This window comes from Streptomyces pseudovenezuelae (assembly GCF_029892565.1).
Lineage (GTDB): Bacteria > Actinomycetota > Actinomycetes > Streptomycetales > Streptomycetaceae > Streptomyces > Streptomyces pseudovenezuelae_A.
Genome location: NZ_JARXVH010000005.1, coordinates 515,048 through 629,191, shown reverse-complemented (window position 1 = coordinate 629,191; position 114,144 = coordinate 515,048). Strand labels below are relative to the sequence as shown.

Below are 114,144 nucleotides of genomic sequence, written 5' to 3'. Positions count from 1 at the left end.
CCGACGTCTCCGGTCTGGTCGTCGGCGTCCTCGGCGGGACCGGCCCGCAGGGCAAGGGCCTCGCCTACCGGCTGGCCCGGGCCGGCCAGAAGGTGATCATCGGCTCGCGGGCCGCCGAGCGCGCGCAGGCCGCCGCCGAGGAACTCGGGCACGGCGTCGAGGGCGCCGACAACGCCGAGACCGCGCGGCGCAGCGACATCGTGATCGTCGCCGTGCCCTGGGACGGCCACGGCAAGACCCTTGAGTCCCTGCGCGAGGAGCTGGCCGGCAAGCTCGTCGTCGACTGCGTCAACCCGCTCGGCTTCGACAAGAAGGGCGCCTACGCGCTCAAGCCGGAGGAGGGCAGCGCCGCCGAACAGGCCGCCGCCCTGCTGCCCGACTCCCGGGTCGCCGCCGCCTTCCACCATCTCTCGGCGGTCCTGCTCCAGGACCCGGAGATCGCGGAGATCGACACCGACGTGATGGTGCTGGGCGAGGAGCGCGCCGACGTCGAGATCGTGCAGGCCCTAGCCGGCCGCATCCCCGGCATGCGCGGCGTCTTCGCCGGCCGGCTGCGCAACGCCCACCAGGTCGAGTCGCTGGTCGCGAACCTGATCTCGGTGAACCGCCGCTACAAGGCACACGCCGGGCTGCGCGTCACGGACGTGTGAGCGGGTGGGGGACACTGGTGGCTGCCCGCCCGTGTCCCCCGTCCCTCGACAGGAGCCGAACCCATGCCCCGCCTCGCCCTCTACGCCCTCGTCGTCTGCGTACTCGCGGTGGCCGCGGCGGTCGTTTCCTTCGTACAGGGCAGCTGGATCGGGATCGTGTGGGTGCTGCTGGCGGGGCTGTCCAGCAACATGTGGTGGTACTACGTGAAGCGGGGCAGGGCCGCCGGGTCCGGGTCCGTCACCCGCTGACCGAGCAGAACTCGTTGGTGCCCTGCCAGAAGCGGTACAGCTCCTGACCGCAGTAGGTCGAGAAGTCGCCGATCCCCAGGCCGCGCAGGATCGCGTCGATCACGTCGAAGAACTCGGTGTTGATCGCCGGCACCCACAGCAGCGCGAACACGAACAGCAGGCCGAACGGCGCGAACGGCTCCACCTGGCGCTTGATGTTGTACGACAGCCACGGCTCGATCACGCCGTAGCCGTCCAGGCCCGGCACCGGCAGGAAGTTCAGCAGCGCGGCCGTGACCTGGAGCAGCGCGAGGAAGGCCAGCGCGAACTGGAAGTCCCGCGGCACCCCGTCCAGCGCGTGCAGCCAGAACGGCGCCGTGCAGATCGCCGCGAACAGTACGTTCGTCAACGGGCCGGCCGCCGAGATCAGGCTGTGCTTCCAGCGCCCGTGGATCCGGCCCCGCTCGATGAACACGGCCCCACCGGGCAGACCGATGCCGCCCATGATCACGAAGAGCACCGGGAGCACGATGCTGAGCAGGGCGTGCGTGTACTTCAGCGGGTTCAGCGTGAGATAACCCTTGGAGCCCACGGAGATGTCGCCGCTGTGCAGCGCCGTACGCGCGTGTGCGTACTCGTGCAGACACAGTGAGACGATCCAGGCGGCCGTCACGAACAGGAACACGGCCACGCCGGGCTGCTCGGCGAACCCCGTCCAGGTGGCCCATCCCGTGACCGCGGTGACGGCCAGGATCCCGAGAAAGACGGGGCTGATCCGCCGGTCGCTGTGGCGGGTGGTGGCGGTGGTCATCGGGCTCCCTGGACTGTCTGCGCGCGCGGTGGGACTGCCCGACGGTACCGGGCGTAAGGGGAAAACGTCTCGCGGAGGGTCCTTGGTTCCGGGGAAGGTGGGGGGATGGGGTTTTGGGAAGTGTTCTACGCGAGCTGGCAGATGGAGTGCTGCGGTACGCCGTTCTCGGTGGGCGAGGAGGTGAGCTGGCCCCTGATGTTCTCCTCCTCCGGGGAACTGCTGGACGGCGGCTGGCACGAGGAGCTCGCCAAGCTCGTCGGACCGGTGGAGCGGCTGCCGGGCAGATCCCTGCGGTTCCTGCGGGAGGAGTCGGGGCTGACGGTCGCCCTCGGCGGGGACCTGGGCGCCGAGGCGGTGTCGGAGGACGGCTCGATCCGCCTGGTCGGGATGCTCCTGGTGGAACGGCACGGCAGCGACTGGCCGCAGGCCGGCGGCAAGGTCGGCGCGGTCCGGGTCGTCACCCAGGAGTACGAGGAGAAGGTGCCCGGATCACGTTCCTGGACGCCGGTGCGGGAACCGGGGGCGCGCCGGCTGCGGTCGGTGGACACGTGCCCGAAGTGGTTCGAGCGCGGCACGGTCGACGAGCGGGGGCGCCGGGCGATGGAGGAGGGCGTGCTGGTGACGCTGGAGGTACCGAGCGGTGCGCCGGAGGGGACGGCCGATGCGGCGGACGGAGCGGCCGACGCGGCAGGCGGTTCGCCGCGACCGGCGGTTCCCTGAGCCCGCCGATTTCCGCCGTGTCCTCCTGATCCGGCCTCCCCTCGCCACCCCGTGTATCCGAACCCCGTGACCGGCCCCGATCCGACCGGAGACAATGGACCCCGTGCGCTATCGCATTCTCGGTACCACCCAGGCACTCCGCCCCGACGGCACGGCCGTCCCGGTCGGTGGGACGCGGCTGCGTGCGCTGCTCACCGTGCTCGCCCTGCGGCCCGGACGGACCGTGCCGGCGAGCCTTCTGGTGGACGAGGTGTGGGGCGCCGACCCGCCCGCGGACGCGACGGGGGCGCTGCAGGCGCTGGTGGGGAGGTTGCGCCGGACGCTCGGTGCCGACGCGATCGCCTCGGCGGAGAGCGGGTACCGGCTGGCCGTGGCCGCCGACGACATCGACCTGCACCGTTTCGAGCGGCTGACCGGTGAGGGGCTGCGGGCGCTGGCCGACGGCAACCCCGCCAAGGCGGCGGAGGCCCTGGACGACGCGCTGGCCCTGTGGCACGGCCCGGCCCTGGCCGACCTCCCCGACCGCACGGGCGAGGCCTCCCGCTGGGAGACCCGGCGCCTGGACGCCCGCCGGGCCCGCTTCACCGCCGCCCTGGCCCTCGGCGACGCGGACACCGCCCTGCCCGAACTGACCGCCCTGTGCGACACCCACCCCCTCGACGAACCCCTCCAGTCCCTGCGCCTCAAGGCCCTGCGCGCCACGGGCCGCACGGCGGAGGCACTGGCCGCCTACGAGGACGTACGACAGCTGCTGGCCGACCGGCTGGGCTCCGACCCGGGGCCGGAACTGCGGGCCCTGCACGGGGAGTTGCTCCGGTCGGCGGACGGAGAGACGGGTGCCGCGCCCGCACCTCGGGCCCCCGCCCCGGCCGCTGCCTCGACCACGCCCGGTGATCTCCCCGCCCCGCTTCCCGGCAACCTCCGCGCCCGGCTCACCTCCTTCGTGGGCCGGAAAGCCGACATCGATGCCATCCGGGGCGACATCGCGGCGGCCCGACTGGTAACGCTGCTCGGGCCCGGCGGTGCCGGGAAGACGCGGCTGTCGCAGGAGGTCGCGGAAGGCGTGCGATACGCCGCCCGGGACGGAGTCTGGCTGGCCGAACTCGCCCCCGTGGACGACCCGGACTCAGTGCCGGAAGCCGTGCTCACCGCCCTCGGCGCCCGCGAGACCGTGCTGTACGGCGCCGGCGCCGAGGCCATCCGCGCGGCGGGCGACCGGCACGACGACCCCGTGGACCGGCTCGCCGAACACTGCGGCAAGCGCCGCATGCTGATCGTCCTCGACAACTGCGAGCACGTCATCGACGCCGCCGCCCGCCTGGTCGAGGAACTGCTGGCCCGCTGCCCCGAACTGACGGTGCTCGCCACCAGCCGTGAACCCCTCGGCGTACCGGGGGAGTTGCTGCGGCCCGTGGAACCGCTGCCCGAGCCGAGCGCGCTGGAGCTGCTCGCCGACCGCGGGACCGCCGCCCTCCCCGGGTTCCGGATCGAGGACGACCCCGAGGCGTGCGCCGAGATCTGCCGCCGGCTCGACGGACTGCCGCTGGCCATCGAGCTGGCCGCCGCCCGGCTACGGATGTTGACGCCACGTCAGATCGCCGACCGGCTCGACGACCGCTTCCGGCTGCTCACCTCCGGCAGCCGTACCGTCCTGCCCCGCCAGCAGACCCTGCGCGCGGTCGTCGACTGGTCCTGGGACCTGCTCGACGCGGACGAACGGGACGTCCTGGGCCGGCTGTCGGTGTTCGCCGGCGGCTGCGACCTCGCGGCGGCCGAGGCGGTGTGCGGACCGGTCGCGCTGGAGGCGCTGGGCTCGCTCGTCGACAAGTCCCTTGTGGTGGCCGCCCCTTCGGGCGTCGGCGGCATGCGCTACCGGCTCCTGGAGACCGTCGCCGAGTACGCGGGCGAGCGCCTCGACGAGGCCGGCCGGCGGGCCGCGACCGAGCGCGCGCACCTGACGTACTTCCGTGAACTCGCCCGCGCCACCGACCCGTTGCTGCGCGGCCCCGGCCAACTGGCCGCCATCGAGATGCTGGAGCGCGAGTACGAGAACCTGCGCACCGCCCTGCGGCACGCCGTCGCCGAGCGCGACGAACAGGAGGCCCTCAGCCTCACCCTGTCGCTGGTCTGGTACTGGCAGATGCGGGACGTGCGCATCGAGGCCCGCAACTGGTGCGTCGAGGTCATGGCCCTGGGCCCCGACCCCTTCGCCGTCCCCCTGCGCCGCGCCGCCCCGGTCCGGGAGCGCTGCACCGACATCCCGCCCCCGCTGACCGGCGAGCTCCTCGCCGAAGCCCGACGCGGTGTCCACCTCGCCCATCTCGGCTTCATGGACACCGAGTTGGCGGAGTGGGAGTCACCGGAGGCCAAGGAGAAGCTGCGCCTGATCAGCGAGGTCTACGAACCCGGCATGCCGCAGACCTGCCGCACTCCGGGCATGCTCTGGTTCTACGCCGTACTGCTGACCGGCAACGTCGACCGGCTGCCCGTGGTCCTCGACGCCTGCGTCCACACCTGCCGTACCACCCCCGGCATGGAGTGGGAGCTCGCCACCACCCTCCAGATGCGCGCCAACCTCCTCGCCAACCGCAGCGACTGGGCCGGCGACGCCGCCCGGGACGCCGACGAGGCGCTGGAGATCTTCGACGGGCTCGGCGACGCCTGGGGCACCGCCGAGGCGCTGTCCGCGCGCGGCGAGGCCCAGGAGCGCGTCGGTGAGTACCGGCTCGCCGCAGCCGACTACGCGGCGGCGACCGAGCACGCCGAACGGCTGGGCGCCCGTGCCCAGGTGGCGGTGTTGCAGGCCCGGCACGGCAGCGCGCTCATCGAGGCGGGCGACCCCGAGCGGGGCGAGCAGATGCTGCGCGATGTGATCGAGCGCAAGGACGGCTCGGGCAACGAGGCCATGCCGGCCGCCCGGATGTTCCTCGCGGGCCGGCTCGCCACCACCGGCCGGGTCGACGAGGCGCGCACCCAACTGGTGAAGCTGCGCGAGGAGTTCGGGATCTCCCACTTCGTCATCTTCGACGCCTTCATCCTCGGCGCGGAGTCCTGGCTGGAGGCGGCCGCCGGCGACTACGACCTCTCCCTGGACAAGGCCCGACAGGCGCTCGTGCGGGCCGCCGACCCGCTGTCCGAGGCCATGGCCCCGCACATGCGCTCCCTGTACCTCGCCCTCGCCGCGATCGGCCTCGCCGAGGTCGACGGCGGCAGCCGGGCCCGCGACGGCGCCCGCTGCCTCGGTGCCGCGCGGGCGGAGCTGCCGGCGGCCCACTGCTCGACGTCCATGGAGCGCGAGGTCTACGAGCGGGCCGAGCGGCACACCCGCGCCGCGCTCGGCGACGCCGCGTACGAGGCCGCGTACGCGGAGGGCGGCGGCCTCTCCACGGAGGAGGCCACCGCCCTGGTGCAAGGCACCGCCTGACACGCGCCGACGGTTGGGGTCCCCCAGGCCAGCAAGGCACCGGGGGAGTCAGTTCTTCGTACGGAACTTGTGGATCGCGACCGGCGCCATGACCGCCGTGAGACCCACCGACCAGGCCAGCGTCACCCACAGGCCGTGGGCGACCGGGCCGCCCACCATCATTCCGCGCGCCGCGTCCGCGAGCGAGGACAGCGGGTTGTATTCGGTGAAGTTCTGCAGCCAGCCCGGCATCGAGTCGGTCGGCGCGAAGATCGACGAGCCGAACTGCAGCGGCATCATCACCAGGAAGCCCATCGCCTGCACCGACTGCGCGCTCTTCATCGTCACACCGAGGGTGATGAACACCCACATCAGCGCCGAGCCGAACACCGTGGCAAGACCCACGGCACCGAGCATCCCGATCCAGCTGGTGATGTCGAAGCCCACCAACACGGCCACGATCATGAGGATCACGCACGCGGCGAGCATGCGCATCAGCTCGACCACGATCTTGGCGATCAGTACCGAGCCGCGCCCGATCGGCAGGGACCGGAAGCGGTCCATGACCCCGGAGTTGAAGTCCGTGTTGAAGCCGGTGCCGACGCCCTGGGACATGTTCATCCCCATCATCGCCAGCAGCCCGGGGATGACGTACTGCACGTACGCCTCCTGGCCGCCGCCCAGCGACTTCCCGATGGAGCCGCCGAAGACGTACACGAACAGCAGGGTGAAGATCACCGGGAACAGCACGGCGTCGAACATCGACTCCGGGTCCTGGCGGATCCACAGCAGGTTGCGGCGGATCAGCGCGCCGGTGTGCCGGAAGTGGTTGCGCAACGGGATGTGAGCGTCCGTCGCGGCAGGTGTGGCGGTGATCGTGGCGGCGCTCATACGGCGACCTCCTCGCGGGTGTCGGTGGGCACGGCGTCCTGCGGGGCACTGGCCTTGTGGCCGGTGAGGGACAGGAACACCTCGTCCAGGCTGGGCAGTTCGGTGGTGATCGAGCCGATGGTGATGCCGCGCGCGGTGACCGCGCCGACGACCGCGGTCAGCTGCTCGTCGCTGAGGATCGGCACCAGGAGCGTGCCGGTCTCGGGGTCCACGGTCGTGGTGGCGAGCCCGGTGATGCCGAGCGCGTCCAGCGCGCCGGCCAGCGGGCGCAGCTCCAGCGGGTCGACCGGGCGGATGCGCAGGGCACGGCCGCCGACCTTCGACTTCAGCTCCTCGATGCCGCCGCTGGCGATGACCTTGCCGCGGTCGACGACGGTCAGCTCGGAGGCCAGCTGCTCGGCCTCCTCCATGTACTGGGTGGTGAGCAGCACGGTCACGCCCTCGCCGACCATGGACTTCACCTCGGCCCACACCTCGTTGCGGGTGCGCGGGTCCAGACCGGTGGTCGGCTCGTCGAGGAAGAGCACCTGCGGGCGCCCGATCATCGAGGCGGCCAGGTCGAGCCGGCGCCGCATACCGCCGGAGTAGGTGCTCGCCGGGCGCCGGGCGGCCTCGGTGAGCGAGAACCGCTCCAGCAGCTCGTCGGCGCGCGAGCGGGCGTCCTTGCGGGTCAGGTCGAGCAGCCGCCCGATCAGATAGAGGTTCTCCCAGCCGGCCAGCTTCTCGTCGACGGAGGCGTACTGCCCCGTCAGCCCTATCACCTTGCGCAGTTGCCGGGGCTGGCGCAGGACGTCGTAGCCGACGACGGTGGCCTCGCCGGCGGTGGGGGCCAGGAGGGTGGACAGGATGCGTACGAGGGTGGTCTTGCCGGCGCCGTTCGGCCCGAGCACACCCATCACGGTGCCCTCGCGCACGTCCAGGTCGACGCCGTCCAGCGCCTTGGTCTCGCCGTAGTGCTTGACCAGCCCCCGTACGGTCACGGCGGTGTTCCCGCCGTTGGGGTTCTTGTCGATTCGCGTCATGCCGAGAACGGTGCCAGGGCCCACCGACAAACCACCGACAGGTCACCGACAGAGATATGTCGGTGACCTGTCGGTGCCGACATCCGACCGATACGAACCCAAAGGAACCGACCTGAACCCGACAAAGGCGACAGCCCGCCGACGGGGGAAGATCGGCGGGCTGTCTCTGTGCCGCGATGGCTCTAGTGGACGGAGTGCTCGTCCAGCGGGAACGTTCCGCCGACGACGTCCTCGGCGAACGCCTTCACCGCGTCGCCCATGACCGTACGAAGATCGGCGTACTGCTTCACGAACTTCGGCACCCGCCCCGGCGTCAGCCCGAGCATGTCCGTCCAGACCAGCACCTGCGCGTCGGTCTCCGCGCCCGCGCCGATGCCGACCGTCGGGATGTGCAGCACGCGCGTCACCTCGGCCGCCAGCTCCGCCGGCACCAGCTCCAGGACCACCGCGAACGCGCCCGCGTCCTGCACGGCCTTCGCGTCCCGCAGCAGCTGCTGGGCCGCCTCCTCGCCGCGTCCCTGCACCCGGTAGCCCATGGCGTTCACGGACTGCGGGGTCAGGCCGATGTGCGCCATGACCGGGATGCCGGCCTCCACCAGGAGGCGGATCTGCTCGTGCGAGCGCTCGCCGCCCTCCAGCTTCACGGCGCCCACCCCGGCCTCCTTGACCAGCCGGGTCGCCGAGCGCAGCGCCTGCACCGGACCCTCCTGGTAGGAGCCGAACGGCAGGTCGCCGACGATCAGGGAGCGGGTCGTGCCGCGGACCACGGCCGCCGAGAGCATGGTCATCTCGTCGAGGGTGACGGGTACGGTCGTCTCGTACCCGAGGTGGCAGTTGCCCGCCGAGTCACCGACGAGGATCACCGGGATCCCGGCCTCGTCGAAGACGGACGCGGTCATCGCGTCGTAGGCGGTGAGCATGGGCCACTTCTCGCCACGGTCCTTGGCGAGGGCGATGTCGCGCACGGTGATACGGCGTGTGCCCTTGCCTCCGTACAGCGCCTTGCTGCCGTCGGAGGGGCTGTTGTGCACAGTCGGGGCAGCCGAAAGCTGCGTCATTGCAACGGCTCCTTCGGTCATCTCGAGGCACCCTGACGGTGTCCCCGGATCACCTCCATGGTGGCACCTCGTGCCAGGGAGGGCCAGAGGGGTCTCCGTCACTCCCGGGAGCGGGTGGGGGAGCGGGCGGTGGCGCACGTAAGAGATGGGTAAAAGATTTACGATACGAGACCGTCCCGTATCGAAATTTGCCTAGCCTGATCCGTATGACCACTCCATCCGTCCCCGTCTCCCGCATACCGGAGGCGGTGCACCGGCGCCGTTGGGCGATCCTCGGCGTTCTGATGCTGAGCCTGCTGATCGTGGTGCTCGACAACTCGATCCTGAACGTCGCCATCAAGACGATCTCGACCCCGGCCCCCACCGGCCTGGGCGCCACGCAGAGCGAGCTGGAGTGGGCGATCAACGCCTACACGCTCGTCTTCGCCGGCCTGCTGTTCACCGCCGGCCTCCTCGGCGACCGGATCGGCCGCAAGAAGGTCCTGCTCGGCGGGCTCGTCGTGTTCGGCATCGGCTCCGCGCTGGCCGCCGAGTCCGGCTCGCCGACGCAACTCATCGCCTACCGGGCGCTGATGGCGCTCGGCGCCGCCTTCGTCATGCCCGCCACCCTCGCCGTCCTGATGAACGTCTTCGAGCGCGAGGAGCAGCCCAAGGCGATCGGCATCTGGGCCGGCGGTGTCGGCCTCGCCATCGCCATCGGCCCGATCACCGGCGGCGTGCTCCTCGACCACTTCTGGTGGGGCTCCGTCTTCCTGATCAACGTGCCGATCGTGCTGCTCGCGGTCGTGCTGATGGTCTGGCTGGTGCCCGACTCCCGCGATCCGAAGCCCGGCCGCCTCGACCCGGTCGGCGTCGTGCTGTCCGTCGTCGGCCTCGTCCTGCTGGTCTACGGCATCATCGAGGGCGGCGAGCTGGCCGACTTCACGGCGCCCAAGGTGCTGTCGACGATCATCGCCGGTGTCGTCGTGCTGGCCGGGTTCGTCTGGTTCGAGAAGCGCAGCGACCACCCGTCCATCGACGTCACGTACTTCAAGAACAAGGTGTTCTCGGCCGCGATCGCCGCCATCGCGCTGGTCTTCTTCGCGCTGATGGGCGTGACCTTCTTCTCGGTCTTCTACACCCAGAGCGTGCGCGGCTACTCGCCGTTGCAGACCGGTCTGCTGATGCTGCCGCTGGCCGCCGCGCAGATGATCTTCGCGCCGCGGGCCCGGCTGGTCGTCGACCGGTTCGGCAACAAGGTCACGACCGGTGTCGGCCTGCTGCTGCTCGCCGGGACGCTCGCGGCTTTCGCGGGCTTCGAGGCGGACACGCCGATCTGGCTCCTGGAGGTCGTGTTCTTCCTCATGGGCGCCGGCATGGCGCACGTCATGACCCCGACCAGCGTCGTCATCATGCAGGCCCTGCCGCGCGAGAAGGCGGGCTCCGCGTCCGCCCTGAGCAACACCTTCCGCCAGGTCGGCGGCGCCCTCGGCATCGCCGTCCTCGGCTCGGTGCTGTCCACGGCCTACCGCAACGGCATCGAGGGCAAGCTCGGCTCGGTGCCGGCCGCCCTGAGGGACACGGCCGGCGAGTCCATCGAGGCCACCCTCGGTGTCGCCGCGAAGCTCGGCCCGCCGGGCAGGGCCCTCGTCACCCCCGCCAACGACGCGTTCCTGCACGCCATGCACGTCACCGCGCTGTGCGGCGCGGGCGTCGCGATCATCGGCGCGGTCGTCGCGTTCCTGTTTCTGCCCGGCAAGCCGCCGGTCGCCCAACAGGGCGAGGAGCAGCCGGAATTGGCAGTCGTCGGCGAGTAGCGGCGACAATCGCTCGGGGGGTCAGCGAAAGGACGGAGTGACGTGAGCCTTGCCGGCAACGGGACTCGGCAGGAGGCCCCCACCAGGGGACGCCCCCGCAGCGAGGCCGTCGAACGTGCCATCACCGAAGGCGTGATGAAGCTCGTGGAGGAGGGCGTGCCCCTCGCCGAACTCTCCATCGAGCGCATCGCCCGCACCGCCGGTGTCGGCAAGGCCACCATCTACCGTCGCTGGCCGGGCAAGGAGGAACTGTTCGTCGACGTCGTCCGCGCCGCCGAGCCGGCGGATCCCGAACTGCCCGGCACCTCCATGCGCGACGACCTCGTCGCCATGCTCGAACAACTGCGTCTGCGCGGCGTGATGACCCGGTCCTCGGCGCTCCTGCACAACGTCTTCGCGCAGATGAAGAGCACCCCGAAGGTCTGGGCCGCCTATCAGTCGACCGTCGTGGAGCCCCGCCGCCGCAAGGCGGTGGACATCCTGCGCCGCGGCCAGGAGAACGGCGAACTGCGCCCGGACCTCGACCCCGAGCTGATGAACGACCTGTTCGTCGGCCCGATGCTCCTGCGCTCCGTCATGCGCCACGACGGCGACCTCCCCGCGGGCCTGTCCGAACAGATCGTGGACACCCTCCTCGCGGGACTACGGCCCGTCAGCCCGCCGACCACGCCGTAGGAGTCGCGTGAGCCTGAACGCGTGAATGTGCGCGTTACGTCACAGAGCGCGCTTTCACCAGCGGTCCCCGGAACTCCCCGCGCCCGCTTCGTCGTCCTCGTGCCCGTACGGCCGTCATGGGACGGCGGGTCGGGAACCGATCATCCCCTAGGGTCGTATGACGCGGGAACGAACGGTGCGCACGGCAGGTAGTGAGGCGACGGTATGGCGCAGCAGGCTTATGTGACGGAGACGGACGGCGGCGGGTCGGGGCCCGAACGCCGGGGAGACCGCGTCCGGCGCCTGCTGAACCGACTGGTCGCCGGCTGGCGCGGGGATCCCAGAATCTGGCGGCGCGGCATCATCCTCGCCGCGATCGCGCTGCTCCTCGCTCTGGTCATGCTGCTGCACGCGCAGATCCCGAACGTGATCGGCAACCTGGGCAGCCTCACCGAGACCTTCCTGCCCTGGCTGGGCGTGCTCGTCCCGGTGCTGCTGGTGCTCGCCCTGGTACGAAAGAGCGCGACCGCCCTGATCGCGGTGGTGCTGACCGCCGCCGTCTGGCTGAACGTCTTCGGTGGCCTGCTCACCGACAAGACCGGCACCGGCGGCGACCTCACCGTCGCCACCCACAACGTCAACGCCGACAACCCCGACCCCTCCGGCACCGCCCGCGACGTGGCCGCGTCCGGCGCCGACGTGGTGGCCCTGGAGGAGCTCACCGCCTCCGAGGTCCCGGTCTACGAGAAGGCGCTGGCGTCGACGTACAAGTACCACTCGGTGCAGGGCACGGTCGGGCTGTGGAGCAAGGACCCGCTGACCGGCGTCAAGTCCGTCGACATCAAGCTGGGCTGGACCCGCGCCATGCGCGCCACCGTGACCACGCCCGAGGGCCGGATCGCGGTGTACGTCGCCCATCTGCCCTCGGTACGGGTGAAGCTGGAGGCCGGGTTCACCGCCCGGCAGCGCGACAAGAGCGCCGACGCGCTGGGCGAGGCCATCGCCGACGAGCAACTGCCCCGCAAGATCCTGCTCGGCGACCTCAACGGCACCATGAACGACCGCTCCCTCAACGCCGTCACCGCCCAGATGCGCTCCACGCAGGGCGCGGCGGGCAGCGGCTTCGGGTTCAGCTGGCCGGCCGGGTTCCCGATGGCCCGGATCGACCAGATCATGGTCCAGGGCATCGAGCCGGTGAGCTCGTGGACGCTGCCGCAGACCGGGAGCGATCACCTGCCGGTGGCGGCGCGTGTGAAGCTCGACACCGGCTCCTGATTACATACGTTCTTAACCTGCCGGAATACTGGGCCGGGGAGGCTTTGTTCCGTTCATGAACATACAGTGGACAGAACACCGCACCCTTTGAAAGGCACAGGCACCTCCATGCCCCTGGCCCTGCTCGCGCTGGCCGTCGGCGCATTCGGCATAGGCACCACCGAGTTCGTGATGATGGGCCTGCTGCCCGACGTCGCGGACGACCTCCACGTCTCCATCCCCACGGCAGGACACCTGGTCTCGGCGTACGCGCTCGGCGTGGTGATCGGCGCGCCGCTGCTGGCCGCCGTCACCGCGCGCATGTCCCGCCGCAAGGTCCTGATCGGCCTGATGCTCCTGTTCATCGCGGGCAACACCCTCTCCGCGTTCGCCCCCGACTACGACTGGCTGCTCGCGGCCCGCTTCCTCAGCGGCCTCCCGCACGGCGCCTTCTTCGGTGTCGGCGCGGTCGTCGCCACCGGGCTCGCGGCCCCCGAGCGCAAGGCCCGCGCGGTCTCGCTGATGTTCCTCGGCCTGACCATCGCCAACATCGCGGGCGTGCCCGTCGCCACGCTCATGGGCCAGCACCTCGGCTGGCGCTCCACCTTCCTCGGCGTCAGCGTGATCGGCGTCCTGGCGGTCGTGTCCCTGGCCCTGCTCGTCCCGCGCGACGGCACCCACGAGTCCTCCGCCGGCCTGCGCGGTGAGATGGCCGCCCTGCGCTCGCTCCCGGTCTGGCTCGCCCTCGGCACGACGGTCGCCGGCTTCGGCGCGCTGTTCGCCGCGTACAGCTACATCACGCCGATGCTGACGGACGCCGCCGGGTACGCCGACTCCAGCGTGACGCTGCTGCTGGCCCTGTTCGGTGTCGGCGCGACGGCGGGCAACCTGCTGGGCGGACGCCTGGCGGACCGCTCGATGCGCGGCACGCTGGTCGGCGGCCTGGTGTCCCTGGCCGTGGTCCTGGCCCTGTTCCCGGCGCTGATGGCAACGGCGTGGAGCGCACCGCTCGGGGTGGTCCTTCTGGGCACGGCAGCGTTCGTGACCAGTTCGCCGCTGCTGCTGATGGTGATGGAAAAGGCGTCCTCGGCCCCGTCGCTGGCGTCCTCCGCCAACCAGGCCGCGTTCAACCTGGCCAACGCCGGTGGCGCGTGGATCGGAGGCCTTGCACTGGCCGCAGGCTTCGGCGTGACATCTCCGGCGGTTGTCGGTGCGGGACTGGCCGTACTGGGACTGGGAGTTGCCGGCGTGGCGTACGTGGTCGACCGCCGGCGAGGCGTGTCGAGCAGCGGTCGCGAGCGCGTGGTCGCGGGCCATGTGCCGGAGCGGGAGCGGGCGTTGCGGTCCTGAGCTGCTGCTTGCTGGCCGGGTCGCGGGGGCGGTGCCGCCGCCCCCTGGACCAAGTCCCGGCAATCTCATCTCGTCCGGCGTTTGAGGACGAGGCCCCTCGGGCCGATGCGGGTCTGGGGGCACAGCCCCCAGGGGCGCGTACCCCCACCGGCGCGCACGGGACTAATCGAAGCGAGCCAGATCCCGTAGCCACACCGTCGCCGAACTGTCCGACGGCGCCCGCCAGTCACCCCGCGGCGACAGCGAACCCCCCGCCGACACCTTCGGCCCGTTCGGCATCGCCGAGCGCTTGAACTGGGCGAACGCGAAGAAGCGCCGGCAGAAGACCTCCAGCCAGCGTCGGATCTCCGGCAGGTCGTAGGCCACGCGCTTCGCCTCGGGGAAGCCCGGCGGCCACGCGCCCGCGTCCGCGTCGTGCCACGCGTGCCACGCCAGGAAGGCGATCTTCGACGGGCGGAAGCCGTAGCGCAGGACGTGGAAGAGCGTGAAGTCGTGCAGGGCGTACGGGCCGATCTTCGACTCGGTCGACTGCATCTCCTCGCCCGGCACCAGCTCCGGGCTGATCTCCGTGTCGAGGATCGCGGCGAGGATCTTGCCCGCCTCCTCGCCGAACTGCCCGCTGTCGATGACCCACCGGATCAGATGCTGGATCAGCGTCTTCGGCACGCCGGAGTTGACGTTGTAGTGACTCATCTGGTCGCCCACGCCGTACGTGGACCAGCCGAGCGCCAGCTCGGAGAGGTCACCGGTGCCGAGGACGATGCCGCCGCGCTGGTTGGCGAGCCGGAAGAGGTAGTCCGTGCGCAGGCCCGCCTGCACGTTCTCGAAGGTGATGTCGTACACCGGCTCACCGGCGGCGAAGGGGTGGCCCATCTCCTTCAGCATCAGACGGGCGGTCGGCGTGATGTCCAACTCGGCCGCGGTGACGCCGAGCGCGGCCATCAGCTTGTGCGCGTTGTCCTTCGTGTGGTCGCTCGTCGCGAACCCGGGCAGCGTCCAGGCCAGGATGTCGCTGCGCGGACGCCCCGCACGGTCCATCGCGCGGGCGGCGACGATCAGCGCGTGTGTGGAGTCGAGGCCGCCGGACACCCCGATGACGACCTTCGGGCCACCGATCGACGCGAGCCGCTGCTGCAGGCCCGCGACCTGGATGTTGTACGCCTCGTAGCAGTCCAGGGCCAGCCGGTCGGCGTCCGCCGGCACGAACGGGAAGCGTTCGATGCGCCGCCGCAGACCCAAGTCCCCGGTGGGCGGGGTGAGTTCGAAGGACACCGTGCGGAAGTCGGACGTACGGGCCGCGTGCGTACGGCGGTTGTCGTCGAACGTGCCCATCCGCTGCCGTTCCTGCCGCAGCAGGTCGAGGTCGATGTCGGCCACCGCGAACTGGTCGTCCAGCGGGAAGCGTTCGGACTCGGCGAGGAGCACCCCGTTCTCGTAGATCAGGGTCTGGCCGTCCCAGGACAGGTCGGTGGTCGACTCGCCGAGCCCGGCCGCCGCGTAGACGTACGCGGCCAGGCAGCGCCCGGACGCCGAGCGGGCCAGCAGCTTGCGGTCCTCGGCCCGGCCGACGGTGATCGGGCTGCCGGAGAGGTTGGCGAGGACGGTCGCGCCCGCGAGGGCCGCCTCGGCGCTCGGCGGGACCGGCACCCACATGTCCTCGCAGATCTCCGTGTGCAGCACCAGACCGGGCACGTCGTCCGCCGCGAACAGCAGGTCCACGCCGAACGGCACGGACTCCCCGCCGACCCGGATCGTGCCGCCGCGCTCGCCGTCACCCGACGCGATCTGCCGACGCTCGTAGAACTCCCGGTAGTTGGGCGGATACGACTTCGGTACGACGCCCAGGACCCGGCCGCGGTGCATGATCACCGCGCAGTTGTAGACCCGGTCGCGGTGGCGCAGCGGGGCGCCGACGACCAGGACCGGCAGCAGGTCAGCCGAGCCCGTCACCACGTCCCGCAGCGCCTCCTCGACCTGGTCGAGCAGTGCGTCCTGGAGCAGCAGGTCCTCGATCGAGTAGCCGCACAGCACCATCTCCGGGAAGACGGCGACGGCCACGCCCTCCTCGGCGCACCTGCGCGCGTGGCGCAGCACCGCCTCGGCGTTGGCGTGCGGGTCCGCGATGACGGTGTGGCCCGTGCAGGCGGCGACGCGTGCGAAGCCGTGCTGGTAGAGCGACCGGAAGTTGAGTGGAGGCACGAGGCCAGTGTAATCGTCACAGCGACGCAATGGGGTGGCGTGGGGAGTGGTGCGCCCCACGCCACCCCATTACAGGTGACCCGTACCGCTAAGGGATCAGTGGTGACCCTTGGGCTTGACGAACGACTGGACGTAGCCGCCCGCGGGCGTGCCCACGCCCGTCACGTCGTCGTAGCCCTTCACCGCGGACAGCGAGCTGTCCTTGCCGAGGCTGCGGACCGAGGTCAGCAGGCCGTCGGTGGCGTCGTAGCCGTTGGCGAAGTCCACGCGGGCCACCGCCAGGCCGGAGCCCGTGGGGTTGTCCGTGACGTCGTGGTACGCCTTCGAGCCGTACTTGGCGTAGATCGACGGGTTGGCGAAACCGATCGCCTTGCCGCCGCGCGCCTGCTGGGCCAGGGCCTGGACGGCCGCGATCACCGGCGAGGCCAGCGAGGTGCCGCCGATGCGGTACTCGCTGTACTGCTCCGAACCGTCCGCCTGGGTCTGCGTCTGGCCGACCTTGAAACCGGTGTTCGGGTCGGCGATCGCCGAGATGTCCGGGACGACGCGGTTGCCGGCGGCGTTGTTGGCCGTGGCGAGCGCGTTCGGGACGACACCCTTCTGGTAGTACGGCTCGGCGACGGTCTTGCTGGTGCCGCCGCCCGCACCCGAGGTGAAGGCGCCCGGGAAGGACGTCCAGCTCTTGCCGTCGGCCGACAGGTTGGCCTTCTGGGTGCCCCAGCCGGTCTCCCACAGGTACTTGTCGCCCTTGCCGACGGCGAGGGAGGTACCGCCGACCGCCGTCACCCACGCCGAGTTGGCCGGGGTGTCGACCTGCTTCACACCGGTGTTGGCGACCTCGTCGCCGTTGTCACCGGAGGAGAAGTAGAAGCCGATGCCCTCGACCGCGCCCAGCTGGAACACCTGGTCGTAGGCGGCCGCGAGGTCCGGGGTCTGGTTGGCCTCGATGTCGCCCCACGAGTTGGAGACGATGTCGGCCAGGTGGTTGTCGACGACCTTGCTCAGCGAGTCGAGCAGGTCGTCGTCCATGCAGGACGCGCCGCCCACGTACGTGACGTCCGCCGCGGGCGCGACCGCGTGCACGGCCTCGACGTCGAGGGTCTCCTCGCCGTACCAGCCCGAGGCGTCGCACTCGTCGGCGCCCGTGTTCGTGTAGTTGTCGGGCAGCACCTGGTGCAGCTGACCGGTCTTCCAGCCGGCGTCGCCGTGCTTCTTCGCATAGGTGGCCGCGTCGAAGGCGATGGTCGGCGAGGCGTAGGCGTCGGTGATGGCGACGCGCACGCCCTTGCCCGTGTACTTGCCCGCGCCGTAGGCGGCGCGCAGCTGCTTGCCGGTGTAACCCTGCACGGCGTACGGGATCTTCTTGCCGTACGCGCTGGGCAGCGAGGTCGCGGTCTTGGAGCCGTAGTACGAGGAGAACGGCCCCGCGTTCTTGAACACCGCGGTCGGACCCGGCAGTTGATCGTCGTGGTTCGCCTTGTGCGGAGCGTTGTCCAGGCCGGTGACGGTCAGGACGGCACCGTTCAGGCTGTCCGGCGCGGAGGCCGACTTCGAGGGCGCGCGGTAGGTCTTGGCGCCCTTGGTGTAGTTGTGCAGCTGGGTGCCGAACGCCTTCTCGGCGGCGGCCACGTCACCGGAGACGGAGACGTAGTGCTGCGAGACACCGGTGACCTTCAGTCCGGTGGACGTCAGCCACGACTTGACCGCGGCCACCTGGGCCTTGGTCGCGCCGAAGCGGGCCTGCACCTGCTTGGCGCTCAGGTACTTGCCGTACGCCGCCGAGTTCGGGTCGGACACGGCCTTCGCGTAGGCCGCGAGGCCGTTCGCGTCCTTGCCGGCGAGGTACACCCGCAGCGAGACCTGGGAGCCGTTGGAGGTGGCCCCCTTGTCCGCCTTGGCCGTGGCCCAGGTGGGCTTGGTGCCCGCCAGCGAGTCGCGGCCCGGGTTGTCCGCGGCGTGGGCCGCGGGTATGCCGAGCGCCAGCGCGCCGGCGAGCATGGGCAGTGTTGCCGCCATACTCACCACGGCACGCGACTTGGCGCGGTTGGATCTCATGGAACCCCCTGCGATGCGGTTCTTCGCATGTGTGGTCGGTCGCCGATGATCCTCGGAGAACCGCGCCGCGGCGGGGCACGGAATTGGATCAAACGGTAGGGGTCACTCTTGCGATGAACCGTTCATGCCAGGGGAATGCGAAAGCCAAGAGAACCTCTGCGAATGCCAAGAGAACCTCAAGGAACGGCCAGGATGGGTGAATTGGGGCTTTCGTTCGGTCCCGATCTTTCCGGAAGGTTACGAACGCGCCTTCGCGCCCCGCTCCTTGAGCATGTCCCCCATCAACTGGATCTCCGACCGCTGCGCGTCGACCATGCCCTGCGCGAGCCGCTTCTCCACATCGACCGAGCACTTGGCGACACAGCCCTCGGCCATGTGGATACCGCCCTTGTGGTGGTCGGTCATCAACTGCAGATAGAAGACTTCCGCCTGCTTGCCGTTGAGCTTCCCGAGCTTCTTCATCTCGGTGTTGGTCGCCATCCCCGGCATCAGCGAGCCGTCCTTGCCGGAGGCCATGTCACCCATGCCCATCCACGTCATCGGCGCATCCGCCGACACCTTCGGCAGCCCCCACAGGTCCAGCCAGCCAAGGAGCATGCCCCGCTGGTTGGCCTGCGTCTGCGCGATGTCGTATGCAAGACGACGTACGTCCGTGTCCTTCGTGCGGTCGCGCACGATGTACGACATCTCCACGGCCTGCTGGTGGTGCACCGCCATGTCCCGGGCGAACCCGGCGTCCGCGGAGTCGGCGGCCGGAACGCTCGTACCGGATCCGCCGCCGTCCTCGGCTACCGCGTAGGTGATCCCGCCGGCCGCGACCAGCGCCACCGCCGCGGCCCCCGCGATCAGACCGAACTGCCTCACTGCGACAGGCCGTTCGTGCACGCGGCCCCCGGCTCCGGGGTCTGCTTGCCCTGCACGAACTCCGCGAAGAACTTGTCCACGTTCGGGTCGCTCGCGCTCGTCACCGTGCGCTGCTTGCCCCACGCGGTCAGCATGATCGGGGCGGGCTGCTTGTCGTCCGGACTCATCAGCGTGTACGGCGTCTTCTTCACCTTCGCCGCCAGCGCGTCCACGTCCGCCTTCGAGGCCTTGCTCGTGTACGTCACCCACACCGCGCCGTGCTCCAGCGAGTGCACGGCGTTCATGTTGTTGAGCGCCTTGGCGTAGACGTCGCCGTTGCAGTTCATCCAGACCTGGTTGTGGTTGCCGCCCACCGGGGGCTCGGTCGGGTACTTCACCGTCTTGGCGACGTGGGTACGGCCCAGCGTCCCCTTCCACGTCTTCACCCCGTCCTTGCCGGTGACGAAGTGCCCCGAGGTCTTCGAGTCGGACGCGGTGTCATCCTTGTCACTCTGCGACTTCACCACGAACACGCCACCCACGATCAGACCGGCGACGACGACCACGCTCGCGCCGATCGTCAGGATCCGGGTGCGCCGCTCACGGGCCCGCTCCGCGCGCTGCATCTCCTCTATACGCGCCTTGCGGGCCGCACTGTTGCTGTTCTTCGCCTTGGCGGAACCCATGAGGTGTGTCCTTCTGGGGAAAAGGTGGCCGGTCGGTCCGCTGATCGTAGTGGGGGAGGGGAAACCTTTCGTAGGTGGGTCACAGCCAACCCTGGGTTTGCCCGGATCAGTACGGGCCGGGCATTACGGATACCGGTCCGAGCAGGCAAGATGGCCTGAGAGTCGTACACCTGCCGTATCGGAGCCGTTCAGGTCTCAGTCGCCCGGCCGATCATGGTCGGCAACGCGCATGAAATGCTGTTGTGGTGGGATGCTCAGGTGCCCGACCGCCTCCCGCGTGACCTGGGGCAGGCGGCCTGACCAGCAAGGATGGGGAATCGGAAGATGGACAAGCAGCAGGAGTTCGTGCTCCGGACACTGGAGGAGCGCGACATCCGGTTCGTACGCCTGTGGTTCACGGACGTGCTGGGCTTCCTGAAGTCCGTCGCCGTGGCCCCCGCGGAACTGGAACAGGCCTTCGACGAGGGCATCGGCTTCGACGGCTCCGCGATCGAGGGCTTCGCCCGGGTCTACGAGTCCGACATGATCGCCAAGCCCGACCCGTCGACGTTCCAGATCCTCCCGTGGCGCGCCGAGGCCCCCGGCACCGCCCGGATGTTCTGCGACATCCTCATGCCGGACGGCTCCCCGTCCTTCGCGGACCCGCGCTACGTCCTCAAGCGCGCCCTGACCCGCGGCTCCGACCTGGGCTTCACCTTCTACACCCATCCGGAGATCGAGTTCTTCCTGCTGAAGGACCGCCCGCTGGACGGCTCCCGCCCGACCCCCGCCGACAACTCCGGCTACTTCGACCACACCCCCCAGAACATCGGCATGGACTTCCGCCGCCAGGCGATCACCATGCTGGAGTCGATGGGCATCTCGGTCGAGTTCTCCCACCACGAGGGCGCCCCGGGCCAGCAGGAGATCGACCTCCGCTACGCCGACGCGCTCTCCACGGCGGACAACATCATGACGTTCCGCCTGGTCATGAAGCAGGTGGCGCTGGAGCAGGGCGTGCAGGCGACGTTCATGCCGAAGCCGTTCTCGGAGCACCCCGGGTCCGGTATGCACACCCACCTCTCCCTCTTCGAGGGCGACCGCAACGCCTTCTACGAGTCGGGCTCGGAGTACCAGCTCTCCAAGGTCGGCCGCTCCTTCATCGCGGGTCTGCTGAAGCACGCGGCGGAGATCTCCGCGGTCACCAACCAGTGGGTCAACTCCTACAAGCGCATCTGGGGCGGCTCGGAGCGCACGGCCGGCGCCGGCGGCGAGGCCCCCTCCTACATCTGCTGGGGCCACAACAACCGCAGCGCCCTGGTCCGCGTCCCGATGTACAAGCCCGGCAAGACGGGCTCGGCCCGCGTGGAGGTCCGCTCCCTGGACTCCGGCGCGAACCCGTACCTGGCCTACGCCCTCCTCCTGGCCGCCGGCCTGAAGGGCATCGAAGAGGGCTACGAACTCCCCCCGGGCGCCGAGGACGACGTCTGGGCCCTCTCGGACGCCGAACGCCGCGCGATGGGCATCGAGCCCCTCCCCCAGAACCTGGGCGAGGCCCTCACCCTCATGGAACGCAGCGACCTGGCGGCCGAGACCCTGGGCGAGCACGTCTTCGACTTCTTCCTGCGCAACAAGAAGTCGGAGTGGGAGGAGTACCGCAGCGAGGTCACGGCGTTCGAGCTGCGGAAGAACCTGCCGGTTCTCTAGCCCACCGAAGGTCTCGGTCGACGTTCTCTACTCGACGAACGCAGGGGACACAGCCGCGGTGCTGATGCGCCGCGGCTTTCCCGTGCCGTCTGCCGGGAGCTCGTAGAGGTCGGCTCCGTAGTCGCCGGGCAGGGCGTAGACCAGGGTGTGGTTGTTCTGCCAGGCGGCCTGGTCGTCGACGCTGCGGGGTTCCGACAACGGGGTTTCGCGCATCGTGCGGAGGTTCAGGACGTACAGGTGCCAGGGGGCGTCCTTCGGGAGGCCCTTCACTCGTTTCTTGTAGGCGATGCGCGTGCCGTCGGGGGAGAGGGACGGGCATTCGACGTTCTCGTGGAGCGTTGTCACCGTGCGGGTTCGTAGGTCGCCTTGGACCAGGTATGTCCGGCCCTTTGTCGCCAGCGTCGCGTAGAAGGTGTTGTCGTCCGACGTGAACGTCACGCCCCAGAAGTTGGCGTCCGCCGAATGGTAGCGGTGGCCGTTCTTCACGATGCGGAAGGCCTCCAGCGACGGGATCAGCTTGCCCGTGCGGACGTCCACGATCGCTGCTCGGGTCGAGAAGTTCGTACCCGCGTATGAGTCGCCGCCCACGAACGCCGTCCACGCGGCGAAGTGGCCCGTCGGGGAGACGCGGGCGCGGGAGGGGATGCCCGGGACGTCGTAGTGGGCCGTCTCCTTGAGGTGGGTGTCGAGGATCAGGGCGCGGTAGGTGTCGGCGACGGGGCCGTGGACCGACTGGAGGCAGACGCCGGTGCCGGCGGCCGCGTAGAAGCGGAGGCATTTCACGCCGGAGGCCACGCGCGGGCCGGCGGGGGCGGACGCGGGGACCGTCGTCAACTCGTCGCGGTGCGGGCCCCAGGCCATGTTGCGGAAGACCATGCGGCCGGGGGTGGTGAGGGTGACTGGGCCGGAGGTCACCTTCGGGCCGCCCGGTTGGGTCTCGTTCCTGCGGTCCGCGCGTGCCGACGCGTGCAGGATCGACGCCACCGCTACGACGGCGAGTGCGAGGACGGCCGCCAGGAGGACGAGGACGCGGTTGCGTACGGTCATGTCGCGAGCCTTTCCTTCGCCGGGCGCGCCGGGCGCAGGGATACGGCGGAGAAGGCCGCGCACGCAGCCAGCACCACCGTCGCCGTCAGCAGGGCAGTGCGATCGCCCCACAGGGTCCACGCGGCGCCGAAGCCGAGTGAGCAGACGAAGCGGGCCAGTGCCTGGCCGGTCTGGACCACGGCGAGGCCCGAGGAACGCAGCCGCTCCGGCACGTTCTCCGATGCCGCCGCCATCAGCACGCCGTCCGTCGCCGCGTAGAAGCCGCCGTGCAGGAGCAGGACGGCGTAGGGGAGGGCGGGGCCGTGCCAGGAGGTGAGGAGGAGGGCGTACGCCAGGAGCAGTGCGCCGTGGCCGGCCACGAAGACGCGTCGGCGGCCGACCCGGTCCGCCAGCCGGCCCAGCGGCAGTGCGAGGAGCAGGAACGCCGCCGCTGTGCCCAGCGGGAGCAGCGCGAACCAGCGGTCGGGGACGCCCAGTCGGTGCTGGAGGAGGAGGTAGACGAAGGAGTCGCTGACCGTGGCCAGGCCGAGGAGCAGGGCGCAGATGGTGATGCGGCGCAGGTCGCGACGGCCGAGGAGGCCCAACGCTGCGCGCAGGGTGGGGCGTTGGGGCGACTCCGGGGCTGATGTCGATCCGCCCGGCACAGACACTGGTACCGGCACCGGCACCGGCACCGGCACAGACCCCGCCCCCGGCCCCCGCGCCGACCCGCCCGGCACGAACAGCACCAACACCAGCACCCCGAGCACCGCCACGCAGAAGCTCACCGTGAACACCGCGTCGTAGCCGTCCACCGTCGCCCGCAGGATCAGGAACGCCGCCAGCGGGCCGAGCAGCGCGCCCGCCGTGTCCATCGCGCGGTGCACTCCGAAGGCGCGGCCACGGGTCTCGGGCGTGGAGGAGAGGGAGATCAGGGCGTCGCGCGGGGCCGTGCGCAGGCCCTTGCCGGTGCGGTCGGCCGCCAGGATCAGGCCGATGGGGGTGAGGGTGTGCGCGAGCAGGAGCAGGGGTTTGCAGGCGGCCGAGATGCCGTAGCCCAGGCCCGCCACCCACTTGTGCCGGCCGTCGCCGCGGTCGGCCAGGTGGCCCCCGGCCAGGCGGACGAGCGCCGAGAAGCCGTTGTAGACGCCGTCAAGGAGGCCGAAGCCCAGCGGGGAGAGGCCGAGGCCCGTCACCAGGTACAGCGGGAGGACCGCCGTCACCATCTCCGAGGACACGTCGGTGATCAGACTGACCGTGCCGAGCGCGAGGACGGTGGGGGCGATCGTGGTGCGGTAGCGCCCGGCGCGTGAACGCCGGGCGGTACCTTCCACGGACGCCGTCGGGGTGCTCGCGCGGCTGTCCGCTACGTACACGTCAGGACGTCCAGATGCCGGTGATGTCCTTGGCCGAGGCCGCGTTGCCCGCGTGGGTGGTCAGGCCCTGCGAGTCCTCCAGGGTGCGCAGCAGGTCGTAGTGGTTGTAGGTGGTGGACGAGGTCGAACCGGCCGTGACCGGCTGGCCGTACAGGACCGTCGGGATGCGGTTGCCGGCCAGCCGGTTGTCCTCGTCGAAGGTGACGACGAGCAGGCTGTTGTGGGTCTTGGCCCAAGTCGCGTACGCGCTCAGCTTGTTCTTCAGCCAGGTGTCGCCGGTGGACACCGAGCAGTCGTGCATGTCGCTGCACAGGTTGGGCACGACGAAGGACACGTCGGGCAGGGTCGCGTAGTCGGTCGGGAACTGCGCGAAGGTCTTCGCGGTGGACGTCGGCACGTTGCTGAAGCCGAACCAGGGGTTGTGCTTGCGGGCATAGGTGCCGCTGCTGCACGTCGTCGAACCCTGGCTGGGCAGCGTCTCGTTGTAGCTGGCCCAGGTGCCGCCGGCCGCGAGCACCTCGGAGGCGAGGTTGGCTGCCGAGGAGAAGCCGGGCGTGTAGCAACTGTCGTCCGTGACGCCCTGGGTGGAGCCGGAGAACAGGGCGAAGTAGTTGGGCTGGCTCGGGTGGGTCTCGGCGTACGACTGGCTGAGGTCGGCGCCGCCGGTCCTGAGCGAGTTGATGTACGGCGCGCTGGAGGAGCTGATCACCTGGCTGTAGGCGTGGTTCTCGAAGACCACCACGACCACGTGGTCCGGGTTCGGCACGGTGCCAGCGGCGTGCGCGGACGGGGAACCGCCGAGACCGGTCCACAGACCGACGGCCGTCGCCGTGAAAGCGAGCGCGGCCGCCACGGCGGTACGGCTGCGGCGCAACGTCGAACGGGCGGAACTGGAACGGGCGGAGCTGGAACGGGCGGAGCTGCCGGACACATCGACCTCCGGTGGGGGAAGCGTGGGGGGAAGAGCGGGGGCGGCGGTGCGGATTACTGATTGAGCATGCACACGCCAAGATTCTCCCGCCCCACGTCACCCGACCGGAAGCATGAAGACCGGATGAACTACTCCCACCCGGAAGACGGGAGAGCGATCCCGTCCGGAAGTCGGGCGAACTACTCCCGCCCGGCCGCCAGTTGAGCGAGCACCTGGTGCAGCGGCTCCGTCTCCCGCTTGCGGTACTCCTGGATCGCCCACCCGTTGCCGTCCGGGTCCTTGAAGTACATGAAGGTCGCCCCGTCCTGCGGTGCGAACTGCTGCGGCTCGGTGACCTCCAGACCGCGCGCGGTCAGCTCCTCGTACGCCGCCTTCGCGTCCGTCACGCACAGCTGCATCCCGTGGTACGTCCCCGGTTGCGGCGTCCCCGTCGGCACCGGGAGCCCGTCGACCAGCGCGATCGAACACCCCGAGCCGGACGGCGTGAGCTGCACGATCCGTACGCCCTCCATCACCTCACCGTCGAGGTCCACGTGGAAGCCGACCTTGTCCCGGTAGAACTCCTTGGCCCGGTCCACGTCGGTGACCGGCATGAGGATCACTTCGAGGGTCATGTCCATAACGACTCCTTTGTCGCAGGCTGTCGTACGCGGGTGGAACACCTCTCGTACGTCTCCGCGTACGTCACTCGAAGCGCCACCGCGTCTGGCTGAACGGCTCCCCCTTACCGAAGCCGAAAACGGTGCGGGGCGCCACCGCGAACACGAAAGCGTGCCCGGGGCCGTGGTGGAAGGCCTCGTCCCGCACCTCGAAGTGCCAGAAACTGCCGTACTTGGCCTCCCAAGCGGCGGCCAGCTCCCGCAGTCGCCCCTCGCCGGTGACCCGCACGGCCTCGCCCTCGACGACCAGGTCGTGCCCCTTGTCCCAGGTGTTCGTGCCGGTCGTCAGCACGACGTGCGGGTTCTCGGCCAGGTTCTTCGCCTTACGTTCCTCGGGCCCCGTGCAGAAGTGGAGCGCCCCGTCCGCCCACACCGCCGGCAAGGGCGTCACATGCGGCCGCCCGTCAGGCCGTACCGTCGAGATCCAGAACAACTCGGCCGCCCGGAGCCGCTCCTCGGCCGCGGCCCAGTCGGTCGCGGTGGCCGCCGGGTCGCTGTAGCGGGGGTCGAGACGGGTCTGCGGGTCGTGGTCCGTCATGGGGTGTCCTCCTCGTACCGGCGCATGAGGCGATGACCGTGCTCATGAGGTGGTGACCGCCCCGGCCGCGAGAACTCATCGCCCGCCCGTCAGGCGTACTCCGGGAACACCCGTGCCACCGCCGCGGTACGGCTGGACACGCCGAGCCGGCCGAACGCGTTCTCCAGGTGCTTACGGACGGTACTGGGCGCCACGCAGAGCTGCTCGGCGATCTGCGGGGTGGTCATGCCGAGGGCCACGCAGCGCAGGACGTCCAGTTCCCGGTCGGTCAGCCGCACCGGGGTGCGGCGCCTGCGGGCGGCCGCCAGGTAGATCTCGTACAGGTGCGGGGCCAGCAGCCGCAGCGTGGTCATCTCGTGGTCCTTGAAGGGTTGCCCGTCCGTGCGGAACAGCTGGAAGACCCGGGTGCGGCCCGGCGCGGTGGGCAGGGCGACGTCCGCGATGGTGGGGCAGGGGCGCAGGAACTCGGTGTAGATCGGCAGGTTCCGCAGTCTGTACGCCGATACGAAGTCCGCCATCTGCGTCGTCTCGGGGGTGTCGTGCGGCCTGGAGACCTGCTCGCACTGGAGGTGCTGGTGGCGCCAGCGCCAGTACGCCTCCATCGGGCCCTGGTCCTCGTCGTACGGGGTGCACCGCTCGTTCCAGCCGGTCCTGGTCGGGACGTCCAGCTCGGAGAAGCCCACGCACTCGCAGGGGACGAGCCGTTGCAGCCCGAGGAGCAGGGACATCGGGGCCACGCCCTCCGCGAGATCCTGCCGGGCCTCGTTCAGGACGTCCGCCATGCGGCGCAGATGGGTTTCGGCGGTGGTGAAGGGCGGAGTCATGACGGCCTCCCTGGGCCGGTCCTACGTCCCTACGACGCTACGCGCCCCGGACGCCCGTTTCGCGGAGATTCGCCAAATGCCGTATGGGATACGGCGATCGAAGCGCCCACTGTCGATATGTACGACCTCTTCGGCCGCGACCTCGACGACCTCTCCGGCCGTAGGCACGACCACCGAAGCGGTCGGCTCGAACGGAGGCACCTCATGTGCAACGACCGACATCCACAACGCAACGATCCCCGCCCGCATCGCGTCGCGGCCCTCGCCACCGGCGCCGCCGCCCTGACCGCCGTCCTGCTCGCCACCGGCTGCGACGGGACGACGTCCGTCACCGCCGCGGCCGCCTCGGCGCAGGACGACAAGGGCGGCTCGGCCCCGCGTTTCACCACCCTGCGTTTCACCCTCGACGCCCGCGGTGGCGTCCAGCTCACCGGTGGCTCCCGCGCGGCGGCCACCGCGGCCGGGAGCTTCTCCGTGACCGGCGGTCGCACGCACCGGTTCGACCGGCCCGGGGACCGGCTGCTGGTGGTGCTGCGGCACTGGCCCGACTCCGGTACGGAACGGGCCTCGCGCGGGCGGGCGCCTCAACTGTTGCCGCCGGACGAGTCGGCGGTGGAGACCGGGTTCCTCGTCGACACCGCGAGCTGGGTGCGGGCCGAGCTCGACGGGCAGTCGCTGCGGTGGCTGCGCCGCGACACGCTCCGCGTCGACGTCACCGACTCCGCCGTCGGCGAGCCCACGGTGCTCACGCTGTCCGGACCGCACGGGGGTCGGTCCGGACAGCCCGTACCGCCGCCGCTCGGCACGCGCGCGTGCGCGAGCCTCGACGCGGACACCGCTCGGCACGCGGTCCTCCCGGAGGTCGCGACGGGCACGGATGTCCCCGACGCCCTCGCCCGGCTGAGCGGCCTGTGCCTCGACGTCCAGTACGCCACCCGCCCGGGCGGCACCCCAGGAACGGTCCGCCAGGTACTCGTCCCGCTCGCCGGCCACCCCACCACATCGGCGGCTCTGCCACCCACGGACGGCACCGCGCCGACCCCGGGCGACCGAGTCCTCCTGGACCCGACCCGCCCGGCGACACTGGTGGTCGCCCGCTGAGGGGGGCGGTCCCCTGAAGTGGCCCGGGGCGGGGTCGTCCGCCCGGCGAAACCGCCGTTCCGTCCCGGCGCTTCCCCCAGGCTCTCCGGTTAGGCTCGACCTCGTACGACCTTGATCCGACAGGCGTACGACGGTGGACGGGACGGGAGGCCGGGATGACGGCGCCGGGGCGCAGGAGCAGTACCTTTTCGCGGCTGCTGCGGCACGGTTTCACCGATCCCTCGGCGGCCGAGCGGCTGCTGGAGAGTGGCGAGCTGACGCCCGTGCGCAATGATCCGGTGTTGTTGGAGGCGCTGGGGGCGACCGCCGATCCGGATCTCGCGTTGCTCGGGCTGGTCCGGCTGCTGGAGGCCCAGCCGGACACCACCGCGTGGCGGACGCTGCTCGACACGTTGATAGCGGCCAAGCCGCTGCGCGACCGGCTGCTCGGTGTGCTCGGTGCCTCCTCCGCGCTCGCCGACCACCTGGCCCGGCATCCGCACGACTGGCACGCGCTCGTCACCTACGAGCCGCGCGATCTGCACCCGGGCGTCGAGGAGTTCGAGCGGGGGCTCGCCGAGGCCACCGACCCGGTCACCCTGCGCGTCGCCTACCGCCGCTGCCTGCTGTCCATCGCCGCCCGTGACGTGTGCGGCACCACCGACCTCGCCCAGACCGCCGCCGAACTCGCCGACCTCGCCACCGCCACCCTGCGCGCCGCGCTCGCCATCGCCGGTGCCGCCGCGCCCGACGACGCCGCGCTGTGCCGGCTCGCGGTGGTCGCGATGGGCAAGTGCGGCGGCCACGAGCTGAACTACGTCTCGGACGTCGACGTCATCTTCGTCGGCGAGGCCGCCGAGGGCGCCGACGAGGGCAAGGCGATCAGGGCCGCCACCAAACTCGCCTCGCACATGATGCGGATCTGCTCCGAGACCACTGTCGAGGGCTCCATCTGGCCCGTCGACGCCAACCTCCGCCCCGAGGGCCGCAACGGCCCCCTGGTCCGCACCCTCAGCAGCCACCTCGCCTACTACCAACGCTGGGCCAAGACCTGGGAGTTCCAGGCCCTGCTCAAGGCCCGCCCGGTGGCCGGCGACCTGGAGTTGGGCGAGGAGTACGTCACCGCCCTCGCCCCGATGGTCTGGCAGGCGGCCGAGCGCGAGAACTTCGTCGCCGACGTGCAGAAGATGCGCCGCCGGGTCGTCGAGAACATCCCCCTCACCGAGGTCGACCGCGAACTGAAGCTCGGTCCGGGGGGACTGAGAGACGTCGAATTCGCCGTGCAGCTCTTGCAGTTGGTGCACGGCCGGGCGGACGCCTCCCTGCGCAGCGGCACCACACTGGACGCGCTCCAGGCACTGGCCGCGGGCGGGTACGTGGGGCGGGCCGACGCGGTCCAACTCGACGACGCCTACCGGTTCCTGCGCTCCATGGAACACCGCATCCAGCTCTACCGACTGCGCCGCACCCACCTGGTGCCCGAGGACCAGGCCGACCTGCGCCGCCTCGGCCGCTCCCTGGGCCTGCGCGCCGACCCGGTCGCCGAGTTGACCCGCGAGTGGCGCCGGCACGCGTCCGTCGTACGCCGCCTGCACGAGAAGCTCTTCTACCGCCCGCTCCTCGACGCCGCCGCCCAACTGGCCCCCGGCGAGGCCCGGTTGAGCCCCTTGGCGGCCCGCGAGCGACTGGTCGCCCTCGGCTACGCCGACCCGGCCGCCGCCCTGCGGCACCTGGAGGCGCTGGCGTCCGGAGTGACCCGCAAGGCGGCGATCCAGCGGACGCTGCTGCCGGTGCTGCTCGGCTGGTTCGCCGACTCCGCCGACCCGGACGCGGGACTGCTCAACTTCCGCAAGGTCTCGGACGCGTTGGGCAAGACACCGTGGTACCTGCGGCTGCTGCGCGACGAGGGCGCCACCGCCGAGAACCTCGCCCGCGTGCTGTCCGCCGGCCGCCTCGCCCCCGACCTGCTGATGCGGGCACCGGAAGCGGTGGCCCTGCTCGGCGACGGCGGCGGGGACGGCGGTGGCCTGAAGCCGCGCGCCCGGGCCCACCTGGAGCAGGAGGTCCTCGCCGGGGTGGGCCGCGCCGACAACGCCGAACAGGCGGTCGCCGTCGCGCGCGGGGTACGGCGCCGGGAACTGTTCCGCACGGCCGCCGCCGACATCGTCGGCTCCTACGGCACCGACACCCACCCCGTCGAGGCCGACCAGGGCGCCCTGGTGGACCGGGTCGGCGGCGCGGTCTCCGACCTCACGGCGGCGACCCTCGCGGGCACGCTGCGCGCGGTGGTGCGGGGCGGTTGGGGCGACACCCTGCCGACCCGGTTCGCGATCATCGGCATGGGCCGCTTCGGCGGCCACGAACTCGGCTACGGCTCCGACGCCGACGTCCTGTTCGTGCACGAGCCGCGCGAGGGGGTGCCGGAACGGGAGGCCTCGGAGGCCGCCAACAAGGTCGTCTCCGAGATGCGCCGGCTGCTCCAGGTACCGAGTGCGGACCCGCCGCTGCTCATCGACGCCGACCTGCGCCCCGAGGGCAAGTCCGGGCCCTTGGTGCGGACGCTCAACTCCTACGAGGCGTACTACCGCCGGTGGTCCTTGGGATGGGAGTCGCAGGCGTTGCTCCGGGCCGAACCCGTCGCCGGGGACGCGGACCTGGGGCAGCGGTTCATCGAGCTGATCGATCCGTTGCGGTATCCGGCCGAGGGGCTCGGGGACGACGCGGTGCGGGAGATCCGGCGGTTGAAGGCTCGGATGGAGTCGGAGCGGATGCCTCGCGGCGCCGATCCGAAGCTGCATACCAAGCTCGGGCCCGGTGGGTTGTCCGACGTGGAGTGGACCGTGCAGTTGCTTCAGTTGCAGCACGGGTGGGTGGAGCCGGGGCTGCGGACCACGCGGACTCGGGAGGCGTTGGCCGCGGCTTGCGCCGCCGGTCTTGTGTCCGGTGAGGACGCCGAAATACTGGATGAGGCCTGGGTGTTGGCGACTCGGGTTCGCAATGCCGTGATGTTGGTGCGGGGGCGGGCCGGGGACACGTTTCCCTCTGAAAGTCGTGAACTGGCCGCCGTGGGGCGGTACTTGGGGTACGGGCCTGGGCATGCGGGGGACATGCTCGATGCGTATCGCCGTACGGCGCGTCGGGCACGGGCAGTTGTGGACGAGCTGTTCTACGGGGCTGCGGCGATATAGGAGGGTTGTTCGTCGGCTGCCACCGAGTGAGGGCTGGGCGCGCAGTTCCCCGCGCCCCTGCGGGGCGCTTCCACGCGGCGTCGGCTGGAGAGGGCGACGCCCGCCAGGACCACCGCCATGCCCGCCACCACCCGCCAGCCCACCCGCTCGTCCAGGACCAGCGCGCCCAGTGTCACCGACACCACCGGCAGCAGGTAGCCCACGGTCGCCGCGTTGGTCGCGCCCTCGTCCGCTATGAGGCGGTAGTTGAGGTAGAAGGTGACGCCTGTGCTGAGGATGCCCAGGGCGGTGACGGCGAGGAGGGCCGTGAGGTCGGGGTGCAGGTGGCCGACGACGGGGAGGGCCAGGGCGCTCCAGCCGGTGGCTGTGAGGAGTTGGGCCGCCGAGACGGCCAACGGCGCTTCGCGGGCTGTGAGATGGCGGGCCATGTAGGCGAACGCCACGGCGTAGCTCGCGGCGGCGGCCAGCAGGGCCAGGGCGCCCCAGCCGAAGAGGTCCGAGCGGTGCCAGGGGGCGAAGATCAGCACCGTACCGGCGAAACCGAGGAAGAGGCCGGTCAGGCGGGCCCGGCCCAGGCCGCGGTCGGTGCCGAGGGCGACGCCGATGAGCAGGGACCACAGGGGAGTTGTGGCGTTCAGGACGCCGGCGACACCCGAGTCGACCGTCTGCTCGCCCAGGCCGAACAGGGCGAAGGGCAGCGCGTTGCAGAAGAGCGCGGCCACGACGAGGTGGCCCCATACCTTGCGTGAGCGGGGCAGGGACTGACCTGCTCGGCGAGCCAGGAGCAGGAGTACGGCCGTGCCCAGGGCGCAGCGCGCGATGGTGATCTGGGCCGGGGTGAGGCCGTGGTCGAGGGCGAGTTTGATCCAGAGGAACCCGGAGCCCCAGAGAAGGGCGAGGACGGCCATGCGGAGCGAGGAGGCAAGCGGCATGGCTCTACGGTGGCCCGCAGGGGCCGTAAGGACAAGTGAAAGATTATGCAGGCACTGTTAACCTCTCCTACATGCTGGATGTGCGACGGATGCAGGTGCTGCGGACGGTGGTCGGCAGCGGGTCGGTGACGGCGGCGGCTGCGAGCCTCGGGTACACGCCCTCCGCGGTGAGTCAGCAGGTGGCCGCGCTGGAGAAGGAGGCCGGTGCGGCCCTTCTTGAGCGGTCCGGGCGGGGGGTGCGGCCGACGGCGGCGGGGCTGTTGCTCACCGAGTACGCCGATGCCATCGGCCGACAAGTCGCCGAGGCGGAGACCGCGTTGGCCGATCTGCTCGCGGGGCGCACGGGACGGCTGTCGGTGCGGTACTTCGCGACTGCAGGGTCGGCGCTCGTCGCTCCGGCGGTGGCCCGGATGCGGGCCGAACACCCGGACGTACAGGTCGAGTTGAAGCTGATCGACCCCGAGGATCCGCTGCCGGACGTGCGCGAGGGGCGGGCGGATCTCGCGCTGGTGGTGGGCGGAGAGCGGCAGGCCACCGGCGTACGGCTGCTGCATCTGCTCGACGATCCCTACCTCGCCGTCCTGCCCAAGAGGCACCGGCTCGCGGCCCGGCGGACCGTGGAGCTGGCGGAGCTGGCCGAGGAGCCCTGGGTCGGCAGCGAGTGGCCGGGGCCCTGCCTGGACGCCCAGCTGAGCGCGTGCGAGGCCGCCGGGTTCCGGCCCAGGTTTGTGGTCGAGAGCGAGGACTACGTCACCGCGCAGGGCTTCGTCGCGGCGGGCCTCGGGGTGAGCCTCATCCCACGGCTGGGGCTGGGCGGCGGCCGGCATCCGCAGGTGGTGCTGCGCGAGGTGCGGCGCCCGGAGCCGACCCGCACGATCAGCGCGGCGGTACGGGAGTCGGCACCGCTCCAGCCGGCCTTGCGCACGTTCCTGGAGGCGCTGCGGGCGGCGGCGGGGGAGTCGGAGGCGTCGTAGAACTGAACTGCCGGGCGGGCCGGGTTCCGTGGCCGCTACGCGTTCGCCCGCGGCTACGCCTTCCTCGGCAGCAGGCGCTTGCCCGTGGCCCTCGCCGGTGGCAGCTGGGGCAGGGTGTACGGCAGGGCGCCGTACCAGATGCGGGCCACGGCGAAGCCGAAGGCGAGGCAGAGCATGCCGCCGACCGCGTCGAGCCAGAAGTGGTTGGCGGTGGAGACGATGACGAGCAGCGTCGCCGTCGGGTAGAGCAGGCCCAGCACGCGCACCCACGGCACCTTGGCCAGCGTGAAGATCGTCAGCCCGCACCACAGGGACCAGCCGATGTGCATGGACGGCATCGCGGCGTACTGGTTCGACATGTGCTTGAGATCGCCGGACGCCATCGAACCCCAGGTCTGGTGGACCATCACGGTGTCGACGAACGTGCTGCCGTTCATCAGCCGGGGCGGGGCGAGCGGATACAGGTAGTAACCGACCAGCGCGACCAGGGTGGTGGCGAACAGGACCATGCGCGCCGCCGCGTAGCGGCCCGGATGGCTGCGGTACAGCCACACCAGCACGCCCAGGGTCACCACGAAGTGCAGTGTCGCGTAGTAGTAGTTCATGCCGACGATGAGCCAAGTCACCGAGTTCACACCGTGGTTGATCGACTCCTCGACGGCGATGCCGAGATGGTGCTCGACCTTCCAGATCCAGTCGGCGTTGCGCAGCGCCTCGCCGCGCTGCTCCGGAACCGCGTTGCGGATCAGCGAGTACGTCCAGTAACTGACGCCGATCAGCAGGATCTCGAACCACAGCCGCGGCCGGCGCGGAGTACGCAGCCGACGCAGGAACCCCGGCCGTCGTCCGGCCGTGCCGGGGTCGGGAACGGCCGTCTGCTCACGGTCTTCCAGACTGGTCACGGTCGACTCACCCATAGACACAAAGTCTGCCAGAAACGCCTTCCTCGACCGATCATCCCCTGGGCGGGTTCGGGCCGCACTTCCTACGACGGGAAGACACCCCGCCCTACTACCAGCGAACCGGTCGACACCCCGGGTTCTCCGCCCTAGGGACGACCGCGCTCTCCGGGTGCCGAGGCGGTCGAACCCCGTACCACCAGCTCAGGCATGAACACGAACTCGCTGTGCGGAGCGGGCGTCCCGCCGATCTCCTCAAGGAGTGTGCGGACCGCCGCCTGCCCCATCGCGGGCACCGGCTTGCGGATCGTGGTCAGCGGTGGGTCGGTGAAGGCGATCAGCGGGGAGTCGTCGAAGCCCACCACCGAGACGTCGCGCGGGACGTCCAGACCGCGCTGGCGGACCGCGCGTATCGCGCCCAGGGCCATCATGTCGCTCGCGCACACCACCGCCGTGCAGTTGCGCTCGATCAGTGCGGCGGCGGCGGCCTGGCCGCCCTCCAGGGTGTACAGCGAGTGCTGGACGAGTTCCGTCTCGACCTCCTGCGCACCCAGTCCCAACAGGTCCTGCAGGGCCCGCACGAAGCCCTCGATCTTGCGCTGCACCGGCACGAACCGCTTGGGTCCCAGGGCGAGTCCGATCCGGGTGTGGCCCAGGGACACCAGATGCGTGACCGCCAGCGTCATCGCCGCGCGGTCGTCGGGGGAGATGAAGGGCGCCTGCACCTTCGGCGAGAAGCCGTCCACCAGCACGTACGGCACGCCCTGCGCGCGCAGCCGGTCGTAGCGCTCCATGTCGGCGGTGGTGTCGGCGTGCAGTCCGGAGACGTAGATGATGCCGGCGACCCCGCGGTCCACCAGCATCTCCGTCAGCTCGTCCTCCGTGGATCCGCCCGGGGTCTGGGTGGCGAGCACGGGGGTGTAGCCCTGCCTGGTCAGCGCCTGTCCGATGACCTGGGCCAGGGCCGGGAATATGGGGTTCTCCAGCTCCGGGGTGATCAGCCCCACCAGGCCCTCGCTGCGCTGTCGCAGCCGGACCGGGCGCTCGTAGCCGAGCACGTCCAGCGCGGCGAGCACGGACTGGCGGGTGGTGGCGGCGACGCCCGGCTTGCCGTTGAGGACCCGGCTGACCGTCGCTTCGCTCACCCCCGCCTGGGCGGCGATGTCGGCAAGCCGTGTGGTCACGGGGGTGGACTGTACCGGCCGTCGGCCCGCCGCGGGTTGCTGCCTCATAGCGATCCTCATGTCCTGGTCGGTACACGGCAAGAGCTTGCAGAGTCTTGCACAAGTGTCTCCGACCCGCTCAGCCGCTTCAATAGGTGCCTTCAGGGGGATCGAGGTCAGGTCACACGCGGGTAACTCTCCGGCCGTCTTGCAATTTTTTGCTGCAAGGTCTTTCGTCATCCTTGCAACGCTGTTACGTTCCCAATCGCCCGGCCGCCGCAACGGCGCAGTCGGCAGCACCACACGGGCTTTCACCCTCAAGGAGAACTCATGCGGCGTGGCATAGCGGCCACCGCGCTGATGGCGTCCCTCGCTCTCGCGGCGACGGCGTGCGGCGGGAGCGACAGCGGCGACAAGGCGGACGGCCCGGTCACCATCACCTGGTGGGACACCTCCAACGCCACCAACGAGGCGCCTACCTACCAGGCCTTGGTGAAGCAGTTCGAGGCCGCCAACAAGGACGTCAAGGTCAAGTACGTCAACGTCCCCTTCGACCAGGCGCAGAACAAGTTCGACACCGCCGCCGGCGCCACGGGCGCCCCGGACGTGCTGCGCTCGGAGGTCGGCTGGACCCCCGCCTTCGCCAAGAAGGGCTACTTCCTGCCGCTGGACGGCACCGAGGCCCTCGCGGACCAGGCCAAGTTCCAGCCCAACCTGATCAAGCAGGCGCAGTACGACGGCAAGACCTACGGCGTCCCGCTGGTCACCGACACCCTCGCGCTGGTCTACAACAAGGCCCTCTTCGCGAAGGCCGGCATCGAGGCCCCCAAGACGTGGGACGACCTCAAGACCGCCGCCGCCACCATCAAGAGCAAGACCGGTGTCGACGGCTACTGGGGCTCCACCCAGGCCTACTACGCGCAGAGCTTCCTCTACGGCGAGGGCACCGACACCGTGGATGCCGCCGCCAAGAAGATCACCGTCGACTCGGCCGCCGCGAAGAAGGCGTACGGCACCTGGCAGGGGCTGTTCTCCGGCAAGGGCCTGCACAAGGCCGACACCACCGCCGACGCCTACGCCCACATCCAGGACGCGTTCGTCAACGGCAAGGTCGCCGCGATCGTCCAGGGCCCGTGGGAGATCACCAACTTCTACAAGGGCAGCGCGTTCAAGGACAAGGCCAACCTCGGCATCGCCACCGTCCCGGCCGGCTCCACCGGCAAGGCGGGCGCCCCGACCGGCGGCCACAACCTGTCCGTCTACGCCGGCTCGGACGCCAAGCACCAGAAGGCGGCCCTGAAGTTCGTCAACTTCATGGCCTCCGCCAAGTCGCAGTCGCAGATCGCCCTGAAGAACTCCACGCTGCCCACGCGCGACGACGCCTACACCGCCGAGGTCAAGGCCGACCCGGGCATCGCCGGCTTCCAGACGGTCCTGCCCGCCGCCCAACCGCGGCCCGCGCTGCCGGAGTACAGCTCCCTGTGGACCCCGCTGGACACCGAGCTGCCGAAGATCGCCGGCGGCAAGGAGTCCCTGGACAAGGGCCTCAGCAACGCTGAACTGGCCATCGCCAAGCTGGTGCCGGACTTCAGCAAGTGAGCCCCGCGTGACCGTCGGATCGCCCTGGCAGCACCGGGGGAGCGATCCGGCGGTCACCGGCCTGTCCTTCAGAAGGTGTTGAACCATGACAGTCGCCATCGACCGCGCGACCGGCAAGCGCCGCGGTGACCGAGCGCCGCGGGGCGGGCGCTTCAGACACAGCTACCAGAAGTACTGGTACGCGTACGCGATGATCGCCCCGGTGGTGGTCGTGCTCGGCGTCCTCGTGCTCTACCCCCTGGTGTACGGCCTCTATCTGACCCTCACCGACGCCAACAGCCTCAACACCGCGCGCACGATCGGCGTCAACCACATCGACGCCACCTACAAGTTCATCGGGCTCGACAACTACAAGGACATCCTGTTCGGCCCGACGTCCTACGACCGCTTCTGGTCGCACTTCATCTGGACGATCGCCTGGACCGCGCTCTGCGTCGCCCTGCACTACACGATCGGCCTGGGCCTGGCGCTGCTGCTCAACCAGAAGCTGCGCGGCCGCACCTTCTACCGGCTGATCCTCGTGCTGCCCTGGGCCGTGCCGACCTTCGTGACCGTCTTCGGCTGGCGGTTCATGCTCGCGGACGGCGGCATCATCAACACCGCCCTGGACGCACTGCACCTGCCGAGTCCCGCCTGGCTGGAGGACACCTTCTGGCAGCGGTTCGCCGCCATCATGGTCAACACCTGGTGCGGGGTGCCGTTCATGATGGTCTCCCTGCTCGGCGGCCTGCAGTCGATCGACGGATCCCTGTACGAGGCCGCCGAGATGGACGGCGCCACCGCCTGGCAGCGCTTCCGGTACGTCACCCTGCCGGGGCTGAGGTCGGTCAGCTCCACCGTCGTACTCCTCGGCATCATCTGGACCTTCAACCAGTTCGCCGTCATCTTCCTGCTGTTCGGCAACACCGCCCCCGACGCGCAGATCCTGGTCACCTGGGCCTACTACCTCGGCTTCGGGCAACAGCCGCGCGACTTCGCGCAGTCCGCCGCCTACGGCATCCTGCTGCTGGCCATCCTGATCGTCTTCACGTCCTTCTACCGCCGCTGGCTCAACCGCAACGACCAGCAACTCGCGATCTGAGGCGGGAGCTTCCATGAGTACGACCACTGTCGAGACCCCCGCCACCGTCGAGCCCCCGGCCACGGTCCGCACCCGGCGCCGCGGCGAGAACAGCCGCGCCGGCTCCCTCGTCTCCCACGGCATCCTGCTCGGAGCGAGCGTCGTCGCGCTGTTCCCGGTCGCCTGGCTGGTGTTCCTGTCGCTGGGCCCGGACAAGGACGACTATCTGCACCCCGGCGGCATCTGGTCCAAGATGACGGTCGACAACTACGCGTTCGTCCTTCAGCACACCAACTTCTTCGACTGGCTGAAGAGTTCGCTGATCGTCTCGCTCGGCACCACGGTCCTCGGCGTCTTCGTCGCCGCGACCACCGGATACGCGGTCTCCCGTATGCGCTTTCCGGGCTACCGGAAGTTCATGTGGGTGCTGCTGGTCACCCAGATGTTCCCGGTGGCCGTACTCATGGTGCCGATGTACCAGATCCTGGCCGACCTGCAACTCATCGACAGCTACCTTGGGTTGATCCTCGTCTACTGCTCGACCGCGGTGCCGTACTGCGCCTGGCTCCTCAAGGGGTACTTCGACACCATCCCGTTCGAGATCGACGAGGCCGGACGCGTCGACGGGCTGAGCCCCTTCGGGACGTTCGCGCGGCTGATCCTGCCGCTCGCCAAGCCAGGTCTCGCGGTCGCCGCGTTCTACAGCTTCATCACCGCCTTCGGCGAGGTCGCCTTCGCCACGACGTTCATGCTGGACGACCAGAAGTACACCCTCGCGGTCGGCCTGCAGAGCTTCGTCAGCGAACACGACGCCCAGCGCAACCTCATGGCGGCGACGGCGGTGTTGATCGCGATACCGGTCTCCGCGTTCTTCTACCTCGTACAGAAGAACCTGGTGACCGGCCTGACGGCAGGCGGCACGAAGGGCTGACCGCCGGTTCAGCCATGAGGGCCGTCGGTTGTCTGCGGCGCCATCGTGGCCGGTCGCGCAGTTCCCCGCGCCCCCTACGGGGCGCGGGTGGCGGTCGCGGTGACCATCCGACCCCGCTGTCACCGCGGCCGCCTCGTCTCCAACTCCCCATGCCCAAAACCCCGTTACGTACCAAGGACGCCATGACCAAGCAGCACTCCGTCATCGCCCCGGCACCAAACTCCGCCAAGGCCACGCGCAGCGACTGGTGGCGGGACGCGGTGATCTACCAGGTCTATCCGCGCAGCTTCGCCGACAGTGACGGCGACGGCATGGGCGATCTGGAAGGCGTACGTTCCCGACTCCCGTACCTGCGCGACCTCGGCGTGGACGCCGTGTGGCTCAGCCCCTTCTACGCCTCCCCGCAGGCCGACGCCGGCTACGACGTCGCCGACTACCGGGCCGTCGACCCCATGTTCGGCAACCTCCTCGACGCGGACGCACTGATCCGGGACGCCCACGAACTGGGGCTGAGGATCATCGTCGACCTCGTGCCCAACCACTCCTCGGACCAGTACGAGTGGTTCAAGCGGGCGCTGCGCGAGGGACCCGCCTCGTCGTTGCGCGACCGCTACCACTTCCGCCCCGGCAAGGGTGAGAGCGGCGAACTCCCGCCCAACGACTGGGAGTCCATCTTCGGCGGCCCGGCCTGGACGCGGGTCACCGAACCGGACGGCTCCCCGGGCGAGTGGTACCTCCACCTCTTCGCCCCCGAACAGCCCGACTTCAACTGGGACCACCCCGCCGTCGGCGACGAGTTCCGCTCCATCCTGCGCTTCTGGCTCGACATGGGCGTCGACGGCTTCCGCATCGACGTGGCCCACGGCCTGGTGAAGGCACCGGGGTTGCCCGACCTCGGCTCGCACGACCAAGTCAAGCTACTGGGCAACGATGTCATGCCGTTCTTCGACCAGGACGGCGTGCACGCCGTCTACCGGCAGTGGCGCACCGTCCTCGACGAGTACGCCGGCGAGCGCATCTTCGTCGCCGAGGCATGGACCCCGACCGTCGAGCGCACGGCCAACTACGTCCGCCCCGACGAACTCCACCAGGCCTTCAACTTCCAGTACCTGAGCACCGAATGGGACGCGAAGGAACTGCGTACGGTCATCGACCGGACGCTGGAGGCCATGCGCCCGGTCGGCGCCCCCGCCACCTGGGTCCTGTCCAACCACGACGTCACCCGGCACGCCACCCGCTTCGCCAACCCGCCCGGCCTCGGCACCCAGATCCGCACGGCGGGGGACCGGGAGCTGGGCCTGCGCAGGGCCCGCGCGGCCACCCTGCTGATGCTCGCCCTGCCCGGTTCCGCCTACGTCTACCAGGGCGAGGAGCTCGGCCTGCCGGACGTCGTCGACCTGCCGGACGAGGTGCGCCAGGACCCGGCGTACTTCCGGGGCGCGGGCCAGGACGGCTTCCGCGACGGCTGCCGGGTGCCGATCCCGTGGACCCGCGAGGGCTCGTCGTACGGCTTCGGCGGCGGGGGCAGCTGGCTGCCGCAGCCGGACGGCTGGGGCGAGTTGAGCATCGAGGCGCAGACCGGGGCGGACGGCTCGACGCTTGAGCTGTACCGGTCCGCGCTCGCCGCCCGCCGCACCCAGCCCGACCTGGGCGCGGGTGACTCGGTGGAGTGGCTGCGGGCACCCGAGGGCGTACTCGCCTTCCGGCGTGGGGAGTTCGTGTGTGTCGCGAACACGAGCGGGGAGTCGGTGACGACTCCGGTGCACGGCCGGGTGCTGCTCGCCAGCGGGGAGATCGGCGAGACGGACGGTGAGGCGAAGGTGCCCGCCGACACGACGGTGTGGTGGACCACGACGCCGTAATTTCTTGCAGCAACTTCACACGGCCCGCTGCCCTTTTGGGCGGCGGGCCTTTAACATCTCCGTCACCGCAAGGTAGTTGAAAGTTTTCAGCAAGAACCTTCAATGACGAAGGAGCCCCACATGGCACGCAGAACCCTCTCCGGCGGCCTCGCCCTCACGGCCGCAGCTCTTCCTCTTTCGCTCTCCCTTGTCATGACCCCGACGGCTGCGCAGGCCTCGCCGCCCGGCACCAAGGACGTCACCGCGGTCCTCTTCGAGTGGAACTTCGCCTCGGTCGCCAAGGAGTGCACCAACACCCTCGGCCCCGCCGGCTACGGCTACGTCCAGGTCTCCCCGCCCGCCGAGCACATACAGGGCTCGCAGTGGTGGACGTCGTACCAGCCGGTGTCGTACAAGATCGCGGGCCGTCTCGGTGACCGCACGGCCTTCCAGAACATGGTCAGCACCTGTCACGCGGCCGGTGTGAAGGTGGTCGCCGACACCGTCATCAACCACATGTCGGCGGGCAGCGGCACCGGCACGGGCGGGTCGTCGTACACCAAGTACAACTACCCGGGCCTGTACTCCTCCTCCGACTTCGACGACTGCACCTCCCAGGTCTCGAACTACCAGGACCGCTGGAACGTGCAGCACTGCGAACTCGTGGGCCTGGCCGACCTGGACACCGGTGAGAACTACGTGCGGTCGGCCATCGCCGGGTACCTGAACGACCTGCTCACGCTCGGTGTCGACGGCTTCCGCATCGACGCGGCCAAGCACATCGACACCGCCGACCTGGCGAACATCAAGTCCCGGCTGAGCAACCCCTCCGCGTACTGGAAGCAGGAGGTCATCTACGGCAGCGGGGAGGCCGTCCAGCCGACCGAGTACACCGGCAACGGTGACGTGCAGGAGTTCCGGTACGCCTACGACCTCAAGCGGGTCTTCAACAACGAGAACCTCGCCTATCTGAAGAACTACGGCGAGGGCTGGGGGTACTTGAGCAGCTCGGTCGCCGGTGTCTTCGTCGACAACCACGACACCGAGCGCAACGGCTCCACGCTCAACTACAAGGACGGCGCCAACTACACGCTGGCCAACGTCTTCATGCTCGCCTACCCGTACGGCGCCCCGGACATCGACTCCGGCTACGAGTGGTCGGACGCGGACGCCGGACCGCCCAACGGCGGCTCGGTGACGGCCTGTTGGCAGGACGGCTGGAAGTGCCAGCACGCCTGGCCGGAGATCAAGTCCATGGTCGCCTTCCGCAACACCGCGCGCGGCCAGGCCATGACGGACTGGTGGGACAACGGCAACGACGCCATCGCCTTCGGCCGCGGCAGCAAGGGATACGTCGCCATCAACCACGAGTCCGGCAGCCTGTCCCGCACCTACCAGACGTCCCTCGCGGCGGGCACGTACTGCAACGTGCAGAACAACACGACGGTGACGGTGAACGGTTCGGGCCAGTTCACGGCCACCCTGGGCAGCAACACGGCACTGGCGATCTATGCCGGGAAGTCGGCCTGCTGAGCTGTACGGATCGGATGGGCGGCGGGGGTGCGAGTCCGGGGCACCCCCGCCGGCGGTGCCGCGGAGGTCAGGACGTGACGTTGATGTGCTTGGCGAACGCCGTGACGGAGAGGTCGCCGTGGTCGACCCAGCGGGGGAAGGCCAGCGTCTTGTGCTGGGTGGCGGCCGGCGGGGTGATCTCCAGGTAGGAGGCATGCACCGCGCCCGAGGTGCCGGTGTTGGCGTGGGTCCAGGCGACGACCGCCTCGGCGCTCTGGCCGTCCTTGAGGGTGAGGGTCTTCTTCCCGGGGTTGTGCGCGTACCAGGTGTTGCCCCAGTGGGTGTGGGCCGTGAGCTTCTTGTGCGCGGAGTTTTCCAGGCCCAGGCCGGGGTAGCCGCGCAGCGCGCAGGTCTTGCCGCTGAGGTTGCGCAGGGTGATGACGACGCCCTGGTGGTTCATGCCGCCGGCGAGCTGCTTGCCGAAGGACGCCTTGAGCGCGCCGGCGGAGCAGGTCGGAGTGGCCTTCGCGGCGCTCGTGGCGCTGGGGGTCGCGGCCTGTGCGGTACCGGCCCAGGCCGCGAGTCCCAGTCCTGCGACGGCGGCCACGGCGAGCACCGGGCGGCCGAACCTGCGGTTGGCGCGGTGCTTGGCGGTGCCGGTCCGGTCGGTGGTGTTCGGGTGCTCGTTCATGGTGATGGTGCTCCGCTCCTGCTCGTTCCTCTGTTCCCCTACACAAGGTTCGATGCGCGGTGCGGCGGTTTTGTTCGGAGGAGTTCGCAGGAAAATCTCCCGCCTGCGCTGAAAGTTCTTTCCGCAGCTTTCACGCCTATTGCTGCAACCCTTGCGTCGGCGATACGGTCACGCCGGGGTCGGACCCGACTGAGTCGTCATCGCAAGGAGTTCACGCCTGTGATACCGAGATGGCCGGCGCCCCGGACGCGCCGCATCACGCACCGAAGAAGGATCGCGGGCGTCATCGCCGCCGCGCTCGTCGCAGCTTTCGTGCAGCCCCTCGTCGCCCACGCGGCGGCCCCGCCCGCACCCCCGTCCGACGCGAAACTGGCCGCCGAGCCCGCCCGCCACGACGACACCCGAGAGCAGTTCTACTTCGTCATGCCGGACCGCTTCGCCAACGGCGACACGGCCAACGACCAGGGCGGGCTCACCGGTTCACGCCTCAGCACCGGCTACGACCCCACCGACAAGGGCTTCTACCAGGGCGGCGACCTCAAGGGCCTGACGAAGAAGCTCGACTACATCAAGGGCCTGGGCACCACCGCCATCTGGATGGCCCCGATCTTCAAGAACCAGCCCGTGCAGGGGACCGGCAGCGACGCCTCGGCCGGCTACCACGGTTACTGGATCACCGACTTCACCCGGGTCGACCCGCACTTCGGCACCAACAAGGACCTGGAGACCCTCATCGCCAAGGCGCACGCCAAGGGCATGAAGGTCTTCTTCGACGTCATCACCAACCACACGGCGGACGTCGTCGACTACGAGGAGAAGTCCTACGACTACCTCTCCAAGGGCGCCTTCCCGTACCTGACCAAGGACGGCGAGCCCTTCGACGACGCCGATTACGCCGACGGGAAGGGCAAGTTCCCCGCCGTCGACGCCAGTTCCTTCCCGAGGACGCCGACCGTCCCCGCCGCGAAGAAGAACGCCAAGGTCCCGTCCTGGCTCAACGACCCGACGATGTACCACAACCGCGGCGACTCGACCTACGCCGGCGAGAATGCCACCTACGGCGACTTCTCCGGCCTCGACGACCTGTGGACCGAACGGCCCGAGGTCGTCGCCGGCATGGAGAAGATCTACCAGCGCTGGGTACGGGACTTCGACATCGACGGCTTCCGGATCGACACCGTGAAGCACGTGAACATGGAGTTCTGGACGCAGTGGGCGACCGCGCTCGACAACTACGCGGCCCAGCACGGCCGTAAGGACTTCTTTATGTTCGGCGAGGTCTACTCCGCCGACACCTCGATCACTTCGCCGTACGTCACCCAGGGCCGCCTCGACGCCACCCTCGACTTCCCCTTCCAGGACGCGGCCCGCGCCTACGCCTCCCAGGGCGGCAGCGCACGGAAGCTCGCGAGTGTCTTCGGCGACGACTACAAGTACACGACCGACAAGGCCAACGCCTACGAGCAGGTCACCTTCCTCGGCAACCACGACATGGGCCGCGTCGGGTACTTCCTCAAGCAGGACAACCCGCAGGCCACGGACGCCGAGATCCTGGCCAAGGACAAGCTCGCCAACGAGCTGATGTTCCTCAGCCGCGGCAACCCGGTCGTCTACTACGGCGACGAGCAGGGCTTCACCGGCTCCGGCGGCGACAAGGACGCCCGCCAGACGATGTTCGCCTCGAAGGTCGCCGACTACCTCGACGACGACGAGATCGGTACCGACCGCACCCACGCGAGCGCCGCGTACGACACGAGCGCACCGCTCTACGAGCAGATCAGTGCCCTCGCCAAGCTACGCAAGGCCAACCCCGCCCTCACCGACGGCATCCAGACCGAGCGCTACGCGGCCGACGGCTCCGGCATCTACGCCTTCTCACGCAGCGGTGCGGGCACAGGTACCGGCACCGACCGGACCGAGTACGTCGTCGCCTTCAACAACGCGGGCGAGGCGAAGACGGCCACCTTCGCGACTGGCTCGGCAGCCATGAACTTCCGTGGGATCTACGGCACTTCGGCCACCGTCACCTCCGACGCCGACAAGCAGATCACCGTCACCGTCCCGGCCGGCTCCGCGATCGTCCTCAAGGCGACCGGCCGGCCCGCCAAGCCCGCCACCGCACCGACGATCACCCTCAAGGCCCCCGACGCCGGCGCCACCGGCACGGTCGAACTCTCCGCAGACGTCACCGGCGGTCAGCTCAACCGCGTCGTCTTCGCCGCCCAGATCGGCAACGGCAAGTGGCGGACGCTCGGCTCCGCCGACCACGCCCCGTACAAGGTCACCCAGACCGTCGGCAAGGACGTGCCGGCCGGAACCGCCCTGCGGTACAAGGCGGTTGTCATCGACTCGGCGGGACGCACGGCGAGCACGACGGCGGCGTCCGCCTCCGGCACCCCGCCCGTCGAAGAGGTCCCCTCCGCCTCCTCCCGCGACTACGCGATCGTCCACTACAAGCGCACCGACGGCGACTACGCCGACTGGGGCCTGTACGCCTGGGGCGACCTCGCCGACGGTGAGGCGACGACCTGGCCGGACAGCCACCCCTTCGTCGGCCGGGACGCCTACGGGGCCTTCGCCTACGTCAAGTTGAAGCCCGGCGCCTCGAACGTCGGGTTCCTCGTCATCGACAAGGACGGGAACAAGGACGTCTCCGCCGACCGCTCGATCGACGTCACCCAGACCGGCGAGGTCTGGATCGAGCAGGGCAAGGAGGGCGTACAGACCACGCGTCCCGACTACCCGGCGCAGGACACGACCAAGGCGGTCCTCCACTACCACCGCGCCGACGGGAACTACGACGGCTGGGGCCTGCACGTCTGGACGGGCGCCGCGAACCCCACCGACTGGTCGAGCCCACTCCAGCCGGTGAAGACTGACGCCTATGGAGCTGTCTTCGAGGTGCCGCTCAACGCCGGTGCCACCAGCCTCAGTTACATCCTCCACAAGGGCGACGAGAAGGACCTCTCCACCGACCAGTCCCTCGACCTCACGGCGAACGGCCACGAGGTGTGGCTCTTGAACGGCCAGGAGAAGTACCTGCTGCCCCAGCCGGCGGGCTCGGCGGCCGCCCTGGACCTGACCACCTCCAAGGCGATCTGGATCGACCGGAACACAGTCGCCTGGAACGGCTCCGACGCGGCCGCCTCCACCCAGCTCCTCTCCTCCCGCGACGGCTCGATCGCCGTCCAGGACGGGACGCTGACCAGCGACGACGAGCGGTGGCTGCGGCTGGCGAAGACCACCCTCACCGACGCCCAGAAGGCCAAGTTCCCCCATCTGAAGGACTACACGGCCTGGTCGGTCGACCCGCGCGACCGCGATCGAGTGCGGTCGTCCCTCGACGGCCAGCTCGTCGCGTCCCAACGCGCCGCGAACGGGGCCGTGTTGGCGGCGACCGGCGTGCAGACCGCCGGCGTACTGGACGATCTCTACCCTGCGGCGACGAAGGCCGACCTGGGTCCGACCTTCCGCAACGGCCGCCCCACGCTGGCCGTCTGGGCGCCCACCGCGCAGAGCGTCGCCCTGGAGCTGGACGGCTCCACCGTCGCGATGAAGCGCGACGCCTCCACCGGCGTCTGGTCCGTCACCGGCCCCAAGTCCTGGCAGAACAAGCCCTATCGGTACGTCGTCAAGGTATGGGCGCCGACCGTCCGGAAGGTCGTCACCAACAAGGTCACCGACCCCTACTCGGTCGCCCTCACCGCGAACTCCGAGCGCAGCCTCGTCGTCGACCTGGCCGACAGGTCCCTGGCGCCGGGCGGCTGGTCGACCTACACCAAGCCCAAGGCCGTGCCGCTGAAGGACGCCCAGATCCAGGAGCTGCACGTCCGGGACTTCTCCGTCGCGGACGACACCGTGCCGGCGAAGGACCGGGGCAGCTACCTGGCCTTCGCCGCCAAGGGCAGCGACGGCTCGAAGCACCTGCGTGAGCTGGCGAAGGCGGGCACGTCGTACGTGCATCTGCTGCCCGCCTTCGACATCGCCACCATCCCCGAGAAGAAGGCGGACCAGGCGAGCCCCGACTGCGATCTGGCCTCCTACCCGGCCGACTCCGACCAGCAGCAGGCGTGCGTGGCGAAGTCGGCTGCGAAGGACGCCTACAACTGGGGCTACGACCCGTACCACTACACGGTCCCCGAGGGCTCGTACGCCACCGACCCGGACGGCACGGCCCGTACCGTGCAGTTCCGCAAGATGGTCAAGTCGCTGAACGAGGACGGTCTGCGGGTCGTCATGGACGTCGTCTACAACCACACGGCGGCGGCCGGACAGGCGGACACCAGCGTCCTGGACCGGATCGTGCCGGGCTACTACCAGCGGCTGCTCGCCGACGGCTCGGTCGCCAACAGCACCTGCTGTGCCAACACCGCCACCGAGAACGCCATGATGGGCAAGCTGGTCGTCGACTCGATCGTCACCTGGGCCAAGCAGTACAAGGTCGACGGCTTCCGCTTCGACCTGATGGGGCATCAGCCGAAGGTCAACATCCTTGCCGTACGCAGGGCGTTGGACGCGCTGACCCCCGCCAAGGACGGCGTCGACGGCAAGAAGATCATCCTCTACGGCGAGGGCTGGAACTTCGGCGAGGTCGCCGACGACGCCCGCTTCGTGCAGGCCACGCAGAAGAACATGGCCGGTACCGGCATCGCCACCTTCTCCGACCGGGCCCGTGACGCGGTGCGCGGCGGCGGGCCCTTCGACGAGGACCCCGGCGTCCAGGGCTTCGCGTCGGGGCTGTACACCGACCCCAACTCGTCGACGAACAACGGCACTTCGGCCGAGCAGAAGGCCCGCCTGCTGCACTACCAGGACCTGATCAAGGTCGGCCTGTCCGGCAACCTGAAGGCCTTCACCTTCACGGACACCGACGGCAAGGAGGTCTCCGGCGCCGAGGTCGACTACAACGGCCAGCCCGCCGGTTACGCGGACGCGCCCGGCGACGCCCTCGCGTACGCCGACGCGCACGACAACGAGTCCCTCTTCGACGCCCTGACCTACAAGTTGCCCGCCTCGACGAGCGCCGCCGACCGGGCCCGTATGCAGGTTCTGGCGATGGCGACGGCCACCCTCTCGCAGGGACCGTCCCTGTCCCAGGCGGGTACCGACCTGTTGCGCTCCAAGTCCCTGGACCGCAACTCCTTCGACAGCGGTGACTGGTTCAACGCGATCCACTGGAACTGCGCGGACGGCAACGGCTTCGGGCGGGGGCTGCCGATGGCGGCCGACAACGCCTCCAAGTGGCCGTACGCCAAAGCCCTGTTGACGTCGGTCAAGGTCGGGTGCGGGCAGATCGAGGGCGCCTCGGCCGCGTACCAGGATCTGCTGAAGATCCGTACGACGGAGCGCGTCTTCTCGCTCGACACGGCCGGACAGGTGCGGGCGAAGCTCTCCTTCCCGCTGTCCGGGAAGGACGAGACACCCGGCGTGATCACCATGGAACTCGGTGATCTCGTGGTCGTGTTCAACGCGACGCCCAAGGCGCAGGAGCAGCGGGTCGGCGCGCTGGCCGGTACCGGCTACCGGCTGCACCCGGTGCAGGCGGCGGGCGCGGACGCCGTAGTGAAGTCCGCCACCTACGAGCGGGAATCGGGCACGTTCACCGTTCCTGCGCGAACTGTGACGGTATTCTCCCGCAGCGCGCGATAAGGGCATTACCTTGGTGGGGCAGACCTTGAACCCGGGTCTGCCCCACGGTAAGGGTCCAAGGCGGGGCAGATGGACGTCGACGAGAAGCCGACAGGTACGACGGTCATGGTCGTGGACGACGTGGCCGCCAGCCGGTATGCCATGGGCTCGGTACTGAGCCGGGCCGGCCACCGGGTCGTCGCCGTGGCCAGTGGTGGCGAGGCCCTCGACGAACTGGCGGAGCGGCAGCGCAAGGGCACCCTGCCCGATGTGGCCCTGGTCGATGTGGGCCTGCCGGACATGAGCGGCTTCGAGCTGTGCCGCCGGTTCAAGGAGCGGCCGCACACGGCGGGCATTCCCGTCGTGCACTTCTCGGCCGCGCTCGTGGCCCCGGCCATCCGCTGCCAGGGGCTGGACACCGGCGACGAGGCGTATCTGACGGTGCCCGCCGAGCCCGAGGAGATCGAGGCGGTCGTCCGGGCCGCCGTGCGCTCCGCGCGGCTGCGGGCCGACAACCAGGCGCTGGTGCGGCGGCTGACGCTGCAGTCGGAGACGATCGTCGCCATCCAGTCGGCGCGCTCCCCGCAGGAACTCGCCGACGCGGCGGCCGACGGCGCGGCCCGGCTGACCGGCACCCCGGCCGCCGTCTTCGTCCTCGACCAGGACGACCAGCTCTACCGCGGCCTGTCACGGGACCGCACCGCCGTCGCCCTGCCCGACGAGGGCGCCCACCGGGCCGTGTCCGCGCTGCTGCGCCGGCTCACCCGGGGCCAGTCCGACGTGCAGCTCACCACCGTGCCCGCGCCGCTGTGGCCGACCGGCTTCTTCCGGCCGGGCGTGCAGCACGACGCCCGCCTCGCGCTGGTCCTCACCCAGGACGGCCGCGCCCCGGTCTGCCTGGCCGCGCCCGCACGCGGGATGCGCCGCCTGGGCCCCGAGGGCGAGGCCCTGCTGGCCCAGCTCGCCCAGGCCACCGCGCTGGCCGCCGAACCGCTGCTCATGTACCAGGTCGAGCGGCATGTCGCCCTCACCCTCCAGCACAGCTTCCTGCCCCGCCCGCACAAGCTGCCCGAGCTGCCGGGCATCAACGTCTCCGTGCGATACGTGCCCGCCTCCCGGGAGACCGAGATCGGCGGCGACTTCTACGCCGCGCTGCGCCTGGACGACGGTGTCCTCGCCGCGGTCGGCGACGTCGTCGGGCACTCGCTGGACGCGGCCACCGTGATGGTCGAGATACGGCACGCGCTGCGCGCCTACTGCGTCGAGGAGAGCGACCCGGCCGTGCTCGCCGAGCGCCTGGACCGGATGCTGCGGCGCTATCACCCGGAGCTGACGGCCACCGTCTGCCTGGTCCAGCTCGACCCCGGCACCGGGCGGATCCGGATCGCCAACGCCGGGCACATCCCGCCGCTGATCCTGCGGGACAGCGGCAGCGCCGAGTACGCCAAGGCCTCCGGCCCGCTGCTGGGCCTCGGCCTGCCGCACCCGACGCCCACCGAGCTGTTCCTGGAGCGCGGCGACCGGCTCCTGATGATCACCGACGGTCTGATCGAGACCCGGGGCGTCGACCTGGAGGTCTCGATGGAACAGCTCCGGGCCGCCGCCTCCGGCGCCCTGCCCGGCCTGGACGCCCTCTGCGACACCCTGCTCGCCTCCTTCGGCCACGACCGCGAGGACGACATCGCCATGCTGGCCCTGCGCCTGACGAAATAGGGTGGGCCCGACACCTTAGAACGGGGAGTACCCATGCCGCAGATCACCGTCGACCACTCGGCCGCCCTCTTCTTCGACCAGGAGGGATTCGCCCGGGACCTGCACGCCGCGACGGTCGAGATCGCGGCCGCCAAGCCGGAGGCGTGCAAGACCCAGTTCCGGGAGAGCACCGTCACCGCGTTCGGCTACGAGGACCCGCTGGACGCCGGGCACGCGATCATCCACGTCACCATCGGCCTGCTCGCCGGCCGCACCGACGAGACCAAGGCCAAGCTCACGGAGGCGGTGCTGGAGCTGCTGCGCAAGTACATCGAGGACGACGGATTCGTGCTGCACGCCTCCGCCGAGGTCCGCGAACTCGACGCCTCCTACCGCAAGTTCGAGCGCTGAGCCCGCTCAGGAGGCAAGGGCGATGAGCCGGGTGGCCAGTTCGGTGAACGGGCTGTCGGCCGGCTCTCCCAGCGCCATCTCACGTACCAGCCCGGCCATTTCGTCGTCGTAGGCCGCGCTCACCGCCGCCAGCGCGGCGAAGTCGTGCACGAGCTGCGCCTCCAACTCACCGCGCGGGATGCGCCGTCCGTCCAGCCAGATCAGCGCGGTCGACTCGGCGAGCGAGATCCAGGAACGGACGACCAGTTCCAGCCGCGCGGGCGGATCCTCGACGCCCAGATGCGACAGGATCTGCTCGTAGGCGGCCTGCCGTACGGAATCCACGAGCGCGTTCGTCGCCGACGAGCCGACGGCCGGGCCGCCGCGCATCAACGCCGAGAAGCCGGGCCCGTGGTCGTCGACGAAGTCGAAGAACCGGCGCATCACCCGCAGCAGCCGGTTGCCGAGCGGACCCTCCTGCGGTTCGGCGAACCGGGCCGCCAGATCCTCCGAGGCCCGCTTCAACGCGGCCTCGTACAGGCTGAGTTTGCCGGGGAAGTAGTGGTAGACAAGCGGGCGCGAGATGCCCGCGGCCGAAGCTATCTCGTCGATGGACACATCGTCGGGCGAGCGTTGGCTGAACAGTTCGAGGGCGACGCCGATCAACTGCTGCCGCCGCTCCTCGACTCCCATTCTGCGGCGTACCCCGGTAGTCATGCGAACACCTTACCGATCGGATCCAGCCGGGAACGGGCCGGTCCGGCCGGGCGTGCTCACATATCCAACACGAGACGATCACTTCGCGCACGCGACACGCAGATGAGCATCGAGTCGGCCCGCTCCGCGTCCGTCAGCAACTCGTCCCGATGGTCCACCTCCCCTTCCAGCACCCGCTGTTGACAGGTCCCGCAGAACCCTTGTGCGCAGGAGTACGCCGTGTCGGGCAGCTCGGCACGTACGGCGGCCAGCACGGTCGAATCGGCGGGCACGGTCAACGTCCGTCCGCTGCGCCGGAGTTCGACCTCGAAGGCACTGTTGCCGTCGGCGGACAGGCGGGGCGCGAAGCGCTCCAGACGGACCCGCGGGACCCGCTCGGCCACGGCCGCCATCAGCTCCTCCGGCCCGCAGCAGTAGACGGCGGCGTCCTCGGGGATATCAGCCAACTGCCCGTCCAGGTCCGGCAGTCCGGACTCGTCCTCCGCGACGACGGTGACCCGGCCGCCCCCCTTGCCCAGCTTCTCGATCTCCTCCAGGAACGGCATCGACGCGCGCGTCCGCCCGCAGTACAGCAACCGCCACTCGGCACCGTCCCCGAGCGCCCGCAGCATCGGCAGCACGGGCGTGATCCCGATACCGCCGGCCACGAAGACATGGGCCGGCGCGTCGACGAGCGGGAAGCGGTTCCGCGGCCCCCGCACCTCCAACTCCATGCCCTCCCACACCTGTTCGTGCACCTCGCGCGAACCGCCCCGCCCGTCCTCGACCAGCCGGGTGGCGACGGTGTACGACGAGGTGTCCTCCGGATCGCCGCACAGCGAGTACTGCCGCACCAGCCCCGAGGGCAGCACCAGATCGAGATGCGCGCCCGGCTCCCAGCGCGGCAAGTCCCGTCCTTCCAAGCGCAGTTGTACGACCCCGTCGGCCACCGTCTCGTGCCCGGCGACCAGCAGCCTGAGCGCCCGGGAACGCGGCTGCCCGGAGACCGGCCGCTCCAGCGCCGGCATCGGCCACAGCGGCGAGGCCTGGATCCGGCGGCGCATCGCCCGCCGCACGAGCAGGGCGGCCCCCGCGACGGCCGCGACACCGAGCGGCTTCGGCATCACGCGGCCCTCTTCTCGGCCGCCGTGGCCGCGGGGGAGGAGGCCAGATAGGCGAGCGCCTGCTGCGTGGAGCCCTCCTGGGAGGGGTGGTAGGCGCGGCTGAGATAGCGCGGTATGGACCGGAGCATGTCTCCGGTCGCGGGCAGCGTGCCACGCCTGCCGCGCAGATAGAACTCCTTGAAGGACGCCTTGCCGTCGACGAGCGTCGGGTCGTTCGCCATGAAGAAGCGGGCCCCGCGCTGCCACAGGAACACCAGCGCCCCGAACGCCGTGGCCCAGGTCCGCGCCCGGCGCCGGTAGTCCCCGTCGAGATGCGTGAACAGGTCGAAGGCGACGGACCGGTGCTCGACCTCCTCCGCGCCGTGCCAGCGCAGCAGGTCCAGCATGGTCGGATCGGCGCCGCGCCGGTCCAGCTCCTCGGCGTTCAGCACCCAGTTGCCGAGGAACGCCGTGTAGTGCTCTATCGCCGCGATGATCGCGACCCGCTCAAGCAGCCACCACTTGCGGGCCCGGCCGGGCGGCAGTGTCCGGTCGCCCAGCAGCTTCTCGAAGAGCCAGTCGACCTGCGCGGTGTACGGCGTCGGATCGAGCCCCTGCTCCCGCAGATGGGGCAGCACCTCGTCGTGCGCCTGCGAGTGCATCGCCTCCTGCCCGATGAACCCGATGACGTCCTCGCGCAGCCGCTCGTCCCGGATGTACGGCAGCACCTGCTTGTACACATGCACGAACCACCGCTCACCGGCCGGCAGCAGCAGATGCAGCACGTTGATGGTGTGCGTGGTGAACGGATCGCCCGGCACCCAGTGCAGGGGCGTGTCCTCCCAGGAGAACGACACGTTCCGGGCCTTGAGCGGCGTGTTAGACATGGCGTCAATGTACTGACGAGTAAGTCCCAGAGGAACCCTCCTGCGGGGACTTGTTGACGCGAGTGTCAGCTAGCGCCTGCAGGCCGGCCTCCCAGCCCCTCGGCAGCCTTCTACCGCAGCCCGCTGATCGACCGCCCGTCCGCCAGGGTGCCCTTCAGCTCGGCGCGGGCGCCCTGCTCGGCCCGTGCCGCCAGCAGGCCGCCCTGGGAGGTGGCGCTGATGCCGCCCGTCGCGCTGATCGCCGAGGTCCCCCGGCTCCCGGCCGCGAGCAGGTACCAGCCGCCCGCCTCCGACTTCCACAACACCCCGGCCAGCACGTTCGGGTCCTTCGCCCCGCACGCGGCCACGTTCTCGGCCTTCGCCGCGACCGCCCCGTACGCCCCGCCCGGTGTGTGGAACTGCGCCAGCACGCGCGTGCCGCCACCCCGCCAGGTCTCCGCGCGCGTGCACACCCACTGGGCGGTCCCGCTCGTGTCGGGCAGCGACTGGTCGGCGTAGGCCCAGGCATTGACAGTGCGCACGCCCGCCGAGCGCACCGCGCCCAGCGAGCAGGCGTACGGCGCCCAGGTGCGCAGCGCCTCGGCGCCGGAGGCCTCCCGGGTCGAGCCGGGGCGGCCGGTGGTGAGGTGGGCCGGGATCAGTTCACCGAGGTCGGTCAGCAGCCGGGTGCCGGTGGCGTCGGTCAGCTGCAGCACGTTCCACGAGGTGCAGTTGCCGGTCTGCTGGGCCGGGCCGGCCATCGGCGCCGTGATGCCGGCGGCCAGGTCGAGGTCCATCGTGCCCGCGTTCGGCTTCATCAGGTCCCGCTCGACGGCCTTCGTCACCCAGGGTGCCGTCAGATAGCGCACGTTGCCGTCGGCGCGGCCCAGCACCAGCGCGCTCGCCTCGGTGCGGTCGGCGCCGTCCACGCGCGCGAAGTCGAGGGCGGCACCCTTGGTGCCGTCGCTGGGCTCGGCGTAGCGGGCGATGCGCAGACCGTCGTAGAGGATCACCACGTGCGCGCTGTCGACGGTCCCCGCGTACAGCAGCTGGGGCGGGCCGGCCGGGCCGCCGGAGGGGGTGCCCGGGGTCGCGGAGACCTGGACGCTCTCGCCGGGGCGGGCCCAGACGGCGAGGGCGCGGCGCAGCAGTCCCGTGTCGCCGGTGAGGTCGCCGCGGGCGGGCCAGACGGAGAAGTCGGTGCGCGCGGCGGACTCCCACGCGGTGGGCGCGACCCTGGTCAGCTTGGCCGGGTCGAGGGCGGCCTCGGCGGCCGGGTTCTGCGCGTACACGGGCGCGGCGGCGCCGTCGGGGGCCCAGCCGTCGCCGGGCAGGCCGAGCAGCGCTCCGCACACGGCGAGCGCCGCGGCGGCGGCCAGAGCGGCCTTGCCGTGCTGGCGGCGCCGCATCAGGTCGGTGGGCCGGGCGTGCAGCGCACAGGGGTCGAACTCGGGGGAGCCGAGCAGCGCGTACTGCGCCGCCACCTCGTCGGCCTCGCGCAGGGCGGCCGCGGGGTCGGCGACCCCGGCGGCGGTCAGGACCTTGCCGACGTCACCGTCGGGGAGGCGCTCCAGGCCGCGCAGTACGTAGGCGGCGCGGGCCGGGCCGGACAGGGCGGACAGGCGCTGGTCCAGGGCGAGTTCGTCGGCGCCGCCCGAGCGCGGGAACAGCCGCAGGCCCCACACCTGGGGGAGCAGCGGCGGCAGCTGGGACCGCTTGGGCAGCGCCGTGAACCGCAGCGGCAGGCCCGCCTCCAGCGCCGTACGCAGCACCTGGAGGCGGAGGAAGGCGTACCCGGGATCGCCGTCCCGGCCCTTGGACTGGGCCGGGATCACCGCGGCCGCCGACGCCCGGCCCCTGGGCAGCGCGCGCTGGGCGAGGGAGTGCGCGGTCACCACGCGCCGGTTACGGCCCAGGCTCGGCGGCAGCACCAGATAGGCGAGCCGGACCAGGCGCGGGTAGTGCTCGACGAGCGCGGCCTCGGCCTGCTCGACATCGACGACCGGGTCGGCGGCGGAAGCTGCGGGGCGCGGGGCGACATCCTGTGGCTGCACGTTCAGCAAAACGAGCGAATGGTGGGTTGGTCACCGCCGCCCGGGCGAGTCAGGCCTCCGGTTCGACCAAAGCCCGCGCGTAGTTCGCCATCGACCGCTGGTAGCGCGGCAGATGAGGGGCCAGCGCACCCAGGACGAGCGAGAGGCCCTCGCGGTCGCGGCCGAGGCTGGACAGGCACAGCGCGAGGCAGCCCCGTACGGCGTCGTCCAACTCGTCGGAGGGTGCGTCCAGTTCGGGGGTCAGCAGCTTGACGCCCTCCTCCGCCTCCCCGATGTTCCGCAGCGAACTGGACAGTTGGATCTTGGCCCGACCTCCCTTGTACTGACTGGCCTCGCTCAGTCCGCGCGCCAGCGCCTCCCGGTACAGCGGCACCGCCCGGTCCGAGTGGCCCGTGGAGTCCCAGGCGCAGGCCCGCTCGAAGGAGCCCAGCGGGCTGCCGTCGGGCAGCTCGGCGGCGAGGGCGTCGATCACGGCACGGAAATCGGCGGCCTCCTCCTCGGCGTAGTCGTCGAAGCCGGCCCAGGCGGCGGTCACGCGATCTTCCCAGTCTTGGTTCACGGGGCATACGTTCGCACAGGCGTACCCACGAGGACACTGGATTTGAGCGCACCGCGTCTCACAGCCGTATCGAAGGGGACGGGCCCCTGGGCCAGCAGAGCGACCGGAGGAACAGATGAGGTTGACCCGACCGATGCTCGCCGTTGCGGGCGCCGCGGCCGCCGTGGCGCTGGCGGGCTGTGGATCCGGCGACAGCGACGCGGCCGCCAAGGTGCCGGTCACCGCGACCGGCAGCCTGGAGAGCCTGGCCGCCAAGGCGAAGTGCACCCCGGACATACAGATCGACTCCGACGAGGTCCGGCAGGCGATCTGCAAGACCTCCGCCGGCAAGTTCGTCTTCGCCACCTTCGCCACCGACCGCGGCCAGCGCGAGTGGATCAACGACGCCAAGGACTACGGCGGTTTCTACCTCGTCGGCCGCAAGTGGGTCGCCGTCGGCGAGGACAAGGTGGTCAAGGCGCTGCAGCTCACACTGGGCGGCGAGGAGGAGATCGGCACCGACCACAGCAAGCACACCAGCTGAACGGCTCGGGCGTACGACAACCGGCATACGGCGAAGCGGGCGGTGGGAGATTCTCCCACCGCCCGCTTCTGTCACCTGTCACCGATCACCGGTCTCCCGGTGCTACATCGTCACTGGCACTTCTTGCCGGAGTTGATGCAGTTGGCGATCTTGTTCGCCAGGCCGTTCTTGAAGACCGCGATGAAGTCGTCGTGGTCCGTGGCCGACTTGTGGAGCTGCTCCGGGAAGCCGTCCACCGCGTAGGCGTTCTTCACCTGACCGTTCTGCAGGGTCGGCGGGTTGATCTTGTAGACCAGGCGCATCGTCAGCTGGGGGATCGCCTTGAAGCCGTTCCCGCAGACACCGCTCGCCGGGTCGGCGAAGGCCACGTGGGTACGGTGGTTGGCGCTGTCGATGTTCGTGCCGTCCCAGCAGCTCTGGAAGGCGAAGGTGCGCACCACGTTGCTGCCCTGCGGGCAGATCGGGTACTGCTCCGTCAGCTGCACCTTGTCCTCGAAGCCGGTGCAGCTCCAGTGCGCGTTGGCGTTGGCCAGACCGTTGGTGGTGGTCTTGGCGTCACCGGTGATGATGCGCAGGAACTGCGGCATCGCGGTGACCTTGCTGGCCGGGCTGCCGACGTACTTGATCTCGGCCGACTGCGGGGTCAGGATCTTGCCGACGTTGCCTTCCTTGCCACCGCCGTCCGCGTTCTGGTCGAAGTCCTTCGTACCGTCCTGGATACGCACGACCGGCCAGTAGTACGCCGAACTGTCGCTCTGGTTCTGGCAGCTGGTCTGCTCCGCGGCCAACGAGTCGTTGGTGGCGAAAGCGTCGACCTTCTGGTTGCCGACGTAGTCGTGCAGGTGGTGCGCGCCGTTGGTCACGCCGGGCGCCACGATCACGTTGTCGGTGTTGTGGTTCTTGTTCGCGTTCACGCCGCACTTGGTGGTGAACGTACCGGTGGAGCCCGCCTGCTGCTGCTGCGGCTTCCCCTGGACGTTGTTCGCGGCCTTCGTGATGTCCACGAAGTCGGCGGCCACCGGACCGTTGCCGGCCTGTCCGCCGATGTTCGCGGGGGCGCTCGGATCAGCGCTCGGGGCGGCCGTGGCCTGGCCCCCGTTGCCCTGCTGGCCGCCGTTGTTGTTCTGGCCGCCGTTGTTCTGGCCGTTGTTGTTGCCACCGCCGCCACCGGCGTTGGTCTGGTTGGCGGACTGTGTCGTACAGGTGGCGAGCGCGCTCAGCCCGGCCGCGTCGACCTGGCCGCCCACTCGCTGGATGTCGATCCGGATCCGGTTGAGGGTCGCGGTCCGCTTCTCCTTGAGGGGGCCGACGATCGCGTTCTGCACGAAGTTCGCGTCGCCTGCCTGCGCCTGCCGGGTGGAAGCGAGCCGGGCGTAGGCCTCGGTGATCTGCTTGTCGAGGGTCGCCAGCTCCTTCGCCACGCCGTTACGCGCCGCATTCGGCACGTTCGTCAGTTTCTGGCCGACATCCGGGCACGAGATCGTGGCCACGGACGAAGCGTTGGCGGCCTTGGTCTGATTCTGGCCGGCGTTGTTCGACTCGTGTGCCGAGGCGTAGAAGTTCGCCCAGATCAGCCCGCCCCCACCGAGCGCTAGGGCCGCCGATGCGGCTATGGCCTTGGTGGCCAGCGGCGTACGGCGTTTGCGATTGTTGCGTCCCATGGAACTCCTCTGACTTCCTTGCGGGCTTGGCGGGGCATCAAGGCGCCCGACAGGAGTGAAGCGGCGCCCTTTGATACGCAAGGGGCCTCCGAGGTGTTCAGCCGACTCACAAATTAATGAGAGGTTGATGGGAAACCTGGGTTTCAACTCCCCAAACCCTACGAGGAGTTGCCGTGACCTCACGCGAAGTGGTCAGCGGCCCCGGTCGAGATAGGCCAATACGGCCAGTACGCGACGGTTGTCGTCGTCCGACACCTCAAGATCCAGCTTGGCGAAGATGTTGGAGGTGTGTTTGGCGATCGCCCGCTCCGTCACGACCAGTTGTCCCGCGATCGCCGCGTTGGACCGGCCTTGTGCCATAAGCTCCAGCACCTCGACCTCGCGCGGCGTCAGGCGCCCCAGCGGCCGGTCGTCGGCGGCCCGCCGGGACAGCAGTTGCTGGATCACCTGCGGGTCCATCGCCGTGCCGCCCGCCGCGACCCGCCGTACCGAGTCCACGAACTGCTCCGCGTCGAACACCCGGTCCTTGAGCAGATAGCCGATCCCGCCGGTCCCGTCGGCCAGCAGCTCGCGCGCGTACAGCTGCTCCACGTGCTGGGACAGCACCAGCACCGGCAGCCCGGGTCTGGCCCGGCGGGCCCGCAGCGCGCACTGCAGCCCCTCGTCGGTGTGCGTGGGCGGCAGTCGTACGTCGACCACGGCGACGTCCGGCGCCAGCTCGGCCAGCGCCCGCTCCAGCTCGGGGCCGGTCTCGACGGCCGCCGCGATCTCGAAGTCGTAGGCCTCCAGCATGCGGACCAGACCGTCGCGCAGCAGGAACAGGTCTTCGGCTAGGACAACACGCAAGGGATCTCCATGGTCACCATGGTGGGACCGCCGGCGGGGCTGCTGACGGCCAGGACGCCGTCGAATGTACCCAGCCGCCGCTCGACCCCGGAGAGTCCGGAGCCGGCTCCGATCGCCGCGCCGCCCCTGCCGTTGTCGGTGACCGTGATCCGCAGCCTGCCGTCGGTGTGGTGCAGGTCGACCCAGACGCGCTCGGCGTCCGCGTGCTTGACCGTGTTGGTGAGGATCTCGCTCACCGCGAAGTACGCGGCCGACTCCACCGGCGCGTCCGCCCGCCCCGCCAACTCCACGGTGACGTCCGTCGGTACGGGCAGCCGCAGCGCCAACGCCCTTACGGCGTCGCCCAGTCCACGCTCGGCCAGGACCGGCGGATGGATGCCGTGCACCAGGTCGCGCAGTTCGGCGAGGGTCTCCACGGAGTTCTGCCGGGCCTGCGCGAGCAACTGCCGTGCCTTCGCCGGGTTCTTCTCGATCAGCGCCTCGATGGTGCCGAGATCCATGCCCATGGCGACCAGCCGGGCCTGCGCGCCGTCGTGCAGGTCGCGCTCGATCCGGCGCAGTTCGGCGGCGGAGGTGTCGACCGCGTCCCGCCGGGTCTCGGTCAACACCCTTACCCGCTCGGCGAGTTCGCCCTGGCCGGAGGCGAGCACGGCGCGGGTCAGCAGGAAGTGGACGCGCAGCAGGACCGGCGTGAGGAACCAGGCCGCGACCAGCAGGACGGCGCCCAGCAGACCCGCGAGCAGCGCGGAGGCCTGCCCGCTCACCGGCACGAAGCCGTACCACCAGCCGACGTACGTCCCGTCGGTGAAGACCCGCCACAGCCCGAACGCCAGCGCGAAGCCCTCGAACGGGTACAGGAGCAGCATCGCCGGCAGCAGCGCGGTCACGAACCCCGCGGTCATGTCCACCACCAGCCAGCGAAGGTCCCGCCAGGTCGCCGGATCGCCGAGCATCCCGAAGGTGCGCGTCCACGGATTCGCGTCCCGGGGCAGCGGCCGGTACGCCGGCGGGATCCGCACCCCGCACCACTCGGCCGCCACCAGCCGCCGCCAGTCCGCGAAGGCGCGCACACCGGTCAGCACCCAGGGGGTCGTGACGATCCCGACGCCCAGCACGATGAGCACGATCGACACGAAGGTCAGGACGAACAGCGTGAGCGATCCGGCCAGCGACACGACGGCCAGCGCGAGCGCCCTGGCCCCGTCCACCGCGACCGACCGCGCCCTGCTGTTCCCGCTCTTGGTCTCCATGCCGCCAGTCTCGCCGAGCCGCTCCCCACAGGTCACGGGGTCGAACCACCCGGCGGGGGGTGGTGCCAGCCCCACCCCCTGTTCAGGGACGCGCTCAGGGAGTCCGAAGGCCCAGCGCTTTCGCCTCCTCCTCCGGGTCGAGCCCCGGGGGCGTACGGCCCGGCCGCACGGGAACCGTCCCGCCGATCGACCGCAGCCAGGCCCAGGTGTCGGCGACGGTCTCGCCGACCGGGCGGCAGGTGAGCCCCGTCGCCAGCGCCCGCGACACGTCAGCGCTGTGCAGGGCGTCGTGCATGTCGGAGTTCGGCGGCACCCAGACCGGCAACTGCGTCCACGGCTCGATACCGGCGTCCAGGACGACCTCCGGCGCGGTCCAGCGCAGCTCGGCCGGACCGCCGGTGACCTGGACACACGCGTCGAGCAGCTCGCCCATCGTCGTGTGCCCCGGCGCGCTGATCAGGTTGTACGGCCCGCTCAGCCCCTGCTCCACCGCGCCCAGGCACCACTCGGCGAGGTCCCGGGCATCGACGTACTGCAGCGGCAGCTCCCGTGGCCCCGGGGCCAGCACGGGTCCGCCGCGCGCGATCCGGCCGAGCCACCACGGCAGCCGCCCCACGTTCTCGTACGGGCCGAGGATCAGCCCGGCCCGTACCAGCACGGAGTCCTCCGCGCCGAAGGCCTCGACGGCGGCGATCTCGGCGCCGCGCTTGTCGCGCGCGTAGTCCGTGCGGTCCGCGTCGGGCTCGGCGCCCTCGACCAGCGGCGCGTCCTCGGCGTACCCGGCCGGCGGGGACCAGGCGTACACCGAGCAGCTCGACACGTACACGTACCGGCCCACGCGGCCCCGCAGCAGCCGTGCCGACTCGTGCACCGCCCGGGGCGCCGCCGACCAGGTGTCGACGACCGCGTCCCACTCGCCCTCGGCGAGGGCGGCGAGTCCGTCGGGGGCGGTGCGGTCACCCTGCAGTGACCGCACCTCGGCCATGGGTACCTGCCGTCCCCGGTTGAGGACGGTCACGTCCCAGCCGCGCCCGAGGGCCGCCTCGACGACGGCCCGTCCCACGAACTCCGTACCACCCAGCACCAGAAGTCTCATGCCGGTGACTCTGCCCGATTCGTCCGCGGGGCGGAACGGTCCTCTGCCGTCAGCAGATCAACGGCCGGTCGGCGGCGTGTACTTGTAGCCGACCCGGCGCACGGTCTGGATCGCCTGGCGGTGCTCGGCGCCCAGCTTGCGGCGCAGCCGGGCGATGTGCACGTCGACCGTGCGGCCGTCGCCGACATGGCCGTACCCCCACACCGTGGTGACCAGCTGGTCGCGGGTGTGCACCCGGTTCGGGAACGCCACGAGGTGGGCGAGCAGCTCGAACTCCAGGTACGTGAGGTCGAGTTCGCGTCCGTCCACCGCGGCCGTGCGCTGTACGGGGTCGATGCGGACGAGCGGGTCGTCGGCGTCGAGTGCCTCGGGGGCCGGGGCGAGCTCGGGCCGGGCCAGGTGCGGGCCGTCGGCCGGGATGAGGACCAGGTAGCCGACCATCGGCGGCTGTCCCGGCAGCGTGGGCAGGGTGTGCGCGGGTGCGGGCAGCCAGGTGGCACCCGGCGGCAGGAACTCCGCGACGTCGATCACCTCGTCCCGGTCCACGGCGCGCAGATGACTGCGGGTGCCGTTCGGGGCGGGAGTGTCCAGCGTGGCGGCGGGGGCGGCGGCGGTGGGAAGAGAACGGACGATCGCCATGAGAGATCAGCTCTTTCGCGCGAGAGGTTTCGTCGAGGGACGTACTCGTGTCGCGCCGGCCGAAGGCCAGGAGGTACGGCTTTAGAGGGCCGGCGCGTTCATCGCGCGGCAACACACCCGGTCGAAGTCGTGGTGCTGACGGGACGGCCAGAACGGCTCCAGGTCATGGCGACCCGTCGCGGTGTGATTCTGGAAGCCGGTCATGGGCCCATTGAAGCAGACACGGGCCCGCAACAGGAGTCTCCTCTCACAGCTTGGACGCATCCCGGGGGAGGGGCCCACGCGAAGGGGCGTCCACCGTGGCCGGTGGACGCCCCTTCGCGTGGACTCGGGCGGATCAGACCTGTCCGGCCTTCTCCAGCGCCGAGCAGCAGGTGTCGACGATCAGCCGCGTCACCAGGTACGGGTCGACGTTGGCGTTCGGGCGGCGGTCCTCGATGTAGCCCTTGCCGTCCTTCTCGACCTGCCACGGGATACGGACCGAGGCGCCGCGGTTGGAGACGCCGTAGGAGTACTCGTTCCACGGGGCGGTCTCGTGCAGACCGGTCAGGCGGTCGTCGATGCCGGCGCCGTAGTGCTTGACGTGGTCGAGCGGCTTGGAGCCCTCGCCCAGCGACTCGGCGGCGGTGATGATCGCGTCGTAGCCCTCGCGCATCGCCTTGGTGGAGAAGTTGGTGTGCGCTCCGGCGCCGTTCCAGTCGCCCTTCACCGGCTTCGGGTCCAGCGTCGCGGAGACGTCGAAGTCCTCGGCGGTGCGGTAGAGCAGCCAGCGGGCGATCCACAGGTGGTCGGAGACCTCCAGCGGGGAGACCGGGCCGACCTGGAACTCCCACTGGCCGGGCATGACCTCGGCGTTGATGCCGGAGATCGCGAGGCCGGCCTTGAGGCAGTTGTCCAAGTGGGCCTCGACGATGTCACGGCCGAAAATCTCGTCGGCGCCGACACCGCAGTAGTAGCCGCCCTGGGGGGCCGGGAAGCCGCCCTTGGGGAAGCCGAGCGGGTAGCCGTCCTTGAAGAACGTGTACTCCTGCTCGATGCCGAAGATCGGCTCCTGCGAGGCGAACTTCTCGGCCACCTCGGTCAGCGCGGCCCGGGTGTTCGACTCGTGCGGCGTGAAGTCGATGTTGAGGACCTCGCACAGGACGAGGACGTCGTCGCCGCCGCGGATCGGGTCCGGGCAGGTGAAGACCGGCTTGAGGACACGGTCCGACGCGTGGCCCTCGGCCTGGTTGGTCGACGACCCGTCGAAGCCCCAGATCCCCAGCTCGGCGCCCTTGGCGTCGTCCGCCAGGATCTTCGTCTTGGAGCGGAGCTTCGCCGTCGGCTGGGTGCCGTCGATCCAGATGTACTCAGCCTTGAAGGTCACGGGCCACTTCCTTCGGGGATGTGTCTACGCGCTTGCGGGTGCTGCGGCGCTGCGGCACCGGGACGCCGCGTTCGATGCCCGGCAGCCTGTCAACAGGCGATTTCCCGATCATTGCCCGACTGTGAACCCCGTGTTACCTGGGCGTTCTGTGGCGCGCTTCACGCGGCGCGGGCGGGCACGGGGTCCGGACCGGCCGTTCGCAGTCGCAGAGCGGAGGGCGTACGACGGCTCGTATGCGATGGGGTTGGGCGCGGGCGTCCGCCTCAGCCGTCCTCGCCCGCCGCCTCCCGCACCCCTTCCAGGAACCCCCGGATCGCGGCCCGCTCCCGCTCGTCGTACCCCTGCAGCAGCTCCACCGTCCGCCCGATCAACGGCCCGAAGAAGTCCCACCCGAGCTCGACCGCTTTCGAGTCCACCTCGATCACGACCTTCCGCCGATCCCCCTCCCCCCGCACCCGCCGCACGTGCCCCGCCCGCTCCAGCCGGTCCAACAGGCCAGTCGTCCCGGCCGAGTTGAGCCCAAGGGCCGCACCCAGCCGCCCGGCCGTCATCTCCTCACCCGCCCGCGAGGCATCCATGAGAGCGATCAACGCGCGTACGTCCGTGGGGTGCATGCCGTTGCGATTCGCGAACCGGGCGCTGTGCAGGCCGAGTTCGAGGGTCACGGCACGCAGCAGATGGACGATCTCCAGCTCGGGCCCCTGGGGTCGCGGCTGCGGGTGCGACTGCTTCTGCACGGGCTCGCCTCCGGTTATTATCTCGCTGACCGAGTATCTCGCTCAACGAGATAATAGGGGAGACGTGAACGGGATGAAGGACACCGACGGCACCCACGGCACCCACGCCACCTACGACATCGACGGCTTCCTCGCCGCGTACGACAAGGTCATGGCCAAGTGGCCGACCCCGCGGGAGGCGATCACCGTGCCCACCCCCTTCGGCACGGCGTACGTCAACGCGTGCGGTCCGCAGGACTGCCCGCCGCTCGTCCTGCTGCCGGGCGGCGGGGGAGCGACCTCCGCGTCCTGGTACGCCCAGGCCGCCGACCTGGCCGTCGACCATCGCGTGTACGCCGTCGACCTGGTCGGGGTCCCGGGGCGCGGCACCCTCGCCGCCGACCGTCATCCTCGTACGGTCGCCGACCTCAACGACTGGCTGGACGCGGTGCTCGATGGTCTCGGCATCGAACAGGGGGAGCGGGTGGACCTCGGCGGTCATTCCTACGGCGGCTGGATCGCGCTCCACTACGCACTGAGGGCACCCGCGCGCGTGCGCAGCCTGTGTCTGCTGGACCCGACCCAGTGCTTCGCCGGCTTCCGGGCGTCGTACCTGCTGCACGCCCTGCCGATGCTGCTGCGGCCGACGGGCGGTCGGGTCAGGGGCTTCCTGGAGTGGGAGAGCGGGGGAGTGCACCTCGACCCCGACTGGCTCCGACTTCAGGAGGCGGCCGCCGGCTTCCCCTCCGTGTCGAAGCCGGTGACCGGTCCGCGCCCCGCGCCCGACGGGCTGCGCGGGCTGGACATGCCGGTCCTGCTGCTCCTGGCCGGGAGCAGCAGGACCCATGACACGTACCGGGTGGCGGCGAGGGCGGGTGCGCTGCTGCCGCGGGTGGAGACGGTCGTGCTTCCGGATGTCTCGCACCATGCGCTGCCGCAGTCCGCACCGGCCGAACTCGGCCGCCGCCTCACGGAGTTCCTACGTCGTTGAGCTTCACCCCACCTTCTCGATCAGCGCGCGTCGGATCAAGAACTTGCCGGGTTCGCGGACCTGCTCGAAGGCCGCGTTGTTCAGGAGGGCGCAGCTGCCGGAGACCGAAGTCACCTTCACCGTCGTGGACTTGTTGTTGTCCAGGTTGGTGACCTTGAGCGTCGTTCCCGCCGGGAACTGGTTGCTGGAGGCGGCCGGCGCACCGGCCTCGCCGGAGAGGGTCACGGTCGAGCCGTTGCACACCTGCTGTCCGGTGCCCGCGGCGGCGTCGTCGTCGCCGTTCGCGTCGTCCGCGGGGGTGCTCGCCGCGGGCTCCGAGGGCTGAGCCGCCGCGTCGTCCTGCTGTCCGCCCTGCGCCGGCGGCTGCGACGTCTGGGAGTCCTGAGCCGACTCCCCAACGGTGCAACCGGACGCTTCCTGCTGGACCTTGATCTGCGCGATGACCGCCTCGCGGTTGGCGATCCGCGCCTCGGACTGTGCGTCGGGATTCGCCCGCTGCCCGTCGATGAACGTCTGGTTGTTGCCGAGGGCCGTGGCCAGTCCCAGGCACACGTTCGAGTCCGCGGCGGAGGACAGGGTCTTGGGGCTCTGCGAGGCGTTCGACGTGGTCGCCATCGCGAATGCCCCGCCTCCCGCCACGGCCGCGGCACCGACCAGCAGTGCGATCTTCTTCTTCGTACCGAGAGTTCTCCTGCGCGACATCCGCGACTCCTGAAGAGCTAGGGGGGCGTATGCCGCTACTTACGAGATCTCGAACAGGGTTACTCAGCCGTGACGGGAGTCACCGAAGTAACGTACGTCACAGGGGAGTCACAGAGGCCCGTTTTCGACAGGGGTCGGCAGGAGCCTCAACGACCTTGTGGCCAGGGGCTTTTGTCAGTGGCGGGCGGTAGAATAGAAGCAGTGTTCGAGGGAATCGCCGGGGGTGAAAAGGTCCCCGGTGGCCGCCCTGACGCGACAGGAGGATGCCTGTGCCCGCTGCCGCCCTGAAGCCGAAGCCCCTGCCCATGCAGTCCACTGCAAAGCGCCCCGTCCTGCTCGACCTGCCGTACGACCCGGTGGAGAAGCGCCCGTTGCCGCCGGGACGCCCGCGCGAGTGGTACGTCTCCCACAACCGTCGCCTCAAGGCGATGCGGCTTGCGATCGCATTGCTCGACTCGGGCGTGTACGTGCCCAACCAAGCGCGCAACGAGACGATTCGCAGCGCCGCGGAGATGATCGGCGTGCACCCGCCGTCGGACACGACGTGTCACATGGTGCGGGCGTTGATGCGGTACACGCGGTGAGCGTTTGCGCCGGGTGACGTGTCTTTGTGCGTGACCCGGCGCTTGCGTTGCCGTCGGTCTGGGGGCTGCCGCCTCCAGGCCCGCTTCGGCCTGAACGGCCTCGTCCTCAAACGCCGGACGGGCTGAAAGGTGCGGACCGGCGCTGAGAGAGCACCCGGCCCGGCGAAGCCAAACGGCCCGCGCAACCCCTACCCCGCCAACTCCTTCTCCACCGGCGTCCGAAATCGCGGCGTCACCCTCGTCGCCCCCACCCACCCCCGCAACCGTTCCGCCTCCACCCCGATCGCCGTCTCGGCCTCCCGGCTCACCCCGCCCGGAACCAGCACCCGCCACGCGATCTCGCCGTCCGCCCGCTGGGCCCACGCGCCGACCACCTGGCCGTTCCACCAGACCGTCGGTCCCACATTGCCGCTGTAGTCGAACAGGTGCGGGCGCAGCTCGGGGGCGAGGTACCAGTCCCGTAGCTGCCAGCCCATCGCCGTGGGGTCGAGGGCGGGGAGCAGGGCCGCCCAGGGTTCGGTGGGGGGCGCGACCGGGTCGATGTCGTCGGCCATCACGTACCCCGGGCCCTCGTCCAGGGACACCTCCCGCGCGCCGATCGCCTTCAGCGCTCGGCGTACGTCCGTCACCTTCCAGCCCGTCCACCACTTGAGGTCCGCCTCCGTGGCCGGGCCGCAGGTCCTGAGCCAGCGGGACATGAGGGTCGACTGGGCCTCGGCCAGGTCGAGTTCGGGGTGTTCGGGGGTGACCGCCCAGCGGAACTGGCTGGACGTCCAGGAGCCGAGCGGGCGGCCCCGGACGACCTTGCCCTCGACGCCCAGCACCTTCAACAGGCGGGTCGAGACGGTGTGCACGCCCTCGTAGCTCTTGCCGGCCGCGTACACGAATCGCTCCCTCAACCGCGGCTCGTCCTCGGCCAGTTCGGCCGCCGTCGCCTGACCGCGCAGCGCCAACGCGGCCAGCGCCGACTCCTCGACCTCCTTCAGCCAGGCCGCGTCCGGCGCGCCCGCCTTCGCCATGGCCTTGAGCAGCGAGGTCCGTTCGCGCGCGGCCACCGCGAGGCCGGTCGAGGCGTGCACGACGGCCGTGAGGTCCGTGGGGAACACGAACACCGTGTGCCGCATGCCGTGCATACGGACCAGGGACCGGGTCTCGTACAGCGCCCGCTCGGTGGCCGGTACCGTCCGCGCCGCGTCCGCCAGCCGCGCGCCCAGGGCCAGGTACACCGTCGCCGGGTCCGAGCCGTGCAGCGCGACGAGGGTGTCCGCGACCTCCTCCGGGCTCGACGCTCGCGCGGGACCGGTCAGCCGATGCCGTAGCGCGAGCCGCGCCCGTCGCTCCGGCGCCCCGATGCGCCGCGCCCCGCCACTGCCACCCATTCCGGCCTCCACCTGTCACTCCACCCCGTCGTCCCGCCCGTGAGGTCATCTTCGCGGACGGCACTGACAACGGGGTCCGACGCCCGCCGGGCGCGCATCCGCCGACCCTCCAGCCGCCCTCCGTTCACCCCAAAAGTCACCCCCTCTCACTCCATCGCCGTACCCGGCATGCGCACACCCCCGTGCCCGCCTTGACTGCGACCTAGGCGCGCAGTACGAGACAACCGGAGACGAAGGAGCCGTGATGGGCAGGTTCGGCATGCAGCGGTGGATGCCATGACCACGCCCGTGACCCGTGCCGAACGCGGCCGGGCCGCCCGCAAGCGCGTCTCCCGTTCCGCGCACGCCCACTGGATCCCGCCCGTCGACCGCCCCGACCCCGTCGCCGTACTGGAGCGACAGGGCCGCGACCGGCTGCCCGAGCTGCTGCCGATCCGGTACGGGCGGATGGCCGCCTCGCCGTTCGCCTTCCTGCGCGGGGCCGCCGCCGTGATGGCCGGCGACCTCGCGTCCCGGCCGCACACCGGGCTGACCGTGCAGCTGTGCGGCGACGCCCACCTGCTGAACTTCGGCCTGTACGCCTCCCCGGAACGCACCCTGCTCTTCGACCTCAACGACTTCGACGAGACGTTCCCCGGCCCCTTCGAGTGGGACGTACAACGGCTCGCGGCCTCCGTCTCCGTGGCCGGGCGGGAGAACGGGTACCCGGAGGCGAAGGTGCGGCGGGCTGTCGTGGAGACCGTCGCCGCGTACCGCGCCACCATGCGGCGACTTGCCCGGCAGGGCGAACTCACCGTCTGGTACGAGCACATCGACGCCGAGAGCCTGCTGCCCCTGGTCCGCTCCGCGCGCCGGCGCCGCAGGGTCGCCTCCAGCCTCACCCGGGCCCGCCGCCGCACCAGCCTCCAGGCCGTCGGCAAGCTCACCGAGACCGTCGACGGCCGCCGCCGTATCGTCCACGACCCGCCGCTGCTGGAACCGGCCGGCGCCGCCGACATGGCCTCCCTGCGCAAGATCTTCAGCGACTACCGCTCCACCCTCGCCGAGGAACGCCGACTCCTCCTGGACCGCTACCGGTTCGTGGACGCCGCCCGCAAGGTCGTCGGCGTCGGCAGCGTCGGCACCCGCTGCTTCATCGTGCTGCTCGCCGGACGGGACCTGGACGACCCGCTGTTCCTGCAGATCAAGGAGGCGCGGAAGTCCGTACTGGAAGAGCACCTGCCGAACGGGCCGTACGTCCATCCCGGGCACCGCGTCGTGGCCGGGCAGCGGCTGATGCAGGCCGCTGGCGACATCTTCCTCGGCTGGATGACCGGGCCGCAGGGCCGCGCCTTCTACTGGCGCCAACTACGCGACATGAAGGGCTCCGCCGACGTCGCCGGGATGAGCCCGGCCGACCTCCTCGGCTACGCGCGTCTGTGCGGCACCGCCCTGGCCCGCGCGCACGCCCGCTCCGGCGACCGCGTCGCCATCGCCGCCTACCTGGGCGGCGCCGACACCTTCGAACAGGCCGTCGCCGACTTCGCGTTCCGCTACGCCGACCAGACCGCCGCCGACCACACGGCCCTGGGCGCGGCCGTCGCGGCGGGCGTGGTGCGCGCGACGCCGGAGGTCTGACGGGACGGTCGCGGGAAAAGGAGATGCACGCCGCGTGATCGCGTCCCTACTCTGGAGACACGTTACGGAGCTGGCCACCACCGCTTTCCGCAGGACCGGCATCACCCCGCGGACCCGGGGCTAGTCTCTAGCCACCGTTCGACGGGCGTCCTCCCCCAGCGCCTCGTCGGCACACCGACACCGCTCAGAAACCCACGCCCACGGAGGCCCGTCATGGGCACCATGCTGATATCCGGGACAGTCGTCCTGGTCCTCCTAGGATTCGAGAACCACGTCTGGTGGCTGGCCGCCGCCGGCGTCCTCTTCCTGTACCTGCAGTACGGGCGGAGCGGCTCCACCTCGCGGTCCGCGTCGAGCGGGGGCTCGTCGTCGGGGTCGATGCCCTCGACGTACCAGGCCTACCGCAAGCGCCGTGACATGCAGGCCAAATGGGAGCGCCGCTACCGCCGCGAGCGCCCCCTGGAGTCCCGTCGCCAGTCGAAGGAGAAGAGCGGCTGAGACCTGTGGTGGTGACAACTGTGGTGGTGACAACCGTGCTTCACAGCCCGGGCGCACCCCACACGGGGAACCACCGGCTCAGATCCTGCTCCATCCGCAGGTCGTCGGCGAGTGCCGCCTTCACCTGCAGCTCCAGCGCGTTGTCGCGCCGCTGTCCCTCGCCGGGCAGCGGCGCGAACGGATAGAACGTGCCGCGCTTGTAGAGGTAGACGAGCGCGAGCCGCCGGCCGGCCTCGTCACGAAAGCCGGCCAGCGAGCACAGCAGCTGCGGGCCGAAGCCGTTGACCTCCATCGAGCTGTTGACCGCGTGCAGATCGTTGACCAGCTGCGACAGTTGGTCGGGGGAGCGCCGGGACACCAGCCAGGAGTAGCCGAACCCGTCCTGGCTGAGCTCCACCGGCGGACCGTCCCGGTCCGCGTCCGCGTCGAGCAGGGCCTGGACCTCGCGGTGCGTCTGCTCGAACGCGGCGCCCTCGACCGTGGCGAAGCACACCGCGCCACTGCCGGTCGGCGTGAAACCGGCCGCGGCCTCCAGGGTCACGGCCGCCGACGGCAGCGCGAACAGCCGGTCGAGATCGGGCAGTGCAGGTTTGCTGCGCCCGAGCAGAATGTCCAGCAGCCCCATTCTCACGCCTTTCCGGGGGTCGCCGCCTCACCCAACTCGGCGGAGATCCGCCCCAGTTGGTCGAGCCGCTGCTCCAGAGACGGGTGGGTGGAGAACAGCCGCTCGATGCCCGGCTCCTTGCCGGTCGCCGGGGTGAAGTAGAAGGCGTTGAACGCCTGCGCGGTGCGCAGATCCTTGGTCGGGATCTTCGCGATGTCGCCGGAGACCTTGGTCAGCGCGGAGGCCAGTGCGGAGGGCCGCCCGGTGAGCAGCGCCGCCGCTCGGTCCGCGGCCAGCTCCCGGTACCGGGACAGCGCCCGGATCAGCAGGAAGCTGAGCGCGTACACCGCGGCTGATACGCCCATCACGGCGGCGAAGACCATCGCCGTGTTCTGGTCGCGGCGGCCACCGCCGAACAGCTGGGAGTAGAAGGCGAACCGCACGATCAGTCCCGCGATCACCCCGAGGAACGACGCGATCGTGATCACGGCGACGTCCTTGTGCGCCACGTGCGACAGCTCGTGCGCGAGGACGCCCTCCAGCTCCGCCGGTTCCAGCCGGCGCAGCAGCCCCGTGGTCACACAGACCACGGCGTGCTCGGGACTGCGCCCGGTCGCGAACGCGTTCGGCATGTCCATCTCGGACACGGCGACCACCGGCTTGGGCATGTCGGCCAGCGCGCACAGCCGGTCGACCACCGCGTGCAGTTCGGGATACTCCTCGCGCTCCACGACCCGCCCGCGCATGGCGAACATCGCGATCCGGTCGGAGAACCAGAACTGCGCCACGAACATCGCGGCGATTATCACGACGACCAGCACCCACGACTTCAGCAGCACGATCAGCGCGCCGACGAAGACCACGTACAACAATCCGAGCAGGAACATCGTGACCGTCATCCGCACGGTCAACCGCCGGTCGCTCCGGAATCGGCTCTGCATGTGCATCACCCCGCAGTCAGGCACTCGTCCCTACAGCCAGTGTGCACCCGGCCACTCCCATGAAGCGGTCCCGATCAGGCCTAGGAGCAGCAAAGCCCGCGTCTAGTACGGCGCCCGGAACTGCGCGTACCCCAGCACCAGGATGATCGCGGCGACGCAGCCCAGCACGACCGTCGTCGAGACCCACGAGGACCGGCGCGGACCGGCCGGACCGGGGTCGGCGCGGAAGGGCTGCGGTGCGGGCGGGTTCTCCTTCCACCGCGCGGCGAGCATCCGGGCCCGCGCCGAGGGCTCCTTGTGCTCGGCGTCGTCCGCCCACCTGATGTCGAACTCCCGCTCGGCGTCGTCCTGTTCGGGCATCCCCGTGTCCCCCGTTGCCTCTGCCACTACCGTCGAACAGCTGTGCCAGAACGATACGACGACGCCCCCGTCCCTGTGAATCGGGAACGGGGGCGTCGCCTCACGGCGTGGGCTCGATCACACGTCGAAGTACAGCTCGAACTCGTGCGGGTGCGGACGCAGCTGCAGCGGCGCGATCTCGTTCGTGCGCTTGAAGTCGATCCACGTCTCGATCAGGTCGGACGTGAAGACGTCGCCCGCGAGCAGGAACTCGTGGTCGGCCTCCAGGCGGTCGAGGACGGCCGGGAGGGAGGTCGGGACCTGGGCGACGCCCGCGTGCTCCTCGGGGGCCAGCTCGTAGAGGTCCTTGTCGATCGGCTCGGCCGGCTCGATCTTGTTCTTGATGCCGTCCAGGCCGGCCATGAGGAGCGCCGAGAAGGCCAGGTACGGGTTGCCGGAGGAGTCGGGCGCGCGGAACTCGACGCGCTTGGCCTTCGGGTTGGAGCCCGTGATCGGGATACGCATCGCGGCGGAGCGGTTGCGCTGCGAGTAGACCAGGTTGACCGGCGCCTCGAAGCCCGGGACCAGACGGTGGTAGGAGTTCACCGTCGGGTTGGTGAAGGCCAGCAGCGACGGGGCGTGCTTGAGGATGCCGCCGATGTAGTAGCGGGCGGTGTCCGACAGGCCCGCGTAGCCCGCCTCGTCGTAGAAGAGCGGGGAGCCGCCGGTCCACAGCGACGAGTGGATGTGCATGCCCGAGCCGTTGTCACCGAAGATCGGCTTCGGCATGAAGGTCGCGGTCTTGCCGTTGCGCCAGGCGACGTTCTTCACGATGTACTTGAAGAGCTGGAGGTCGTCGGCCGCGGCGAGCAGCGTGTTGAACTTGTAGTTGATCTCCGCCTGGCCGGCGGTGCCGACCTCGTGGTGCTGGCGCTCGACCTGGAGGCCGGCCTTGCCCAGCTCCAGGGAGATCTCGGCACGCAGGTCGGCGAAGTGGTCGACCGGCGGGACCGGGAAGTAACCGCCCTTGTAGCGGACCTTGTAACCACGGTTGTCCTCCAGCGCACCGGTGTTCCAGGCGCCGGCCTCGGAGTCGATGTGGTAGAAGGACTCGTTCGCGGTGGTCGCGAAGCGGACGGAGTCGAAGACGTAGAACTCGGCCTCGGGACCGAAGTACGCGGTGTCCGCGATACCGGTCGAGGTCAGGTACGCCTCGGCCTTCTTCGCCACGTTGCGCGGGTCGCGGGAGTACTGCTCGCCCGTGATCGGGTCGTGGATGAAGAAGTTGATGTTCAGCGTCTTGTCGCGGCGGAACGCGTCCACGCGCGCCGTCGACAGGTCGGCGCGCAGGGCCATGTCGGACTCGTGGATGGCCTGGAAGCCGCGGATCGAGGATCCGTCGAAGGCCAGCTCCTCGTCCGGGTCGAACGACTCGACGGGCACCGTGAAGTGCTGCATGACACCCGGCAGGTCGCAGAAGCGGACGTCGATGAACTTGACGTCCTCGTCCGCGATGAACTTCTTGGCCTCGTCGGCGTTCTGGAACATCCAGCTCCTCCTACTCCCGACCGTCCCGCCGGGGTGGTAGTTCGTTTGTGCGGCCAGTGCGGTGGCACACGCTGACCTCGACCCTAGGGACGCGTGATTTCTCGGGCGTGACCCATTTGTTTCACACAAGTTAACCGGACCGCGCCCGGTTGACCCCACCCGTCCGTATCCCGAAACGCGGGCAGTACCGTGGTCGGGTGGACAACAGGGATGCAATCGGCTCGTGGCTCTCGGGCCCCCGCGCGGCAGCCGAACACGCCGGTGTCGACTTCGGATACCGGGGCGAGCAGCTCGGCCTGCCCGAGGAGGGGCCCGGCTCCATCGCCCGCCCGGGCCGCCGGCTCGGCGCCCTGGTCGTCGACTGGGGTCTGTGCCTCTTGATCGCATACGGCCTGGTGACGCACGGCTACGACCAGGCGACCGGCAACTGGGCCCTGCTCATCTTCTTCGTCCTGGGCGTTCTGACGGTCGGCACGATCGGTTTCACCCCCGGCAAGCGACTCTTCGGCCTCCGCGTGGCCGACCTCGCCACCGGCCGCCCCAACCTCCTGCGCGCCACCCTCCGCACGGCCCTCCTCTGCATCGCCGTCCCGGCCCTGATCTGGGACCGCGACGGCCGGGGGCTGCACGACAGACTGGCGCGCACGGTCGAGGTGCGGATCTGAACTCCTCGTAACTGAACTCCTGGTACGAGAAAGGGGGCGCCCGGATCACTCCGGGCGCCCCCTTTCTCGTGCAAGAAGATCAGCGGGCCTTTCCGCCGCCCTTCGGCAGCTTCATGCCCTTGGGCATCGGGCCCTTCGGCAGCGGCATGTTGCTCATCAGGTCGCCCATCGCGCGCAACCGGTCGGTGGTCGCGGTCACCTGCGGCCCGGTCAGTACGCGCGGCAGCTTCAGCATCGCCGTGCGCAGCTTCTTCAGCTCGACCTGGCCCTCGCCCGTGCCCACGATCAGATCGTGTACCGGTACGTCCGCGACGACGCGGTTCATCTTCTTCTTCTCGGCGGCCAGCAGGCTCTTGACCCGGTTCGGGTTGCCCTCGGCGACCAGGACGATGCCGGCCTTGCCGACCGCCCGGTGCACCACGTCCTGGCTGCGGTTCATCGCCACCGCGGGTGTCGTCGTCCAGCCCCGGCCGATGTTGTCGAGCACCGCCGCGGCGGCGCCCGGCTGGCCCTCCATCTGCCCGAACGCGGCCCGCTCGGCCCGGCGCCCGAAGATGATCGCCGTTCCGAGGAAGGCGAGCAACAGGCCCAGGATTCCGAGATAGATGGGGTGACCGATCAAGAAGCCGATCGCGAGGAAAACACCGAAGATGCCGATGCCGACAGCCGCGAGTACAAGACCGATCTTCTTGTCGGCCTTGCGGGTCATCTTGTACGTCAGAGCGATCTGCTTCAGTCGCCCGGGGTTAGCAGCGGTGTCCGCTGCTGTGTCCTTCCTCGCCATGCCGTGAAGTCTACGTGGCCCCGGGAGCGCCGACGACGGCAGTGCCCGACGAGAGGGTGCGAGGAAGGAGGGGGTGGGCCTCAGAGGCGGGCGGAGGTGACCTCTTCGAGGACCCGCTGGGCCTCGACGCGGTCCTTGGCGCGGCGACGGTCCTCCAGGACGGAGGTCCAGGCGTTCCGCCGGGCGGTGCGCTGACCGCTGCTCAGGAGCAGCGATTCGACCGCGCGCAGTGCGTCGGTGAAGGACGGAATGGCTGTGGCGCGGACGGGCGCGGCCTGCATGGTGGAGGTCCCCCCTCGGAACGGCTCTGATGTTGGGTGTACGTGCTGTGATACCAGGGTCACTGTTTGGTGTTACCAGGGCGTGACCGACCGGTCAAACACCAATGAAGCCTTGATGCGCGGGCCCCAAACGCCGACGCGGCCCTGATGAGTCCCTCAACTGCGAGGACGGGTCAGGGCCGCGGTCAAACGGTAGTTACCGAACGGTAGCCTCTTGTGCCTGAATTCACACGGCCTGCGAGGCGACGTACGCGCCTCGCTTCTCGATGGCCATCTGGTAGAGGCGGCCCGCGCGGTACGAGGAACGCACCAGCGGGCCCGACATCACGCCGGAGAAGCCGATCTGCTCGGCCTCCTCCTTCAGCTCCACGAACTCGTGCGGCTTCACCCAGCGCTCGACGGGGTGGTGGCGCACGGTCGGGCGCAGGTACTGCGTGATGGTGATCAGCTCGCAGCCGGCCTCGTGCAGCTGCCGGAGCGCGTCGCTGACCTCCTCACGGGTCTCGCCCATGCCGAGGATCAGGTTCGACTTGGTGACGAGGCCGTAGTCGCGGGCGGCCGTGATGACCTCCAGCGAACGCTCGTAACGGAAGCCGGGGCGGATCCGCTTGAAGATCCGCGGGACCGTCTCGACGTTGTGCGCGAAGACCTCGGGGCGCGAGGAGAAGACCTCGGCCAGCTGCTCCGGCACGGCGTTGAAGTCGGGGGCCAGCAGCTCGACCTTGGTGCGGCCGGCCTCACGCTCCGCGGTCTGCTGGTGGATCTGACGGACCGTCTCCGCGTACAGCCAGGCGCCGCCGTCCTCCAGGTCGTCGCGGGCGACGCCGGTGATGGTGGCGTAGTTCAGGTCCATGGTGACCACGGACTCGCCCACGCGGCGCGGCTCGTCGCGGTCCAGGGCCTCGGGCTTGCCGGTGTCGATCTGGCAGAAGTCACAGCGCCGGGTGCACTGGTCGCCGCCGATGAGGAAGGTCGCCTCGCGGTCCTCCCAGCACTCGTAGATGTTCGGGCAGCCGGCTTCCTGGCAGACCGTGTGCAGGCCCTCGCTCTTCACGAGGTTCTGCATCTTCGTGTACTCGGGACCCATTTTCGCCCGGGTCTTGATCCACTCGGGCTTGCGCTCGATGGGGGTCTGGGCGTTCCGGACCTCCAGGCGCAGCATCTTGCGTCCGTCCGGCGTGACTGCGGACACATCGGCTCCCTGTAGCTTCGATTCTTCGGCGTACACCAGGGTACGCCCGTGCTTTCCGCCCCCGCCTTGAGGCCAACCTCAGGCCAAAGGGGCGCATTCCCGGGTCAGGCGGACGCCTTCTCGATCTCCCGCGGCTTCAGCTCCGCGTTCTCCAGTACGTCCTTGAGGTGCCGCTCCATCACCGGCAGCACCTCGGCGATCGTCACGTCCCGGTCCAGCTCGGCCGCCAGCGAGGCGACCCCCGCGTCCCGGATGCCGCACGGGATGATGCGGTCGAACCACTTGTTGTCCGGGTTCACGTTCAGCGCGAAGCCGTGCATCGTGACGCCCTTGGCCACGCGGATGCCGATCGCCGCGATCTTGCGGTCCTCGCGGCGCTGGCCGGCGTTGGAGGGCGCGTACTCCGGGCCGTTGAGGCGCGGGTCGAACTCGTCGTCCGTCAGCCGCGGGTCGAAGTCCAGCGAGAGTCCGCCGAGCGCCGGCCGCTGCTCGACCGGGTCGCCGAGGACCCACACCCCGCTGCGCCCCTCGACCCGACTGGTCGTCAGGCCGAACTCCGCGCAGGTGCGGATCAGCGCCTCCTCCAGGCGTCGTACATGCGCGACGACGTCCACCGGGCGCGGGAGCCGCTGGATCGGGTAGCCCACCAGCTGGCCCGGGCCGTGCCAGGTGATCTTGCCGCCGCGGTCCACGTCGATCACGGGGGTGCCGTCCAGGGGGCGCTCGTTGTCCGCCGTGCGCCGTCCCGCCGTGTACACCGGGGGGTGTTCGAGGAGCAGCACGGTGTCGGGGATCTCGTCGGCGAAGCGCGCCGCGTGCACCCGGCGCTGCTCGTCCCAGGCCTCCTGGTACTCGACGGCCTCGGTACCGAACCCCATGCGGACGAACCGCAGCTCACTCACGGCAAGCGCCTCCCTTGAATCCCGCGCGATCCCGCTGGACAGCGTTGTTGAATCTCGTCGCATCCGTAAGGCATGAAATGCGCCTACGCCACTGTACGACTGCCGAGCGTGCGTCAGCCCCGCGGGCAATCCTCACACGATCGGATGAATGAACGTCGAAATGTGCGATCGCCTGCTTACGCTCCGCTACATTCGCGCCGTTCGCGCGGCCATAACGGCTGCTCACAGGCAATCCGGGCACCTCGGCGGCCGTATCGCCCCCAGGAAGGCCCGAAAGGCAGGAGACCGCACCGCAGATGACGGAACGACCCGCGCAGCGCACTCCCAACCGCCAGCTCGCCGCGCTCATCGCAGAAGCGGGGTTCTCCAACGCGGGGCTCGCCCGTCGCGTGGACCAACTCGGTCTCGAACACGGGCTGGATCTGAGATACGACAAGACGTCGGTCACCCGGTGGCTGCGCGGCCAGCAGCCCCGGGGCACCACCCCTGCCCTCATCGCCGAGGTCTTCACCCGCCGTCTCGGCCGGCGGCTCTCCGCGCAGGACCTCGGCCTCGACGCGTGTGCGCCGGTGTACGCCGGTCTTGAGTTCGCCGCCAGCCCTGAGGAGGCCGTCGACATCGTGGGCGGGCTGTGGCGCAAGGACTCCGGCAGTCACGCCGAGCTCCGCAAGATCGCGTTCACCCCGGCCGGGCTGGTCGTGCCCAGCCGGGACTGGCTGATCGGCCGGGCCGACGACAAGGTCGCCCGCGGCGAGCAGTCGCCCCGCGTCCCCGCGCAGGGCCGTCCGGTGGTTCCGCGACAGCGCGTCCAGGGCGAGCGCGGCCCCGGTCAGAAGGTCACCCCCGGTGACATCGCCGCCCTCCGCTCGGTCGGCGAGCTTTTTCGCACCCTCGACAACATGTACGGCGGCGGCCATGCCCGTCAGGCCCTCGTGCGCTACCTGGAGCACGAGTGCGAGCCGATGCTGCGGGGCACCTACGGTGAGCAGACCGGTCGGCGCCTGTTCGCTGCCGCGGCCGACCTGACTCGGCTGGCGGGGTGGACCTCGTACGACATCGCGGCGCACGGGCTTGCTCAGCGGTACTTCGTGCAGTCGCTGCGGCTCGCGCAGGCGGCGGGGGATCGGGCGTACGGGTCGTATGTGCTGGTCACCATGAGTCGGCAGGCCGTTTATCTCGGGCATGGGCGGGAGGCCGTGCAGCTCGCGCGGGTGGCGCAGCAAGGGGTTGGGACCAATGCCCCGCCCGTGGTGCAGGCATTGCTTCATGCGGTCGAGGCGCGGGGGCACGGGGTGTTGGGCGAGGTGCGTAGTTGTACCGCCTCTCTTGTGCGGGCCGAGCGGGCGCTGGAAGCGGCTCGGGCCGGGGATGAAGTGCCTTACTGGGCGCGGTTCTTCGATGAGGCGCAGCTTGCCGATGAATTTGGACATGCGCATCGGGATCTTCAGCAGTTTCGGGCGGCTGCGCAGCACGCGGAGCGGTCTTTGCAGTTGAGGGCGCCGGCTTTCGCGCGCAGCCGCCTCTTTTGTCGCGTTGTTCTCGCTACTGCTCGGCTTGGGCTCGGGGAGCTTGATCAGGCCTGTCAGTTGGGGGCGGAAGCCGCCGGCCAGGCTGCGGAGATGCGGTCGGTGAGGGCGATCGAGTATGTGCGGGACTTCGAGCGGCGGTTGGAGCCGTACAAGGACGCGGCGCCTGTGCGGGGGTATCGCGACAAGGTCGCGGCTTTGAGCTGAGGGATGCGCCGTAACTTCGACCGTTGCGTGGCCTGCGCGCCATCCGTCGTGGCTGGTCGCGCAGTTCCCCGCGCCCCTGACGGCATCTACGCGGCCCGCGTCGCCGGCATGGGGTCTGCCCTGTGCATCGAGCCCGCCGCTCCCAGGTCGTTGAGAATCGCGGCGGCCGCCCGGTGGGCCGAGTGGAGGGCTCCCTGGACCGTGCTGGTGTCCCGGTGGTCGCCGCAGACGTAGAGGCCGGCCAGGAGGCGGACCGGGCGGCGTAGGTCGTGGGGTGGGCGCATGGTGGGGACGGCCTCGGGGGTGTGGTGGACGGCGAGGGTCTCCCAGCGGGCGGTGGAGGTGCCGTAGAGGCGGGCGAGGTGGATGCGTACGGCGGTGTCCACGGATTGCGGGGGCGGGCCCAGGACCGTGGACGAGACGAGCACACGGCCCTCGGGGGCGCGGGACGGGTCGACCAGGCTGACCACCGCCGTGTGGGCTACGGGGCCGCCGCGGTCGGCGTCCAGGAGCAGGGCCGCGCCCGTCTGCGGGGGCTCGTCCGTCGCGTGGTGGACCACCGTCACCGGGTGGAAGTCCGGTACGCGCAGGCCGGGGAGCAGGTCGGCGGCGGCTCGGGCGTCGGTGGCGAGGAGCACGGCGCGGCAGCGGATCTCGCCGTGCTCGGCCGTCGTCACGGCGTTCGTGGCTATCGACGTGACCCGGACGCCGGTGTGCACGGTGCCCGGTGGCAGGGTTCGCGCGAGCAGCTCCGGGAGCATCTCGGCTCCGCCCTCCGGCAGACAGAGACGCTCGGCCGCGTAGGAGCGCAGGGCGAGGTCCGCGCAGCGGCTGGACGTCGTCAGCTCCGGGTCGCACAGCAGCGCGGCGAGCAGCGGGCGAAGGAAGCCGTCGACGGTACGGGCGGGTACTCCGCGTGCCGCGAGGGCCTGTGCGGCGGGCAACTCCGGGCGGGCCAGCAGTCGTTCGACCGGCGTGCTCGCCAGTCGCGCGAGGGCTGCGCTCAGCCTGGCCTGGTCGACGGCCGTGCCCAGTGGAGCGCCGGACCGGGGCGTGCTCTTGGCGGGGGCGCTTGCCAAGGCGCGTACGGCATAGAGTGCGCCCCTTGCGCCCCCCGCGCTCATCTGGGCGCCCGCGTGGTGCCGGCGTCCGTCGCTGTGCAGCAGGACGCCCGGTGCGAAGGGACGCAGCACGAGCGCGTCCAGGCCCGGGGTCAGGCGCAGTTCGGGATATGCCGTGGACAGCAGCTGGCCGATCCGGTCGAGGCGGAACCCGTCGACCTTCTCGGTCGACATCCGACCGCCCACGTAAGGGGCGGCTTCCAGGACGGCGGTCGTTACTCCAGCGCTGCTCAGCCGATGTGCCGCCGACAGCCCGGCGACCCCGGCTCCCACGATGACGACGTCCGCCTGGTACGCGGGATCAAGCACGTGCCCCTCCTCGCGGTTGAGCGGCCGCTGGAGACGTCATGCCCCCAACAAGCCCCAGAAATACCCGAGTTCGGGTCGAGGGTAGGGCTGTGATCGGTCAAGGGAAGTCGCGCATCGACAGGGCACGGTCGCACAGCGGTCGCATGGCGGCCACATGCGGTCGTGCGAAGGTTCAGAGCGCCGCCCGGATCGCCCCCTCGATGTCCGGGAACGCGAAGGTGAACCCCGACTCCAGCAGGCGCCCCGGCACCACCCGTGCGCTGCCCAGGATGTCCCCGGCCATCTCGCCGAGCACGGTCCGCAGCACCGGCGCCGGCACCGCGAACAGCGTCGGCCGGTGCAGCACCCGCCCCATCGCGGCGGTGATCTCACGGTTCGTCAGCGGATTCGGGGCGGTCAGGTTGAACGGCCCCTCCAGCCCGTCGGTGTCGAGGAGATGCCGGATCGCGGCCACCTCGTCGTGCAGCGCGATGTACGACCAGAACTGCCGCCCGTCGCCCATCCGCCCGCCCAGCCCCGCCCGGAACAGCGGGAACAGCTTCCCCCAGGCACCTCCGTGCTTGCCCACCACCAGTCCCGTGCGCACGAACGCGGTCCGTACGCCCGCCTCCCGCGCCGCCGCCGTCGCGCCCTCCCACTCCACGCACAGCTCCGGCAGGAAACCCGTCCCGGGCGGCGCGCTCTCGTCGACCGCCCGGTCGCCGGTCTCGCCGTAGTAGCCGAGCGCGCTGCCGTTCACGAACACCCGAGGCTTGTCGTCCATCGAGGCGATCGCCTCGGCCAGCGCCGTGGTGCCGAGCACACGGCTGTCGCGGATCTTCTTCTTGTACGCGTCCGTCCAGCGCCGGCTGCCCACGCCCGCGCCCGCGAGGTTGACCACGGCATCGACCCCGGCGAGCCCCGCCGTGTCCACGTACCGCCCGTCGGGGTTCCAGCAGACCTCGTCCGCGCCCTGGGCCGCCCGGCGCACCAGACGCACCACCTCGTGCCCGTCGGCCCGCAGGGACCTGACCAGGGCGCCGCCGATGAGACCGGACGCGCCGGCCACCAAGATTCTTGAACTTTCCATGATTTCCATTCTGCCCGGTGCGTACATAAGGCCCCGGTCTGGAACCGGAACCCCACCGTAGGGTGGCCGTCATGCCCGTTCCGTACATACGCCGCGCCACGCTCGACGACGAGGAGGCGCTGGGCCGCCTCGACCGCGTCACCTGGTCCCCGCTGCACTCCGTGCAGCCGCGCCCGCAACCGCCCTACGAGCCCTTCTACAACGAGCGGTTCGGCCCGCGCGACCACTTGGTCGCCGAACTCGACGGCACGGTCGTCGGCTACATCCGGCTCGGCTACCCGACCCCGCTCGTCTGCAACGCCCACGTCCGCCAGATCCAGGGTCTCGCCGTCGCCGAGGAAGCGCGCGGCGCGGGCGTCGGACGGGCGTTGCTGCAAGCAGTACGCGACGAGGCCCGCCGCCAGGGCGCGCGCCGGCTGACCCTGCGGGTGCTCGGGCACAACACACCCGCCCGCCGGCTCTACGAGGCCGAGGGCTTCGTGGTGGAGGGGATCCTGCCCGAGGAGTTCCTGCTCGCGGGGGAGTACGTCGACGACGTACTCATGGGGTGCTCGCTCTGACCGGCCGAGGGTCCCCGACCGCCGGCGCTACGAGGTGACCAGGTCGCCCGTGTCCACCGCCGCCGTCGCGTTCGCGGCGCGCCGGGCGTCGGCAGCGACCTCGTCCGCCGTCAGGACGTAGCCCGTCTCGTCGTCCGAGGTGGAGCGCGCGAAGACGACGCCGAAGACCTGGCCGTCGGTGGTGAGCAGCGGGCCGCCGGAGTTGCCGGGGCGGACCGTGGAGCGGATCGAGTAGATCTCGCGGGTCACCGTGCCGTCGTTGTAGATGTTCTGGCCGGTCGCGTGTACCCGGTTCGCGACCGTCGCCGCCTGCAGGTTGAGATCGCCGTCCTGCGGATAGCCCGCGACGACCGCCGAGTCGCCGCGCGCGGCACGGTCGTCGAAGCGCAGCACCGGGGCGCTCAGACCTGGCACATAGAGCACCGCCACGTCCTTCTGCGGGTCGAACAGCACCACCCGGGCGTCGTAGGACCGTCCGACCCCGCCGATCCGCACGGTCGGGTCGTCGATGCCGGCCACCACGTGCGCGTTGGTCATCACGTGCTCGCCGGCGAACACGAAGCCGCTGCCCTCGCGGCCCTGGTCGCCGGAGATGCCCTCGATCTTCACCGTGCTCCGCTTGGCCGCGTTCGTGGCGCTCGCGGTGACGCTGTCGCCGGTGGGCTTGGCGACCTCGGCCGTCGACTCGTTCTCGAAGGGGTTGAAGACCTGCGGGAAGCCCGCCTCGGTGAGCGCGGACGTGGCCCGCGAGAACCAGCCGGGGGTGGTGTCCGGCATGGCGTCCTGCACCGTGCCCAGCAGCCGCGAGTCCCGGATCGCCGTCGTCAGCAGCGGCGAGGAGGACGCGCCCAGCACGCTCGCGGCCACCCAGGCCACGATCAGCACCGCCACCGAGTTGGCCACCGCCCCGCCGACCCCGTCCGCCACCCGCAGCGGCCCCTGGTCCAGCTCCTTGCGCAGCCGCAGCGCCAGCCGCCCCGCCAGCTCGTGCCCCACCACGGCCGGGACCAGCACGGTCAGCACCGCCGTCACCGTCGCCGCCGTCGTCCCCGGGTCCGCGAGATCCATCATCCAGGGCAGCACCCACACGCCGATGACCGCGCCGCCCACGAACCCGGCGAACGAGACACAGCCGGCCACGAGGCCACGCCGGTAGCCGGAGGCCGCGTAGGCCACCACGACCAGCAACAGCACGATGTCGAGCAGGTCCACGGAGCCGCCTTTCTCTCGGACCCCCTATTACGGGCGGGACGGTCCCGATGATCAGCCACGCGCACGCGTGGCGACCGGGAAGCCGTCACGCGTGCGTGCATCCGGGAAAACGCCCCGGACCAGGACGATGGTTCCACCGGGTGGCACAGCACACATCGCGGGCGGAGCGGATCCGGCCGAGAGTGGGGTCATGCGTGTCCGAAGATCGCCGGGTACCCGGCGCGCGGTCGCGGCCCGGACACCCCGCGCCGTGCGGCTCGCGCTCGCCTGTGTGCCCGGACTGGCCGCCGTCGTCGGCCTCGTGCTGTGCGCCGACGGCATCGGGCACGGGCGGGCGGTGCCCCCGAACCCGGTGGCGGCCCGGCCCGTCACCCTGCACGCCGCCGCCCGGCCGCACATCGTGCCGCGCTCGGCCTGGCTGGACGCCCTCTCCCGGCACGCCCAGCCGCCCCCGCGCTACGACGACAAGGTCGTCGCCGTCTTCGTCCACCACACCGACTCGCCCAACGGCTACGCCTGCGCCGACGCGCCCCGCATCATCCGCTACCTCTACGCGGGGCAGACCGGCGCCCGCGACTGGGACGACATCGGCTACAACTTCCTCGTCGACCGCTGCGGCACCGTCTACGAGGGCCGCGCGGGCGGCGTCGACCGCCCCGTCACCGGCGCCCACACCCAGGGCTTCAACCACCGCACGGCCGGCATCGCCGCGATCGGCACGTTCACCGCGGGCGCCGAGGTGCCGCCGGCCATGACCCGGGCGATCGCGGCCCTGGCCGCCTGGAAGCTGGGCCTGGCTGACGTCGACCCGCGCACCACCGCCCGCCTGGTCTCCAGCAACAGCCTCAGCCGCTACCGCTCCGGTGCCACGGCCACGCTCCCGACCCTGGCCGGCCACCGCGACGGCTACATGACGAGCTGCCCGGGCGCCGCCCTGTTCCTCGAACTCCCCTTCATCCGCAAGGAAGCGGCCCGCCTCCAGGGCCGCCCGCAGGACTCGCACGAGACCCCGCTCACGTCCACAGGAACGCCATAGCCGATCCGCAGAGTCCTCCGAACTCCGCCTCCTACTGTCATGGACATCAAGCCGACTGGAGGCGGGGAACATGAACAGCAGTCGTACGCGGCCCACGACGGCCACCGAGTCCGCGGAGCGGAACACCGGCTGGACCAGGAGCGCGCGCGGTCCCTGGGCGGTGGTCTGCGCCGTCGCCACGGTGATCCTCGGCCCGGCCGCCGTCACCGCGTCCGCGCTCGACCAGGCCAACGCGGCCCCGATGCACCACGCGGTACGGGCGGACCAGACGCAGGCCTACATCCCGACGGACACGACCCGCCGCCGCCACGCGGCCTGACGCTCAGCTCCTGAGGCGGCTCAACCCCTGAACCGCTCCCACAACTTGGGATACCGCTCGGCCAGCACGCTCTCGTTCTCCAGGTCCAGGGGCGTGCCCGTCGGCTCCGCGGGCCCGGGCGGGATGCCGAGGTCGGCGGCGACGGCACCAGTGAGCTGCTCGTACGCCTCGTCCGCCGCGAAACCGAGCTCCTCCCCGTCGCCGTCGATCTCGTCGTCGAAGTCGTCCAGGAGGTCGGCGAGCGTGTCGGGTTGGTGCACGCCACCCTCGTAGACCTCGCGGCCCTGGCCGATCAGCCAGCAGCGGAAGAAGTCGAAGGCGTCGTCGCTCGCACCGTCCAGCAGGACCCAGGCCGCACCCCACAGATCCCAGGTGTAGGCGCGGTTGTAGCGGGCCTCGAAGTGACGGGCGAAGTCGAGGACCATCTCGGGGTCCAGCTGGAGGAGCCGGTCCACGAGCAGGTCGGCCTGCTCCTCGGGGTCGCCCTCCGCGGCCTCGCGGGAGGCGTCCACCAGCTCCCAGAACTCCGTCTCGTCCATCACGGGTCAAGCATCGGGCCTGGGCGGGTGGGGCGCACGTGGAGTGAGGCGGATTGTTATGTCCCGTACAGGCGCGCGAGCCGGGTCGCGTCGTGCGTGAAACGCGCCCGCAGACTCTCCGGCGCCAATACCTCGGCCTCCGGCCCCAGCGCCAGGAGCTGGGAGTGGGCGACCTTCTCGGACTCCACCCCGAGCGTCAAGGTCAGCGTGCCGTCGTCGTCCGGGGTGCCGGCGGCCGCCAGCGCGTCGCGTGCGGCCACGGGATCGACGACGTACGGAAGCGCCCGCACGCCGTCCGCGGACAGCCGTACCACCACCTCCGTCCGCAGAATCGACCGCGCGAACTGCTCGGCCCGCTCGGCCCAGAAAGCCGGCAGATCGAACTCCTCGTCCCGCACGAAGCGCTCCGCGCCGGTGTCCATCGCGGTGAACCGGTCGATGCGATAGACGCGGAAGGATTCGGCGTCGGGAATGCGGGCGCACAGATACCAGACCCCCGCTTTGAGCACGAGCCCGTAAGGCTCCAGCTCCCGCTCGACCTCGGTGTCCCGGCTGCGGTAGCGCGCGGTGACCTGCCGGTCGTCCCATACGGCGTCGGCGACGACGGGGAGGAGTTCGGGTGCCTTGGGCTCGGTGAACCAGTTGGGCGCGTCCAGATGGAAGCGTTGAGCTGCCGTCCGTGAGGCATCTGAAAGGGACGGGAGCAGAGCCGCGGACACCTTCAGTCGGGCCGCGGAGGCCGCGTCTTCGAGCCCCATCTCGCGCAGGGCGCCCGGCACGCCGCTCAGGAAAAGCGCCTCGGCCTCGCTACGGGCCAGTCCGGTGAGCCGGGTCCGGTACCCGCCGATGAGCCGGTACCCGCCGGCCCGCCCCCGATCCGCGTACACCGGAACTCCCGCCTCCGACAGCGCCTGCGCGTCTCGGGTGACGGTTCGCTCGGAGACCTCCAGCTCGCAGGCCAGCTCGGCGGCGGTCATGGAGGCGCGGGATTGAAGCAGCAGCACCATTTTGATGAGACGGGCAGCGCGCATGCCTTCATGATGAGGGATCTCGCCCCCGCCGCCCCTACCCGTCCCATCCCCAGGGGCTCCGCCCCTTCGACCCCGCCAGGGGGCTCTGCCCCCTGGATCCCCGCTCCTCAAACGCCGGAGGGGCTGAGATTTCGCCGGCCAGCGCTTGATCTTTTCAGCCCGTCCGGCGTTTGAGGACGAGGCCCGTTCAGGGCCGAAGCGGGGGTCTGGGGGCGGCAGCCCCCAGGGTCGGGACGGGTAGGGGCGGCGAGGGCGAAAAAACCCTTACAGCCCGTAGCGCTCGCGCGCCTCCTTCACCGCCGTCGCCTTCACTTCCCCACGCCGCGCCAACTGCGCCAGCGCCGCGACCACGATCGACTCGGCGTCGACACCGAAGTGACGGCGAGCCGCGTCACGGGTGTCGGACAGGCCGAAGCCGTCCGCGCCCAGAGACGAGTAGTCCTGCTCGACCCACTGCGCGATCTGGTCCGGAACCTGCCGCATGTAGTCGGAGACCGCGAGGACAGGACCCTCGGCCCCGTGCAGCGCCTGCCGGACGTACGGCACCCGCTCCTCACCCCGCAGCAGCGCCGCATCCGCGTCCAGCGCGTCCCGCCGCAGCTCCGTCCAGGACGTCGCCGACCACACATCGGCCGCAACGCCCCACTCCTCGGCAAGCAGCTGCTGCGCCTTCAGCGCCCAGTGGATCGCCGTGCCGGAGCCCAGGAGCTGGATGCGAGCCGCGTTGGCAGCAGGCGAAAGGCCGGCCGACTCCGCCGTGTTGAAGCGGTACAGGCCCTTGACGATGCCCTCGTCGATGCCGAGGCCGGCCGGCTTCGCGGGCTGGGGGATCGGCTCGTTGTAGACGGTGAGGTAGTAGAAGACGTTCGAGTCCTCGCCCGGGGCCGCCTCGCCGTACATACGGCGGATGCCGTCCTTGACGATCGCCGCGACCTCGTACGCGAACGCGGGGTCGTACGACAGCGCCGCCGGGTTCGTCGCCGCGATCACCGGCGAGTGCCCGTCCGCGTGCTGCAGACCCTCGCCCGTCAGCGTCGTACGGCCCGCCGTGGCACCCACAAGGAAGCCGCGGCCGAGCTGGTCGCCGAGCTGCCACATCTGGTCGGCCGTGCGCTGCCAGCCGAACATCGAGTAGAAGATGTAGAAGGGGATCATCGCTTCGCCGTGCGTCGCGTACGACGTCGACGCGGCGATGAAGTCCGCCATGGAGCCCGCCTCGGTGATCCCCTCGTTGAGGATCTGGCCGTTCTTGGCTTCCTTGTAGTACATGAGCTGATCGCGGTCGACCGGCTCGTACGTCTGGCCCTTGGGGGAGTAGATCCCGAGCGAGGGGAACAGCGACTCCATGCCGAAGGTGCGCGCCTCGTCCGGGACGATCGGCACCCAGCGCTTGCCGGTCTCCTTGTCGCGGACCAGGTCCTTGACGAGGCGGACGAAGGCCATCGTCGTCGCCACGTTCTGCGAGCCCGAACCCTTGTCGAAGGACGCGAACGCCTTCTCCGAAGCAGAGGGCAGCGGAGCGAGCGCGTGCGTGCGGCGGGCCGGGGCCGGACCGCCGAGGGCAGCGCGGCGCTCCTGGAGGTAGCGGACCTCGGGGGAGTCGGCGCCGGGGTGGCCGTAGGGCACGACCCCGTCGACGAAGTCGCTGTCCTTGATGGGGAGTTCGAGCAGGTCACGCATCTGCTTGAACTCGTCCGTCGACAGCTTCTTCATCTGGTGGTTGGCGTTCTTCGACGCGAAGCCCTGGCCGAGGGTGTGGCCCTTGACGGTCTGGGCCAGGATGACGGTCGGCCCGCCCTTGTGGTCCAGCGCCGCCTTGTACGCCGCGTACACCTTGCGGGCCTCGTGGCCACCGCGCGAGAGATGGAAACACTCCAGGATCTTGTCGTCGCTCAGCAGCTTCGCGAGCTCGACGAGCGCCGGGTCCTTGCCGAAGAAGTCCTCGCGGATGTAGGCCGCGTCGCGGGTCTGGTACGTCTGCACCTGGGCGTCGGGTACCTCGCGCAGGCGGCGTACGAGCGCGCCCGTGGTGTCGAGCTGGAACAGCTCGTCCCAGGCGTTGCCCCACAGCGACTTGACGACGTTCCAGCCGGCGCCGCGGAACTGGGCCTCCAGCTCCTGCACGATCTTGAAGTTCGCGCGGACCGGGCCGTCGAGGCGCTGCAGGTTGCAGTTGATGACGAAGGTCAGGTTGTCCAGACCCTCGCGGGAGGCGAGTGCGAGGGCGGCCGTCGACTCGGGCTCGTCCATCTCGCCGTCACCGAGGAAGGCCCAGACGTGCGAGTCGGAGACGTCCTTGATGCCGCGCGCCGTCAGATAGCGGTTGAAGCGCGCCTGGTAGATCGCCGACAGCGGGCCGAGGCCCATGGAGACGGTCGGGAACTCCCAGAGCCAGGGCAGGCGCCGCGGGTGCGGGTACGACGGGAGACCGTTGCCGCCCGCCTCCTGGCGGAAGTTGTCGAGGTGCGCCTCGGTGAGGCGGCCGTCGAGGAAGGCGCGGGCGTAGATGCCGGGGGAGGCGTGGCCCTGGATGTAGAGCTGGTCGCCGGACCCGTCCGCCTCCTTGCCCTTGAAGAAGTGGTTGAAGCCGGTCTCGTACAGCCAGGCCGCGGACGCGAAGGTCGCGATGTGGCCGCCGACGCCGTGTTTCGCGCCGCGGGTCACCATCGCCGCCGCGTTCCAGCGGTTCCAGGCGGTGATCCGGTTCTCCATCGCCTCGTCGCCGTCCACGGCGGGCTCGGCGGCGGTGGGGATGGTGTTGACGTAGTCCGTCTCAAGAAGCTTGGGCAGCGCGATGCCGTTGCCCTCGGCTCGCTCCAGTGTGCGGCGCATCAGGTACGCGGCACGGTGCGGCCCTGCCGCCTTGGTGACGGCGTCCAGGGAGGCCTGCCATTCGGCGGTCTCCTCGGGGTCGCGGTCCGGGAGCTGGTCGAGCTCGCTCGGCTGGATGGCCTTGGGGTCGGTCATGTCGCCGCCTTCCTCAGTCGAAGGGGGTTCCCTCATCGGTAAGGGTTCGGGGATGCCCTTTGTCTTTGGCAGGACAGGGCGATGGGCTCTTTGGTGTGGTGACACCGTGCGGCTTCCGCCGCGTGGCCCATCGGCGACTGTAACTCCCTGATCGATGATCGATCAAAGGTTCCCTGGGCAAAACCTCTTGTTACCGAGAAAGTCGGCACAGAGTGCCCCGCGGAAAGGCACCGGGTGCCGTGTTTTTGAGCCGTTTTCGCAGGTGAGCAAGGGGGCGCTCGGCTGCTTCACACGCACGCCCGCTTGATGCGTGGTCGCTGTCACGGACGCGGCGCGCAACCGAGCACGTGCGCCTTCACGATCTCCGCGATCCGTGGATCCCGCCGCCGGAACGCCGCCACCAGCTCCTCGTGCTCCTCCGCGTACGACTGCTGCACCGTCCCCAGCCAGCGGATCGACAGCGCGGTGAAGACCTCGATGCCCAGGCCCTCCCAGGTGTGCAGCAGCACCGAGTTGCCCGCCGCCCGCACCAGCTCGCGGTGGAAGGCGACCGTGTGCCGCACCTGGCCGGTGCCGTCGGCGTTGCGGTCGGCCTCGTAGAGCGCGGTGACGTGCGGTTCCAGGGCCGAGCAGTCCTCCGCGAGGCGCGTGGCCGCCAGTTCCGCCGCGATCGCCTCCAGGCCGGCCCGGACCGGGTAGCTCTCCTCCAGGTCGGCCGCGGTCAGGTTCCGTACGCGTACGCCCTTGTTCGGCGCGGACTCGATCAGCCGCAGCGACTCCAGCTCGCGCAGCGCCTCCCGCACCGGCGTCTGGCTGACCTCCAGCTCGGTGGCGATCCGTCGCTCCACGATCCGCTCGCCCGGCTTCCAGCGCCCGCTGACGATCCCCTCCACGATGTGCTCGCGGATCTGTTCGCGCAGCGAGTGGACGACGGGCGCGGTCATGAGGGCTCCTTAGGGAGGGGCCGCCCATCGGCCCCTGGGGCGTTTGACGTTTAGACAATAAGGCCGAGGGCCTGCTGGGGAGGGGCGCACGGGGGCGCTTTCATGCAGGTGAGACGAGACTTACACGCTCCTCAGGGCGGCTCGCTCTGTAAAGACCCGTACCGGGACCGGCCCGGAGCCGTCACCGCCGTGTCACCGGCAGAACCCGCCGGCCGCGAACGGTGTCGCGGTCGGTAGGGGTTCCCGCGAGAGGCGCCCTCAGCACATCGGGGGATGGCGATGAACAGCAGCGGAATGCGGAGCGCGGGGCTCGGACTGGCGGTCGTGGCGGCGCTGGTCATGGGGGCGGTCGGATGCCGGCCGACGCCCACGAAGGCGGCGGGGACGACCACCGCGCCGGTCCGGAACATGGCCGCCGCCGCAGGCACCGGCACCGGCGGGGCCTGCGTCTTCGTCAAGCCGGACGGGGCGCAGAAGCTCGGGCACGTCGGCTGGGGCTTCCGGGTCACGGGCACGGACCAGTGGGTCTACGGCGCCGTAGAGAACCCCACGGACAAGCTGTACACCCCGCCCGGCGGCGACATCGGAGCCTGGCACGCGCAGGGGACGTACGCGCGCATGCTCAGCGAGATGTCCCGCGACGCCCACTACCCGGGCAGGTCCACGCACCCGTACAGCCGTTACCGCTGCACCTCGTCCTCGACCAGCGACGTGGGCGCCGCCCGCGCGATGATCCGTACCGTCGAGAGCCGTGGCTTCCTCGTCGGCGTCGACCCGAGGACCGGGGCACTCACCTCGCGGGACTGCCTGGACGCGACGTACGACGTGCTGCGCGCCTACCGCACCCGGCATCTGACACCCGCGCCCAAGTTGTACGTCCCGAACGTGTGGGTGGAGACGTTGGTGCTGTGGAGCGACCGGACGCTGTAGGAAACGCACGGTGCCCCTGCCCGGAGAACTCCGGGCAGGGGCACCGAGGGGACTGAACTACAGGCCGAGCTCGACCTCGAACTCGCCCGCCTCCAGGACCGCCTTGACCGCGGTCAGGTAACGGGCCGCGTCGGCGCCGTCCACCAGACGGTGGTCGTAGGAGAGGGTCAGGTAGGTCATGTCGCGGACGCCGATGACCGTGCCCTCCTCGGTCTCGATGACCGCCGGGCGCTTGACCGTGGCACCGATACCGAGGATCGCGACCTGGTTCGGCGGCACGATGATCGTGTCGAAGAGCGCGCCGCGCGAACCGGTGTTGGAGATGGTGAAGGTCGCACCGGACAGCTCGTCCGGGGTGATCTTGTTGGCGCGGACCTTGCCGGCCAGATCGGCCGTGGCCTTCGCGATGCCCGCGATGTTGAGGTCGCCGGCGTGCTTGATGACCGGGGTCATCAGGCCCTTCTCCGAGTCCACCGCGATACCGATGCTCTCGGTGTCGAAGTAGGTGATCGTGCCCTCGTCGGCGTTGATCCGGGCGTTGATGACCGGGTGGGCCTTCAGTGCCTGGGCCGCCGCCTTGACGTAGAACGGCATCGGGGAGAGCTTGACGCCCTCGCGCGCGGCGAAGGAGTCCTTGGCCTGGGCGCGCAGTCGCATCAGGCGGGTGACGTCGACCTCGACGACCGACGACAGCTGGGCCTGCTCGGAGAGCGCCTTGACCATGTTGTCGCCGATGACCTTGCGGATGCGGGGCATCTTCACGGTCTGGCCGCGGAGGGGAGAGGCCTCCAGGGCCGGCGCCTTCTTGGCGGCCGGGGCAGCTGCGGCGGCCGGAGCCGGAGCGGCTGCGGCGGCCTTCGCGGCCTCGGCGGCGGCGATGACGTCCTGCTTGCGGATCCGCCCGCCGACGCCGGTGCCCTTGACGGCGCCCAGGTCGATGCCGTTCTCGGCGGCGAGCTTGCGCACCAGGGGGGTGACGTAGGCGCCGTCGTCCCCGGAGGTCGCGGCGGACGCCGGAGCGGCGGGAGCCGGGGTGACCGGGGCCGGAGCGGCCGGCGCGGGGGCCGGAGCGGCGGCGACCGGGGCGGGCGCGGGAGCCGGGGTGGGCGCCGGAGCGGCCGGGGCCGGCGGAGCCGCGGGGGCGGCCGGGGCCGGAGCCGGGGCAGCGGCGGCGGGCGCCGGGGCCGGAGCGGCGGGGGCCGGGGCAGCGGCCGGAGCCGCACCCGGGGCGCCGATGACGGCCAGCTTGGCGCCGACCTCCGCGGTCTCGTCCTCGCCGACCACGATCTCCAGCAGCACACCGGCGACCGGTGCGGGGATCTCGGTGTCGACCTTGTCCGTGGAGACCTCGAGCAGGGGCTCGTCCTCCGCGACCTCCTCGCCGACCTCCTTCAGCCAGCGGGTGACGGTGCCCTCGGTGACGGACTCGCCGAGCGCGGGCAGGACCACGTCCGTGCCCTCGGCGCCGGAGGCACCGGTGGTGGCCTCGGCGGTCGGGGCCGGGGCCGGGGCGGCCTGCTCGGTCGAAGGGGCGGCCGGGGCGGCGGCCGGAGCCGGAGCCTCGGCCGGGGTCTCGGCCGGAGCCGGGGCGGGCTCGGCGGCGGGGGCCGGGGCGGCGGCAGCGGGAGCGCCCGTGCCGTCGTCGATGATCGCCAGCTCGGCGCCGACCTCGACGGTCTCGTCCTCGGCGACCTTGATCGAGGCCAGGATGCCCGCGGCGGGCGCGGGGATCTCGGTGTCGACCTTGTCGGTGGAGACCTCGAGCAGCGGCTCGTCGGCCTCGACGCGCTCACCCTCGGCCTTCAGCCAGCGGGTGACAGTGCCCTCGGTGACGCTCTCGCCGAGCGCCGGAAGGGTTACGGAAACCGCCATGGTTTCGGTTGCTCCTTACGAATTGCGGAAGTCTGGGTTCGTCGCGGAGTCGCGTTCGTCGACCGAGGGTCAGTCGTGCGAGTGCAGGGGCTTGCCGGCCAGGGCCAGGTGGGCCTCGCCGAGCGCCTCGTTCTGCGTCGGGTGGGCGTGGATGAGCTGGGCGACCTCGGCGGGCAGCGCTTCCCAGTTGTAGATCAACTGGGCCTCGCCGACCTGCTCGCCCATGCGGTCGCCGACCATGTGGACGCCGACCACGGCACCGTCCTTCACCTGGACGAGCTTGATCTCGCCCGCGGTGTTCAGGATCTTGCTCTTGCCGTTGCCCGCGAGGTTGTACTTCAGAGCGACGACCTTGTCCGCACCGTAGATCTCCTTGGCCTTGGCCTCGGTGATGCCCACGGAGGCGACCTCGGGGTGGCAGTACGTCACCCGCGGGACACCGTCGTAGTCGATCGGAACGGTCTTGAGACCGGCCAGCCGCTCTGCCACCAGGATGCCCTCGCCGAAGCCGACGTGCGCGAGCTGGAGCGTCGGGACCAGGTCACCGACGGCGGAGATGGTCGGGACGTTCGTCCGCATGTACTCGTCGACCAGGACATAGCCCCGGTCCATCGCGACGCCCTGCTCCTCGTAGCCGAGACCGGCGGAGACGGGGCCGCGGCCGACGGCGACGAGGAGGATCTCCGCCTCGAACTCCTTGCCGTCGGCGAGGGTGACCTTGACGCCGTCGGCCGTGTACTCGGCCTTGGAGAAGAAGGTGCCCAGGTTGAACTTGATGCCGCGCTTGCGGAACGCGCGCTCAAGAAGCTTGGAGGAGTTCTCGTCCTCGACCGGGACGAGGTGCTTGAGGCCCTCGATCACGGTGACGTCCGCGCCGAAGGACTTCCACGCCGAGGCGAACTCGACGCCGATGACACCGCCGCCCAGGATGATCGCGGACTTCGGTACGCGGTCCAGGACGAGGGCGTGGTCGGAGGAGATGATCCGGTTGCCGTCGATCTCCAGGCCGGGCAGCGACTTCGGCACGGAGCCGGTCGCCAGCAGGACGTGGCGGCCCTGGACGCGCTGGCCGTTCACGTCGACGGAGGTCGGGGACGACAGACGGCCCGTGCCCTCGATGTACGTCACCTTGCGGGAGGCGATCAGACCCTGCAGACCCTTGTACAGACCGGCGACGACGCCGTCCTTGTACTTGTGGACCGCGGGGACGTCGATGCCCTCGAAGGTGGCCTTGACGCCGAACTGCTCGCTCTCGCGGGCCTGGTCGGCGATCTCGCCCGCGTGCAGCAGGGCCTTGGTGGGGATGCACCCCTTGTGCAGGCAGGTGCCGCCGACCTTGTCCTTCTCGATCAGGGCGACGTCCAGTCCCAGCTGCGCCCCGCGCAGGGCCGCGGCGTAACCGCCACTACCACCGCCGAGGATCACTAGGTCGAAAACGGTGCTGGCGTCGTTCGCCACGTCACGTCCTCCATGCATGTGCGCCACGCCGGTCAGCGGTGACCGGTCGGCGGCTGGTGTCCGGCCGCTCTTTCTTCGGCCCTGTGGTGGGGGCCCTGTCCTGCCGAGGCCCATCTTCGCACTTGTCGGGGGTGGACGAGACGCCAGGGCGGTGTGTGAGACGTCCCACGTTCAGTCGAGCGGGCGTCGCGGGGCACGGAAGAGGGGGCTCCGCCCTACCCGCGCGCGGAGCCCCCTCACCGTCAGTCACTTCAGCCAAGGTCTCCCGAAGCGGCCAGCTCGGCCAGGCGGACCAGCGTCCGTACCGCCGTACCCGTACCGCCCTTGGGCGTGTAGCCGAACGGCCCGCCCTCGTTGAAGGCGGGACCCGCGATGTCCAGGTGCGCCCAGGTGATCCCCTCACCCACGAACTCGCGCAGGAAGAGGCCGGCGACCAGGCCGCCGCCCATCCGCTCGCCCATGTTCGCGATGTCCGCGGTGGGGGAGTCCATGCCCTTGCGCAGGTGCTCCGGCAGCGGCATCGGCCACGCCGGCTCCCCGACCTCCTCCGCCGCCTCGTGCAGCGCGGAGCGGAACGCGTCGTCGTTCGCCATGATCCCGAACGTCCGGTTGCCCAGCGCCAGCATCATCGCGCCGGTCAGGGTCGCGACGTCGACGACGGCGTCCGGCTTCTCGGCGGAGGCGGCCCACAGGGCGTCCGCCAGGACCAGCCGGCCCTCGGCGTCGGTGTTGAGGACCTCGACCGTCTTGCCGCTGTACATGCGCAGCACGTCACCGGGACGGGTCGCGGAACCGGAGGGCATGTTCTCGGCGAGCGCCAGCCAGCCGGTGACGTTGACCTCAAGACCCAGGCGCGCGGCGGCGACCACGGCGGCGAAGACCGCCGCCGCACCGCTCATGTCGCACTTCATCGTCTCGTTGTGCCCGGCCGGCTTCAGCGAGATGCCGCCCGAGTCGTACGTGATGCCCTTGCCGACGAACGCGAGGTGCTTCTTCGCCTTGGACGAGGTGTACGACAGCTTCACCAGCCGCGGGCCCGCGGCGGAGCCGGCGCCGACGCCGAGGATGCCGCCGTAGCCGCCCTTCTCCAGCGCCTTCACGTCGAGCACCTGCACCTTGATGCCGTGCTCCTTGGCGGCCGCCTGCGTGATCGCGGCGAACGTCTCGGGGGTGAGGTCGTTCGGCGGGGTGTTGATCAGGTCGCGGGCGCGGTTGAGCTCCTCGGCGACGGCGGTGGCGCGCTCGACGGCCGCCTTGTGGTCCTTGTCGCGGGGCTTGGCGCCGAGCAGGGCGGCCTCGGCGAGCGGCGCCTTGCCGTTCTTGGCCTTGGCGTCCTTGCCGTTGTCCTTGTAGGTGTCGAAGGAGTACGCGCCGAGCAGCACGCCCTCGCCGATCGCGCCGACGTCGGCGGCGTCGCCGATCGGCAGCACGAAGACGGCCTTCTTGGCCCCGGTGAGGGCACGGGCCGCCGCACCGGCGGCCTTGCGCAGCGCCTCGGCGTCGTACGCGGAGTCCTTCTCGGGCTCCGCGCCCAGGCCGACCGCCACCACGAGCGGGGACTTGAAGCCGGACGGTGCCGGCAGCTTCGTCACCTCGCCCTCGGCACCGGAGGCGCCGAGGGTTTCCAGGATGCCGGCGAGCCCGCCGTCGTAGGCCTTGTCGACGGCTTCGGCGCCGGGGGCGACGACCAGGTCCCCGGACCTCGATCCAGTGCCCTTGGCGACACCGAGCACGATCGCGTCGGCACGCAGACCGGGCGCCGCGGCGGTGCTGAGAGTGAGAGCAGTCACGGTGGTGAAATCTCGCTTCCGATGTGAAGTTGCAGTGGTCGAACTGTGTGGGTCGACCGGGCCCGACAGCCGACCCTAGATCCGGCCAAGGGATGCGGTTTGAGCGGGGCCTTCCCCGGTGCGGCGAACAGTCGGCACGAGCCTACGCGCGTGTGTGCGTTCACTCATTCCCCCGGACGTTCACCTGTCCTCGGCATCGGAGATCATTCCTGTGCCCCCTCGCCGCACACCTGGAGCCCGCACCTTGACCCGCGCCCTGAGCCGCCCGCCCCTCCTGCTCGCCCTGCTCGCGCTCCTCGCGGGCTGCGCCGGCACGCCCGACGACGAGTCCCGCTCCGACGCCCGCTGGCAGCCGCGCCCGGGGGTGGCCTGGCAGTGGCAGCTCAGCGGTCGCGTCGACACCTCCGTGGACGTGCCGGTCTACGACATCGACGGCTTCGACCAGTCCAAGGCCACCGTCTCCGCGCTGCACGCCAAGGGCCGCAAGGTCATCTGCTACCTCTCCACCGGCGCGTACGAGGACTGGCGCCCCGACGCGAAGAAGTTCCCCAAGTCGGTGCTCGGCAAGGGCAACGGCTGGAAGGGCGAGCGCTGGCTCGACATCCGCCGCACCGACGTCCTCGAACCGCTGATGGCGGCCCGCTTCGACATGTGCCGCGACAAGGGCTTCGACGCGGTGGAGCCGGACAACATGGACGGCTACAAGAACCGCACCGGCTTCCCCCTCAAGGCCGCCGACCAGCTCCGCTACAACCGCCTGATCGCGCGTCTGGCCCACGACCGGGGCATGTCGGTCGGCCTGAAGAACGACCTCGACCAAATCCCGCAGCTGGTGGGGGACTTCGACTTCGCGGTCAACGAACAGTGCGCCCAGTACGGCGAATGCGCCGACCTGACTCCCTTCGTCAAGGCCGACAAGGCGGTCTTCCACGTCGAGTACGAGCTGCCCACCAGCCGCTTCTGCGCCGACTCCCGCCGCCTGAAGCTGAGTTCGATGCTCAAGAAGTACGAACTCGGAGCGTGGCGCAGGGCCTGCTGATCAGTGCCCGAGGGACAACACGAGCAGCGAGAGAGCCGCGGCCGTTTCGGCGAGCGCCCCGAACACATCACCGGTCACCCCGCCGAACCGGCGCGTGCAGTGCCGCAACAGCAGTTCGGCACCGCCGAGCCCGACGACCACCGCGACCGTCGTACGGACCACGTCGTACGTCCCGAAGAACGCGCCCCCGGCCGCCGCGAGCGCCACCACGACCACCCCCACGCCCACCGCGCCCCGCACCGGCACGACCCCCGCGACCGCAGCCCCCAGCCCCTCGGGCCGCGCCGCCGGCACACCCGCCCGGGCGGCCAGGGTGAGCGCGAGCCGGGCGGTGGTCGCCGAGACGACGGCGGCGAGCGCGCCCCGGGCCCACGAGTCGCCGTAGGCCTGTGCCAGCGCGGCCACCTGCGCCAGCAGCACGAACACCAGCGTGATCACACCGAACGGCCCGATGTCCGACTGCTTCATGATCCGCAGCGCGTCCTCGGCGGGCTTCCCGCTGCCGAGCCCGTCGGCGGTGTCCGCGAGCCCGTCGAGATGCAGACCACGGGTGAGTACGGCGGGTACGGCGGCGGAGGCGACGGCGGCGAGCAGCGCCCCCGCGCCCAGCGCCAGCAGCAGGACCCCGAGCAGGGCAGCGCCCGCGCCGACCACCAGTCCGGCCGCCGGGGCGCAGAGCATGCCGGCGCGTGCCGCGTCCCGGTCCCAGCGGGTCACCCCGACCGGGAGCGCGGTGAGGGTGCCGAAGGCGAAGCGGAGGCCGTCCGGCCAGGGAGTCGCAGAGGGCGCAGCCACCGGCGCAGGTTACCCGGCGGTCGCGCGGGCGAAGACGCAGGGCATGGATAAAGTGCACATATGGGACATTGGTTGCACCGGAACGTCATCGAGCCCGGCAAGCTGCCGTTGCTCCTCGCCCTGGCGGCCTTCGTCCTGACGTTCCTGATCACGCGCATGATCACCCGCCTCATCCGGGCGGGCAAGGGGCCGTTCGGCAACGTCAAGGCGGGCGGGCTGCACATCCACCACGTCGTGCCGGGCATCGTGCTGACCATCATCGGCGGCTTCGGGGCGGTGGCCGGCGGCCGGCACGGCTTCGGCTCGGCCGCCTGCGCGGTCATCTTCGGGATCGGCGCGGGTCTGGTCCTCGACGAGTTCGCGCTGATCCTCCACCTCGACGACGTCTACTGGAGCGAGGAGGGCCGCCAGAGCGTCGAGGTCGTCGTGCTGACGGCGGCCCTGGTCGGCCTCGTACTCTCCGGTTTCTCGCCGTTCGGGGTCAACGACATGAGCCAGGAGGAGCTCCAGGACCGGGGCGGCGTGATCACGACGGTAGTGATCAACTTCGTGTTCGCGCTGGCGGTCCTGGCCAAGGGCAAGGCCCGACTGGCGATCTTCAGCGTGATCGTCCCGCTGGTCGGTCTGATCGGCCTGGTCCGGCTGGCCCGCCCCGGCTCCCCCTGGGCCCGCCGCTTCTACCGCCGCCGTCCACGAGCCCGCGCCCGTTCCACCCTCCGCGCCTACCACCACGACCGCCGCTGGGCGGGCCCCAGCCGCAGGTTCCAGGACTGGATCGGCGGCAAGCCGGACCCGGAGCCACAGCGGGCGCTGCCTCGGGGGTGACGGTGTCGCCACAGGCGCTGCTCTGGGGGTGACGGCGTCGCCGAGGGCTTCAAGGTGGCGGGGAGCCCGGCTCCGGTCCCCGTGCCCTCGGCCCCCGCTTCCGGTGCCGCAGCGCCGACACCCCGCACAGCACCGCCACCGCGGCGATCGCCGCGAGGTGTTCCTTGCCTGCCAGGTTGTCCTTCAGCAGCACCTCGACCACCATCGCCAGGGCCACCGCGCCCGCCGTGACGTAGGCGCCGTAGCGCCAGCCGAGGAAGACCGCGAGACCGACCACCGCCGCCGACGGGCCGGTGTCGACGACCTGGGCGTCCGAGGCGGAAAGGCCGAACGGGCTGCCCGGGCCCAGGGAGATGCCCACGCGCGCGTACAGCGTGCCGGCGAGGGTGGCCGCGTAGGCGATGACGAGGGTGCGCCACCAACCGAGGCAGATCTCCGCGATGCCGAAGACGAACAGCACCTGCGCCAGCGCGCCCCACACGGGCAGGTCCAGTGCCGGCACGAACAGGGAGAGGGGGGTGCGGAGCAGGGCCAGCCACAGCGGATCCTGGGCCCGGACCGCGCCGATGTCCTGCACGAACCGGAAGCCCCAGGACTGGTTCTGCACGATCTGTACGACCGCCGTGAGAGCCACCGCCCCGAGCGTCATCGGGATCGCCCGCCAGCGCCGCTTCAGCAGCGGCTCGCGCACGGTGACGTAGAGCAGTCCCCATTCGGCGCGGGCCCAGCGGGCGAGGTGCGTCATCTGTGCGTCTCCAGATGCTTGCGGTGCAGCCACTTCGGCAACCCCGGCGCCTCCAGGAATCCTTCCGCTCTCGCCGACGCGATGCCGATGCGCGGCAGGTCCGCGCTCTTCTCGAAGAGCAGGAACCGGGGCTCCCAGATGGGCCGGTACTTGGCGTTGGCCCGGTACAGGGACTCGATCTGCCACCAGCGTGAGAAGAAACTGAGCAGTGACCGCCACAGCCGCAGCACCGGGCCGGCGCCGAGCCGCCCGCCACGTTCGAAGACCGATCGGAACATGGCGAAGTTGAGCGAGACCTGGGTGATCCCGATCTCCCGGCCCCTGCGCAGGAGTTCGATCACCATGAACTCCATCAGCCCGTTCTCGGAGTCCCGGTCGCGCCGCATGAGGTCGAGCGAGAGCCCGTGCGGCCCCCACGGCACGAAGGACAGCAGCGCCCGCAGCCGCCCCTCCGCGTCCGTGCACTCCAGCATCACGCAGCGCCCGTCCTCGGGATCCCCGAGCCGCCCCAGCGCCATGCTGAACCCGCGCTCGGTGGCCCCGTCCCGCCAGTCGTCGGCGCGCTTCAGCAGATATGCCAACTCGTCGGCGGGGATGTCCTCGTGCCGCCGGATCCGCACCGTGTATCCGGCCCGCTTCACCCGGTTGTAGGTCTGCCGCACGGTCCGCATGGCCCGCCCCTCCAGCGTGAAGTCGGCGACCTCCACCAGCGCCTCGTCGCCGAGTTCAAGGGCGTCCAGGCCGTGCCGCGCGTACACCGTCCCGGCCTCCTCGCCGGCCCCCATCACCGCCGGGATCCACCCGTGCGCGCGGGCCTCGGCGAGCCACGGCTCGATGGCACCCGGCCAGGCCTCGGGGTCGCCGATCGGATCCCCGGAGGCCAGCGAGACACCGCCCACGACCCGGTAGGCGACGGCCGCCTTGCCGGTCGGCGACCACACCACGCTCTTCTCCCGGCGCAGCGCGAAGTAGCCGAGCGAGTCCCGCTCGCCCTGCCGCTCAAGCAGCTCCCGCAGCCGCTTCTCGTCGTCCTCGGTGAGCGGGTCGACCGCGCGCCGGGAGCGGAAGGCGGCGTAGAAGACGGCGAGGACCAGGACCGTGCTGAGCACGTTGATGCCGACGTTCACCCAGTTCGGCGTCTCGATGCCGGGGAAGCGGGCCTCGCTCGCGGCGACCGAGACCAGCCGGAACGTGCCGTAGTGCCAGCGCTCAAGGAACGTCGAACGGGCCGCGTCCGACGCCTGGTTGGTGACCGTCACCAGCAGCGTGGCGAGCAGCGAGCAGGCCACGGTGCCGCCCACCGCGACGGCGGCGGCGAGCTTCGGGTTGGACCGGTCACCCTTCGCGTAGAACTCCCGCCGCCCGACCAGGAGGGCGACGACGAAGCCGACGGTGAGGGCCAGCGAGATCCAGTTCTGCGCGGGCCGGCGCATCTCCGGGAACGCCATCGCGAAGGAGAACAGCGCGAGGAAGGGGCCGGCAAGGGCGAGGTTCAGGATCCATGCGGCGCGCTTGCGGCGCCGCATGGTGATGGCCAGGAAGACGGTGAACACCCCGGACGCGAAGCCGGCGGTGAGCAGGTACGGCGTGAAGAAGTTCTCCTGGTTGTGCCGCCGCACGTCCTGCCCCAGGGAGACCCAGATCGCGCTCAGAAAGTTGACGAACGCGACGAGCCGCAGGTACCAGACGGCGAATGCGGCGGCCCGCCGCGAGGCAATTCGGGCATCTCCCATGGAGAAGGATCATATGGGTGATGCCCTGACGAACCGTCCTTCTTTCGTCTGACGTCCGGTCGACTTTCGGCTCTTTACGGCCTACTCGGTCTCCTCTTTCGCCGGTTCACCGGAGACCTCCGGTTCCCCGGACACCTCGGCAGCCGCAGACTCCTCCGGCTTCTCCGTCTCCTCGGGCTTCTCCGGCAGCTCGGCGGCCAGCGCGGCGGCGGCCTGCACCAAAGGCAGAGCCAGCAGCGCCCCCGCGCCCTCACCCACCGTCACCCCGTGCGCCAGCAGCGGCTCCAGTGCCATCCGGTCCAGCGCCTTCGCCTGTCCCGGCTCCCCGCTGTCGTGCGCGGCCAGCCACCAGTCCGGCGCCCGGAACGCGATCCGCTGGGCCACCAGCGCACAGGCGGCGGCCACCACCCCGTCCAGGATCACCGGCGTCTTGCGCACGGCGCTCTGCAGCAGGAAGCCCGTCATCGCGGTGAGGTCGGCCCCGCCCACGGTCGCCAGGAGCTGCAACTGTTCCCCGAGCACCGGCCGTGCCCGGCGCAGCGCGTCGCGGATCGCCGCGCACTTGCGCATCCACGCCAGGTCGTCGATCGCGAGCCCGCCCCGCCCGGTCACCACGGACGCGTCGGTCCCGCACAGCGCCGCGACCAGCACGCCCGCCGGCGTCGTCCCGCCCACGCTCACATCGCCGAGCACCACCAGATCCGTACCGGAGTCGGCTTCCTCGTCGGCCACCGCCATCCCGGCGCGGAAGGCGGCCTCCGCCTCCTCCGGAGTCAGCGCGTCCTCGATGTCGATCCGCCCGCTGCCGCGCCGCACCCGATGCCGTACGACCTCGTCGGGCAGCGTCTCGGGGTCGCAGTCCAGGGCCAGGTCGACGACCCGTACCGGCACCCCGAGCCGCCGCGCCAGTACCGACACCGGCCGGCCGCCCTCCAGGACGTCCCGCACCAGCTGCCCGGCGCTGCCCGCGGGCCGCGCGGAGACGCCGAGTTCGGCCACTCCGTGGTCACCGGCGAAGAGCACGACCCGCGGCTGTCCGATCGGCCGCACCGGTACGGCGGACTGCGCCGCGGCCAGCCACTCACCCAGTTCGTCGAGGCGGCCCAGCGACCCGGGCGGCACGATCTGACGCTCCCTGCGCGCCTCGGCGTCGCGGCGCACTCCGCCGTCGGGGCGCTCGATCAGATCGGAGAAGTCGTCGAGATTAAGCGAGCTCATTCGCCGAACAGTACCGGCACCGATCGAACGGTTCCGCGCCACATGGGCACCACGCGTGCGTGACGTCTTTGCTCCCAAGATCAAGACCCCATATGTTCCGCTTTGCAGCGGATTGTCATACGTCTTCGGGAGCCGCACATGTCATCACTAGCCGCACTCTCCCTACTCTCCGCACGATCCGTCCGGTCCGCCCGCTCCGGGCTCTCCGCCCTGGGCACCCGGGCCGGCGCCCTGCGCGCGCGTGCCGAAGACCTCGACCGGCGCCGCCGCCATCGTTCAACTGCCCGCGCGCTGCTGGGAGTCGACCCCGAACCGGAGAGCTGGCTGGACGTCGGCACCGGCCACGCCCACTTCCCGGCGACGGCGAAGGAGCTCTTCCCCTACACGTCCTTCGACGGCCTCGACCCCACCGCGCGCGTGCTGGCGGCCCGCGAGGCGGAACGTGTGGAGGAGGCGTACGTGGGCGATCTGACGGACCCGCAGCTCACCAGGGCCCTGCGCGCCCGCTACGACGTCGTCACCCTGCTGGGCCCGTCGACCCCCGACGAGGAACTCCGGGCGGCCCTCACCCTCCTCCGCCCCGGCGGCCTCCTCGTCCTGGAGACGCCCCGCCCCCGCTCGGACGCCCTGCGCACGGAGCTGGAGTCCCAGGGCTGCACGATCGTCCCGCCGAAGCCCCGTCGGCTCCTCGACCGCCGGTTCCTCGACCGCTTCGACCGCCTCCGCCCCACCGCCCGTCTCATCGCGCGCCGGGTGCCCTCAGCCCCGTAGCACCAGCGCCTGGCCCGCCACCACCAGCACCACCTGCTCGCACTCGCTCGCGAACGCGGCGTTCAGCCGGCCCAGCTCGTCCCGGTAGCGCCGCCCCGACGCCGTGGCCGGCACGATCCCCGACCCGACCTCGTTCGAGACGGCGACCACGGTCCGTCGGCTCGCCCGGACCGCCTCCGTCAACTCCCGCACCCGCTCGCGCAGCGCGCGTTCCCCGCCGTCCGCCCACACGGCGTCGTCCCACGCCCCCACGGAGTCCATGGCGTCCGTCAGCCACAGGGACAGACAGTCGATGAGCAGCGGTGCCCCGTCGTCCTTGAGCAGGGGCACGAGATCGCAGGTCTCGGTGGTCCGCCATGAGCCCGGGCGCCGGTCCCGGTGCACGGCGACCCGGGACGCCCACTCGGTGTCCCCGCCGCGCGTGCCGCCCGTCGCCACGTACAGCACGTCCGGAAAGGCTTCGAGCCGCCGCTCGGCCTCCACCGACTTCCCGGACCGGGCCCCGCCGAGGACCAGCGTCCGCCGCGGTACGTCGGGCACGTCCTCGTACACCCCCACGGTCAGGGTCGTCCCGTCCGGCACGGCCCGCGCGCCCGCCGCGGCCAGCCGCCGGCGCAGCTCGGCGCCGGGCGGCACGTCATGGTCCAGATGGACGCCGAGGACGTCCGTGGTCGGCCCGAGCGCTCCGACCGCGCGCAGCCGGGCGAGCGCGTCCGGCCGCCCCACGACATCGGAGAGCACCATGGCGTACGACTCCACGGTCCCGTTGTTCTCCAGGCCGGCCGGCGCACCCCCGGGCGGCAGATACAGCAGCCGCTGTCCGTCAGGACCGGTCACCGCGTACCCGGTGCCCGGCGCGTCCATCGCCACCGCCCGCACCCGATGCCCCGTCAGCAGCGCCAACTCCCGCCCGTCCGGCACCCGCCCGGGCTGCGGCAGCCCCACCGGCACCTCGACGGCGGGCCCGTCGTGCGGATGCGACAACAGCACCTGCCGTACGCCGCCGAGCGAACGCCCGGCCCGCGCCGCCGCGAAGGCCGCACCCGGTGTCAGGTCAAGGAGCAACGTTCCGTCGATGAGCAGCGCGGTCGCCGCGCGCGCGTGCTCCCCGAGGGAGCCGGCGCAGGTCGCGCAGGGACAGTCGGGGCGGGGCAGGCCCGCCGGGGCACCGGTGCCGAGCAGTGTTACTTCCACAGAAGTGATTTTCGCGTGTCTGCGCAGGTGTTGCCCGTCCGACTAGGCTTCAGGCAGGAGCCGGACCAAGATCCGGCTCTCGCTCTGCAGGTGCTCAGACACGGGAGGCGTACATGGCGGCATGGACGTGGCGGTTCGAGAAGACCGACGGGGCGGAGGTCCCGCCCGCGGTGCAGCCCGAGGAGTTCACGACGCAGGGGGATGCCGAGTCCTGGATCGGGGAGCACTGGAAGGCACTACTCGAAGGCGGCGCGGACCAGGTGCGGCTGTTCGAGGACACCACGGAGATCTACGGTCCCATGAGCCTGCACGCCCAGGACGCGTAGCCCGTAGTCGATGAGGGGGCGGCGACCGGCCGCCCCCTCGGTCACTGCTCGCCCAGCGTCACGCCCGCCTTGTCCTCGTTGCCGTCGCGTGTGTACGTCACCGTCGTCTTCTGCCCCGGCCTGTCCTCGGCCAGCGCCTCCGAGAGCGACGTGATCGTGGTGATGTCCGTGTCACCCAGCCTGGTGATGATGTCCCCGGCCTCGATACCCGCCTTGTCGGCCGCCCCGCCGCTCTTCACCTCGACGACGGCGACGCCGGCGGCCCGGTAGCTGCCGTCGACGACCGTACGGCCCGTGATGCCGAGCGCGGCCCGGCCCGAGTCGGTCACCTTGCCGTCCTTGATGATCTGGTCGGCGACCGTCTTCACCATCGAGGACGGGATCGCGAACCCGATGCCCGGCGCGGCGCTGCCCCCGAGGTCGGGGTCGGTGGCCGCGAGGGTCGGGATGCCGATGACCTGCCCGTCGAGATTGACGAGCGCGCCCCCGCTGTTGCCGGGGTTGATCGCGGCCGAGGTCTGCACCATGTTGGCGATGGTCGCGCCCGTACCCCCGTCGCTGCCGCCCTCGCTGACGGTCCGTCCGGTCGCCGACACGATGCCCTGCGTCACGCTGGACGACAGCCCGAGCGGCGAGCCCATGGCGAGGACGATCTGCCCGACATCGACCTTCGAGGAGTCGGCGAAGGAGGCCGCCTTGAGCCCGTCCGGCACCTTGTCCAGCTTCACCACGGCGAGATCCTGCTCGGGGTAGGAGTAGACGAGCTCGGCGCTGAGCACGTCCTCGCTGTTGGCGGTCGTCACCTTGAAGGTCGTCTCGTCCCCGACGACGTGCGCGTTGGTGACGATGTGCCCCTGGTCGTCGTACACGACCCCGGACCCCAGATCGTTGCTGGCCTGGATCTGCACCACCGACGGCAGAACGTCCTTGATCACCTTCAGGTAGTCGCTCTGCAGATCGTCGCCGGACGCGGGAGCGGCGACTTCGGCAGCCTGCGCGGCCTGCTCGGTCCGCGCTTTGGACGTCTTGTGCTCACCCGAGGAACCGGACCCGGAGCACCCGCTCAGCAGGGCAAGGGAGCAGGACAGGATGGCGACGGGCGCGAGCAGCCGGACGGCACGGTTACGGGAAGCATCCATGCCCCGAGTGTCTCTTCGGGGTGATTGTCCGGCTTGCCCTGTTCACCCGAACGAGCTGACCGAAGCCCGCGCCCGCGTGCCCTCAGCCGCGCACGCCGCACAGATGCAGCAGCGCCGCCACCCGCCGGTACGGATCCGTCCGCCCGGCCCGCTCCTCGGCCGCCAGCAACGCCTCCACGTCGGCCGGGGACTCCGCCCCGTCGGTCGCCGTGTCCGTGAAGACCCGGACGCCGTACCAGGCGTGCAGCGGTGCCCCGATACCCGCGAGCGTGGCGGTGAGCGTGTCCAGCCGGTCGGCGCGCACGTCGAGGCCGAGCCGGTTCGTGTACGAGACGGTGTCGAAGGCGTCGAGTGCGCCCGCCCAGTCGCCCGACAACCCCGGCCGCATCGCCAGGGCGTCGCCGTTGCGCACGAGCAGCGACAGCAGTCCGCCCTGGGCGAGCATCCGGGCCAGCCCCGCCAGCAGGGCGTCCGGATCACCGACGTACATGAGCACCCCGTGGCAGAGGACCACGTCGAAGCTGCCCGGCAGGAAGTGCACCCCCGTGTCCCGCCCGTCGCCCTGCACCAGCCGCACCCGCTCCCGGATGCCCTCCGGTTCGGCGGCGACGGCCTCGCGGGCCGCGGAGATCATCGTGGGGTCCTGCTCGACCCCGGTCACCTGATGTCCGGCGCGGGCCAGCCGCAGTGCCTGCGTGCCCTGGCCCATCCCCACGTCGAGCACGCGCAGCCGCTGCCCGACCGGGAACCGCCCGGTTATCTGAGCTTCGAGCTGCCGAGCGACAAGCTCCTGACGCACCACGTCACGCAACCCGCCCAGCTTGCTCAGCCAGGCGTCCGCCGCGCCCCCGGAGAAGGAATCCGCGCTCAGGGCCGCTCTCCGCGCTTGACCTGCGGCTTCGGCAGCCGGAGACGGCGCATCTGGAGGGAGCGCATCAGCGCGTAGGCGACGGCGCCCCGGCGGTTGTGGTCCGGGAAGCGCTCGGCGAGCGCCTTCTTGAGCCGGTAGGCGTTGACGAACGCGTCGAGCAGGATGAGCACGATCACGACCAGCCACAGCAGCAGCGCGATGCTCTGCAGCGCGCCCACGCGCACCATGCTGAGCACCAGGATGACCACGGCCATCGGCAGGAAGAACTCGGCCACGTTGAAGCGCGAGTCGATCCAGTCGCGGGCGAACTTGCGCACCGGGCCCTTGTCCCGCGCGGGCAGATAGCGCTCGTCGCCGCTGGCCAGCGCCTGGCGCTGGCGCTGCATCGCGGTACGGCGCTCCTCGCGCTGACGCTTGGAGGCGTCCTTGCGCGTGGTCGACGTACTGGCGACGCTGCGGCGCTGGGACTGGGCCTCATTGCGCTTGGGCGTCGGGCGGCCCTTGGGGGCCTGCGGGTCACGGGTCTGCTTGGAGTCGGTCAGCGACGCCTTGTCGGCGTACGCGGCCTTCTCTTCCTTGGCGCGGCTTCGGAACACAAAACCCAAGGGTAAGGGGTGGCCGGGGTTGGACCCCAGCCCGGCGGGGAACGATCCGGCAACACCAGTCGTCCTGTAAGGGACAGAGGGGACGTTGCACGTACTTCCGGCCCCGGGTCCTTTTCGGGGGTCTTCCTCGGGGGGACACCTACTCCCTACGCCGGAGCGGGAGCGATCGCAGTCGTCCTTGGGGATGACCGCATCCGTCCCGGAACAGTGCGTCAATGGATGCAGGGCCCGTACTGTGGGTTCTGTCGCAGAGCTGGAGCTGGAGTCCGTCAGAAGGGGGCGCGCGAAGCCCATGAGCGGTGTCATGAAGCGTATGGGGATGATCTTCCGCGCGAAGGCGAACAAGGCCCTTGACCGGGCCGAGGACCCGCGCGAAACCCTCGATTACTCGTACCAGAAGCAGCTGGAGCTGCTTCAGAAGGTACGCAGGGGAGTGGCCGACGTCGCCACCTCCCGCAAGCGTCTGGAGCTCCAGCTCAACCAGCTGCAGTCGCAGTCCTCGAAGCTGGAGGACCAGGGCCGCAAGGCCCTCGCCCTCGGCCGCGAGGACCTGGCCCGCGAGGCGCTGTCCCGCCGTGCCGCGCTCCAGCAGCAGGTGACCGACCTGGAGACGCAGCACGCGACGCTCCAGGGCGAGGAGGAGAAGCTCACCCTTGCGGCCCAGCGCCTCCAGGCCAAGGTCGACGCCTTCCGTACGAAGAAGGAAACGATCAAGGCCACCTACACGGCAGCCCAGGCCCAGACCCGAATCGGCGAGGCCTTCTCGGGCATCTCCGAGGAGATGGGCGACGTCGGCATGGCCATCCAGCGTGCCGAGGACAAGACGGCCCAGCTGCAGGCCCGCGCCGGCGCCATCGACGAACTGCTCGCCTCGGGCGCCCTCGACGACCAGTCGGGTCTGGCCAAGGACGACATCCAGACCGAGCTGGACCGGCTCTCCGGTGGTACGGATGTAGAGCTGGAACTGCAGCGCATGAAGGCCGAACTGGCCGGCGGTTCCTCGTCGCAGCAGCAGGCGATCGAGGGCGGCAACGGCCAGTCGCAGGCCCAGCAGCAACCGCAGGACACCCCACGCTTCGACAAGCAGTGAGGGCCCACGCCTAGGAGGCCGACACATGGGCGACATGGTCGTACGGATCATGGGGGAGGGACAGGTGAGGCTGGCCGACAGCCACCTCACCGAACTCAACAAGCTGGACGACGAACTCCTACGCGAAATGCAGAACGGCGACGGCCCGGGCTTCCGCCGAACCCTGGAGGCCCTCCTCTCCAAGGTCCGAGAACTGGGCACCCCGCTCCCCGACGACTCCCTGGAACCCTCGGAACTGATCCTCCCGTCCCCGGACGCGACCCTGGAGCAAGTCCGGGACCTGCTGAGCGACGACGGCCTGATCCCGGGCTGAGGGGAGAGGACTGAGGGGCGGCAGCGTCTCGACACCGGTGCGGCTGTTGGTCTTTCAGCCCGTCCGGCGTTTGAGGACGAGGCCGTCCAGGCCGAAGCGGGAGTCTGGAGGCGCAGCCCCCAGTAACGGCCACGTCAACGCCCTCAACCGCACGGGAAACCTACAGCTGGCCTCCGTTCAAAGCCCCGCAGGGACGCCGTACTGTTCAAACGTGAGCCGCACCCGAGACCGCGCCCGACGCCACCTGAAGGCGCACCCCCTCGCGCTGGACGCGGCACTCGCAGCCGGTGTCCTGGTCTGCATGGTGGCCGGCTCGTACGTCGACCCGCACGGAAAGCACGGCGTCGACTGGGGCATCCGCACCCCCGACGCCCTCTCCCTCGTCCTCATCGCCCTCGGCGCCCTCGCCCTGGTCTTCCGCCGCCGCGCCCCGAGGACGGTCCTCGCCCTCACCGGCACCGTCTCCCTGATCGAGTGCGTCGTCGGAGACCCCCGCGCCCCTGTCGCCATGTCCGCGGTCATCGCCCTCTACACCGTCGCGTACACCACCGACCGTGCGACCACCGTGCGCCTGGGCCTGCTGACGATGACCGTCCTGACCGGCGCCTCGATGCTGGCAGGGCCCCTGCCCTGGTACGCCCAGGAGAACCTCGCGATCTTCGCCTGGACCGGCATCGGCGCCACCGCCGGAGACGCCGTCCGCAGCCGGCGCGCGGTCGTCCAGGCCATCCGCGAACGCGCCGAGCGGGCGGAGCGCACCCGCGAGGAGGAGGCCCGCCGCCGCGTCGCCGAGGAGCGCCTCCGTATCGCCCGTGACCTGCACGACGTCGTCGCCCACCACATCGCCCTGGTCAATGTGCAGGCCGGAGTCGCCGCGCACGTGATGGACAAGCGCCCCGACCAGGCCAAGGAAGCCCTGGCCCACGTACGCGAGGCCAGCCGCTCCGCGCTCAACGAACTGCGCGCCACCGTCGGCCTGTTGCGCCAGTCCGGCGACCCCGAGGCCCCCACCGAACCGGCGCCCGGCCTCGACCGCCTCGACGAACTCGTCGGCACCTTCCGCAGCGCGGGCCTGCACGTCGAGGTCGCCCGCGCCGACCACGGCACCACCCTGCCCGCCGCCGTCGGCCTGGCCGCCTACCGCGTGGTCCAGGAGGCCCTCACCAACGTGCAGAAACACGCCGGTACGAAGGCGAAGGCCGAGGTCAGCGTCGTACGCGTGGGACCGAACATCGAGATCACCGTCCTGGACGACGGCGCCGGCGAGGACGACGATCCGGAGAACGGCGGTGGCCACGGACTGCTCGGCATGCGCGAACGCGTCACCGCCCTGCGCGGCACCCTCACCACCGGTCCCCGCTACGGCGGCGGCTTCCGCGTCCATGCGATCCTGCCGGTCAAGACCCGCTCACGCGCCCCGGGGGACCCCGTATGACGACGATCCGCGTCCTGCTCGCCGACGACCAGGCCCTGCTGCGCAGCGCCTTCCGTGTGCTCGTCGACTCCGAGCCCGACATGGAGGTCGTGGGAGAGGCGTCCGACGGCGCGGAGGCGGTGCGACTGGCCAAGCTGGAGCGGGCCGACGTCGTGCTGATGGACATCCGGATGCCGGGCACCGACGGCCTCGCGGCCACCCGCATGATCAGCGCCGACCCGTCCCTCGCGCACGTCCGGGTCGTCATCCTGACCACCTTCGAGGTCGACGACTACGTCGTGCAGTCCCTGCGCGCCGGCGCCTCCGGGTTCCTCGGCAAGGGCAGCGAACCCGACGAGCTCCTCTCCGCCATCCGTGTCGCGGCCGGTGGCGAGGCGCTGCTCTCGCCGGCCGCCACCAAGGGCCTGATCGCCCGCTTCCTCGCCCAGGGCGGCGCGGACGACGGACGTGACCCGGTCCGCGCGGAGCGGCTGGACGCGCTCACCGTGCGGGAGCGCGAGGTGCTGGTCCAGGTCGCCGGCGGGCTCTCCAACGACGAGATCGCCGAGCGCCTGGAGGTCAGCCCGCTCACGGTGAAGACGCACGTCAACCGGGCCATGGCCAAGCTCGGCGCCCGTGACCGGGCCCAACTGGTCGTGATCGCCTACGAGTCGGGGCTGGTACGTCCAAGGGTGGAGTGAACTCCACCCGGCTGTACTGCGGCCGGAGTAGGCGCCGTACGAGAACGGCACCTGGGGGCTAGGAATCCGGGCTCTGCGATGGCTCAGGGTGTGAGTGCGGGTGCTCATCTGTGCGTCCGCTGTCAACTCATGCCCTTCTGCCGCTCCCAGAAGAGAGAATCCTCACCCATGTCCTGGCTGTCCCGATTCAGCCTCGCGCAACGGGCCCTGATCGGTCTGATGTCCATCATCGTGCTCGCCTTCGGAGCGATCGCGATACCGCAGCTCAAGCAGCAACTGCTGCCCTCCATCGAACTGCCCATGGTGTCCGTGATCGCGCCCTACCAGGGCGCCGCGCCCGACGTCGTGGAGAAGCAGGTCGTCGAGCCGATCGAGGACAACCTCGAAGCCGTCGACAGCATCACCGGCGTCACCTCCACGGCGAGCGAGGGCAACGCCGTGATCATGGCGTCCTTCGACTACGGCAACGACACCAAGCAGCTCGTCGCCGACGTCCAGCAGGCCGTCAACCGGGCCCGCGTCCAGCTCCCGGACGACGTCGACCCGCAGGTCGTGGCCGGCTCCACGGACGACATCCCGACCGTCGTCCTCGCCGTCACCTCCGACCATGACCAGCAGGCCCTCGCGGACCGGCTCGACCGGACCGTCGTACCGGACCTGAAGGGCATCGACGGCGTCGGCCAGGTCACCGTCGACGGTGTGCGGGACCTCCAGGTCGCCGTCACGCCCGACGACGCGAAGCTGGCGCGGGCGGGTCTCAGCACGGTCGCCCTCGGCCAGGCCCTGCAGGCGGGCGGCGCGACCGTCCCGGCGGGCTCCTTCGACGAGGACGGCGCCAACCGGACCGTCCAAGTGGGCGGCGGCTTCACCTCGTTGACGCAGATCCAGGACCTGATGGTCACGGGCGAGGGCGGCCGGAAGCCGGTGCGCCTCGGGGACGTGGCCACCGTCGAGCAGCAGCAGGCCACCTCCGACTCCATCACCCGCACCGACGGGAAGCCGAGCCTCGCGGTGTCGGTCACCATGGACCACGACGGCAGTGCGGTCGCCATCTCCGACGCGGTCGAGGACAAGCTGCCCGACCTGCGCAAGGACGTCGGCTCGGCCGCGACCATCACGGTCGTCAGCGACCAGGGCCCGGCGGTCTCCAAGTCCATCAGCGGCCTGACCACCGAGGGCGCGCTCGGCCTGCTCTTCGCGATCCTGGTCATCCTGGTGTTCCTGGCGTCGATCCGCTCGACCCTGGTCACCGCGGTGAGCATCCCGCTCTCGGTCGTGCTCGCCCTGATCGTCCTGTGGACGCGCGACCTGTCGCTCAACATGCTGACGCTGGGCGCGCTGACCATCGCCATCGGCCGGGTCGTCGACGACTCGATCGTGGTCCTGGAGAACATCAAACGGCACCTCGGCTACGGCGAGGAGCGCGAGGACGCCATCCTCAAGGCGGTCCGCGAGGTGGCCGGCGCGGTCACCTCCTCGACCCTCACCACGGTCGCCGTCTTCCTGCCGATCGGCCTGGTCGGCGGCATGGTGGGCGAGCTGTTCGGCTCGTTCAGCCTGACGATCACGGCGGCCCTGCTGGCCTCGCTGCTGGTGTCGCTGACGGTCGTACCGGTCCTGTCGTACTGGTTCCTGCGCGCCCCCAAGAACACGCCGGACGACGCCGACCAGGCCCGCCGGCTGGCCGAGGAGAAGGAGGCGAGGAGCCGCCTGCAGCGGATCTACGTCCCCGTCCTGCGCTTCGCGACCCGCCGCCGGCTGACCAGCGTGCTGCTCGCGGCCGTGATCCTGATCGGTACGTTCGGCATGGCGCCGCTGCTGAAGACGAACTTCTTCGACCAGGGCGAGCAGGAAGTCCTCACCGTCAAGCAGGAGTTGAAGCCCGGCACCAGCCTGGCGGCCACCGACACGCAGGCGAAGAAGGTCGAGCGGCTGCTCGCCGGCACCAAGGGCGTCAAGGACTACCAGGTCACCATCGGCTCGTCCGGCTTCATGGCGGCCTTCGGCGGCGGCACGGACACCAACCAGGCCTCGTACCAGGTGATGCTGGACGACTCGGCCTCCTACGAGGACGTGCAGGACGGCATCGAGTCCGGCCTGAAGAAGCTGACCGGCATCGGCACCACCACCGTCTCCGGCGGCGACGGCTTCGGCAACCAGGACCTGAGCGTGGTCGTGAAGGCGGCCGACGGGGGCGTGCTGCGCACGGCGGCCGAAGAGGTACGCAAGACCGTGGCCGGCCTCGACGACGTCACGGACGTGTCCAGCGACCTGTCGCAGAGCGTGCCGCGGATCTCGGTCAAGGCCAACTCCAAGGCGGCGGCGGCCGGTTTCAACGACCAGACCCTCGGCGCGGCGGTCACCGAGGCGGTGAAGGGCACCACGGCGGCCAAGGCGATCCTCGACGACACCGAGCGTGACGTCGTCATCAAGTCGGCCAAGCCGGCGGCGACCCTGGCCCAGTTGCGGAACCTCAAGCTCGGCGCGGTGAAGCTGGGCGACATCGCCACGGTGAAGGTGGTTGACGGCCCGGTCTCGATGACCCGTATCGACGGCCAGCGCGCGGCGACGATCACCGCGCGGCCGACCGGCGACAACACGGGCGCGGTGAGCGGCAAGCTGCAGACCGAGGTCGACGCCCTGAAGCTGCCGGCGGGTGCCACGGCGCAGATCGGCGGGGTCAGTTCGGACCAGGACGACGCGTTCAAGAACCTCGGCCTGGCCATGCTGGCGGCGATCGCGATCGTCTTCATACTGCTGGTCGCGACCTTCCGTTCGCTCGCCCAGCCGCTGATCCTGCTGGTCTCCATCCCGTTCGCGGCGACCGGCGCGATCGGCCTGCTGATCGTCACCGGCACCCCGATGGGCGTCCCCGCGATGATCGGCATGCTGATGCTGATCGGCATCGTGGTGACGAACGCGATCGTGCTGATCGACCTGATCAACCAGTACCGCAAGCAGGGTTACGGCGTCGTCGAGGCCGTGGTGGAAGGCGGCCGGCACCGTCTGCGCCCGATCCTCATGACGGCCCTGGCGACGATCTTCGCCCTGCTCCCGATGGCCCTGGGCGTCACCGGCGAGGGCGGCTTCATCGCCCAGCCGCTGGCCGTGGTCGTCATCGGCGGCCTGATCACGTCGACCCTGCTCACCCTGCTCCTGGTACCGACGCTCTACGCGATGCTCGAACTCCGCAAGGAGCGGCGGGCGACGAAGCGCGCGGCGAAGCGGCAGATCGAGAAGGAGCCGGAGGTGCGGGAACCGGCCGGCGTCTGACAGCACGGCGAAGGGCCGGGTCCCGTCGGGGACCCGGCCCTTTCGCACGGCCTACGCCAGCGCGAGCATCCGCTCCAGCGCCAGCTTCGCGAACGCCTCGGTCTCCTTGTCGACCTCGATGCGGTTGACCAGCTTGCCCTCGGCCAGGGACTCCAGGGTCCAGACCAGGTGGGGGAGGTCGATGCGGTTCATGGTCGAGCAGAAGCAGACCGTCTTGTCGAGGAAGACGATCTCCTTGCCCTCGGGCGCGAAACGGTTCGCGAGCCGGCGGACGAGATTCAGCTCCGTGCCGATGGCCCACTTCGAGCCGGCCGGGGCCGCCTCCAGGGCCTTGATGATGTACTCGGTCGAGCCGACGTAGTCCGCCGCCGCCACGACCTCGTGCTTGCACTCGGGGTGCACCAGGACGTTGACCCCGGGTATGCGGGCGCGGACGTCCTCGACCGACTCCAGCGAGAAGCGGCCGTGCACCGAGCAGTGGCCCCGCCACAGGATCATCTTCGCGGCGCGCAGCTGCTCCACCGTCAGCCCGCCGTTGGGCTTGTGCGGGTTGTAGAGGA

100 protein-coding genes (2 of these 100 only partly in view) are annotated in these 114,144 nt (G+C 70.6%); 40 read left to right on the top strand and 60 right to left on the bottom strand.

The window, feature by feature from the left end:
* Together npdG and M2283_RS19290 are read left to right on the top strand one after the other, a co-directional pair.
* Positions 1-650, top strand: partial view of an NADPH-dependent F420 reductase gene (npdG, locus tag M2283_RS19295; RefSeq protein ID WP_280877514.1) — the 3' portion only. Its footprint begins 67 nt before the window's first position; only the last 650 of its 717 coding nucleotides appear in the window; its start codon lies off the left edge, out of view; it ends in the stop codon at positions 648-650.
* 63 nt (positions 651-713) lie between these two features.
* Entirely contained in the window at positions 714-899 is a 186-nt protein-coding gene (locus M2283_RS19290) for a hypothetical protein (protein ID WP_280877513.1), read from the top strand.
* On the opposite strand, the gene M2283_RS19285 is transcribed toward M2283_RS19290, so the two are convergent.
* Positions 889-1,689, bottom strand: coding sequence for a site-2 protease family protein (locus tag M2283_RS19285; RefSeq protein WP_280877512.1), 801 nt, complete (start codon positions 1,687-1,689; stop codon positions 889-891). The genes M2283_RS19290 and M2283_RS19285 overlap by 11 nt on opposite strands.
* Before the next feature lie 105 nt (positions 1,690-1,794).
* On the opposite strand from M2283_RS19285, the gene M2283_RS19280 reads away from it, so the two are divergent.
* Both M2283_RS19280 and M2283_RS19275 read left to right on the top strand, forming a co-directional pair.
* Positions 1,795-2,409 carry a DUF6578 domain-containing protein gene (locus M2283_RS19280; protein ID WP_280877511.1) on the top strand — a complete coding sequence of 205 codons (615 nt, stop codon included), beginning with the start codon at positions 1,795-1,797 and terminating at the stop codon, positions 2,407-2,409.
* 94 nt (positions 2,410-2,503) lie between these two features.
* Positions 2,504-5,833 carry an AfsR/SARP family transcriptional regulator gene (locus tag M2283_RS19275; RefSeq protein WP_280877510.1) on the top strand — a complete coding sequence of 1,110 codons (3,330 nt, stop codon included), beginning with the start codon at positions 2,504-2,506 and terminating at the stop codon, positions 5,831-5,833.
* A 48-nt stretch (positions 5,834-5,881) separates the two neighbouring features.
* On the opposite strand, the gene M2283_RS19270 is transcribed toward M2283_RS19275, so the two are convergent.
* From M2283_RS19270 to panB, 3 genes are all read right to left on the bottom strand, one after another.
* Positions 5,882-6,703 (bottom strand): ABC transporter permease, encoded by an 822-nt coding sequence (locus tag M2283_RS19270; RefSeq protein ID WP_280877509.1) that lies wholly within the window; start codon positions 6,701-6,703, stop codon positions 5,882-5,884.
* A complete protein-coding gene (locus M2283_RS19265; RefSeq protein ID WP_280877508.1) occupies positions 6,700-7,725 on the bottom strand; it encodes an ATP-binding cassette domain-containing protein in 1,026 nt (341 codons plus the stop codon). The genes M2283_RS19270 and M2283_RS19265 overlap by 4 nt, the downstream gene beginning before the upstream one ends.
* 182 nt (positions 7,726-7,907) lie before the next feature.
* Entirely contained in the window at positions 7,908-8,783 is an 876-nt protein-coding gene (gene panB, locus M2283_RS19260) for a 3-methyl-2-oxobutanoate hydroxymethyltransferase (RefSeq protein WP_280877507.1), read from the bottom strand.
* Positions 8,784-8,989: 206 nt separating this feature from the next.
* On the opposite strand from panB, the gene M2283_RS19255 reads away from it, so the two are divergent.
* The 4 genes from M2283_RS19255 (at position 8,990) to M2283_RS19240 (ending at position 13,837) form a co-directional block, all read left to right on the top strand.
* The gene (locus M2283_RS19255; RefSeq protein ID WP_280877506.1) at positions 8,990-10,579 is read left to right on the top strand and encodes an MFS transporter; all 1,590 of its coding nucleotides are present in this window, start codon (positions 8,990-8,992) and stop codon (positions 10,577-10,579) included.
* 42 nt (positions 10,580-10,621) lie between these two features.
* Positions 10,622-11,254 carry a TetR/AcrR family transcriptional regulator gene (locus tag M2283_RS19250; RefSeq protein WP_280877505.1) on the top strand — a complete coding sequence of 211 codons (633 nt, stop codon included), beginning with the start codon at positions 10,622-10,624 and terminating at the stop codon, positions 11,252-11,254.
* Between the two features lie 204 nt (positions 11,255-11,458).
* The gene (locus tag M2283_RS19245) at positions 11,459-12,508 is read left to right on the top strand and encodes an endonuclease/exonuclease/phosphatase family protein (RefSeq protein WP_280877504.1); all 1,050 of its coding nucleotides are present in this window, start codon (positions 11,459-11,461) and stop codon (positions 12,506-12,508) included.
* 108 nt (positions 12,509-12,616) lie between these two features.
* A complete protein-coding gene (locus M2283_RS19240; RefSeq protein WP_280877503.1) occupies positions 12,617-13,837 on the top strand; it encodes an MFS transporter in 1,221 nt (406 codons plus the stop codon).
* Positions 13,838-13,999: 162 nt separating this feature from the next.
* Here M2283_RS19240 and M2283_RS19235 read toward each other — a convergent pair whose 3' ends face one another.
* The 4 genes from M2283_RS19235 to M2283_RS19220 form a co-directional block, all read right to left on the bottom strand.
* Positions 14,000-16,036, bottom strand: a complete 2,037-nt coding sequence (locus M2283_RS19235) for an NAD(+) synthase (protein WP_280877502.1) — start codon at positions 16,034-16,036, stop codon at positions 14,000-14,002.
* A 96-nt stretch (positions 16,037-16,132) separates the two neighbouring features.
* Positions 16,133-18,091, bottom strand: a complete 1,959-nt coding sequence (locus M2283_RS19230; protein WP_280877501.1) for a S53 family peptidase — start codon at positions 18,089-18,091, stop codon at positions 16,133-16,135.
* A gap of 237 nt (positions 18,092-18,328) precedes the next feature.
* Positions 18,329-18,955 carry a DUF305 domain-containing protein gene (locus M2283_RS19225; RefSeq protein WP_280877500.1) on the bottom strand — a complete coding sequence of 209 codons (627 nt, stop codon included), beginning with the start codon at positions 18,953-18,955 and terminating at the stop codon, positions 18,329-18,331.
* A complete protein-coding gene (locus tag M2283_RS19220) occupies positions 18,952-19,620 on the bottom strand; it encodes a DUF3105 domain-containing protein (protein ID WP_280877499.1) in 669 nt (222 codons plus the stop codon). The genes M2283_RS19225 and M2283_RS19220 overlap by 4 nt, the downstream gene beginning before the upstream one ends.
* Before the next feature lie 324 nt (positions 19,621-19,944).
* On the opposite strand from M2283_RS19220, the gene glnA (M2283_RS19215) reads away from it, so the two are divergent.
* Positions 19,945-21,306, top strand: coding sequence for a type I glutamate--ammonia ligase (glnA, locus tag M2283_RS19215; RefSeq protein ID WP_280877498.1), 1,362 nt, complete (start codon positions 19,945-19,947; stop codon positions 21,304-21,306).
* Positions 21,307-21,333: 27 nt separating this feature from the next.
* Here the strand turns inward: glnA (M2283_RS19215) and M2283_RS19210 are convergent, their stop codons facing one another.
* The 6 genes from M2283_RS19210 to M2283_RS19185 form a co-directional block, all read right to left on the bottom strand.
* Complete coding sequence (locus tag M2283_RS19210) at positions 21,334-22,353, bottom strand: TolB family protein (RefSeq protein ID WP_280877497.1); 1,020 nt, start codon at positions 22,351-22,353, stop codon at positions 21,334-21,336.
* Positions 22,350-23,708: an MFS transporter gene (locus M2283_RS19205; protein ID WP_280877496.1), complete on the bottom strand. Its 1,359-nt coding sequence runs from the start codon at positions 23,706-23,708 to the stop codon at positions 22,350-22,352. The genes M2283_RS19210 and M2283_RS19205 overlap by 4 nt, the downstream gene beginning before the upstream one ends.
* A 1-nt stretch (position 23,709) precedes the next feature.
* Positions 23,710-24,639: an alkaline phosphatase family protein gene (locus M2283_RS19200; protein ID WP_280877495.1), complete on the bottom strand. Its 930-nt coding sequence runs from the start codon at positions 24,637-24,639 to the stop codon at positions 23,710-23,712.
* A gap of 179 nt (positions 24,640-24,818) precedes the next feature.
* Positions 24,819-25,259 carry a VOC family protein gene (locus M2283_RS19195; protein WP_280877494.1) on the bottom strand — a complete coding sequence of 147 codons (441 nt, stop codon included), beginning with the start codon at positions 25,257-25,259 and terminating at the stop codon, positions 24,819-24,821.
* Positions 25,260-25,323: 64 nt separating this feature from the next.
* Positions 25,324-25,836 (bottom strand): pyridoxamine 5'-phosphate oxidase family protein, encoded by a 513-nt coding sequence (locus tag M2283_RS19190; protein WP_280877493.1) that lies wholly within the window; start codon positions 25,834-25,836, stop codon positions 25,324-25,326.
* Positions 25,837-25,925: 89 nt separating this feature from the next.
* The gene (locus M2283_RS19185) at positions 25,926-26,660 is read right to left on the bottom strand and encodes a helix-turn-helix domain-containing protein (RefSeq protein WP_280877492.1); all 735 of its coding nucleotides are present in this window, start codon (positions 26,658-26,660) and stop codon (positions 25,926-25,928) included.
* Positions 26,661-26,864: 204 nt separating this feature from the next.
* On the opposite strand from M2283_RS19185, the gene M2283_RS19180 reads away from it, so the two are divergent.
* Positions 26,865-27,761, top strand: coding sequence for a hypothetical protein (locus M2283_RS19180; protein WP_280877491.1), 897 nt, complete (start codon positions 26,865-26,867; stop codon positions 27,759-27,761).
* 155 nt (positions 27,762-27,916) lie between these two features.
* Entirely contained in the window at positions 27,917-30,928 is a 3,012-nt protein-coding gene (locus M2283_RS19175) for a bifunctional [glutamine synthetase] adenylyltransferase/[glutamine synthetase]-adenylyl-L-tyrosine phosphorylase (protein ID WP_280877490.1), read from the top strand.
* On the opposite strand, the gene M2283_RS19170 is transcribed toward M2283_RS19175, so the two are convergent.
* Positions 30,907-31,860 carry a DMT family transporter gene (locus M2283_RS19170; RefSeq protein ID WP_280877489.1) on the bottom strand — a complete coding sequence of 318 codons (954 nt, stop codon included), beginning with the start codon at positions 31,858-31,860 and terminating at the stop codon, positions 30,907-30,909. The two genes, M2283_RS19175 and M2283_RS19170, sit on opposite strands and share 22 nt — an antisense overlap.
* A gap of 71 nt (positions 31,861-31,931) precedes the next feature.
* On the opposite strand from M2283_RS19170, the gene M2283_RS19165 reads away from it, so the two are divergent.
* A complete protein-coding gene (locus M2283_RS19165; protein WP_280877488.1) occupies positions 31,932-32,834 on the top strand; it encodes a LysR family transcriptional regulator in 903 nt (300 codons plus the stop codon).
* Between the two features lie 53 nt (positions 32,835-32,887).
* On the opposite strand, the gene M2283_RS19160 is transcribed toward M2283_RS19165, so the two are convergent.
* Positions 32,888-33,751: a phosphatase PAP2 family protein gene (locus M2283_RS19160; protein ID WP_280877487.1), complete on the bottom strand. Its 864-nt coding sequence runs from the start codon at positions 33,749-33,751 to the stop codon at positions 32,888-32,890.
* A 131-nt stretch (positions 33,752-33,882) separates the two neighbouring features.
* A complete protein-coding gene (locus M2283_RS19155; protein ID WP_280877486.1) occupies positions 33,883-34,917 on the bottom strand; it encodes a LacI family DNA-binding transcriptional regulator in 1,035 nt (344 codons plus the stop codon).
* Positions 34,918-35,226: 309 nt separating this feature from the next.
* Between M2283_RS19155 and M2283_RS19150 the strand changes: the two genes are divergently transcribed.
* The 5 genes from M2283_RS19150 (at position 35,227) to M2283_RS19130 (ending at position 41,860) form a co-directional block, all read left to right on the top strand.
* Complete coding sequence (locus M2283_RS19150) at positions 35,227-36,495, top strand: extracellular solute-binding protein (protein WP_280877485.1); 1,269 nt, start codon at positions 35,227-35,229, stop codon at positions 36,493-36,495.
* An 85-nt stretch (positions 36,496-36,580) separates the two neighbouring features.
* The gene (locus M2283_RS19145) at positions 36,581-37,576 is read left to right on the top strand and encodes a carbohydrate ABC transporter permease (RefSeq protein ID WP_280877484.1); all 996 of its coding nucleotides are present in this window, start codon (positions 36,581-36,583) and stop codon (positions 37,574-37,576) included.
* Positions 37,577-37,589: 13 nt separating this feature from the next.
* On the top strand, positions 37,590-38,486 hold the full coding sequence (locus tag M2283_RS19140; protein WP_280877483.1) for a sugar ABC transporter permease: 897 nt from the start codon (positions 37,590-37,592) through the stop codon (positions 38,484-38,486).
* A gap of 182 nt (positions 38,487-38,668) precedes the next feature.
* Positions 38,669-40,348: a glycoside hydrolase family 13 protein gene (locus M2283_RS19135; RefSeq protein ID WP_280877482.1), complete on the top strand. Its 1,680-nt coding sequence runs from the start codon at positions 38,669-38,671 to the stop codon at positions 40,346-40,348.
* Positions 40,349-40,468: 120 nt separating this feature from the next.
* Positions 40,469-41,860 carry an alpha-amylase gene (locus M2283_RS19130; protein ID WP_280877481.1) on the top strand — a complete coding sequence of 464 codons (1,392 nt, stop codon included), beginning with the start codon at positions 40,469-40,471 and terminating at the stop codon, positions 41,858-41,860.
* Positions 41,861-41,927: 67 nt separating this feature from the next.
* Here M2283_RS19130 and M2283_RS19125 read toward each other — a convergent pair whose 3' ends face one another.
* The gene (locus M2283_RS19125) at positions 41,928-42,530 is read right to left on the bottom strand and encodes a DUF4232 domain-containing protein (protein ID WP_280877480.1); all 603 of its coding nucleotides are present in this window, start codon (positions 42,528-42,530) and stop codon (positions 41,928-41,930) included.
* A gap of 219 nt (positions 42,531-42,749) precedes the next feature.
* Here M2283_RS19125 and pulA point away from each other — a divergent pair, with 219 nt between their 5' ends.
* The 3 genes from pulA (at position 42,750) to M2283_RS19110 (ending at position 50,261) form a co-directional block, all read left to right on the top strand.
* On the top strand, positions 42,750-48,179 hold the full coding sequence (gene pulA / locus M2283_RS19120) for a pullulanase-type alpha-1,6-glucosidase (RefSeq protein WP_280877479.1): 5,430 nt from the start codon (positions 42,750-42,752) through the stop codon (positions 48,177-48,179).
* A gap of 69 nt (positions 48,180-48,248) precedes the next feature.
* Complete coding sequence (locus tag M2283_RS19115; RefSeq protein ID WP_280877478.1) at positions 48,249-49,871, top strand: fused response regulator/phosphatase; 1,623 nt, start codon at positions 48,249-48,251, stop codon at positions 49,869-49,871.
* A 33-nt stretch (positions 49,872-49,904) separates the two neighbouring features.
* The gene (locus tag M2283_RS19110) at positions 49,905-50,261 is read left to right on the top strand and encodes a 5-carboxymethyl-2-hydroxymuconate Delta-isomerase (protein ID WP_280877477.1); all 357 of its coding nucleotides are present in this window, start codon (positions 49,905-49,907) and stop codon (positions 50,259-50,261) included.
* A 6-nt stretch (positions 50,262-50,267) separates the two neighbouring features.
* Here the strand turns inward: M2283_RS19110 and M2283_RS19105 are convergent, their stop codons facing one another.
* From M2283_RS19105 to M2283_RS19085, 5 genes are all read right to left on the bottom strand, one after another.
* Positions 50,268-50,957 (bottom strand): TetR/AcrR family transcriptional regulator, encoded by a 690-nt coding sequence (locus tag M2283_RS19105; RefSeq protein WP_280877476.1) that lies wholly within the window; start codon positions 50,955-50,957, stop codon positions 50,268-50,270.
* A gap of 56 nt (positions 50,958-51,013) precedes the next feature.
* On the bottom strand, positions 51,014-52,060 hold the full coding sequence (locus tag M2283_RS19100; RefSeq protein ID WP_280877475.1) for a PDR/VanB family oxidoreductase: 1,047 nt from the start codon (positions 52,058-52,060) through the stop codon (positions 51,014-51,016).
* A complete protein-coding gene (locus M2283_RS19095; protein ID WP_280877474.1) occupies positions 52,060-52,926 on the bottom strand; it encodes a metal-dependent hydrolase in 867 nt (288 codons plus the stop codon). The genes M2283_RS19100 and M2283_RS19095 overlap by 1 nt, the downstream gene beginning before the upstream one ends.
* A 110-nt stretch (positions 52,927-53,036) precedes the next feature.
* Positions 53,037-54,959, bottom strand: a complete 1,923-nt coding sequence (locus M2283_RS19090) for a hypothetical protein (RefSeq protein WP_280877473.1) — start codon at positions 54,957-54,959, stop codon at positions 53,037-53,039.
* 49 nt (positions 54,960-55,008) lie between these two features.
* A complete protein-coding gene (locus M2283_RS19085; RefSeq protein WP_280877472.1) occupies positions 55,009-55,518 on the bottom strand; it encodes a tetratricopeptide repeat protein in 510 nt (169 codons plus the stop codon).
* Positions 55,519-55,633: 115 nt separating this feature from the next.
* Here M2283_RS19085 and M2283_RS19080 point away from each other — a divergent pair, with 115 nt between their 5' ends.
* Positions 55,634-56,041, top strand: coding sequence for a hypothetical protein (locus M2283_RS19080; protein ID WP_280877471.1), 408 nt, complete (start codon positions 55,634-55,636; stop codon positions 56,039-56,041).
* A gap of 110 nt (positions 56,042-56,151) precedes the next feature.
* Here the strand turns inward: M2283_RS19080 and M2283_RS19075 are convergent, their stop codons facing one another.
* From M2283_RS19075 to M2283_RS19040, 8 genes are all read right to left on the bottom strand, one after another.
* A complete protein-coding gene (locus tag M2283_RS19075; protein ID WP_280877470.1) occupies positions 56,152-57,702 on the bottom strand; it encodes a DUF1996 domain-containing protein in 1,551 nt (516 codons plus the stop codon).
* Between the two features lie 192 nt (positions 57,703-57,894).
* Positions 57,895-58,548, bottom strand: a complete 654-nt coding sequence (locus M2283_RS19070) for a response regulator transcription factor (protein ID WP_280877469.1) — start codon at positions 58,546-58,548, stop codon at positions 57,895-57,897.
* Positions 58,533-59,798: a sensor histidine kinase gene (locus tag M2283_RS19065; RefSeq protein ID WP_280877468.1), complete on the bottom strand. Its 1,266-nt coding sequence runs from the start codon at positions 59,796-59,798 to the stop codon at positions 58,533-58,535. Before M2283_RS19065 ends, M2283_RS19070 begins: the two co-directional genes overlap by 16 nt.
* Before the next feature lie 94 nt (positions 59,799-59,892).
* Positions 59,893-60,894, bottom strand: coding sequence for an SDR family oxidoreductase (locus M2283_RS19060; RefSeq protein WP_280877467.1), 1,002 nt, complete (start codon positions 60,892-60,894; stop codon positions 59,893-59,895).
* Positions 60,895-60,951: 57 nt separating this feature from the next.
* Positions 60,952-61,533 carry a winged helix-turn-helix domain-containing protein gene (locus M2283_RS19055; protein ID WP_280877466.1) on the bottom strand — a complete coding sequence of 194 codons (582 nt, stop codon included), beginning with the start codon at positions 61,531-61,533 and terminating at the stop codon, positions 60,952-60,954.
* Positions 61,534-61,614: 81 nt separating this feature from the next.
* Positions 61,615-61,737 (bottom strand): hypothetical protein, encoded by a 123-nt coding sequence (locus tag M2283_RS19050; protein WP_280877465.1) that lies wholly within the window; start codon positions 61,735-61,737, stop codon positions 61,615-61,617.
* Positions 61,738-61,870: 133 nt separating this feature from the next.
* A complete protein-coding gene (gene glnII, locus M2283_RS19045) occupies positions 61,871-62,899 on the bottom strand; it encodes a glutamine synthetase (RefSeq protein WP_280877464.1) in 1,029 nt (342 codons plus the stop codon).
* A gap of 263 nt (positions 62,900-63,162) precedes the next feature.
* Positions 63,163-63,636, bottom strand: a complete 474-nt coding sequence (locus M2283_RS19040; RefSeq protein WP_280877463.1) for a MarR family winged helix-turn-helix transcriptional regulator — start codon at positions 63,634-63,636, stop codon at positions 63,163-63,165.
* A gap of 73 nt (positions 63,637-63,709) precedes the next feature.
* On the opposite strand from M2283_RS19040, the gene M2283_RS19035 reads away from it, so the two are divergent.
* Positions 63,710-64,606 (top strand): alpha/beta fold hydrolase, encoded by an 897-nt coding sequence (locus M2283_RS19035; protein WP_280877462.1) that lies wholly within the window; start codon positions 63,710-63,712, stop codon positions 64,604-64,606.
* 3 nt (positions 64,607-64,609) lie between these two features.
* Here the strand turns inward: M2283_RS19035 and M2283_RS19030 are convergent, their stop codons facing one another.
* On the bottom strand, positions 64,610-65,308 hold the full coding sequence (locus M2283_RS19030) for a hypothetical protein (protein WP_280877461.1): 699 nt from the start codon (positions 65,306-65,308) through the stop codon (positions 64,610-64,612).
* A gap of 269 nt (positions 65,309-65,577) precedes the next feature.
* On the opposite strand from M2283_RS19030, the gene M2283_RS19025 reads away from it, so the two are divergent.
* Positions 65,578-65,892 (top strand): hypothetical protein, encoded by a 315-nt coding sequence (locus tag M2283_RS19025; RefSeq protein ID WP_280877460.1) that lies wholly within the window; start codon positions 65,578-65,580, stop codon positions 65,890-65,892.
* 188 nt (positions 65,893-66,080) lie between these two features.
* On the opposite strand, the gene M2283_RS19020 is transcribed toward M2283_RS19025, so the two are convergent.
* Positions 66,081-67,271 (bottom strand): winged helix DNA-binding domain-containing protein, encoded by a 1,191-nt coding sequence (locus M2283_RS19020; RefSeq protein ID WP_280877459.1) that lies wholly within the window; start codon positions 67,269-67,271, stop codon positions 66,081-66,083.
* 276 nt (positions 67,272-67,547) lie between these two features.
* Between M2283_RS19020 and M2283_RS19015 the strand changes: the two genes are divergently transcribed.
* Positions 67,548-68,888 (top strand): DUF2252 domain-containing protein, encoded by a 1,341-nt coding sequence (locus tag M2283_RS19015; protein WP_280877458.1) that lies wholly within the window; start codon positions 67,548-67,550, stop codon positions 68,886-68,888.
* Between the two features lie 213 nt (positions 68,889-69,101).
* Positions 69,102-69,386, top strand: coding sequence for a hypothetical protein (locus tag M2283_RS19010; protein WP_280877457.1), 285 nt, complete (start codon positions 69,102-69,104; stop codon positions 69,384-69,386).
* 40 nt (positions 69,387-69,426) lie between these two features.
* Here M2283_RS19010 and pspAB read toward each other — a convergent pair whose 3' ends face one another.
* The 4 genes from pspAB to glnA (M2283_RS18990) all read right to left on the bottom strand — a co-directional run bounded on the left by pspAB (position 69,427) and on the right by glnA (M2283_RS18990) (position 72,818).
* The gene (pspAB, locus tag M2283_RS19005; RefSeq protein ID WP_280877456.1) at positions 69,427-70,011 is read right to left on the bottom strand and encodes a PspA-associated protein PspAB; all 585 of its coding nucleotides are present in this window, start codon (positions 70,009-70,011) and stop codon (positions 69,427-69,429) included.
* A 2-nt stretch (positions 70,012-70,013) separates the two neighbouring features.
* Entirely contained in the window at positions 70,014-70,931 is a 918-nt protein-coding gene (gene htpX, locus M2283_RS19000) for a zinc metalloprotease HtpX (RefSeq protein WP_280877455.1), read from the bottom strand.
* A 102-nt stretch (positions 70,932-71,033) separates the two neighbouring features.
* A complete protein-coding gene (locus M2283_RS18995; protein ID WP_280877454.1) occupies positions 71,034-71,291 on the bottom strand; it encodes a hypothetical protein in 258 nt (85 codons plus the stop codon).
* Positions 71,292-71,408: 117 nt separating this feature from the next.
* Positions 71,409-72,818 (bottom strand): type I glutamate--ammonia ligase, encoded by a 1,410-nt coding sequence (gene glnA / locus M2283_RS18990; RefSeq protein ID WP_280877453.1) that lies wholly within the window; start codon positions 72,816-72,818, stop codon positions 71,409-71,411.
* Between the two features lie 197 nt (positions 72,819-73,015).
* Between glnA (M2283_RS18990) and M2283_RS18985 the strand changes: the two genes are divergently transcribed.
* On the top strand, positions 73,016-73,483 hold the full coding sequence (locus M2283_RS18985; protein WP_280877452.1) for an RDD family protein: 468 nt from the start codon (positions 73,016-73,018) through the stop codon (positions 73,481-73,483).
* Positions 73,484-73,562: 79 nt separating this feature from the next.
* Here the strand turns inward: M2283_RS18985 and M2283_RS18980 are convergent, their stop codons facing one another.
* The 4 genes from M2283_RS18980 to lipB all read right to left on the bottom strand — a co-directional run bounded on the left by M2283_RS18980 (position 73,563) and on the right by lipB (position 76,642).
* Positions 73,563-74,267: a DUF4191 domain-containing protein gene (locus M2283_RS18980; RefSeq protein WP_280877451.1), complete on the bottom strand. Its 705-nt coding sequence runs from the start codon at positions 74,265-74,267 to the stop codon at positions 73,563-73,565.
* Positions 74,268-74,347: 80 nt separating this feature from the next.
* The gene (locus tag M2283_RS18975; RefSeq protein ID WP_280877450.1) at positions 74,348-74,548 is read right to left on the bottom strand and encodes an SCO2195 family GlnR-regulated protein; all 201 of its coding nucleotides are present in this window, start codon (positions 74,546-74,548) and stop codon (positions 74,348-74,350) included.
* A 226-nt stretch (positions 74,549-74,774) separates the two neighbouring features.
* On the bottom strand, positions 74,775-75,740 hold the full coding sequence (gene lipA / locus M2283_RS18970; protein ID WP_280877449.1) for a lipoyl synthase: 966 nt from the start codon (positions 75,738-75,740) through the stop codon (positions 74,775-74,777).
* Positions 75,741-75,844: 104 nt separating this feature from the next.
* Entirely contained in the window at positions 75,845-76,642 is a 798-nt protein-coding gene (gene lipB, locus M2283_RS18965; protein ID WP_280877448.1) for a lipoyl(octanoyl) transferase LipB, read from the bottom strand.
* A 296-nt stretch (positions 76,643-76,938) separates the two neighbouring features.
* On the opposite strand from lipB, the gene M2283_RS18960 reads away from it, so the two are divergent.
* The gene (locus tag M2283_RS18960; RefSeq protein WP_280877447.1) at positions 76,939-78,375 is read left to right on the top strand and encodes a regulator; all 1,437 of its coding nucleotides are present in this window, start codon (positions 76,939-76,941) and stop codon (positions 78,373-78,375) included.
* Between the two features lie 86 nt (positions 78,376-78,461).
* On the opposite strand, the gene M2283_RS18955 is transcribed toward M2283_RS18960, so the two are convergent.
* Both M2283_RS18955 and M2283_RS18950 read right to left on the bottom strand, forming a co-directional pair.
* Entirely contained in the window at positions 78,462-79,805 is a 1,344-nt protein-coding gene (locus M2283_RS18955; protein WP_280877446.1) for an NAD(P)/FAD-dependent oxidoreductase, read from the bottom strand.
* A 172-nt stretch (positions 79,806-79,977) separates the two neighbouring features.
* Positions 79,978-80,874: a TIGR01777 family oxidoreductase gene (locus M2283_RS18950; protein ID WP_280877445.1), complete on the bottom strand. Its 897-nt coding sequence runs from the start codon at positions 80,872-80,874 to the stop codon at positions 79,978-79,980.
* Positions 80,875-80,945: 71 nt separating this feature from the next.
* Between M2283_RS18950 and M2283_RS18945 the strand changes: the two genes are divergently transcribed.
* A complete protein-coding gene (locus tag M2283_RS18945) occupies positions 80,946-81,434 on the top strand; it encodes a GNAT family N-acetyltransferase (protein ID WP_280877444.1) in 489 nt (162 codons plus the stop codon).
* Positions 81,435-81,461: 27 nt separating this feature from the next.
* Here M2283_RS18945 and M2283_RS18940 read toward each other — a convergent pair whose 3' ends face one another.
* Positions 81,462-82,646, bottom strand: coding sequence for a MarP family serine protease (locus M2283_RS18940; RefSeq protein WP_280877443.1), 1,185 nt, complete (start codon positions 82,644-82,646; stop codon positions 81,462-81,464).
* Positions 82,647-82,836: 190 nt separating this feature from the next.
* Here M2283_RS18940 and M2283_RS18935 point away from each other — a divergent pair, with 190 nt between their 5' ends.
* Entirely contained in the window at positions 82,837-83,682 is an 846-nt protein-coding gene (locus M2283_RS18935) for a peptidoglycan recognition protein family protein (protein ID WP_280877442.1), read from the top strand.
* Positions 83,683-83,752: 70 nt separating this feature from the next.
* The gene (locus M2283_RS18930) at positions 83,753-84,001 is read left to right on the top strand and encodes a hypothetical protein (protein WP_280877441.1); all 249 of its coding nucleotides are present in this window, start codon (positions 83,753-83,755) and stop codon (positions 83,999-84,001) included.
* A 20-nt stretch (positions 84,002-84,021) separates the two neighbouring features.
* Here the strand turns inward: M2283_RS18930 and M2283_RS18925 are convergent, their stop codons facing one another.
* From M2283_RS18925 to M2283_RS18910, 4 genes are all read right to left on the bottom strand, one after another.
* Positions 84,022-84,540, bottom strand: a complete 519-nt coding sequence (locus tag M2283_RS18925) for a DUF4240 domain-containing protein (protein ID WP_280877647.1) — start codon at positions 84,538-84,540, stop codon at positions 84,022-84,024.
* Between the two features lie 56 nt (positions 84,541-84,596).
* On the bottom strand, positions 84,597-85,571 hold the full coding sequence (locus M2283_RS18920) for a helix-turn-helix transcriptional regulator (RefSeq protein ID WP_280877440.1): 975 nt from the start codon (positions 85,569-85,571) through the stop codon (positions 84,597-84,599).
* Positions 85,572-85,835: 264 nt separating this feature from the next.
* Positions 85,836-88,538 (bottom strand): pyruvate dehydrogenase (acetyl-transferring), homodimeric type, encoded by a 2,703-nt coding sequence (aceE, locus tag M2283_RS18915; RefSeq protein ID WP_280877439.1) that lies wholly within the window; start codon positions 88,536-88,538, stop codon positions 85,836-85,838.
* Between the two features lie 320 nt (positions 88,539-88,858).
* Positions 88,859-89,482 carry a GntR family transcriptional regulator gene (locus M2283_RS18910; RefSeq protein WP_124004180.1) on the bottom strand — a complete coding sequence of 208 codons (624 nt, stop codon included), beginning with the start codon at positions 89,480-89,482 and terminating at the stop codon, positions 88,859-88,861.
* A gap of 279 nt (positions 89,483-89,761) precedes the next feature.
* On the opposite strand from M2283_RS18910, the gene M2283_RS18905 reads away from it, so the two are divergent.
* A complete protein-coding gene (locus tag M2283_RS18905) occupies positions 89,762-90,412 on the top strand; it encodes a hypothetical protein (RefSeq protein ID WP_280877438.1) in 651 nt (216 codons plus the stop codon).
* 57 nt (positions 90,413-90,469) lie between these two features.
* Here the strand turns inward: M2283_RS18905 and sucB are convergent, their stop codons facing one another.
* The 3 genes from sucB to M2283_RS18890 all read right to left on the bottom strand — a co-directional run bounded on the left by sucB (position 90,470) and on the right by M2283_RS18890 (position 95,532).
* Complete coding sequence (sucB, locus tag M2283_RS18900) at positions 90,470-92,284, bottom strand: 2-oxoglutarate dehydrogenase, E2 component, dihydrolipoamide succinyltransferase (RefSeq protein ID WP_280877437.1); 1,815 nt, start codon at positions 92,282-92,284, stop codon at positions 90,470-90,472.
* A 69-nt stretch (positions 92,285-92,353) separates the two neighbouring features.
* A complete protein-coding gene (gene lpdA, locus M2283_RS18895; protein ID WP_280877436.1) occupies positions 92,354-93,742 on the bottom strand; it encodes a dihydrolipoyl dehydrogenase in 1,389 nt (462 codons plus the stop codon).
* A gap of 251 nt (positions 93,743-93,993) precedes the next feature.
* Positions 93,994-95,532 (bottom strand): leucyl aminopeptidase, encoded by a 1,539-nt coding sequence (locus M2283_RS18890; protein ID WP_280877435.1) that lies wholly within the window; start codon positions 95,530-95,532, stop codon positions 93,994-93,996.
* 256 nt (positions 95,533-95,788) lie between these two features.
* Here M2283_RS18890 and M2283_RS18885 point away from each other — a divergent pair, with 256 nt between their 5' ends.
* Positions 95,789-96,571 (top strand): endo alpha-1,4 polygalactosaminidase, encoded by a 783-nt coding sequence (locus M2283_RS18885; protein WP_280877646.1) that lies wholly within the window; start codon positions 95,789-95,791, stop codon positions 96,569-96,571.
* Here M2283_RS18885 and M2283_RS18880 read toward each other — a convergent pair whose 3' ends face one another.
* Complete coding sequence (locus M2283_RS18880; RefSeq protein ID WP_280877434.1) at positions 96,572-97,366, bottom strand: adenosylcobinamide-GDP ribazoletransferase; 795 nt, start codon at positions 97,364-97,366, stop codon at positions 96,572-96,574.
* A 60-nt stretch (positions 97,367-97,426) separates the two neighbouring features.
* On the opposite strand from M2283_RS18880, the gene M2283_RS18875 reads away from it, so the two are divergent.
* Positions 97,427-98,191, top strand: coding sequence for a hypothetical protein (locus M2283_RS18875; protein ID WP_280877433.1), 765 nt, complete (start codon positions 97,427-97,429; stop codon positions 98,189-98,191).
* Between the two features lie 49 nt (positions 98,192-98,240).
* On the opposite strand, the gene M2283_RS18870 is transcribed toward M2283_RS18875, so the two are convergent.
* The 3 genes from M2283_RS18870 to cobT all read right to left on the bottom strand — a co-directional run bounded on the left by M2283_RS18870 (position 98,241) and on the right by cobT (position 101,887).
* Positions 98,241-98,936: a hypothetical protein gene (locus tag M2283_RS18870; RefSeq protein WP_280877432.1), complete on the bottom strand. Its 696-nt coding sequence runs from the start codon at positions 98,934-98,936 to the stop codon at positions 98,241-98,243.
* Positions 98,933-100,669, bottom strand: coding sequence for a phosphatidylglycerol lysyltransferase domain-containing protein (locus tag M2283_RS18865; RefSeq protein ID WP_280877431.1), 1,737 nt, complete (start codon positions 100,667-100,669; stop codon positions 98,933-98,935). Before M2283_RS18865 ends, M2283_RS18870 begins: the two co-directional genes overlap by 4 nt.
* A gap of 81 nt (positions 100,670-100,750) precedes the next feature.
* Complete coding sequence (cobT, locus tag M2283_RS18860) at positions 100,751-101,887, bottom strand: nicotinate-nucleotide--dimethylbenzimidazole phosphoribosyltransferase (RefSeq protein WP_280877430.1); 1,137 nt, start codon at positions 101,885-101,887, stop codon at positions 100,751-100,753.
* A gap of 138 nt (positions 101,888-102,025) precedes the next feature.
* Between cobT and M2283_RS18855 the strand changes: the two genes are divergently transcribed.
* Positions 102,026-102,658, top strand: a complete 633-nt coding sequence (locus M2283_RS18855; RefSeq protein WP_280877429.1) for a methyltransferase domain-containing protein — start codon at positions 102,026-102,028, stop codon at positions 102,656-102,658.
* On the opposite strand, the gene M2283_RS18850 is transcribed toward M2283_RS18855, so the two are convergent.
* Complete coding sequence (locus M2283_RS18850; protein WP_280877428.1) at positions 102,647-103,852, bottom strand: bifunctional adenosylcobinamide kinase/adenosylcobinamide-phosphate guanylyltransferase; 1,206 nt, start codon at positions 103,850-103,852, stop codon at positions 102,647-102,649. The two genes, M2283_RS18855 and M2283_RS18850, sit on opposite strands and share 12 nt — an antisense overlap.
* A gap of 113 nt (positions 103,853-103,965) precedes the next feature.
* Here M2283_RS18850 and M2283_RS18845 point away from each other — a divergent pair, with 113 nt between their 5' ends.
* Positions 103,966-104,178: a hypothetical protein gene (locus M2283_RS18845; RefSeq protein WP_280877427.1), complete on the top strand. Its 213-nt coding sequence runs from the start codon at positions 103,966-103,968 to the stop codon at positions 104,176-104,178.
* A gap of 41 nt (positions 104,179-104,219) precedes the next feature.
* Here the strand turns inward: M2283_RS18845 and M2283_RS18840 are convergent, their stop codons facing one another.
* From M2283_RS18840 to M2283_RS18830, 3 genes are all read right to left on the bottom strand, one after another.
* Positions 104,220-105,317 (bottom strand): S1C family serine protease, encoded by a 1,098-nt coding sequence (locus M2283_RS18840; protein ID WP_280877426.1) that lies wholly within the window; start codon positions 105,315-105,317, stop codon positions 104,220-104,222.
* 82 nt (positions 105,318-105,399) lie between these two features.
* Complete coding sequence (locus M2283_RS18835) at positions 105,400-106,116, bottom strand: class I SAM-dependent methyltransferase (RefSeq protein WP_280877425.1); 717 nt, start codon at positions 106,114-106,116, stop codon at positions 105,400-105,402.
* A 68-nt stretch (positions 106,117-106,184) separates the two neighbouring features.
* Positions 106,185-106,823, bottom strand: a complete 639-nt coding sequence (locus tag M2283_RS18830) for a DUF3043 domain-containing protein (protein ID WP_280877645.1) — start codon at positions 106,821-106,823, stop codon at positions 106,185-106,187.
* 262 nt (positions 106,824-107,085) lie between these two features.
* Between M2283_RS18830 and M2283_RS18825 the strand changes: the two genes are divergently transcribed.
* The 5 genes from M2283_RS18825 to M2283_RS18805 all read left to right on the top strand — a co-directional run bounded on the left by M2283_RS18825 (position 107,086) and on the right by M2283_RS18805 (position 113,584).
* Positions 107,086-107,883 (top strand): PspA/IM30 family protein, encoded by a 798-nt coding sequence (locus tag M2283_RS18825; protein WP_280877424.1) that lies wholly within the window; start codon positions 107,086-107,088, stop codon positions 107,881-107,883.
* Positions 107,884-107,917: 34 nt separating this feature from the next.
* A complete protein-coding gene (pspAA, locus tag M2283_RS18820) occupies positions 107,918-108,196 on the top strand; it encodes a PspA-associated protein PspAA (protein WP_280877644.1) in 279 nt (92 codons plus the stop codon).
* 211 nt (positions 108,197-108,407) lie between these two features.
* The gene (locus M2283_RS18815) at positions 108,408-109,631 is read left to right on the top strand and encodes a sensor histidine kinase (protein WP_280877423.1); all 1,224 of its coding nucleotides are present in this window, start codon (positions 108,408-108,410) and stop codon (positions 109,629-109,631) included.
* Positions 109,628-110,311, top strand: a complete 684-nt coding sequence (locus M2283_RS18810) for a response regulator transcription factor (RefSeq protein WP_280877422.1) — start codon at positions 109,628-109,630, stop codon at positions 110,309-110,311. The genes M2283_RS18815 and M2283_RS18810 overlap by 4 nt, the downstream gene beginning before the upstream one ends.
* Positions 110,312-110,479: 168 nt before the next feature.
* Positions 110,480-113,584 (top strand): efflux RND transporter permease subunit, encoded by a 3,105-nt coding sequence (locus M2283_RS18805; protein WP_280877421.1) that lies wholly within the window; start codon positions 110,480-110,482, stop codon positions 113,582-113,584.
* 51 nt (positions 113,585-113,635) lie between these two features.
* Here M2283_RS18805 and nadA read toward each other — a convergent pair whose 3' ends face one another.
* Positions 113,636-114,144 carry the final stretch of a quinolinate synthase NadA gene (nadA, locus tag M2283_RS18800; RefSeq protein WP_280877420.1) on the bottom strand. The gene runs 676 nt beyond the window's last position, so only the last 509 of its 1,185 coding nucleotides appear in the window; the start codon falls outside the window, past its right edge — the gene reads right to left on this strand; it ends in the stop codon at positions 113,636-113,638.

Coding starts and splice junctions, on each gene's coding strand:
- M2283_RS19290 (WP_280877513.1), top strand. CDS start 714: ATGCCCCGCCTCGCCCTCTACGCCCTCGTCGTCTGCGTACTCGCGGTG.
- M2283_RS19285 (WP_280877512.1), bottom strand. CDS start 1,689: ATGACCACCGCCACCACCCGCCACAGCGACCGGCGGATCAGCCCCGTC.
- M2283_RS19280 (WP_280877511.1), top strand. CDS start 1,795: ATGGGGTTTTGGGAAGTGTTCTACGCGAGCTGGCAGATGGAGTGCTGC.
- M2283_RS19275 (WP_280877510.1), top strand. CDS start 2,504: ATGGACCCCGTGCGCTATCGCATTCTCGGTACCACCCAGGCACTCCGC.
- M2283_RS19270 (WP_280877509.1), bottom strand. CDS start 6,703: ATGAGCGCCGCCACGATCACCGCCACACCTGCCGCGACGGACGCTCAC.
- M2283_RS19265 (WP_280877508.1), bottom strand. CDS start 7,725: ATGACGCGAATCGACAAGAACCCCAACGGCGGGAACACCGCCGTGACC.
- panB (WP_280877507.1), bottom strand. CDS start 8,783: ATGACGCAGCTTTCGGCTGCCCCGACTGTGCACAACAGCCCCTCCGAC.
- M2283_RS19255 (WP_280877506.1), top strand. CDS start 8,990: ATGACCACTCCATCCGTCCCCGTCTCCCGCATACCGGAGGCGGTGCAC.
- M2283_RS19245 (WP_280877504.1), top strand. CDS start 11,459: ATGGCGCAGCAGGCTTATGTGACGGAGACGGACGGCGGCGGGTCGGGG.
- M2283_RS19240 (WP_280877503.1), top strand. CDS start 12,617: ATGCCCCTGGCCCTGCTCGCGCTGGCCGTCGGCGCATTCGGCATAGGC.
- M2283_RS19230 (WP_280877501.1), bottom strand. CDS start 18,091: ATGAGATCCAACCGCGCCAAGTCGCGTGCCGTGGTGAGTATGGCGGCA.
- M2283_RS19220 (WP_280877499.1), bottom strand. CDS start 19,620: ATGGGTTCCGCCAAGGCGAAGAACAGCAACAGTGCGGCCCGCAAGGCG.
- glnA (WP_280877498.1), top strand. CDS start 19,945: ATGGACAAGCAGCAGGAGTTCGTGCTCCGGACACTGGAGGAGCGCGAC.
- M2283_RS19210 (WP_280877497.1), bottom strand. CDS start 22,353: ATGACCGTACGCAACCGCGTCCTCGTCCTCCTGGCGGCCGTCCTCGCA.
- M2283_RS19195 (WP_280877494.1), bottom strand. CDS start 25,259: ATGGACATGACCCTCGAAGTGATCCTCATGCCGGTCACCGACGTGGAC.
- M2283_RS19190 (WP_280877493.1), bottom strand. CDS start 25,836: ATGACGGACCACGACCCGCAGACCCGTCTCGACCCCCGCTACAGCGAC.
- M2283_RS19185 (WP_280877492.1), bottom strand. CDS start 26,660: ATGACTCCGCCCTTCACCACCGCCGAAACCCATCTGCGCCGCATGGCG.
- M2283_RS19180 (WP_280877491.1), top strand. CDS start 26,865: ATGTGCAACGACCGACATCCACAACGCAACGATCCCCGCCCGCATCGC.
- M2283_RS19175 (WP_280877490.1), top strand. CDS start 27,917: ATGACGGCGCCGGGGCGCAGGAGCAGTACCTTTTCGCGGCTGCTGCGG.
- M2283_RS19170 (WP_280877489.1), bottom strand. CDS start 31,860: ATGCCGCTTGCCTCCTCGCTCCGCATGGCCGTCCTCGCCCTTCTCTGG.
- M2283_RS19165 (WP_280877488.1), top strand. CDS start 31,932: ATGCTGGATGTGCGACGGATGCAGGTGCTGCGGACGGTGGTCGGCAGC.
- M2283_RS19160 (WP_280877487.1), bottom strand. CDS start 33,751: ATGGGTGAGTCGACCGTGACCAGTCTGGAAGACCGTGAGCAGACGGCC.
- M2283_RS19150 (WP_280877485.1), top strand. CDS start 35,227: ATGCGGCGTGGCATAGCGGCCACCGCGCTGATGGCGTCCCTCGCTCTC.
- M2283_RS19145 (WP_280877484.1), top strand. CDS start 36,581: ATGACAGTCGCCATCGACCGCGCGACCGGCAAGCGCCGCGGTGACCGA.
- M2283_RS19140 (WP_280877483.1), top strand. CDS start 37,590: ATGAGTACGACCACTGTCGAGACCCCCGCCACCGTCGAGCCCCCGGCC.
- M2283_RS19135 (WP_280877482.1), top strand. CDS start 38,669: ATGACCAAGCAGCACTCCGTCATCGCCCCGGCACCAAACTCCGCCAAG.
- M2283_RS19130 (WP_280877481.1), top strand. CDS start 40,469: ATGGCACGCAGAACCCTCTCCGGCGGCCTCGCCCTCACGGCCGCAGCT.
- M2283_RS19125 (WP_280877480.1), bottom strand. CDS start 42,530: ATGAACGAGCACCCGAACACCACCGACCGGACCGGCACCGCCAAGCAC.
- M2283_RS19115 (WP_280877478.1), top strand. CDS start 48,249: ATGGACGTCGACGAGAAGCCGACAGGTACGACGGTCATGGTCGTGGAC.
- M2283_RS19110 (WP_280877477.1), top strand. CDS start 49,905: ATGCCGCAGATCACCGTCGACCACTCGGCCGCCCTCTTCTTCGACCAG.
- M2283_RS19105 (WP_280877476.1), bottom strand. CDS start 50,957: ATGACTACCGGGGTACGCCGCAGAATGGGAGTCGAGGAGCGGCGGCAG.
- M2283_RS19100 (WP_280877475.1), bottom strand. CDS start 52,060: ATGCCGAAGCCGCTCGGTGTCGCGGCCGTCGCGGGGGCCGCCCTGCTC.
- M2283_RS19095 (WP_280877474.1), bottom strand. CDS start 52,926: ATGTCTAACACGCCGCTCAAGGCCCGGAACGTGTCGTTCTCCTGGGAG.
- M2283_RS19080 (WP_280877471.1), top strand. CDS start 55,634: ATGAGGTTGACCCGACCGATGCTCGCCGTTGCGGGCGCCGCGGCCGCC.
- M2283_RS19075 (WP_280877470.1), bottom strand. CDS start 57,702: ATGGGACGCAACAATCGCAAACGCCGTACGCCGCTGGCCACCAAGGCC.
- M2283_RS19065 (WP_280877468.1), bottom strand. CDS start 59,798: ATGGAGACCAAGAGCGGGAACAGCAGGGCGCGGTCGGTCGCGGTGGAC.
- M2283_RS19060 (WP_280877467.1), bottom strand. CDS start 60,894: ATGAGACTTCTGGTGCTGGGTGGTACGGAGTTCGTGGGACGGGCCGTC.
- M2283_RS19055 (WP_280877466.1), bottom strand. CDS start 61,533: ATGGCGATCGTCCGTTCTCTTCCCACCGCCGCCGCCCCCGCCGCCACG.
- M2283_RS19050 (WP_280877465.1), bottom strand. CDS start 61,737: ATGACCGGCTTCCAGAATCACACCGCGACGGGTCGCCATGACCTGGAG.
- M2283_RS19035 (WP_280877462.1), top strand. CDS start 63,710: ATGAAGGACACCGACGGCACCCACGGCACCCACGCCACCTACGACATC.
- M2283_RS19030 (WP_280877461.1), bottom strand. CDS start 65,308: ATGTCGCGCAGGAGAACTCTCGGTACGAAGAAGAAGATCGCACTGCTG.
- M2283_RS19020 (WP_280877459.1), bottom strand. CDS start 67,271: ATGGGTGGCAGTGGCGGGGCGCGGCGCATCGGGGCGCCGGAGCGACGG.
- M2283_RS19015 (WP_280877458.1), top strand. CDS start 67,548: ATGACCACGCCCGTGACCCGTGCCGAACGCGGCCGGGCCGCCCGCAAG.
- M2283_RS19010 (WP_280877457.1), top strand. CDS start 69,102: ATGGGCACCATGCTGATATCCGGGACAGTCGTCCTGGTCCTCCTAGGA.
- pspAB (WP_280877456.1), bottom strand. CDS start 70,011: ATGGGGCTGCTGGACATTCTGCTCGGGCGCAGCAAACCTGCACTGCCC.
- htpX (WP_280877455.1), bottom strand. CDS start 70,931: ATGCAGAGCCGATTCCGGAGCGACCGGCGGTTGACCGTGCGGATGACG.
- M2283_RS18995 (WP_280877454.1), bottom strand. CDS start 71,291: ATGCCCGAACAGGACGACGCCGAGCGGGAGTTCGACATCAGGTGGGCG.
- glnA (WP_280877453.1), bottom strand. CDS start 72,818: ATGTTCCAGAACGCCGACGAGGCCAAGAAGTTCATCGCGGACGAGGAC.
- M2283_RS18980 (WP_280877451.1), bottom strand. CDS start 74,267: ATGGCGAGGAAGGACACAGCAGCGGACACCGCTGCTAACCCCGGGCGA.
- M2283_RS18975 (WP_280877450.1), bottom strand. CDS start 74,548: ATGCAGGCCGCGCCCGTCCGCGCCACAGCCATTCCGTCCTTCACCGAC.
- M2283_RS18960 (WP_280877447.1), top strand. CDS start 76,939: ATGACGGAACGACCCGCGCAGCGCACTCCCAACCGCCAGCTCGCCGCG.
- M2283_RS18950 (WP_280877445.1), bottom strand. CDS start 80,874: ATGGAAAGTTCAAGAATCTTGGTGGCCGGCGCGTCCGGTCTCATCGGC.
- M2283_RS18945 (WP_280877444.1), top strand. CDS start 80,946: ATGCCCGTTCCGTACATACGCCGCGCCACGCTCGACGACGAGGAGGCG.
- M2283_RS18935 (WP_280877442.1), top strand. CDS start 82,837: ATGCGTGTCCGAAGATCGCCGGGTACCCGGCGCGCGGTCGCGGCCCGG.
- M2283_RS18930 (WP_280877441.1), top strand. CDS start 83,753: ATGAACAGCAGTCGTACGCGGCCCACGACGGCCACCGAGTCCGCGGAG.
- M2283_RS18925 (WP_280877647.1), bottom strand. CDS start 84,540: ATGGACGAGACGGAGTTCTGGGAGCTGGTGGACGCCTCCCGCGAGGCC.
- M2283_RS18920 (WP_280877440.1), bottom strand. CDS start 85,571: ATGCGCGCTGCCCGTCTCATCAAAATGGTGCTGCTGCTTCAATCCCGC.
- aceE (WP_280877439.1), bottom strand. CDS start 88,538: ATGACCGACCCCAAGGCCATCCAGCCGAGCGAGCTCGACCAGCTCCCG.
- M2283_RS18910 (WP_124004180.1), bottom strand. CDS start 89,482: ATGACCGCGCCCGTCGTCCACTCGCTGCGCGAACAGATCCGCGAGCAC.
- M2283_RS18905 (WP_280877438.1), top strand. CDS start 89,762: ATGAACAGCAGCGGAATGCGGAGCGCGGGGCTCGGACTGGCGGTCGTG.
- sucB (WP_280877437.1), bottom strand. CDS start 92,284: ATGGCGGTTTCCGTAACCCTTCCGGCGCTCGGCGAGAGCGTCACCGAG.
- M2283_RS18875 (WP_280877433.1), top strand. CDS start 97,427: ATGGGACATTGGTTGCACCGGAACGTCATCGAGCCCGGCAAGCTGCCG.
- M2283_RS18870 (WP_280877432.1), bottom strand. CDS start 98,936: ATGACGCACCTCGCCCGCTGGGCCCGCGCCGAATGGGGACTGCTCTAC.
- M2283_RS18865 (WP_280877431.1), bottom strand. CDS start 100,669: ATGGGAGATGCCCGAATTGCCTCGCGGCGGGCCGCCGCATTCGCCGTC.
- cobT (WP_280877430.1), bottom strand. CDS start 101,887: ATGAGCTCGCTTAATCTCGACGACTTCTCCGATCTGATCGAGCGCCCC.
- M2283_RS18855 (WP_280877429.1), top strand. CDS start 102,026: ATGTCATCACTAGCCGCACTCTCCCTACTCTCCGCACGATCCGTCCGG.
- M2283_RS18845 (WP_280877427.1), top strand. CDS start 103,966: ATGGCGGCATGGACGTGGCGGTTCGAGAAGACCGACGGGGCGGAGGTC.
- M2283_RS18840 (WP_280877426.1), bottom strand. CDS start 105,317: ATGGATGCTTCCCGTAACCGTGCCGTCCGGCTGCTCGCGCCCGTCGCC.
- M2283_RS18825 (WP_280877424.1), top strand. CDS start 107,086: ATGAGCGGTGTCATGAAGCGTATGGGGATGATCTTCCGCGCGAAGGCG.
- pspAA (WP_280877644.1), top strand. CDS start 107,918: ATGGTCGTACGGATCATGGGGGAGGGACAGGTGAGGCTGGCCGACAGC.
- M2283_RS18810 (WP_280877422.1), top strand. CDS start 109,628: ATGACGACGATCCGCGTCCTGCTCGCCGACGACCAGGCCCTGCTGCGC.
- M2283_RS18805 (WP_280877421.1), top strand. CDS start 110,480: ATGTCCTGGCTGTCCCGATTCAGCCTCGCGCAACGGGCCCTGATCGGT.